This window comes from Ramlibacter sp. JJN2-2R, assembly GCF_057747835.1.
The window spans coordinates 2,042,303-2,154,635 of the sequence record NZ_CM173226.1; the positions used below are offsets into that span (position 1 = coordinate 2,042,303).

General features: G+C 68.6%; 96 protein-coding genes, 4 tRNA genes and 3 rRNA genes (2 of these 103 cut by a window edge). 72 read left to right on the plus strand and 31 right to left on the minus strand.

The window, feature by feature from the left end; genetic code table 11:
- Positions 1-411: the 3' portion of a bactofilin family protein gene (locus AC3ANR_RS10075; RefSeq protein WP_488291735.1), read on the plus strand. It extends 111 nt beyond the left edge of the window; 411 of the gene's 522 nt are visible here — the last part of the coding sequence; its start codon lies beyond the left edge, outside the window; it ends in the stop codon at positions 409-411.
- Between the two features lie 64 nt (positions 412-475).
- Positions 476-2,188 (plus strand): thiamine pyrophosphate-binding protein, encoded by a 1,713-nt coding sequence (locus AC3ANR_RS10080; protein ID WP_488291736.1) that lies wholly within the window; start codon positions 476-478, stop codon positions 2,186-2,188.
- 90 nt (positions 2,189-2,278) lie between these two features.
- Here the strand turns inward: AC3ANR_RS10080 and AC3ANR_RS10085 are convergent, their stop codons facing one another.
- Both AC3ANR_RS10085 and yedA read right to left on the minus strand, forming a co-directional pair.
- Positions 2,279-2,719, minus strand: a complete 441-nt coding sequence (locus AC3ANR_RS10085) for an SWIB/MDM2 domain-containing protein (protein WP_488291783.1) — start codon at positions 2,717-2,719, stop codon at positions 2,279-2,281.
- Between the two features lie 184 nt (positions 2,720-2,903).
- The gene (yedA, locus tag AC3ANR_RS10090; protein ID WP_488287985.1) at positions 2,904-3,812 is read right to left on the minus strand and encodes a drug/metabolite exporter YedA; all 909 of its coding nucleotides are present in this window, start codon (positions 3,810-3,812) and stop codon (positions 2,904-2,906) included.
- Between the two features lie 89 nt (positions 3,813-3,901).
- Between yedA and AC3ANR_RS10095 the strand changes: the two genes are divergently transcribed.
- Both AC3ANR_RS10095 and rraA read left to right on the plus strand, forming a co-directional pair.
- Entirely contained in the window at positions 3,902-4,396 is a 495-nt protein-coding gene (locus tag AC3ANR_RS10095; protein ID WP_488287986.1) for an Lrp/AsnC family transcriptional regulator, read from the plus strand.
- Positions 4,393-4,893, plus strand: a complete 501-nt coding sequence (gene rraA, locus AC3ANR_RS10100; protein ID WP_488287987.1) for a ribonuclease E activity regulator RraA — start codon at positions 4,393-4,395, stop codon at positions 4,891-4,893. Before AC3ANR_RS10095 ends, rraA begins: the two co-directional genes overlap by 4 nt.
- Here rraA and AC3ANR_RS10105 read toward each other — a convergent pair.
- Entirely contained in the window at positions 4,871-5,725 is an 855-nt protein-coding gene (locus AC3ANR_RS10105; protein ID WP_488287988.1) for a DMT family transporter, read from the minus strand. The genes rraA and AC3ANR_RS10105 overlap by 23 nt on opposite strands.
- Before the next feature lie 368 nt (positions 5,726-6,093).
- Between AC3ANR_RS10105 and aceA the strand changes: the two genes are divergently transcribed.
- The 10 genes from aceA (at position 6,094) to AC3ANR_RS10155 (ending at position 15,810) form a co-directional block, all read left to right on the plus strand.
- Positions 6,094-7,419, plus strand: coding sequence for an isocitrate lyase (gene aceA, locus AC3ANR_RS10110; RefSeq protein ID WP_488287989.1), 1,326 nt, complete (start codon positions 6,094-6,096; stop codon positions 7,417-7,419).
- 346 nt (positions 7,420-7,765) lie between these two features.
- Positions 7,766-9,673: a threonine--tRNA ligase gene (thrS, locus tag AC3ANR_RS10115; protein ID WP_488287990.1), complete on the plus strand. Its 1,908-nt coding sequence runs from the start codon at positions 7,766-7,768 to the stop codon at positions 9,671-9,673.
- Positions 9,674-9,753: 80 nt separating this feature from the next.
- Complete coding sequence (gene infC / locus AC3ANR_RS10120; RefSeq protein WP_488291784.1) at positions 9,754-10,365, plus strand: translation initiation factor IF-3; 612 nt, start codon at positions 9,754-9,756, stop codon at positions 10,363-10,365.
- Positions 10,366-10,556: 191 nt separating this feature from the next.
- A complete protein-coding gene (rpmI, locus tag AC3ANR_RS10125; RefSeq protein ID WP_192672302.1) occupies positions 10,557-10,760 on the plus strand; it encodes a 50S ribosomal protein L35 in 204 nt (67 codons plus the stop codon).
- Between the two features lie 25 nt (positions 10,761-10,785).
- Positions 10,786-11,145, plus strand: a complete 360-nt coding sequence (gene rplT / locus AC3ANR_RS10130; protein WP_488287991.1) for a 50S ribosomal protein L20 — start codon at positions 10,786-10,788, stop codon at positions 11,143-11,145.
- Between the two features lie 96 nt (positions 11,146-11,241).
- Entirely contained in the window at positions 11,242-12,303 is a 1,062-nt protein-coding gene (gene pheS / locus AC3ANR_RS10135; protein ID WP_488287992.1) for a phenylalanine--tRNA ligase subunit alpha, read from the plus strand.
- 20 nt (positions 12,304-12,323) lie between these two features.
- Positions 12,324-14,744: a phenylalanine--tRNA ligase subunit beta gene (gene pheT / locus AC3ANR_RS10140; RefSeq protein ID WP_488287993.1), complete on the plus strand. Its 2,421-nt coding sequence runs from the start codon at positions 12,324-12,326 to the stop codon at positions 14,742-14,744.
- A 39-nt stretch (positions 14,745-14,783) separates the two neighbouring features.
- On the plus strand, positions 14,784-15,161 hold the full coding sequence (locus AC3ANR_RS10145) for an integration host factor subunit alpha (protein WP_488291785.1): 378 nt from the start codon (positions 14,784-14,786) through the stop codon (positions 15,159-15,161).
- A 97-nt stretch (positions 15,162-15,258) separates the two neighbouring features.
- Complete coding sequence (locus AC3ANR_RS10150; protein ID WP_488287994.1) at positions 15,259-15,708, plus strand: MerR family transcriptional regulator; 450 nt, start codon at positions 15,259-15,261, stop codon at positions 15,706-15,708.
- Between the two features lie 25 nt (positions 15,709-15,733).
- Positions 15,734-15,810: transfer RNA gene (locus AC3ANR_RS10155), tRNA-Pro, on the plus strand.
- Positions 15,811-15,870: 60 nt separating this feature from the next.
- Here the strand turns inward: AC3ANR_RS10155 and AC3ANR_RS10160 are convergent.
- Positions 15,871-16,692 carry a formate/nitrite transporter family protein gene (locus AC3ANR_RS10160; protein WP_488287995.1) on the minus strand — a complete coding sequence of 274 codons (822 nt, stop codon included), beginning with the start codon at positions 16,690-16,692 and terminating at the stop codon, positions 15,871-15,873.
- A 377-nt stretch (positions 16,693-17,069) separates the two neighbouring features.
- Between AC3ANR_RS10160 and AC3ANR_RS10165 the strand changes: the two genes are divergently transcribed.
- From AC3ANR_RS10165 to AC3ANR_RS10175, 3 genes are read left to right on the plus strand one after another with little or no spacing between them, the layout of a single operon-like run.
- Positions 17,070-18,338 carry a putative Na+/H+ antiporter gene (locus tag AC3ANR_RS10165; RefSeq protein ID WP_488291786.1) on the plus strand — a complete coding sequence of 423 codons (1,269 nt, stop codon included), beginning with the start codon at positions 17,070-17,072 and terminating at the stop codon, positions 18,336-18,338.
- A gap of 52 nt (positions 18,339-18,390) precedes the next feature.
- Positions 18,391-19,281: an adenylate/guanylate cyclase domain-containing protein gene (locus tag AC3ANR_RS10170; protein WP_488287996.1), complete on the plus strand. Its 891-nt coding sequence runs from the start codon at positions 18,391-18,393 to the stop codon at positions 19,279-19,281.
- A 13-nt stretch (positions 19,282-19,294) separates the two neighbouring features.
- Positions 19,295-21,307 (plus strand): serine/threonine-protein kinase, encoded by a 2,013-nt coding sequence (locus AC3ANR_RS10175; protein ID WP_488287997.1) that lies wholly within the window; start codon positions 19,295-19,297, stop codon positions 21,305-21,307.
- A gap of 13 nt (positions 21,308-21,320) precedes the next feature.
- Here AC3ANR_RS10175 and AC3ANR_RS10180 read toward each other — a convergent pair whose 3' ends face one another.
- The 8 genes from AC3ANR_RS10180 to AC3ANR_RS10215 all read right to left on the minus strand — a co-directional run bounded on the left by AC3ANR_RS10180 (position 21,321) and on the right by AC3ANR_RS10215 (position 29,317).
- Positions 21,321-21,869, minus strand: coding sequence for an NUDIX hydrolase (locus tag AC3ANR_RS10180; RefSeq protein WP_488287998.1), 549 nt, complete (start codon positions 21,867-21,869; stop codon positions 21,321-21,323).
- Between the two features lie 86 nt (positions 21,870-21,955).
- Positions 21,956-23,008 carry a TRAP transporter substrate-binding protein gene (locus tag AC3ANR_RS10185; protein ID WP_488287999.1) on the minus strand — a complete coding sequence of 351 codons (1,053 nt, stop codon included), beginning with the start codon at positions 23,006-23,008 and terminating at the stop codon, positions 21,956-21,958.
- A gap of 107 nt (positions 23,009-23,115) precedes the next feature.
- Positions 23,116-24,435 carry a TRAP transporter large permease gene (locus AC3ANR_RS10190; RefSeq protein WP_488288000.1) on the minus strand — a complete coding sequence of 440 codons (1,320 nt, stop codon included), beginning with the start codon at positions 24,433-24,435 and terminating at the stop codon, positions 23,116-23,118.
- Positions 24,432-24,914, minus strand: a complete 483-nt coding sequence (locus AC3ANR_RS10195) for a TRAP transporter small permease (RefSeq protein WP_488288001.1) — start codon at positions 24,912-24,914, stop codon at positions 24,432-24,434. The genes AC3ANR_RS10190 and AC3ANR_RS10195 overlap by 4 nt, the downstream gene beginning before the upstream one ends.
- Positions 24,915-25,000: 86 nt before the next feature.
- Positions 25,001-25,696, minus strand: a complete 696-nt coding sequence (locus AC3ANR_RS10200; protein ID WP_488288002.1) for a fumarylacetoacetate hydrolase family protein — start codon at positions 25,694-25,696, stop codon at positions 25,001-25,003.
- Positions 25,693-26,748: a gentisate 1,2-dioxygenase gene (gene gtdA, locus AC3ANR_RS10205; RefSeq protein ID WP_488288003.1), complete on the minus strand. Its 1,056-nt coding sequence runs from the start codon at positions 26,746-26,748 to the stop codon at positions 25,693-25,695. Before gtdA ends, AC3ANR_RS10200 begins: the two co-directional genes overlap by 4 nt.
- A gap of 22 nt (positions 26,749-26,770) precedes the next feature.
- Entirely contained in the window at positions 26,771-28,117 is a 1,347-nt protein-coding gene (locus AC3ANR_RS10210) for an FAD-dependent oxidoreductase (RefSeq protein ID WP_488288004.1), read from the minus strand.
- Between the two features lie 6 nt (positions 28,118-28,123).
- Entirely contained in the window at positions 28,124-29,317 is a 1,194-nt protein-coding gene (locus AC3ANR_RS10215; RefSeq protein ID WP_488288005.1) for a 3-hydroxybenzoate 6-monooxygenase, read from the minus strand.
- Between the two features lie 89 nt (positions 29,318-29,406).
- On the opposite strand from AC3ANR_RS10215, the gene AC3ANR_RS10220 reads away from it, so the two are divergent.
- Positions 29,407-29,847 (plus strand): MarR family winged helix-turn-helix transcriptional regulator, encoded by a 441-nt coding sequence (locus tag AC3ANR_RS10220; protein WP_488288006.1) that lies wholly within the window; start codon positions 29,407-29,409, stop codon positions 29,845-29,847.
- A 96-nt stretch (positions 29,848-29,943) separates the two neighbouring features.
- Positions 29,944-30,678, plus strand: coding sequence for a YiaD family glycine zipper/OmpA-like lipoprotein (locus AC3ANR_RS10225; protein ID WP_488288007.1), 735 nt, complete (start codon positions 29,944-29,946; stop codon positions 30,676-30,678).
- A 33-nt stretch (positions 30,679-30,711) separates the two neighbouring features.
- Here the strand turns inward: AC3ANR_RS10225 and AC3ANR_RS10230 are convergent, their stop codons facing one another.
- Both AC3ANR_RS10230 and AC3ANR_RS10235 read right to left on the minus strand, forming a co-directional pair.
- Positions 30,712-32,190, minus strand: a complete 1,479-nt coding sequence (locus AC3ANR_RS10230) for a glutamine synthetase family protein (RefSeq protein ID WP_488288008.1) — start codon at positions 32,188-32,190, stop codon at positions 30,712-30,714.
- On the minus strand, positions 32,187-33,575 hold the full coding sequence (locus AC3ANR_RS10235; protein ID WP_488288009.1) for a Rieske 2Fe-2S domain-containing protein: 1,389 nt from the start codon (positions 33,573-33,575) through the stop codon (positions 32,187-32,189). Before AC3ANR_RS10235 ends, AC3ANR_RS10230 begins: the two co-directional genes overlap by 4 nt.
- A 76-nt stretch (positions 33,576-33,651) precedes the next feature.
- Between AC3ANR_RS10235 and maiA the strand changes: the two genes are divergently transcribed.
- Positions 33,652-34,293, plus strand: a complete 642-nt coding sequence (maiA, locus tag AC3ANR_RS10240; protein WP_488288010.1) for a maleylacetoacetate isomerase — start codon at positions 33,652-33,654, stop codon at positions 34,291-34,293.
- Positions 34,290-35,066 (plus strand): peptidoglycan editing factor PgeF, encoded by a 777-nt coding sequence (gene pgeF, locus AC3ANR_RS10245; RefSeq protein WP_488291787.1) that lies wholly within the window; start codon positions 34,290-34,292, stop codon positions 35,064-35,066. The genes maiA and pgeF overlap by 4 nt, the downstream gene beginning before the upstream one ends.
- Here the strand turns inward: pgeF and AC3ANR_RS10250 are convergent.
- Positions 34,998-35,285: a hypothetical protein gene (locus AC3ANR_RS10250; RefSeq protein WP_488288011.1), complete on the minus strand. Its 288-nt coding sequence runs from the start codon at positions 35,283-35,285 to the stop codon at positions 34,998-35,000. The two genes, pgeF and AC3ANR_RS10250, sit on opposite strands and share 69 nt — an antisense overlap.
- 95 nt (positions 35,286-35,380) lie before the next feature.
- Here AC3ANR_RS10250 and AC3ANR_RS10255 point away from each other — a divergent pair, with 95 nt between their 5' ends.
- From AC3ANR_RS10255 to AC3ANR_RS10275, 5 genes are all read left to right on the plus strand, one after another.
- A complete protein-coding gene (locus tag AC3ANR_RS10255; RefSeq protein WP_488288012.1) occupies positions 35,381-37,075 on the plus strand; it encodes a PHA/PHB synthase family protein in 1,695 nt (564 codons plus the stop codon).
- Positions 37,076-37,131: 56 nt separating this feature from the next.
- On the plus strand, positions 37,132-38,313 hold the full coding sequence (locus AC3ANR_RS10260) for an acetyl-CoA C-acetyltransferase (RefSeq protein WP_488288013.1): 1,182 nt from the start codon (positions 37,132-37,134) through the stop codon (positions 38,311-38,313).
- 75 nt (positions 38,314-38,388) lie between these two features.
- Entirely contained in the window at positions 38,389-39,126 is a 738-nt protein-coding gene (phbB, locus tag AC3ANR_RS10265; RefSeq protein ID WP_488288014.1) for an acetoacetyl-CoA reductase, read from the plus strand.
- Positions 39,127-39,287: 161 nt separating this feature from the next.
- Entirely contained in the window at positions 39,288-39,983 is a 696-nt protein-coding gene (locus AC3ANR_RS10270) for a response regulator (RefSeq protein ID WP_488288015.1), read from the plus strand.
- Between the two features lie 307 nt (positions 39,984-40,290).
- Positions 40,291-41,352: a cytochrome-c peroxidase gene (locus AC3ANR_RS10275; protein WP_488288016.1), complete on the plus strand. Its 1,062-nt coding sequence runs from the start codon at positions 40,291-40,293 to the stop codon at positions 41,350-41,352.
- A 6-nt stretch (positions 41,353-41,358) separates the two neighbouring features.
- Here AC3ANR_RS10275 and AC3ANR_RS10280 read toward each other — a convergent pair whose 3' ends face one another.
- Positions 41,359-41,763, minus strand: coding sequence for a hypothetical protein (locus AC3ANR_RS10280; protein WP_488288017.1), 405 nt, complete (start codon positions 41,761-41,763; stop codon positions 41,359-41,361).
- A 171-nt stretch (positions 41,764-41,934) separates the two neighbouring features.
- Here AC3ANR_RS10280 and dusA point away from each other — a divergent pair, with 171 nt between their 5' ends.
- From dusA to AC3ANR_RS10310, 6 genes are all read left to right on the plus strand, one after another.
- A complete protein-coding gene (gene dusA, locus AC3ANR_RS10285; RefSeq protein WP_488291788.1) occupies positions 41,935-42,882 on the plus strand; it encodes a tRNA dihydrouridine(20/20a) synthase DusA in 948 nt (315 codons plus the stop codon).
- Positions 42,883-42,958: 76 nt separating this feature from the next.
- Positions 42,959-45,316, plus strand: coding sequence for a bifunctional salicylyl-CoA 5-hydroxylase/oxidoreductase (locus AC3ANR_RS10290; RefSeq protein WP_488288018.1), 2,358 nt, complete (start codon positions 42,959-42,961; stop codon positions 45,314-45,316).
- Between the two features lie 22 nt (positions 45,317-45,338).
- Complete coding sequence (locus tag AC3ANR_RS10295; protein ID WP_488288019.1) at positions 45,339-46,199, plus strand: enoyl-CoA hydratase family protein; 861 nt, start codon at positions 45,339-45,341, stop codon at positions 46,197-46,199.
- A 65-nt stretch (positions 46,200-46,264) separates the two neighbouring features.
- Entirely contained in the window at positions 46,265-47,434 is a 1,170-nt protein-coding gene (locus tag AC3ANR_RS10300) for an acyl-CoA dehydrogenase family protein (RefSeq protein WP_488288020.1), read from the plus strand.
- Entirely contained in the window at positions 47,431-47,829 is a 399-nt protein-coding gene (locus AC3ANR_RS10305; protein ID WP_488288021.1) for a RidA family protein, read from the plus strand. Before AC3ANR_RS10300 ends, AC3ANR_RS10305 begins: the two co-directional genes overlap by 4 nt.
- A gap of 14 nt (positions 47,830-47,843) precedes the next feature.
- A complete protein-coding gene (locus AC3ANR_RS10310; RefSeq protein WP_488288022.1) occupies positions 47,844-49,022 on the plus strand; it encodes an acyl-CoA dehydrogenase in 1,179 nt (392 codons plus the stop codon).
- Between the two features lie 2 nt (positions 49,023-49,024).
- Here the strand turns inward: AC3ANR_RS10310 and AC3ANR_RS10315 are convergent, their stop codons facing one another.
- A complete protein-coding gene (locus AC3ANR_RS10315) occupies positions 49,025-49,915 on the minus strand; it encodes a LysR family transcriptional regulator (protein WP_488288023.1) in 891 nt (296 codons plus the stop codon).
- Positions 49,916-50,021: 106 nt separating this feature from the next.
- Here AC3ANR_RS10315 and AC3ANR_RS10320 point away from each other — a divergent pair, with 106 nt between their 5' ends.
- From AC3ANR_RS10320 to AC3ANR_RS10365, 10 genes are all read left to right on the plus strand, one after another.
- Positions 50,022-52,139 (plus strand): 3-hydroxyacyl-CoA dehydrogenase NAD-binding domain-containing protein, encoded by a 2,118-nt coding sequence (locus tag AC3ANR_RS10320; protein WP_488288024.1) that lies wholly within the window; start codon positions 50,022-50,024, stop codon positions 52,137-52,139.
- 88 nt (positions 52,140-52,227) lie between these two features.
- The gene (locus AC3ANR_RS10325) at positions 52,228-53,424 is read left to right on the plus strand and encodes an acyl-CoA dehydrogenase family protein (protein ID WP_488288025.1); all 1,197 of its coding nucleotides are present in this window, start codon (positions 52,228-52,230) and stop codon (positions 53,422-53,424) included.
- 11 nt (positions 53,425-53,435) lie between these two features.
- Positions 53,436-54,590 (plus strand): acyl-CoA dehydrogenase family protein, encoded by a 1,155-nt coding sequence (locus AC3ANR_RS10330; protein ID WP_488288026.1) that lies wholly within the window; start codon positions 53,436-53,438, stop codon positions 54,588-54,590.
- Entirely contained in the window at positions 54,587-55,786 is a 1,200-nt protein-coding gene (locus tag AC3ANR_RS10335; protein ID WP_488288027.1) for a CaiB/BaiF CoA transferase family protein, read from the plus strand. Before AC3ANR_RS10330 ends, AC3ANR_RS10335 begins: the two co-directional genes overlap by 4 nt.
- Before the next feature lie 20 nt (positions 55,787-55,806).
- A complete protein-coding gene (locus AC3ANR_RS10340; RefSeq protein ID WP_488288028.1) occupies positions 55,807-56,805 on the plus strand; it encodes a Bug family tripartite tricarboxylate transporter substrate binding protein in 999 nt (332 codons plus the stop codon).
- 8 nt (positions 56,806-56,813) lie between these two features.
- Positions 56,814-57,563, plus strand: a complete 750-nt coding sequence (locus AC3ANR_RS10345) for an electron transfer flavoprotein subunit beta/FixA family protein (RefSeq protein WP_488288029.1) — start codon at positions 56,814-56,816, stop codon at positions 57,561-57,563.
- 102 nt (positions 57,564-57,665) lie between these two features.
- Positions 57,666-58,598 (plus strand): electron transfer flavoprotein subunit alpha/FixB family protein, encoded by a 933-nt coding sequence (locus tag AC3ANR_RS10350; protein ID WP_488288030.1) that lies wholly within the window; start codon positions 57,666-57,668, stop codon positions 58,596-58,598.
- A 70-nt stretch (positions 58,599-58,668) separates the two neighbouring features.
- Complete coding sequence (locus AC3ANR_RS10355) at positions 58,669-59,625, plus strand: tripartite tricarboxylate transporter substrate binding protein (protein ID WP_488288031.1); 957 nt, start codon at positions 58,669-58,671, stop codon at positions 59,623-59,625.
- Between the two features lie 26 nt (positions 59,626-59,651).
- Positions 59,652-60,836, plus strand: coding sequence for an acyl-CoA dehydrogenase (locus AC3ANR_RS10360; RefSeq protein ID WP_488288032.1), 1,185 nt, complete (start codon positions 59,652-59,654; stop codon positions 60,834-60,836).
- 537 nt (positions 60,837-61,373) lie between these two features.
- Complete coding sequence (locus AC3ANR_RS10365) at positions 61,374-62,360, plus strand: tripartite tricarboxylate transporter substrate binding protein (protein WP_488288033.1); 987 nt, start codon at positions 61,374-61,376, stop codon at positions 62,358-62,360.
- 9 nt (positions 62,361-62,369) lie between these two features.
- Here AC3ANR_RS10365 and AC3ANR_RS10370 read toward each other — a convergent pair whose 3' ends face one another.
- Positions 62,370-62,759 (minus strand): hypothetical protein, encoded by a 390-nt coding sequence (locus AC3ANR_RS10370; RefSeq protein ID WP_488288034.1) that lies wholly within the window; start codon positions 62,757-62,759, stop codon positions 62,370-62,372.
- A gap of 114 nt (positions 62,760-62,873) precedes the next feature.
- Positions 62,874-64,322 (minus strand): short-chain fatty acyl-CoA regulator family protein, encoded by a 1,449-nt coding sequence (locus AC3ANR_RS10375; protein WP_488288035.1) that lies wholly within the window; start codon positions 64,320-64,322, stop codon positions 62,874-62,876.
- A 95-nt stretch (positions 64,323-64,417) separates the two neighbouring features.
- On the opposite strand from AC3ANR_RS10375, the gene scpA reads away from it, so the two are divergent.
- The 6 genes from scpA to cuyA all read left to right on the plus strand — a co-directional run bounded on the left by scpA (position 64,418) and on the right by cuyA (position 72,918).
- Positions 64,418-66,580: a methylmalonyl-CoA mutase gene (scpA, locus tag AC3ANR_RS10380; RefSeq protein ID WP_488288036.1), complete on the plus strand. Its 2,163-nt coding sequence runs from the start codon at positions 64,418-64,420 to the stop codon at positions 66,578-66,580.
- A gap of 91 nt (positions 66,581-66,671) precedes the next feature.
- On the plus strand, positions 66,672-67,658 hold the full coding sequence (gene meaB / locus AC3ANR_RS10385) for a methylmalonyl Co-A mutase-associated GTPase MeaB (protein WP_488288037.1): 987 nt from the start codon (positions 66,672-66,674) through the stop codon (positions 67,656-67,658).
- Between the two features lie 29 nt (positions 67,659-67,687).
- Positions 67,688-69,220 carry an acyl-CoA carboxylase subunit beta gene (locus AC3ANR_RS10390; protein ID WP_488288038.1) on the plus strand — a complete coding sequence of 511 codons (1,533 nt, stop codon included), beginning with the start codon at positions 67,688-67,690 and terminating at the stop codon, positions 69,218-69,220.
- Between the two features lie 90 nt (positions 69,221-69,310).
- Positions 69,311-71,389, plus strand: coding sequence for an acetyl-CoA carboxylase biotin carboxylase subunit (locus AC3ANR_RS10395; protein WP_488288039.1), 2,079 nt, complete (start codon positions 69,311-69,313; stop codon positions 71,387-71,389).
- A gap of 10 nt (positions 71,390-71,399) precedes the next feature.
- Positions 71,400-71,894, plus strand: a complete 495-nt coding sequence (locus tag AC3ANR_RS10400; RefSeq protein ID WP_488288040.1) for a VOC family protein — start codon at positions 71,400-71,402, stop codon at positions 71,892-71,894.
- Positions 71,881-72,918, plus strand: coding sequence for a D-cysteate sulfo-lyase (gene cuyA, locus AC3ANR_RS10405; protein WP_488288041.1), 1,038 nt, complete (start codon positions 71,881-71,883; stop codon positions 72,916-72,918). The genes AC3ANR_RS10400 and cuyA overlap by 14 nt, the downstream gene beginning before the upstream one ends.
- A gap of 4 nt (positions 72,919-72,922) precedes the next feature.
- Here cuyA and rsxB read toward each other — a convergent pair whose 3' ends face one another.
- The 3 genes from rsxB to AC3ANR_RS10420 all read right to left on the minus strand — a co-directional run bounded on the left by rsxB (position 72,923) and on the right by AC3ANR_RS10420 (position 76,354).
- Positions 72,923-73,579: an electron transport complex subunit RsxB gene (gene rsxB / locus AC3ANR_RS10410; RefSeq protein WP_488288042.1), complete on the minus strand. Its 657-nt coding sequence runs from the start codon at positions 73,577-73,579 to the stop codon at positions 72,923-72,925.
- Positions 73,576-74,904 (minus strand): polyhydroxyalkanoate depolymerase, encoded by a 1,329-nt coding sequence (locus AC3ANR_RS10415; protein ID WP_488288043.1) that lies wholly within the window; start codon positions 74,902-74,904, stop codon positions 73,576-73,578. Before AC3ANR_RS10415 ends, rsxB begins: the two co-directional genes overlap by 4 nt.
- A 250-nt stretch (positions 74,905-75,154) precedes the next feature.
- Positions 75,155-76,354: an amino acid aminotransferase gene (locus tag AC3ANR_RS10420; protein WP_488288044.1), complete on the minus strand. Its 1,200-nt coding sequence runs from the start codon at positions 76,352-76,354 to the stop codon at positions 75,155-75,157.
- Between the two features lie 115 nt (positions 76,355-76,469).
- Here AC3ANR_RS10420 and uvrB point away from each other — a divergent pair, with 115 nt between their 5' ends.
- From uvrB to fdx, 8 genes are all read left to right on the plus strand, one after another.
- Positions 76,470-78,569 carry an excinuclease ABC subunit UvrB gene (gene uvrB / locus AC3ANR_RS10425; protein ID WP_488288045.1) on the plus strand — a complete coding sequence of 700 codons (2,100 nt, stop codon included), beginning with the start codon at positions 76,470-76,472 and terminating at the stop codon, positions 78,567-78,569.
- Between the two features lie 247 nt (positions 78,570-78,816).
- Positions 78,817-79,356 (plus strand): Fe-S cluster assembly transcriptional regulator IscR, encoded by a 540-nt coding sequence (gene iscR, locus AC3ANR_RS10430; protein WP_488288046.1) that lies wholly within the window; start codon positions 78,817-78,819, stop codon positions 79,354-79,356.
- 49 nt (positions 79,357-79,405) lie between these two features.
- The gene (locus AC3ANR_RS10435; RefSeq protein ID WP_488288047.1) at positions 79,406-80,632 is read left to right on the plus strand and encodes an IscS subfamily cysteine desulfurase; all 1,227 of its coding nucleotides are present in this window, start codon (positions 79,406-79,408) and stop codon (positions 80,630-80,632) included.
- A gap of 18 nt (positions 80,633-80,650) precedes the next feature.
- Positions 80,651-81,037, plus strand: a complete 387-nt coding sequence (gene iscU / locus AC3ANR_RS10440; protein WP_192674368.1) for a Fe-S cluster assembly scaffold IscU — start codon at positions 80,651-80,653, stop codon at positions 81,035-81,037.
- A 5-nt stretch (positions 81,038-81,042) separates the two neighbouring features.
- A complete protein-coding gene (gene iscA / locus AC3ANR_RS10445) occupies positions 81,043-81,366 on the plus strand; it encodes an iron-sulfur cluster assembly protein IscA (protein ID WP_488288048.1) in 324 nt (107 codons plus the stop codon).
- Between the two features lie 102 nt (positions 81,367-81,468).
- The gene (gene hscB / locus AC3ANR_RS10450; protein WP_488288049.1) at positions 81,469-81,987 is read left to right on the plus strand and encodes a Fe-S protein assembly co-chaperone HscB; all 519 of its coding nucleotides are present in this window, start codon (positions 81,469-81,471) and stop codon (positions 81,985-81,987) included.
- Between the two features lie 4 nt (positions 81,988-81,991).
- A complete protein-coding gene (hscA, locus tag AC3ANR_RS10455) occupies positions 81,992-83,848 on the plus strand; it encodes a Fe-S protein assembly chaperone HscA (protein WP_488288050.1) in 1,857 nt (618 codons plus the stop codon).
- A gap of 3 nt (positions 83,849-83,851) precedes the next feature.
- Complete coding sequence (fdx, locus tag AC3ANR_RS10460; protein WP_488288051.1) at positions 83,852-84,190, plus strand: ISC system 2Fe-2S type ferredoxin; 339 nt, start codon at positions 83,852-83,854, stop codon at positions 84,188-84,190.
- Positions 84,191-84,252: 62 nt separating this feature from the next.
- On the opposite strand, the gene AC3ANR_RS10465 is transcribed toward fdx, so the two are convergent.
- Positions 84,253-85,005 carry an SDR family NAD(P)-dependent oxidoreductase gene (locus AC3ANR_RS10465; RefSeq protein WP_488288052.1) on the minus strand — a complete coding sequence of 251 codons (753 nt, stop codon included), beginning with the start codon at positions 85,003-85,005 and terminating at the stop codon, positions 84,253-84,255.
- A gap of 42 nt (positions 85,006-85,047) precedes the next feature.
- On the opposite strand from AC3ANR_RS10465, the gene dnaQ reads away from it, so the two are divergent.
- The 8 genes from dnaQ (at position 85,048) to AC3ANR_RS10505 (ending at position 93,159) form a co-directional block, all read left to right on the plus strand.
- Complete coding sequence (gene dnaQ, locus AC3ANR_RS10470; protein ID WP_488288053.1) at positions 85,048-85,782, plus strand: DNA polymerase III subunit epsilon; 735 nt, start codon at positions 85,048-85,050, stop codon at positions 85,780-85,782.
- A gap of 42 nt (positions 85,783-85,824) precedes the next feature.
- Positions 85,825-85,899: transfer RNA gene (locus tag AC3ANR_RS10475), tRNA-Val, on the plus strand.
- 628 nt (positions 85,900-86,527) lie between these two features.
- Positions 86,528-88,058, plus strand: a 16S ribosomal RNA gene (locus tag AC3ANR_RS10480).
- A 103-nt stretch (positions 88,059-88,161) separates the two neighbouring features.
- Positions 88,162-88,238 (plus strand) — tRNA-Ile (locus tag AC3ANR_RS10485).
- A 17-nt stretch (positions 88,239-88,255) separates the two neighbouring features.
- Positions 88,256-88,331, plus strand: a tRNA-Ala gene (locus AC3ANR_RS10490).
- A 287-nt stretch (positions 88,332-88,618) separates the two neighbouring features.
- A 23S ribosomal RNA gene (locus AC3ANR_RS10495) occupies positions 88,619-91,496 on the plus strand.
- A 111-nt stretch (positions 91,497-91,607) separates the two neighbouring features.
- Positions 91,608-91,720: ribosomal RNA gene (rrf, locus tag AC3ANR_RS10500) — 5S ribosomal RNA — on the plus strand.
- The 16S, 23S and 5S rRNA genes sit together here with 2 tRNA genes alongside, the layout of an rRNA operon.
- Before the next feature lie 320 nt (positions 91,721-92,040).
- Positions 92,041-93,159 carry an NAD(P)/FAD-dependent oxidoreductase gene (locus AC3ANR_RS10505; RefSeq protein ID WP_488288054.1) on the plus strand — a complete coding sequence of 373 codons (1,119 nt, stop codon included), beginning with the start codon at positions 92,041-92,043 and terminating at the stop codon, positions 93,157-93,159.
- 30 nt (positions 93,160-93,189) lie between these two features.
- Here the strand turns inward: AC3ANR_RS10505 and AC3ANR_RS10510 are convergent, their stop codons facing one another.
- A complete protein-coding gene (locus tag AC3ANR_RS10510; RefSeq protein WP_488288055.1) occupies positions 93,190-94,233 on the minus strand; it encodes a quinone-dependent dihydroorotate dehydrogenase in 1,044 nt (347 codons plus the stop codon).
- Between the two features lie 41 nt (positions 94,234-94,274).
- Here AC3ANR_RS10510 and rpiA point away from each other — a divergent pair, with 41 nt between their 5' ends.
- On the plus strand, positions 94,275-94,946 hold the full coding sequence (gene rpiA / locus AC3ANR_RS10515; RefSeq protein WP_488288056.1) for a ribose-5-phosphate isomerase RpiA: 672 nt from the start codon (positions 94,275-94,277) through the stop codon (positions 94,944-94,946).
- Here rpiA and AC3ANR_RS10520 read toward each other — a convergent pair.
- From AC3ANR_RS10520 to AC3ANR_RS10540, 5 genes are all read right to left on the minus strand, one after another.
- Entirely contained in the window at positions 94,943-95,593 is a 651-nt protein-coding gene (locus AC3ANR_RS10520; protein ID WP_488288057.1) for a glutaredoxin family protein, read from the minus strand. The genes rpiA and AC3ANR_RS10520 overlap by 4 nt on opposite strands.
- A gap of 31 nt (positions 95,594-95,624) precedes the next feature.
- A complete protein-coding gene (locus tag AC3ANR_RS10525; protein WP_488288058.1) occupies positions 95,625-97,685 on the minus strand; it encodes a M3 family metallopeptidase in 2,061 nt (686 codons plus the stop codon).
- A gap of 69 nt (positions 97,686-97,754) precedes the next feature.
- Entirely contained in the window at positions 97,755-98,606 is an 852-nt protein-coding gene (locus AC3ANR_RS10530) for a bifunctional methylenetetrahydrofolate dehydrogenase/methenyltetrahydrofolate cyclohydrolase (protein WP_488288059.1), read from the minus strand.
- On the minus strand, positions 98,603-99,232 hold the full coding sequence (locus tag AC3ANR_RS10535) for a response regulator transcription factor (protein ID WP_488288060.1): 630 nt from the start codon (positions 99,230-99,232) through the stop codon (positions 98,603-98,605). Before AC3ANR_RS10535 ends, AC3ANR_RS10530 begins: the two co-directional genes overlap by 4 nt.
- Positions 99,229-101,769, minus strand: a complete 2,541-nt coding sequence (locus tag AC3ANR_RS10540) for a PAS domain-containing sensor histidine kinase (protein WP_488288061.1) — start codon at positions 101,767-101,769, stop codon at positions 99,229-99,231. Before AC3ANR_RS10540 ends, AC3ANR_RS10535 begins: the two co-directional genes overlap by 4 nt.
- Positions 101,770-101,920: 151 nt before the next feature.
- Between AC3ANR_RS10540 and aceE the strand changes: the two genes are divergently transcribed.
- From aceE to lpdA, 4 genes are read left to right on the plus strand one after another with little or no spacing between them, the layout of a single operon-like run.
- Positions 101,921-104,629 carry a pyruvate dehydrogenase (acetyl-transferring), homodimeric type gene (gene aceE, locus AC3ANR_RS10545; RefSeq protein WP_488288062.1) on the plus strand — a complete coding sequence of 903 codons (2,709 nt, stop codon included), beginning with the start codon at positions 101,921-101,923 and terminating at the stop codon, positions 104,627-104,629.
- A 45-nt stretch (positions 104,630-104,674) separates the two neighbouring features.
- Complete coding sequence (gene aceF / locus AC3ANR_RS10550) at positions 104,675-106,384, plus strand: dihydrolipoyllysine-residue acetyltransferase (protein ID WP_488288063.1); 1,710 nt, start codon at positions 104,675-104,677, stop codon at positions 106,382-106,384.
- A gap of 24 nt (positions 106,385-106,408) precedes the next feature.
- Positions 106,409-106,999, plus strand: a complete 591-nt coding sequence (locus tag AC3ANR_RS10555) for an MFS transporter (RefSeq protein WP_488288064.1) — start codon at positions 106,409-106,411, stop codon at positions 106,997-106,999.
- On the plus strand, positions 106,996-108,795 hold the full coding sequence (gene lpdA, locus AC3ANR_RS10560) for a dihydrolipoyl dehydrogenase (protein WP_488288065.1): 1,800 nt from the start codon (positions 106,996-106,998) through the stop codon (positions 108,793-108,795). The genes AC3ANR_RS10555 and lpdA overlap by 4 nt, the downstream gene beginning before the upstream one ends.
- Before the next feature lie 21 nt (positions 108,796-108,816).
- Here the strand turns inward: lpdA and AC3ANR_RS10565 are convergent, their stop codons facing one another.
- Positions 108,817-109,401 carry a C40 family peptidase gene (locus AC3ANR_RS10565; protein ID WP_488288066.1) on the minus strand — a complete coding sequence of 195 codons (585 nt, stop codon included), beginning with the start codon at positions 109,399-109,401 and terminating at the stop codon, positions 108,817-108,819.
- Between the two features lie 139 nt (positions 109,402-109,540).
- Between AC3ANR_RS10565 and AC3ANR_RS10570 the strand changes: the two genes are divergently transcribed.
- The gene (locus AC3ANR_RS10570) at positions 109,541-110,662 is read left to right on the plus strand and encodes a PQQ-dependent sugar dehydrogenase (RefSeq protein ID WP_488288067.1); all 1,122 of its coding nucleotides are present in this window, start codon (positions 109,541-109,543) and stop codon (positions 110,660-110,662) included.
- 6 nt (positions 110,663-110,668) lie between these two features.
- Here AC3ANR_RS10570 and AC3ANR_RS10575 read toward each other — a convergent pair whose 3' ends face one another.
- Positions 110,669-111,310, minus strand: coding sequence for a response regulator (locus AC3ANR_RS10575; protein ID WP_488288068.1), 642 nt, complete (start codon positions 111,308-111,310; stop codon positions 110,669-110,671).
- Between the two features lie 197 nt (positions 111,311-111,507).
- Here AC3ANR_RS10575 and AC3ANR_RS10580 point away from each other — a divergent pair, with 197 nt between their 5' ends.
- Together AC3ANR_RS10580 and AC3ANR_RS10585 are read left to right on the plus strand one after the other, a co-directional pair.
- Positions 111,508-112,194: a GGDEF domain-containing protein gene (locus AC3ANR_RS10580; protein WP_488288069.1), complete on the plus strand. Its 687-nt coding sequence runs from the start codon at positions 111,508-111,510 to the stop codon at positions 112,192-112,194.
- Between the two features lie 51 nt (positions 112,195-112,245).
- Positions 112,246-112,333: the 5' portion of an isochorismatase family protein gene (locus tag AC3ANR_RS10585; protein ID WP_488288070.1), read on the plus strand. 515 nt of this gene lie beyond the right edge of the window; 88 of the gene's 603 nt are visible here — the first part of the coding sequence; its start codon is at positions 112,246-112,248; its stop codon lies beyond the right edge, outside the window.

A 112,333-nucleotide genomic window follows, 5' to 3' on the forward strand; every position in this document is an offset into this window, starting at 1 on the left:
CCCGCCGCCAACAGCTCGGCGGCCACCACCGGCCACGAAGGCGAAGCCAAGCTGACCGTCGGCCCGAACATCAAGCTCAAGGGCGTCGAGATCACCGACTGCGACACCCTCGTCGTCGAAGGCTCCGTCGAGGCCACCATGGACTCGCGCATGATCCAGATCTCCGAGCGCGGCTCGTTCAAGGGCTCGGCCGAGATCGACGTGGCCGAGATCCGCGGCCAGTTCGACGGCAACCTGACCGTGCGCCAGAAGCTGGTCATCTACTCGACCGGCAAGGTCACCGGCCGCATCCGCTACGGCAAGGTGGTGATCGAGGAGGGCGGCCAGCTCTCCGGCGAGATCGAGTTCGGCGCCCCGGCCGTGGCCGCCACGACCTCGCGCCCCGCGCCCGCCAAGCTGCAGGTCGCCTGACGACCGCGTGCCGTCCCGGGGGACGGCGCAGGGAACGGGGGCGGCGATCTCTTACAGTCGCTGCATGACGACTTCCCCATCCACCAATGGCCCGCAACTCGCGGGCCATTTGCTTGTCGAGTGCCTCGTCGCCCAAGGCGTGACCCATGCCTTCGGCGTGCCGGGCGAGAGCTACCTGGCCGTGCTGGACGGCCTGCACCGCTGGCGCGACAGCATCCGCTTCATCGTGAACCGCCAGGAGGGCGGCGCCGCCTTCATGGCCGAGGCGGCGGGCAAGCTCACCGGCCGCCCGGGCGTGTGCTTCGTCACGCGCGGGCCGGGGGCGACCAATGCCTCCATCGGCGTGCACACCGCCTTCCAGGATTCCACGCCGATGGTGCTGTTCGTGGGCGACGTCGCGTCGGACCAGCGCGACCGCGAGGCGTTCCAGGAGGTCGAGTACACGAGCTTCTTCGGCCCCAGCACCAAGGGCATGGCCAAGCGCGTGGAGCGCATCGACGAGCCGGATCGCATCCCCGAGTACGTCGCCCGGGCCTTCGCGACCGCCATGAACGGCCGTCCCGGCCCGGTGGTGGTGGTCCTGCCCGAGGACATGCTCACGCGCATGACGTCCGCCAGGCCGCTGCCGCGCGTCGAGCCGGCGCAGGCCTGGAGCGATCCGGGCGCCCTGCGCGAGCTGCGCGAGCTGCTGCTGGCGGCGCAGCGGCCGATCGCCATCGTGGGCGGCGGCGGCTGGACGCCGCAGGCCGCGCAGGCGCTGCAGCGCTTCGCCGAAAACTGGAAGCTGCCCGTGGGCAACGCCTTCCGTTTCCAGGACACTTTCGACAACCACCACCCGTTGTACGCCGGCGACGTGGGCATTGGCATCAACCCGAAGCTGGCGGCGCGCATCCGCGAGAGCGACCTCGTGCTGGCCATCGGCCCCCGCCTGGGCGAGATGACCACCGGCGGCTACACGCTGCCGAAGGCGCCGCGCGCGGCGCAGAAGCTGGTGCACATCCATGCCAGCGCGGAGGAACTGCACCGCGTGTACCACGCCGACCTGGCGATCAATGCCACGATGAACGCCGCGGCCCGCTCGCTGGAGGTGCTGGCGGCCCCGCCCGAAGTGCCCTGGCAGGCCTGGGCGGAAGCGGTGCATGCCGACTACGAGTCCAACCTGGTGCCGCAGCCGCTGCCGGGCGACATCGACATGCCGGCCATCGTGGCCCTGCTGCAAAAGCACCTGCCGGCCGATGCCGTGCTCACCAACGGCGCGGGCAACTTCGCCAGCTGGGTGCACCGGTTCTTCCGCCACCACGGCCTGGCCAAGGGCCACAAGACCCAGCTGGCGCCCACCAACGGCGCGATGGGGTACGGCGTGCCGGCCGGCATCGCCGCCAACCTGGTGAGCGGCCGCACGGCGTTCACCATCGCGGGCGACGGCGACTTCCTGATGACGGGCCAGGAGCTCGCGACCGCGGCGCAGTTCGGCGGCAAGAGCATCGTCGTGGTGCTGAACAACGGCATGTACGGGACGATCCGCATGCACCAGGAGCGCGAGTATCCGCAGCACGTGCACGGCACGCACCTGGCGAACCCGGACTTCGCCGCGCTGGCGCGGGCCTACGGCTACGCGGGCGTGCGCATCACGCGCACGGAGCAGTTCGAGCCCGAGTTCGTCGCCGCCCTGGACCGCCGGCAGGGCACGCTGATCGAGGTGATGCTGGATCCGGAGGTGATCAGCACGCGCGGCACGCTCACCGCGATCCGCGAGGCGGCGCTCAAGGGCCGCTGACCGCCGTTGCGAAGGCCGCGCGGGGCGCGCCTTCGCTGCCAATGAAAAAGGGCCGCGAGAGCGGCCCTTTCGATGGCGGCAAGGCGCTGCTTACTTGACGTGCTTGCCGATCAGGCCGGCCATCTCGAACATCGAGACCTGGGCCTTGCCGAAGATCTCGCGCAGCTTCGCATCGGCGTTGACCATGCGCTTGTTGACGGAGTCCTGCAGCTTGTTCTTCTTGATGTAGGCCCACAGCTTGCTGACGACCTCGGTGCGGGGCAGCGGCTTGTCGCCGACCACGGCAGCCAGTTGCGGGCTGGGGGTCAGGGCCTTCATGAACGCCGCGTTCGGGGTGCGCTTCTTGGCGGGGGCCTTCTTCGCGACAGCCTTCTTGGCCGGGGCCGCCTTCTTCGCCGGAGCAGCCTTCTTCGCGACGGCCTTCTTGGCCGGTGCGGCCTTCTTCGCCGGAGCCTTCTTCGCAACAGCCTTCTTCGCCGGGGCCTTCTTGGCGGGCGCTTTTTTCGCCGCCGCTTTCTTCGCAGTTGCCATGACTTGATTTCCTTCTAGAAGTTGAGTGATCACCAATGGAAAAAGCTCATTGCCACTGGCAGAGCGGATGCTAAGGGAGAAAAACGGCGTTTCCAAGGGGAAAACGGCTTTTTTCACTGGGGCGTGTTGCTTTTTTTCAAGGCGTTCTCCGAGGGAAAACGCCCCCTGGGCGCCCCTGGGAGCGTCACTCGCGGCGAGCCGTGCCCTTGCCGCGGAAGATCAGCACCACGCCAGCGAGCACCACGGCGCAGGCCGCCCACTCGGCACGGCTGACGCTCTCGCCGGCCACGGCAATGCCCAGCCCCAGGGCGATCACCGGGTTCACGAGGGCGTAGCTGGTGGCCACGGCGGGCGTCGCGTGGCGCAGCAGGTACAGGTACGCGCTGAAGGCCACCAGCGAGCCCGCGCCCACGAGGTACAGCCAGGCCGCCGCGGCGAGCGGCTGCGGCGGCCATTGCGGCTGTTCATGCAGCACGAGAGAAACCGCGATCAACGCCGCGCCGCCGCACAACATTTCGCTGGCGAAGCCGGCTGGGCCAGGCGCCAGCGGCAGCCGCGTGGTGGAGAGCACCGAGCCCAGCGACCAGGCCAGCGTCGCGCCGGCCATGCAGGCGACCGCGCCGGGCGCGCCGCCGAAGCCGGCGCCGCGCGCCAGCAGCACGACCCCGCCCAGGCCGACCAGCATGCCGGCCAGCTCGAGCCGCGCCGGGCGCAGGCCGAACAGCAGGCCCCACAGGCACACCAGCATCGGGACCACGGCGATGAAGGCCGCCACCAGCCCCGAGCCCACCTGCCGCTCGGCGCTGGCCGTCAGGCCCATCCCCAGGCCCAGCATCAGCGTGCCGATCAGGGCCGCGTTGCGCCACTGCCGCCCGGTCGGCCACGCGCCGCCGCGCAGGGTCACCCACGCCATCAGGAGCGCACCGGCGGCGAGGAACCGGGTGCCCATCTGGAAGAAGGGCGGGAAGCTGGCGAGCGCATAGCGGATCGCGAGGTAGGTCGATCCCCAGACGACGTAGCAGGCAAGGAGGGCCGGCAGCACGAGGTTGCGCGCGGCTGGGCGGGCGGGGACGTTAAGCACGCTCGAGGTCATGCCTCGATCGTAGGCAAGGCGCCGCCTTGCTTCCATGCAGAATCCAAGGTCCGGCCGCGCCGCGGCCTTGTTTTTCGAGGTGAATTCGCATGGCTGCCGAAATGTCCGGCCTCGATGCCTACGACAGCCGCATCCTCGCGGAGCTGCAGCGCGACGGCCGCATCACGATGGCCGAACTCGGGCGCCGCGTGCACCTGAGCCAGCCGGCGGTGACGGAGCGCGTGCGCAAGCTGGAGCTGCAGGGCGTGATCAGGGGGTACCGCGCGGTGGTGGACTACCAGCGGCTCGGGTACGGCATCCGCGCCATCGTGCGGATCGGGCGCGTCGAGTACGCGCGGGTGGTGAAGCTGATCGAGCAGACGCCGGAGGTGATCAATGCCTTCAACGTGACCGGCGAGGACAGCTGGATCCTGGAGATCGCGGTCATCGACGTCGAGCACCTCGACGCCGTCGTGACCAAGTTCTGTATCCTCACCGAGACGTCGACATCGATCGTGCTGAACATGCCGCGCGAGAACGCCAGCGTGCAGCCAGCCCGGCGCGAGAACATCAAGCCCCCGATCCGAAAGGTCACCGGAAAATGAACTTCCCCGCTTTCAGCACCTGCGACCTCTGCGATGCGCGCGAGGGCGACGCCCAGCCGGTGCTGCAGCCGCTGCCGCCGGTGTTCCGCGACTTCGGCGCCGCCGGCCGCTTCTGCGGGCCGATCGCCACGGTCCGCTGCTTCGAGGACAACGGGCGGATCAGGGAGGCGGTGGCGTCGCCCGGGGAAGGGCGCGTGCTCGTGGTCGACGGTGGCGGCTCGCTGCGCCGTGCGCTGGTCGGCGGCAACCTGGCCGGCGCGGCGGCCCGCAACGGGTGGGCCGGCATCGTGGTGGACGGCGCCGTGCGCGACCTCGCGGAGCTGCGCGATGCCGGCATCGGCGTGAAGGCGCTGGCCCTGATGCCGCTGCGCTCGGCCAAGCGCAACGAAGGCGAGCGGGACGTGCCGGTGACGATCCAGGGCGTGCCGGTGCGTCCCGGCCAGTGGCTCTACGCCGACGAGGACGGCATCCTCGTCAGCGACCGGCCCCTGCCCTGACCGGCAGCGTCGCGAGCAGCACGCCCGCGAGCGCGAAGCCGAAGGCGGCCGCCTGCCGCGGCCCGAACGATTCCCCCAGGACGAGCACGCCGACGGCCGTGGCCGACACCGGCAGCATGGCCGTGAAGACGCCGCCGAGGGCAGCCGGCACGTGGCGCAGCCCGGTCATCCACAGCCAGACGCTCCAGACGCTGGCGGCCAGGCCATAGAACAGCAGCAGCCACCAGGTGCCGGCCGCGACCGACCGGAAGTCGAAGTCCCAGGCCTGCCACAGCCCGAAGGGCGTCATCAGCAGCAGGCCCCAGAGGTTGACGAGCGCGGTGATCCGGCGGGCGCCCAGGGCGCCGGTGAGCTGCTTGCCGATGACCGCGTACGCGGCTTCGCACAGGACGGCACCGAAGACGAGGAGGTTGCCCAGCAGTTCGCCGGTGGCCCGGCCCGCCGGCGCCTTGCCGGTGGCCAGCAGCAGCATGCCGGCCATCGCGCACCCGACGGCGGCCCAGACGCGGGGCGCCACGCGCTCGCGCAGGAACAGCCAGCTCATGACCGCGACCGCCGCGGGAATCGACGCCATGATCACGCCGGCCGAGACGGCGCTGGTCATGCTGACGCCGAACAGCATGAAGATCGAGAACAGGAAGTTCCCGAGCAGCGATTCGAGGAACAGCAGGCGGCGCGTCTGGGCCGTGAGGGGCGCTTCACCCGGCGGGCGCCGCAGCCAGCCCAGGGTGGCGACGCCGCCGATGCCGAACCGCAGCCATGCGAGCAGGAAGACCGGGATAGCCGCCACCAGCGGCTTGGAAAGCGCCACGTAGCTGCCCACCAGGGACATGCTCAGGGCGAGGCAGCAGCAGGCGACGACGCGTGGATTCAACCGGCGGGGCAGGGCGAAAGCGCGCATCTTGCCTGACAGCCCTGCCCGCGAGGCGGGCGGTTCGGCGGCGCCGTTTTCACGCGCGTGCATCGAGGTTCCACATTCTGAAATCAGTTGATGTTGCGGTGCGCCAATTTTTCTCGATATGAGAAACAGAATTTCGCATCCCGGTATGACGGCGGCAAGTCCCTATCGGGAAAAGAAAAAATTTTAGTCTTCTATAAGACAGAAGACGAACACAAGGTCTTCTACAAGACTTAGAGTGCATGGCATCGGTCGAACGAAGTGCGACCCCCGGTTTCCAACATCAACCCACGGAGAAAGCCATGAGCAACTGGACGAACCTGACCCGCGAGCAGCAGATCGCGCAGCTGGAGCGGGACTGGGCGGAGAACCCGCGCTGGAAGGGCATCAAGCGCGGCTACAGCGCCGCCGATGTCGTGCGCCTGCGCGGGTCGCTGCACATCGAGCACACGCTGGCCCGCCGCGGCGCCGACAAGCTGTGGAACCTGATCAACACCGAGCCGTTCGTCAACACGCTGGGCGCGCTGACCGGCAACCAGGCCATGCAGCAGGTCAAGGCCGGCCTGAAGGGCATCTACCTGTCCGGCTGGCAGGTCGCCGGCGACGCCAACAGCAACGGCGAGATGTACCCCGACCAGTCGCTGTACTCGGTGGACTCGGTGCCCAAGGTGGTCAAGAAGATCAACAACACGTTCCAGCGCGCCGACCAGATCCAGTGGAGCGAGGGCAAGGGCCCCGGCGACGACGGCTACGTCGACTACTTCGCGCCGATCGTGGCCGACGCCGAAGCCGGCTTCGGCGGCGTGCTCAATGCCTTCGAGCTGATGAAGGCCATGATCGAGGCAGGCGCCGCCGGCGTGCACTTCGAGGACCAGCTCGCGGCCGTCAAGAAGTGCGGCCACATGGGCGGCAAGGTGCTGGTGCCGACCAAGGAAGCCGTGGCCAAGCTGGTGGCCGCGCGCCTGGCGGCCGACGTGATGGGCGTGCCCACCATCCTGCTGGCCCGCACCGACGCGGAAGCCGCCGACCTGGTGACCAGCGACGTGGACGCCAACGACCAGCCCTTCCTGACCGGCGAGCGCACGGTGGAAGGCTTCTTCCGCACCCGCAACGGCTTCGACCAGGCCGTCAGCCGCGGCCTCGCGTACGCCGAGTACGCCGACCTGATCTGGTGCGAGACCGGCACGCCCGACCTGGCCTTCGCCAAGGCTTTCGCCGACGCGATCCACGCGAAGTTCCCGGGCAAGCTGCTTGCCTACAACTGCTCGCCCTCGTTCAACTGGAAGAAGAACCTGGACGACGCCACCATCGCCAAGTTCCAGAAGGAGCTGGGCGCCATGGGCTACAAGTTCCAGTTCATCACGCTGGCGGGCTTCCACAGCCTCAACTACTCGATGTTCGAGCTGGCCCACGGCTACGCCCGCAACAACATGAGCGCGTTCGTCGAGCTGCAGCAGAAGGAGTTCGCCGCCGCCGACAAGGGCTTCACGGCGGTCAAGCACCAGCGCGAGGTCGGCACCGGCTACTTCGACGCCGTGACCACCACGATCGAGGCGAACGCCTCGACCGCGGCGCTCAAGGGCTCCACCGAGGACGCCCAGTTCTTCGAGCAGAAGAAGGCCGCCTGACGCGCCCCCCGGGGGCTCAGCCAGCGACGCCCGGCCCCGGCCGGGCGTCGTCGTGTCGGGTGCCCGCGTCTGGGCGGTGCAAGGACAAGAAGGCCGGCCGTGGTCACGCCGTGCCCGCGCTGCCGGGGCGCGGCTTTCGTGGCCGCGGGTTAGAATCCACGCTGTCGTCCGTCCCACAAGAGCGAGAAAGGCACCTTCGGTTATGACACCGCGAACTACTCCGGAAGGAACCACGGCCCGCTAGCGGCCGGGTAGTCGCGCGCACGTCCACGAACCCCAGGTTTCCAGCAAGAGCGCGGCTACAGGCCGCGCTTTTTCGTTTCCTGATGCTGGAGTTTTCCATCCCATGATCCAAGTCACGCTTCCCGACGGCTCCCGTCGCGAGTTTCCCGGCCCCGTGAAGGTGGCCGACATCGCCGCCTCCATCGGCCCCGGCCTGGCCAAGGCCGCCCTGGCGGGCAAGGTGGACGGCAAGGTGGTCGACCTGGCTTACACGGTCGACCACGACGCGCCGGTGGCCATCGTCACGGCCAAGGATCCCGACGGCCTGGACGTCATCCGCCATTCGACGGCGCACCTGCTGGCCTATGCCGTCAAGGAGCTGTTTCCCGAGGCGCAGGTGACGATCGGCCCGGTCATCGAGAACGGCTTCTACTACGACTTCGCGTACAAGCGGCCCTTCACGCCCGAGGACCTGGCGGCGATCGAAAAGCGCATGACCGAACTCGCGGCCAAGGACGAACCCGTGGTGCGCCGCGTCCTGCCGCGCGACGCCGCGGTGGAGCACTTCAAGTCCATCGGCGAGCACTACAAGGCCGAGATCATCGGCAGCATCCCCGAGAACGAGGACGTCTCGCTGTACCGCGAGGGCGCCTTCGAGGACCTGTGCCGCGGCCCGCACGTGCCGAGCACCGGCAAGCTCAAGCATTTCAAGCTGATGAAGGTGGCCGGCGCCTACTGGCGCGGCGACCACCGCAACGAGATGCTGCAGCGCGTGTACGGCACCGCGTGGGCGAGCAAGGAGGAACTGCAGCAGTACCTCACGATGCTCGAGGAGGCCGAGAAGCGCGACCACCGCCGGCTGGGCCGCGAGCTGGACCTGTACCACATCGACGACGTCGCCCCGGGCGTGGTGTTCTGGCACCCCAAGGGCTGGGCGATCTGGCAGGTGGTGGAGCAGTACATGCGCAAGGTGTACCGCGACACGGGCTACCAGGAGGTCAAGGGTCCCCAGATCCTGGACCGCAGCCTGTGGGAGAAGACGGGCCACTGGCAGAACTACCGCGAGAACATGTTCACGACGGAGAGCGAGAAGCGCGACTACGCCCTCAAGCCGATGAACTGCCCCGGGCACGTGCTGATCTTCAAGTCGCAGCTGCGCAGCTACCGCGACCTGCCGCTTCGCTACGGCGAGTTCGGCCAGTGCCACCGCAACGAGCCCTCGGGCGCGCTGCACGGCATCATGCGCGTGCGCGGCTTCACCCAGGACGACGGCCACGCCTTCGTGACCGAGGACCAGATTCTCGAAGAGTGCGTCGCCTACACCGCCAAGCTGCAGGAGGTCTACAAGGACTTCGGCTTCACCGACATCCTGTACAAGGTCGCGACGCGGCCGGACAACCGCGTCGGCTCCGACGCCCTGTGGGACAAGGCCGAGCACGCCTGCATGGAGGCGCTGCGCCGCTCCGGCGTGGAGTTCGTGATCTCCCCGGGCGACGGCGCGTTCTACGGCCCGAAGATCGAGTACACGCTCAAGGACGCGCTGGGCCGCCACTGGCAGTGCGGCACCATGCAGGTGGACTTCAACACGGCCGAGCGGCTGGGTGCGGACTACGTCACGGAAACCAGCGGCCGCGCGCACCCGGTGATGCTGCACCGGGCCATCGTCGGCAGCCTGGAACGATTCATCGGCATGCTGGTCGAACACCACGCCGGCGCGCTGCCCGCCTGGCTGGCGCCGGTGCAGGTGGCCGTGCTGAACATCACGGACGGCCAGGCCGACTACGCCAGGGAAGTTGCTAAAAGTCTGCAAAATCAAGGGCTTAGGGTCGAGCTGGATCTGCGCAACGAGAAAATCACGTATAAAATACGGGAGCATTCGATGCAGAAGCTGCCCTACATCCTGGTCGTGGGCGACAAGGAAAAGGCAGCAGGTGCCGTCGCAGTGCGCGCCCGGGGCAACCAAGACCTCGGCGCGATGTCCCTGGAGGCGTTCTCCGCAAGGATCGCCGACGACATCGCCAGCAAGCGCTGATCTCCCCGCCAGGAAGTCCGCTCGCCGCGCGTACCGTGACGGTTGTTGCCGCGGCAAGAGGCCGCATATTTTTTTGAAGGATCGAGACCATCGCTACTGACTTTCGCGACCGCCGCCACCGCGAGGAACGCAAGCACCGCCTGAACCGGGAAATCATGGCCCCGGAAGTCCGCCTCTCCGGCCCGGAAAACGAGCCCCTGGGCATCGTCAGCCTGCAGGAAGCCCTGCGCATGGCCGGCGAACTCGACGTCGACCTGGTCGAAATCGCCGCCACGGCCAATCCGCCGGTGTGCCGGCTGATGGACTACGGCAAGTTCAAGTACCAGGAACAGAAGAAGGCGGCCGAGGCGAAGTCGAAGCAGACGGTCATCGAGATCAAGGAAATCAAGTTCCGCCCCGGCACCGACGACGGTGACTACAACATCAAGATGCGCAACATCAAGCGCTTTCTTGCCGAGGGCGACAAGTGCAAGATCACGCTGCGCTTCCGCGGCCGCGAGATCACGCACCAGGAGATCGGGATGGCGCTGCTGAACCGAATCCGCGACGAGCTGGGCGACACCATCCTGGTGGAGCAGTTCCCCAAGCTCGAGGGCCGGCAGATGATCATGATGATCGCGCCGGGCCGCAAGAAGTCGGGCGCCGCGCAGGCCAAGCCCGCAGCCGAAGCCGCAGGGACGGCAACGGCGTAAGAGGAGTTTCTCGGACCGATTCGGCTGGTCGCCGGCGCGGTCCGGTGAACGGGAAGCGTTGTCGCTTCCCGCGCAGCGATGAGCTGCGAACAAGTGGCGAACATTGAAGTCGCCACACAAGTGGCTCGGGGCCATCAAGACGCGAAGGATTCGCGGCGCCTCACGAGCACGACATGAAAAGGAGCATGCAAATGCCCAAGATGAAGACCAAGAGCGGGGCCAAGAAGCGCTTCCGCGTCCGTCCCGGCGGCACCGTCAAGCGCGGCCAGGCCTTCAAGCGTCACATCCTGACCAAGAAGTCCACCAAGAACAAGCGCCACCTGCGTGGCCCCGTCGCTGTGCATGAGACCAACATGGGTCACATGGCGCAGATGCTGCCGTTCGCCGGCCTGTAATCACTGACGAAGAAGGAGAACACACATGCCTCGCGTCAAACGTGGTGTCACGGCTCGCGCCCGTCACAAGAAGGTCCTCGTCCTAGCCAAGGGCTTCCGCGGCCGCCGCGGCAACGTCTTCCGCATCGCCAAGCAGGCGGTGATGAAGGCCGGGCAGTACGCCTACCGCGACCGCCGTGCCAAGAAGCGCGTCTTCCGCCAGCTGTGGATCGCCCGTATCAACGCGGCGGCCCGCGAGTGCGGCCTGACGTACAGCCAGTTCGCCAACGGCATCCGCAAGGCCGGCATCGAGATCGACCGCAAGGTCCTCGCCGACATCGCGGTGCACGACAAGGCCGCCTTTGCGGGCATCGTGGAGCAAGTCAAGGCCAAGCTGGCTGCTTGAGTTCACGGTGGGCGCGCCGGCAGGCGCGTCCGACAGAGCTGAAACCTCAAGGACAGGGGCTAGGGCGCTTGCACTAGCCCCTGTTTTTTTTCTGTGATGACCCACACCGATCTCGATTCCATCGTCGACGCCGCCCGGCAAGCCTTCGCCGCGGCAGCCAGCCCGGCTGACCTGGAGAACGCCAAGGCGTTGTTCACGGGCAAGTCCGGCCGCATCACCGAGCTGATGAAGGGCATGGCGGCGCTCCCGGTCGAGGAGAAGAAGACCCGCGGGGCCGCCATCAACGTCGCCAAGCAGGCCATCGAAGCCGCGCTGGCCGCACGCCGGCAGCAGCTGGCCGACGCGGAGCTGGAGCGGCAGTTGCAGGCCGAGGCGCTGGACGTCAGCCTGCCCGGCCGCGGCCGCGAGCCCGGCGGCCTGCACCCGGTCAGCCTGACGATGGAGCGCATCGAGCTGATCTTCGCCAGCATGGGCTTCGACGTCGCCGACGGCCCGGAGATCGAGAGCGACTGGCACAGCTTCACGTCGTTGAACAACCCGCCCAACCACCCGGCGCGGTCGATGCAGGACACCTTCTACGTCGACATCCAGGGCGAGGACGGCATCCACTACAACCTGCGCCCGCACACCAGCCCGATGCAGGTGCGTTACGCGCACCAGCACATCAAGAAGTACGCCGAGGCGGTCAAGGCCGGCCAGCCGATGCCCGAGATCCGGGTCATCGCGCCCGGCCGCACCTACCGCGTCGACAGCGACGCCACGCACTCGCCGATGTTCCACCAGTGCGAGGGCCTGTGGCTGGGCGAGAACGTGAGCTTCAAGGACCTGAAGGTCGTCTTCACGGACTTCTGCCGCACCTTCTTCGAGAGCGACGACCTGAAGCTGCGGTTCCGGCCCAGCTTCTTCCCGTTCACCGAGCCCAGCGCCGAGATCGACATCCAGTTCCAGAGCGGGCCGCTGGCCGGCCGCTGGCTGGAAGTGGCCGGCTCCGGCCAGGTGCACCCGACGGTGGTGCGCAACATGGGACTGGACCCCGAGAGGTACATCGGCTTCGCCTTCGGCATGGGGCCGGACCGCCTGACCATGTTGCGCTACGGCGTCAACGACCTGCGCCTGTTCTTCGACGGCGACGTCCGGTTCCTCCGCCAGTTCCGCTAACCGCAAGCCGCGAGAAGACGATGCAATTTCCCGAGTCCTGGCTGCGCGAGTTCTGCAACCCGCCGCTGTCCACGCAACAAATCGCCGACGTGCTCACCATGGGCGGGCTCGAGGTCGAGGACCTGCGCCCGGTCGCGCCGCCTTTCACCAAGGTGGTCGTGGGCGAGATCAAGGAAGCCGTCCAGCATCCCAATGCCGACCGCCTGCGCGTGTGCCAGGTCGACGTGGGGCAGGGCGCGCTGCTGAACATCGTGTGCGGCGCGCCGAACGCGCGCCCGGGCATCCGCGTGCCCTGCGCGCTGGTGGGCGCCGAGCTGCCGCCGGGCGAGGACGGCAAGCCGTTCCAGATCAAGCTGGGCAAGCTGCGCGGCGTCGAGAGCCAGGGCATGCTGTGCTCGGCGCGCGAGCTGCAGCTGTCCGACGACCATGGCGGCCTGCTGGAGCTGGCCGCCGACACGCCCGTGGGGCAGGACGTGCGCGACGCGCTGCGCCTGGACGACCACGTGTTCACGCTCAAGCTCACGCCGAACCTGGCGCACGCGCTGAGCGTGTACGGCGTGGCCCGCGAGCTCTCCGCGCTGACCGGCGCGCCGCTGAAGGCGCCGGCCTTCGAGCCCGTGCAGCCCGTCCACGACGCCAGGCTGCCCGTGAAGGTGAGCGCGCCGGACCTGTGCGGCCGCTTCTCGGGCCGCATCGTGCGCAACGTCGACACCCGCGCGAAGACGCCGCCGTGGATGGTCGACAGGCTCGCGCGCTGCGGGCAGCGCAGCGTCACGGCCCTGGTGGACATCTCGAACTACGTGATGTTCGAGTTCGGGCGTCCCTCGCACATCTTCGACCTCGACAAGCTGCACGGCGGCCTCGACGTCCGCTGGGGGCGGCCCGGCGAGCAGCTCAAGCTGCTGAACGGCAACACGATCGCCGTTGACGAGAAGGTCGGCGTCATCGCCGACGAGGCGCAGGTCGAGTCGCTGGCGGGCATCATGGGCGGCGACGCCACGGCCGTGTCCGACGCCACCCGCAACGTCTACGTCGAGGCCGCGTTCTGGTGGCCCGAGGCGGTGCAGGGCCGCTCGCGCCGCTTCAACTTCTCGACCGACGCGGGGCATCGCTTCGAGCGCGGCGTCGATCCGAGCCTCACGGTGGAGCACATCGAGCACATCACGCGGCTGGTCATCGACATCTGCGGCGGCGAAGCCGGCCCGATGGACGACCAGGTGCTGCGCGTGCCGCAGGCCCGCCCGGTGTCCCTGCGCGTGGCCCGCGCCGCCAAGGTGATCGGCATGCCGGTGACCGCGGCGCAATGCCTGGACGCGTTCGCGCGCCTGGGCCTGCCCGCGAGCGAAGGGGCCGCCGGCGTGATCGACGTGACGCCGCCGGCGTACCGCTTCGACCTCACGCTCGAGGAAGACCTGATCGAGGAAGTGGCGCGCATCGTCGGCTACGAGAAGCTGCCCACGACGCCGCCCCTGGCCCCGATCGCGGCCAAGCTGCCGCCCGAGTCGCGCCGGTCGCGGTTCGCCGTGCGGCGCTCGCTGGCGGGCCTGGGCTACCAGGAGACGATCAACTTCAGCTTCGTCGAAGAGCGCTGGGAGCACGAACTCGCCGGCAACGCCGATCCGATCCGCCTGCTGAACCCCATCGCCAGCCAGATGAGCGTGATGCGCTCGTCGCTGCTCGGCTCGCTGCTGCAGGTGCTCAGGTTCAATCTCGACCGCAAGGCCGAGCGGGTGCGCGTGTTCGAGATCGGGCGCGTCTTCCTGCGCGACGCGGGCGTGTCGACCACCGACACCACCGTGCGCGGCGTGCGCCAGCCGATGCGCGTCGCGGGCCTGGCCTTCGGCGACGCCGACGGCCTGCAATGGGCGCGCAAGGCCACGCCGGTGGACTTCTACGACGTCAAGGGCGACGTGGAGGCGCTGCTGTCGCCGCGCCGCGCCACCTTCGAGGCGGCCGTGCATCCGGCGCTGCATCCGGGGCGCTCGGCCCGCGTGTCGGTCGACGGTGTGCCGGTCGGCTTCGTCGGCGAGCTGCATCCGCGCTGGCGCCAGGCCTGGGAACTGCCGCTGGCGCCGGTGCTGTTCGAGCTCGATCTCGACCAGGTGCTCGCCCGGCCGGTGCCGGCCTTCCAGGCCGTCTCGCGCCACCAGCCCTCGGAGCGCGACATCGCCGTCATCGTGGCCGACCACGTGACGCACGCGCAGTTGATCGACGCCATCCACGCCGCCGACACCGGCGGGCTGCTGCGCGACACGCTGCTGTTCGACGTGTACAAGCCCAAGCAGGCCGGCGGGGGCCTGGCGCCGGGGGAGAAAAGCATGGCGGTGCGCTTGACGCTGGGCAACCCGGACGCGACACTGACCGACGACCAGATCGAGGCAGCCGTGGCCGCCGTGGTGGCGCAGCTCGGCGCGCGCCTCGGCGCCCGGCTCAGGGGCTAGGAGGAGCGGATGCTCACAACAACGGGGGACGGGGGCGCGATGGAGTTCACGGTCGAAAGCCTGGAGACGCCGGCGCTCACCAAGGCGCAGCTGGCCGAACTGCTGTTCGAACAGATCGGGCTGAACAAGCGCGAGTCCAAGGACATGATCGACGCGTTCTTCGACCTGATCGCCAGCAGCCTGGTGGAGGGCAAGGACGTGAAGATCTCCGGCTTCGGCAACTTCCAGATCCGCACCAAGGCGCCGCGGCCCGGCCGCAATCCGCGCACCGGCGAGGCCATTCCGATCCAGGCGCGCCGCGTCGTGACCTTCCATGCCAGCCACAAGCTCAAGGAGCAGATCCAGGGCAACGGCAACGGCAACGGCAACGGCAGCGGCAGCGGCAGCGGCAGCGGCCACGGCGGCGACGCCGACTGAGTCCCATCTTTTTTCGACGCCTCCGCCCGGTGGCGGCTTGGCGCGCTCCGGGTCTTAGAGTAACCTTCGAGCTTTCTCTCCTACAACATTGATTTCAGTGGAGAAAGCCCTCCCTTCGATCCCGGCCAAGCGCTACTTCACCATCGGTGAGGTCAGCGACCTGTGCGGCGTCAAGCCGCACGTGCTGCGGTATTGGGAGCAGGAATTCACGCAGCTGCGCCCGATGAAGCGGCGCGGCAACCGCCGTTACTACCAGCACCATGAGGTGCTGATGATCCGCCGCATCCGCGACCTGTTGTACGACCAGGGGTTCACCATCAGCGGTGCGCGCAACAAGCTGCAGGAGCTCGTGCAGGTCGAGCGCGACAAGCGCCGCGCGGGCGAGGTCATGCTCGAGGGCGTGGAGGTCATCGAGGTCGAGGACTCGACCCTGGAAGACTTCGAGGACAGCACGCCCGGCCCCGAGGACAGCGCCATGTCCGAGCAGCTCCTGCTGGTCCGTCGCGAGCTGTTCGAGATTCGTGACCTCTTGAGCGCGAACCACTGATTTCGCCGGGCTATAATGGCGAGCTCGGCGTGTAGCGCAGCCTGGTAGCGCACTTGCATGGGGTGCAAGGGGTCGCGAGTTCGAATCCCGCCACGCCGACCAACATGTGAAAAGCCCGGTTCCTGAAAAGGTGCCGGGCTTTTTTTCTTGGCGCCGCGCCGATCAGGCCCGCGTGCCGCGGCCATAGATGAAGTGGTACGCCAGCCCGACCAGCACGCTTCCGCCGACCAGGTTGCCCGCGGTGACGAACGCCAGATTGGCGGCCATGCCGGCCAAGCCGACCGCACTGCCTTCAGCGGCGTACCCAGGGCTGGATTGCACCAGCATGGCCAGGGGCAGGAGGTACATGTTGGCGATGCTGTGTTCGAAGCCCGCCGCGACGAAGGCCGTGACGGGGAAGGCGACGGCGACGGACTTGTCCACCACGCTGCGGCCGGCCATGGCCATCCAGACGGCCATGCAGACCAGCACGTTGCACAGCACGCCCCGCAGGAACGCCTCGTGCCCGGGCAGCGCCAGCTTGGCCGCGGCAATCCTCACCACGGTGCGGCCGATGGCACCCCCGCCCATCTCGGTGTGGCCGCTCAGGTGAACGAGCAGCGCCAGGCCCGCGGCGCCCGCGAAGTTGGCGCCGCAGACGATGCACCAGTTGCGCACGACCTGCGCGGCACTGATCCTGCCGTCGGCCCACGCCATCACCAGGAGGTTGTTGCCCGTGAAGAGTTCCGCGCCCGCCACGACCACCATCACCAGGCCGAGGGAAAACACGGCGCCCGCCACGAGCTGCGAGGCGGCGAACCCCAGGCTGTCGTCCGCGCGCACGATCACGAAGAGCATGGAGCCGAGGCCGATGAACGCGCCTGCCAGGATCCCCAGCAGCAACAGCGGGCCCAGCGCGAGCCGCGCCTTGGCGGCGCCCACGGTCTGGATCCGGCGCGCGATTTCGGCTGGTGCGTAGGCGTCGAATCCGTACAGCTCATTCATCCCTGCCTCCTCGATGCGCTCGCGATGCCGGCAACCACGATGGCTGCCAGCACCAGCGGAAGAAAGAACCGGACCCAGGCGGACCAGGCGCGTGCGGCTGCCCCAGGCTGGCTGCCAACCGCCGAGATCGCAGCTCGCCTGCGCCGCCTCCAGCCTATCAGCAGGGTGGGTAGCAGGCCATGCCGTTGAGGGATTCCCGGTCCTCGCATTGACTCGGTGCCGTCGGCTAAGCCCAGCAGTTGGAGCGCATGGGCTTTCGCGCTCGCTGTGGGGCCCGAAGCCGCGCGGGGCTACACTGCCCCCGGGTGTCCGCCGCTGTCCCGCGGCGAGGCAGGTTGATCGCGCTGGTCGGGCCGCCACGCGGCTTGATCGCGACCATGACCGAAACACCCGACCATCTCGTCCAGACCATTGCCGCCGCCTTGTTCGCGGTCGCCCTGGTCCACACCTTCGCCACCAAGCAGTTCGAGCGGCTGTCCCGCCGCTTCCCCCGTCACGCAGGCCTGTTCCACCTGCTCGGCGAGGTCGAAGTCGTCTTCGGCTTCTGGGCCGTGGTCCTGGTGCTGGTCATCGCGCTGGTCAGCGGCGGCGAGCAGGCACTGTCGTATGCGGAGTCGCGCCAGTACACCGAGCCGCTGTTCGTCTTCGTGGTCATGGTCGTCGCCGCCTCGAAGCCGGTCGTGCAAACCGTCTTCACGGCCAGCCGCGCCCTGGCTCGCGCCGCGCCGGTGGCCACGCCGCTGGCCAGCGCGTGGCTCGGCCTGGCGGCCGTTCCGCTGCTGGGTTCCCTGATCACCGAGCCCGCCGCCATGACCATCGCGGCGCTCATGCTGGCACCGCAGATCTTCCGGGAAGGAATGCCGGAACGCCTGAAATACATCGCGCTCGGCGTCCTGTTCGTGAACGTCTCGATCGGCGGGACGATGAGCTCCTTCGCCGCGCCGCCGGTGCTGATGGTGGCTGGGACCTGGGGCTGGACCTCCGCCTTCATGCTCGCCACCTTCGGCTGGAAGGCGGCCATCGCGGTGCTGGTGAACGCCACCCTGGCGGTCGCCTTGCTGCGCCGCCATCTCCAGGGGCCGGAAGCGGGCTCGGCGAAGCCCCTGCAGGAGCGCATCCCGCCGGTCGTGGCCATGGTGCACTTCGCCTTCCTGGCCGCAGTGGTTCTGCTGGCCCACCACCCGGTGGCCTTCCTCGCGGTCTTCCTGATGTTCCTCGGGTTCGCCCAGGCGTATGAGCGGTACCAGAGTCCGCTGATCCTGCGGGAGGCGCTGCTGGTCGCGTTCTTCCTGGCCGGGCTGGTCGTGCTGGGCGGGATGCAGCAGTGGTGGCTCCAGCCGCTGGTGGAGCGCATGTCGCCGGGCGTGCTCTTTTTCGGCACGGCCGCATTGACGGCCATCACCGACAACGCCGCGTTGACCTATCTCGGCTCCCTGATCGAGGGGATCTCGGACGCGGCCAAGTACAGCCTGGTGGCCGGCGCCGTGACCGGCGGCGGCCTGACGGTGATCGCCAACGCGCCGAACCCCGCCGGCGTGGCCCTCCTGCGGCGAGGCTTTGCAGACGAGTCGATCGGCGCCCTGGGCCTGTTCGCCGGAGCGCTGGTTCCGACGCTGGTGGCGATCGCGGCGTTCACGTTGCTTTGACGGGGGCCGGCCGCTTGGTTTCCGGCAGAGCTGGGGCATACAATGGCCCCGCATGGCGACCGTCGTTTTTGCGGACCTGGTCGGAAGCACCGGCATCTTCGAGCGCCTCGGCGACGAGACCGCCGGGCGCTTCGTCACGCAGCTCACCACCGCCCTGTCGCGCAGCTTCGAGCAGCACCGTGGCCGCGTCGTCAAGCTGCTGGGTGACGGCCTGTTCGTCACCTTCCCGCAGGAGTCGGACGCCATCGAGGCGTGCATCGGCATCCAGAAGCGCCTGAAGGACACCCCGGTCTATCCCGGCGGCAGCGGCAACCCGGTGCAGATGCAGATGGGCGTGGAATCGGGCGAGGTCGTCGAGATCGAGGGCGACTGCTACGGCGACGCCGTCAACAGCGCCGCGCGCCTGGCCGACCTGGCCGGCGCCGAGCAGATCCTCACCACGCAGCGCGTGCGCGACGCGCTGGGGCCGCAGCAGCAGGGCCAGCTGCGCAGCATCGGCCCGATGTACCTGCGCGGCAAGTCCGAGGCCACCGAGGTGTTCCGCGTGCAGTGGCAGCCCGAGCGCGACGTCGACGCCACCATGATGGGCGCCTCGATGTTCAAGCCCGCGCCCGCGGCGCACCTGGAGCTGGCGGCGCCCGGCCTGGTGCTTCGGCTGGACCCGCGCGGCGCGCCGCTGACGCTGGGGCGCGCCGCCACCGCATCCCTGTCGCTCAACGACTCGCGCGTCTCGCGCGTGCACGCCACCGTCGAATGGCGCGGCGGCCACTTCATCCTGAACGACCAGTCCAGTTTCGGCACCTGGGTCTACGTGGGCGGGCAGGGCGCGCCCATCGTGCTGCGGCGCACCGAGTGCTACCTGGTCGGCCAGGGCCTCATCACGCTCGGCTGCGACCGCGAGGCGGACAACGCGCCGCAGGTCGAATTCACGGTCACGGGCTGAACGGGCGCCGCAAGTGCATCAACGAAAGCTGGGCCGCTACGAGCTGGTTCGCGTGCTCGGCAAGGGCGCCATGGGCGTCGTCTACGAGGCGCTCGATCCCAACCTCGATCGCCGCGTCGCCATCAAGACCATCATGGTCGACGACCTGTCGCCGGACGCGGCGGCCGAGTACGAGCTGCGCTTTCGCACCGAGGCGCGCTCGGCGGCGCGGCTGCAGCACCCCAACATCGTCACCGTGTACGACTCCGGCCGCGACGGCGACACCGCCTTCCTGGTGATGGAGTTCGTCGAGGGCGACGACCTCAAGCAGCACCTCGATCGCGGCGCGCGCTACGCCACCGGCGAGGCCCTGCGCCTGGTCGTCGACCTCCTGGCGGCGCTGGACTTCGCCCACCGCCAGGGCGTCGTGCACCGCGACGTCAAGCCGGCCAACCTGCTGATCGAACCGGGCGGGCGGCTCAAGCTCACCGATTTCGGCGTGGCGCGCATCGCCGGGGAGGCGACCCGCACCCAGGGCAGCATGATCGGCACGCTGAAGTACATGGCGCCCGAGCAGGTGCAGGGGCTGAAGGTCGACACGCGGGCCGACCTGTTCTCGGCCGCCGTCCTGGCCTACCAGCTGCTCACCGGCGCGCGCCCGTTCGACGGCGACAACGATTTCTCCATCATCCACCAGATCATCGGCCACACCCCGACGGCGCCCACCGCGCTGCAGCCGGCGCTTCCCGTGGCCGTCGATGCGGTGTTCGAGCGCGCCCTCGCCAAGAATCGCGACGACCGCTTCCAGAGCGGGGCCGAGTTCTCGGCGGCGCTGCAGGCCGCGCTGCAGGACGTGGCGCAGATCGTCCCCGATTCGCCCACCCAGCCGGGTGCTGCCTCGCCGGCGCCGCGCCGGGCCGACACGGTCCCCGGCGCGACGTTCGACCAGGAGCTGGAACTGGAGTACTGGCGTGCCGTGCGCGACAGCACCGACGCGCGCGAGCTCGAGGGCTTCCTCACGCGATTCCCGCAGGGCATCTATGCCGACCTGGCGCGCCGCCGCCTGCAGCGGCTCGCCGGGTCCGCGGATCCGGACCAGACCATCCTGAACGGGGTGGCGTCGGCGCACGGCGGGGCAGCGCAGGTCGGCGCCGCGCCCACGCGCACTGAGCCGTGCGTGCCGGCATCCTCCACCCAGACCACCGATCCCGGGTCGGCCCCCGCATCGGTATCGGCGCCGGCCCCCGACTCGGCGTCCAACCTCGCATCGGCGCCGAGCCTCGCGTCGGCATCGGCCCTCGAACCGGCATCGGCGCGCCCGGCGGCGTCACCGCCGCCCGTGGCGGCGACCCTGCCGTCCGGCGCCAGGGCGGATGCCGCGCACGACGAGTCGATCGCGCCCGTTCGCGCCGGGCCCCGGCGCAGCGTGTCGCGCTTCCTGTGGTCCGGCCTGGCGGTCGCGGGTGTTGCGTTGGCGGCCGTCTGGCTGGGGCGCCACACGCCGCTGCCGTGGCCCGCGGACGCGCCGGCGCCGATCGCCGCCGCCGATCCCGCGGCCACGTCGCCGGCCCCTGTGATGCCGCCGTCACCCGCGCCGGCACCGGCGCCGGCGGCCCAGGTCGCTGCGACGGTGGCGCCGGCTTCGGAGGCGAGAACGCCGTCGGCGCCCGCCGCCGAATCCAGGCCGGCCAAGGCATCGCCATCCGCCGCAGCCAAGGTGGCCGGCTCGCCCGCGCCGCGCGTCCGGCCGGCGGCGTCGCCGCCGCGCACCGCGTCCGCCGCTTCCGCGCCGCACGTGACGCCGCCCGCCGTGGCGGCCGCGCCCACGCAGCAAGCCGCCCGCCCGCCCGCGCAGGAGGCACCTGCGGCGCGGGCCACCGGCGAGCGCATCGTGCCGCCGTCGGTCACCTGCAAGGACAAGGTGTTCCTGGCGCGCCAGTTCTGCGTCTACAACGAGTGCCAGAAGCCGGGGTACCAAAGCTTCCCGGCGTGCGTGCAGCTGCGCGAGGACGCCAAGCTGCGCGAGGCCGGCAAGTACGGCAACTGACGCCGCGCCGGCGTCAGCTCACGTGCAGGTTGTGCACGCCGAACTGGCCGCGGCGCCGGTCCTCGAAGTAGCGCAGCAGGGTCTCGCGCACGGTCTTGAACGCGATCTCGTCCCACGGGATCTCGTCCTCGGCGAACAGGCGCGCCTCCAGCGTCTCGTGGCCCGGCTCGAAGTCCTCGCTGAGCAGCCGCGCCAGGTAGAACAGGTGCACCTGCCCGACCCGCGGCACGCTGATCACGCTGAGCAGCCCCTGCATCTCCACCTGCGCGCCGGCTTCCTCGTCGGTCTCGCGCGCGGCGCCTTCCAGCGTGGTCTCGCCCAGTTCCATGAACCCGGCCGGCAGCGTCCACTTGCCCCAGCGCGGCTCGATGTTGCGCTTGCACAGCAGCACCTTGTCGCCCCAGTACGGCACGGTGCCGACCACGTTGAGCGGGTTCTCGTAATGGATGGTGCCGCAGGACGGGCAGATCGCGCGCTCGCGCGTGTCGCCGTCGTCCGGCACCCGGTAGGCCACGGCATGGCCGCATTCGCGGCAATGCTTGATGGGGGTGCGGAAGGGCATGCGCTGAGTGTAAACAAGGCATCGGCCGCCTGAAGGACAAAGGGCCCCGCGTCGCCGCGGAGCCCCCTGGCCGGTGCCCGAATCGCTCAGGCCTTGGTCGACTTGGTGTGCTTGTCGATCAGGCTGCGCGCGGTCTCGAGCAGCTTGCGGCCGTCGAAACCGCGCTTGTTCATGTCCTCGACCCATTCCACCTCGAGCTGGCGCGAACGGCGGCGGAACTCCTGCGCCTCGCCCGAGCTGACCGTGAAGATGGTGTTGCCGCGATCGCTGGCGGCCTTGCGGCCGGCCACGTCGCCGGCCTGCTGCACCTTGCCGAGCCAGCCGGAGGTCTGGACCCCCGAGTTGGCGTCGATCACCTTCTTCAGGTCGGGCGGCAGCGAGTTGTACTTGGCCTTGTTCATGGCCATCACGAAGGTCGTCGTGTACAGCGAGCCGCCGGCGGGGTCGAACTCCGCGTGGTACTTGGTGAGCTCATGGACCTTGACCGAGGGCACGACCTCCCAGGGAATGACGCAGCCCTGGATGGTGCCCTTGGACAGGGCGTCGGGGATCTGCGGCAGCGGCATGCCGACCGGCGTGGCGCCCAGCGCGGCCATCAGCTTGGTCACCTGCCGGGTCGGCGCGCGCATCTTGAGGCCGCGCATGTCGGCCACGGTCTTCACGGCCTTCTCGGCGGTGTGGATGACACCCGGGCCGTGCACCTGCAGGGCGATGACCTGAGTGTCCTTGAACTCGTCCGGCGCCATCGTCTGCACGTACTCCCAGTACGCCTTCGAGGTGGCCTCGGCATTGGTCATGATGAACGGCAGCTCGAACACCTCGACACGCGGGAAACGGCCCGCCGTGTTGCCCGGCAAGGTCCAGACCACGTCGACCACGCCGTCGCGGGCCTGGTCGTACAGCTGCACCGGCGTGCCACCCAGCTGCATCGCGGGGTAGCCCTCGAACTTGATGCGGCCGCCCGAATCCTTCTCGACCTTGTCCATCCACGCCTTGTGCATGTTCAGCCACACGTTGGACGTGGGCGCCATGAAGGTGTGGAACTTGAGGGTCACCGTCTGCTGGGCCAGTGCGCCGAGGGCGGGGGCGCCCAGCACGGTCGCGGCGCCGGACTTCAGGAGCGTTCTGCGTTGGATCATGTCGCGGTCCCGGAGGAAGGAAAGGAAGAGCCGACCTTAGCGGGATTTGCCCGCCACGCAACCCGTGCGATCCCGAAGGAGCGCGGGCGCGCGCCTTCGGGAAACCGCTAACCCATGAACCTGACGAGCCAGAGCGCGATGCCGGGGAAGGCGAGCATCAGCGCGATGCGGATGAAGTCGCTGACCAGGAACGGCAGCACGCCGCGGAAGGTCTCGCCCAGCGGAACGCCGCGCGCCATGCCATTGACCACGTAGACGTTCAGGCCCATCGGCGGCACCAGCATGCCGAAGGACACCACCATCAGGATCAGGATGCCGAACCAGAGCGCCAGCGGCTCCTTGGCCATGCCGAAGTCCAGGCTCATCACGAGCGGGAAGAAGATCGGGATCGTCAGCAGGATGATCGACAGTTCCTCCGTCACGGTGCCCAGCACGATGTGCAGCGCGACGATGCCGACCATGATCCAGATCGGCGAGACGTGCCAGCCCGAGACGAGCTGCACCAGTTGCGTCTGCACCTGGCTCAGGGCGAGCGCCGAGTTCATGACGTCGGCGCCGATGAAGATCAGGAAAATCATCGCCGAGCTCTCCGCCGTGGCATAGAAGCAGTGCAGGAACTTCTGCCACGTCATCTCGCGCTTGAGCAGGGCGGCGAGCAAGGCGGCGGCCGCGCCGACCGCGGCGCCCTCGGTGGGCGAGAAGAAGCCGCCATAGATGCCGCCGAACACCAGCACGAACACCAGCGCCAGCGGCAACAGGCCGACCAGCAGCTGCATGTTCATCGGCTGTGGGTTCTGGTCCACCTCGGGCGCGTGGCCGGGCACCAGCCGCACGTAGACGGCGATGACCAGCATGTAGCCGACCATGGCGATGATGCCGGGGATGGTGGCGGCCAGGAACAGCTTGGCGATGTTCTGCTCGGTGAGGATGGCGTAGATCACCAGCGGCACCGAGGGCGGGATGAGGATGCCCAGCGTGCCCGCCGTGGCGAGCGTGCCGGTGGCCAGGCGTCCCGAGTAGCCGTGCCGCTTCATTTCCGGCAGCGCCACGCCGGTGATCGTCGCGGCCGTGGCCACGGACGACCCGCAGATGGCGCCGAAGGCGGCACTGGCCATCACGGCCGCCATCGCCAGCCCGCCGCGCAGGCGACCGACGATCGCCGCGGTGAACTCGAACAGCGACTTGCTGATGCCGCCCTGTGTGGCGAACTGGCCCATCAGGATGAACAGCGGGATCACCGACAGGTCGTAGCTCGCGAAACGGGCGAACGCCATGCTGTTCATGAAGTTCGCGTAGGGCGCCCAGCCGGTCTGCAGCAGGTAGCCGGCCGAGCCCGAGAGGAACATCGCGATGGCGATGGGCGTGCGCAGCGCCATCAGCACGAACATGAGCAGGATGCTCAGGAGGGCGAGGGAGATGCCGCTCATGCCGCCTCCCCGTGCTGCGAGGGCCGGTCGAAGCCGAACACGGCCTGGCGCACCGCGATGACGGCCGTGAGCGCGAAGCCGGGCACCATCGGCGCGTACGCGTACCACTCGGGCACGCCCAGCAGCATGGTGCTGGAGTTGGCGTTGAAGGACGACAGGCCGCCCAGCGCCGCGCGCCAGGCGAGCAGCGCGCAGCAGACGGCCAGGAGCAGGGCGCCGACGCGATCGAGCGCGGCGTTCAAGCGCGGCGGCGCCTTGGCGGTGAAGAAGTCGACCACGATGTTGGCGCGCCGCAGCTGCGCGAGCGGCATGAACAGGCCGACCGCCGCGCCGGTGGCCAGGCCCACCAGTTCGAAGTCGCCGGTGACGGTGCGGCCGATGGTCTCGCGGCCCAGGATGCTGACGCAGGTCAGGCCGATCATGAAGGCGACCAGCGCCCCGGCCAGCAGCGCGCACAGGCGCGCAAGACGTTCCAGCATCCGAATGTCCCCTCCGGCGACCCGCGCCACGTTGTCGTGGCGCGGATGTTAAGTGATCAGCGCGGCCGGCCCGCGGCCGGCGGCGCTCAGGCGACGCGCACGCGCAACTCGGGCAGGCCCGTGACGCCGCCCGCCAGCGTGTCGCCCTGGACCACCGCCGCCACGCCTTCGGGCGTGCCGGTGAAGATCAGGTCGCCGGGCGCGAGCTCCCAGGCGGCGGAGAGGTGCTCGATGATCTCGCCCAGGTTCCAGATCAGCTTGGAGACGTTGCTGCGCTGGCGGTCCTTGCCATTGACCTGCACCCAGATCTCGGCGTTCTCGATGTCGCCCGCCTGGTCGGCCGGCGTCACCGGGCCGGTCGGCGCGGATTGCTCGAACGACTTGCCGATCTCCCAGGGCCGGCCCTGCTTCTTCATCTCGCCCTGCAGGTCGCGGCGCGTCATGTCCAGGCCCACCGCATAGCCCCAGATGTGCTTGCGCGCGTCGGCGGCCTTGATGTTCTTGCCGCCGGTGCCGATGCACGCGACCAGCTCGATCTCGTGGTGCAGGTCCTTGGTCAGGCTCGGGTAGGCGATCGTGCCCGTCTCGCCGGCCGGCACGGCGACCACGGCGTCGGACGGCTTGAAGAAGAAGAACGGCGGCTCGCGGCCGGTGAAGCCCATCTCCTTGGCGTGCTCGACGTAGTTGCGGCCGACGCAGATGACGCGGCGCACCGGGAACCGCTCGCCGCGGCCCACCACGGGCAGGGACACCTGGGCGGGCGGAGTGATGACGAAGCTCATGACAACCTTTCTTCCTTGTGGATGGAGAGGGCGGCCTGCACCGGCCGGTCCGAAAAACTGAACAGCACGCAGCCGGCGCGCGAGCTGAGGCGCGCAGTGTGCCACGAGGGAATGACGAAATGATCGCGCGGGCCGAAGTCGAAGCGCCAGCGCTGCTCGCCCGCTTCGACCTCGACGCTGCCCGTGCCTTCGACCACGCTGTAGACCGCGCCGTCGGTCTGGCGCCAGCCGCGGCCCGCGAAACCGGCGGGCAGCTTCTGCATGAAGGTCGCCATCGTCGGCATCGGGTAGCCCCCGGTCAGCGGGTTGACGTAGCGCAGCTTGACGCCGTCCCAAGGATCGACCGGCGCGTCGCGCTCGAGGCGCTCGAGCGCCTCGCGGCTGCGCTCGTAGGGGTAGCTGAAGATGGGCGAGGTGGCGCCGAATGGCGACTCGTGCCGCACGGGCACCATGTTGTGGCCGTAGCGGGCCAGGCTCGTGCCCTCGGCGCGCGAGACCTCCTGCGAGCGGGCGGCGCCGTTCTCGGCGAAGCCGGCATCGAAGAACCGGATCATCGGGATGTCCAGGCCGTCCAGCCAAACGACGGGTCCGCCCGCGTCGCTGCCGTGGTCGTGCCAGGTCCAGCTGGGGGTGATGATGAAGTCGCCGGGTCGCATCGTCGTGCGCTCGCCGTCGACCGCGGTGTACGCGCCGCTGCCCTCGACGATGAAGCGCAGCGCGCTCTGGGTGTGGCGATGGCTCGGCGCGACCTCGCCCGGCAGGATCAGCTGCAGCCCGGCATAGAGCGACTGCGTCACGGCCGACTGGCCCCGCAGGCCGGGGTTCTCGAGGATCAGGACGCGCCGCACGGCCTCCTCGGCCGTGATCGCCTCGCCGGCCCGCATCAGGAACGGCCGCACCTCGTCGTACTGCCAGTGCGCCGGCACGCAGGGTGTGGCGGGGCGGGGCGGCACAAGCGCATGTAGCACCTCCCACAGCGGGGTGAGGTGGTGCGGGTCCATGTCGCGGTACAGCTGCTGGCGCGCGAGCAGGGTGGCGTCGGGAGCATTCATCGTCGTCTCCTTGGGAGCAGGTCTAGTCCTCGCGGCCGAGCCAGGCGCCTTGCGCCTCCAGCTGGCGCTGCAGGGCCGGCACGTCGACCGAGGCGGCCGCGGTGCCGGCCTGCAAGGCAAGGTGCGCGGCGGCGCCGGCTGCCTCGCCCATCACGAAGCAGGCGCCGGTGACGCGGGCGGCCGACTGCGCCTCGTGCGACATCGACGCGCAGCGGCCGGCGATCCACAGGTTGTCGATGCCCTGCGGCACCGTCATGCGGTAGGGCAGGTGGTTGAAGCCGCGGCTTTCCGGAATCTTCGGCCAGCGGAACTCCACGTCGCCCTTCAGGTGCAGCTCGAGCGGCCAGCCGTTGACGCCGATCGTGTCGGCAAAGCTGGCGCACTCCAGCACGTCGGATTCGGTGAGCTGGTAGTGGCCGCGCACGCGACGGGTTTCGCGGATGCCCACCTGCGGCGCGATGTCCACGATGTACGAGCGCTCGAAGCCGGGCACCTCGCGCAGGAAGCCGGCCACGTCGGCGATCTGCCGCCGGCCCAGCAGCTCGGCCTGCGTGAGTTCGTCGGCGTCGGTGCCGTCCATCGCGTTGCCGTGCGCGTTGGCCAGCTGCGTGAGGTTCACGCGCCATTCGATGCCGCTCTTTTGCGGCCGCACGATCGGCGTCTTGCGCGGGAAGCGGTAGCGGCCCTCGGCCTCGGCCTGCAGCATCAGCCGGGGGATCACCTCCCAGGCCTTGCCGGCGCGCTCGGGATCGATGCCGTTCAGGCGGAACATGGTCGACGGGTAGAGCATGTTGCCGTGCCCGTCGCCCTTGTCGTACGGCACGCCGGCCCAGGCCGCGAGGTCGCCGTCGCCGGAGGCGTCGATGAAGGTGCGGCCGACGATCGCCCGCCGGCCGGACTTGGTCTCGACCAGCAGGGCCTGGATGGCGGTCGGCGACGCCATCAGCACGCCGGCGCCGAGCGCGTGGAACAGCAGGTGCACGCCCGCAGCGGCCAGCAGCTCGTCGGCCGCGATCTTGTAGGCAGCGGTGTCGTAGGCCTGCGCGACCGTCTTGCCGAACAGGGCATGGGGCGTGTTGAGGCCGCCGAGCCGGTCGATGCGGTCGAGCAGCTCCGTGGCCACGCCATGCACCACGCGCCGGATCTGGCCGTGGACGTTGGCGTGCAGGCCGCAGAAGTTGGTGACGCCGGCGGCCGTGCCCATGCCGCCGAGGAAGCCGTAGCGTTCCACGAGGAGCGTGGAGCGGCCGGCCTTCGCCGCCGCGACCGCGGCCGCCATGCCGGCGGGGCCGCCGCCGAGGACCACGACGTCGTACTCGCCATGGATCTCGGTCTGGCGGGCGGGTTCGGTGAGGGTGCGTTCAATCATTCAGATTCAGAGAAAAAGCCTCGTGGGCTCGATGCCTTCGTACATCCACTTCAGGCCCGCGAAGCCGGCCGACTCCTGGCCGCTCTGGAACAGGCGGTTGCGCAGCTCGCGCGCGACGCCGCTCGCATGGTAGATGTCGCCGTAGAAGCGGGCCGTCAGCTGCACGCGCCCGGTGCGCAGGTAGCGCGCCTGCTGGTACAGGCGGAACGCCTGCGCCCAGTCGCCGGCGGTGTGCCGGATGGCCTCGCCGAGCACCACGGCGTCCTCGATCGCCTGGCCGGCGCCCTGGGCCAGGTACTGCAGCATCGGGTGGGCCGCGTCGCCCAGCAGCGTGACGCGGTCCCGGCTCCAGTTGGCCACCGGCTCGCGATCGCACAGCACCCACATCTTCCAGGTCTCGATCTTGCCGAGCAGTTCGCGCACCTGCGGCACTGCCTGGGCGAAGCGTTCGTTCAGTTCCGCCGTGTCGCCGAAGGTGTTCCAGCCTTCGTCGTACTTGTTGCTGTGGAACACGGCCACCAGGTTGAACAGCTCGCCGCGCCGCAGCGGGTAGTGCACCAGGTGGGTCTTCTCGCCGCCCCACAGCAGCACGTCGTCGCTCCACAGGTGGGGCGGCACGTCCTCGCGCCTGAGCACCGCGCGATAGGCGATGTGGCCCGAAACGCGCGGCTTGCCGTCGCCGACGATGGCCTCGCGCACGCGGCTCCACAGGCCGTCGGCGCCGACCAGCGCCGCTCCTTCGAGCACCTCGCCGCCGGCCAGGCGCACGCGCACGACGCGGGTGTCCTGCTCGAAGCTTTCCACCTTGGCACCGGTGCGCAGCGTCACGCTGGGGAGCTGGCGGCAGGCGTCGAGGAAGACCTGGTGCAGGTCCGCGCGGTAGATCACGCCGTAGGGGTAGCCGTAGGCGGCGCGCGCGGTCTCGCCCAGCGGCACGCGCACCACCTTCTCGCCGGTGCGCACGTCGTTCATGCCCAGCCCGGGCGGGAAGAACGCCACCTGCTCGATCGCGCCGGTCAGGCCGAGGTACTCGAACATGCGGAAGATGTTCGGGCCCAGCTGGATGCCGGCGCCGATCTCGCCGAAGGCCGACGACTGCTCGAGCACCGTGACCGGCAGGCCCTGCCGGCCGAGCACGTAGGCGGCGGCCAGGCCGCCGATGCCGCCGCCGGCGACGAGCACGGGTGATGGAGATGACATGGGAGGGAGGCGGTGTCTGCGGGGAAGATGCTAAGCATACATACCATTTCGTGCATCGGCAATGGCCGCCGCTGGCTACACTCGGCCGCATGGCCAAGAGCTTCGACTTCGAGCATGCGCCGGGCCACCTGATCCGCCGCGCCCACCAGGTCGCGGTGGCGGTGTTCATGGAGGAGACCGGCGAGCACGACGTGACGCCGGTGCAGTTCGCCATCCTGAACGCCCTGATCGACGACCCCGGCGAGGACCAGGTCACGCTCGCCGGCAAGGTGGCGTTCGACGCCGCCACGTTCGGCTCGGTCATCGGCCGGCTGGAGGCCAAGGGCTGGGTGCGGCGCGAGCCGGACGCGGCCGACCGCCGGCGCAAGCTGCTGTGGGTCACGCCCGCGGGGGAGCGCGCGGCCCAGGCGATGAAGCGGGCGGTGGTCCGTGCCCAGCGGCGCATCCTCGGCCCGCTGGCGCCGGGCGAGCAACAGCAGCTCATCGACCTGCTCGGCAAGCTCGTCCGCGGGCACCAGGAAGGTGCCTGAGCGGAACGCGTCCTGCAAGCACGTAGGAATCGGTCGGTCGTCCCGCAACCTCAGCCCGGCGTTCAATGGGAACAGGACCTGACGAAAGGACGACCCATGAACAATTCCATCCGTTTCCCGTTCCGGCGCGCCGCCCTGTGCGCCGGCCTCGCCGCCGCGGCGCTCGCCACCGGCTGCGCCGACATGCAGATGCCGCAGATGAGCCCCACGGCGCGCAACACCGCCATCGGCGCCGGCGTCGGCGCGGTGGCGGGTGCCGCGGTCGGCCGTGACGCCAAGGGCGCCGCCATCGGCGCGGGCCTGGGCGCGCTCGGCGGCTACGTCTGGTCGCAGCACATGGAGCAGAAGAAGCAGGCCATGCAGCAGGCCACCGTCGGAACCGGCGTCCAGGTGAGCCAGACGCCCGACAACCAGCTGAAGCTGAACATCCCGAGCGACATCTCGTTCGACACCAACCGTGCCGACATCAAGGCCAACCTGCGTCCGGTGCTCGACCAGTTCGCCACCGGCCTGTCGAACCAGCCCAACACGGAGGTGCGCATCATCGGCCACACCGACAGCACCGGCTCCGACGCGATCAACGATCCGCTGTCGCTGCGCCGCGCCGAGGCGGCGCGCGACTACCTCGCGGCGCGCGGCGTCGACGCGCGCCAGATCGTGGTGGCCGGGCGCGGCTCGCACGAGCCGGTGGCCGACAACACTTCGGACGCGGGCCGGGCCCGCAACCGCCGCGTCGAGATCTTCCTGGGTGAGCGCGCCAACGTGGCGAGCGCGCCGGCCGCCCCGGCCGCGCCGGCTTCGCCCGGCATCCCGGCCCGGCAGGTGCGCTGACGCGCGGCCATCCGGCGTCGCGGCGCTCGCGCCTCAGATGCGCGAGAAGTACTCGCGGCGCTGGAAGTCCGCCTTGTCCTGCGCCTGCTCGTGGCGCAGCAGCTCGGACTGCTTGATCCGGCAGAAGTAATCGGTGAACGCGGCGCCGAAGCCGTCCACCAGCACGGCGTCCGCGCGCAACGCGTCCAGCGCCTCGCCGAGCGAGGTGGGCAGGCGGCTGTCGGCCGTCCCGTAGGGTGCGTCGGTGGCGCGCGTCGGCTCCAGCCCGCGCGCGATCCCGTCCAGGCCCGCGTGCACCTGCGAGGCCAGGTACAGGTACGGGTTGGCGGCGGGCTCGCCGATGCGGTTCTCGATGCGCGTTCCGGTATCGCCGCAGGCACCCACCACCCGAAGCATCGCGCCGCGGTTGTCGCGGCCCCAGAGCACGGACTGCGGCGCCAGCGCGTTGGGGCGGAAGCGGCCGAAGCCGTTGACCGTGGGCGTGCAGTACGCGGCCATCCCCCGCCCGTGCGCGAGCAACCCGGCCAGGTAGTGGCGGCCCAGGTCGCTCAGCGTGTGGCCGGCTTCCGCCGGCGTGCTGCCCTCGGCAGGCGAGTCGCGCATGAACGCATTGCGGCCGGTGCGGGCGTCCACCAGCGACTGGTGCAGGTGCCAGCCGCTGGACATGATCTCGGGGAAGGGCGGCCGGCACATGAACGTGGCGTGGTAGCCGGCGCGGCGCAGCGCCTGCCGCACGCCGTTGCGGAACAGGACCATGTTGTCGGCCGCCGCGAGCGCGTCGGTGGCGTCGAACACCGCCTCCACCTGGCTCGGTCCCAGTTCGACCTCCAGCGACAGCAGCGGCAGCCCCAGCGCCTGCGCCGTGCGCTGCACGATGCGCAGCGGCTCCTCGGCGAGGTCGTACCAGTTCTCCGCCAGCAGGTTGTAGCCAGGGTGGACGAGGACCACCTGCGGCGGCTGGCCGGGCCACGCCGCCAGTTCGGGGTCGAGCGCCGGCGAGTCGCTGGTGATGCGGTAGATGTGGAACTCGACTTCGAGCCCGCAGCGCATGGCCAGGCCCTGCTGCGACAGCCGTGCCAGCGCCTGCTGCAGCACGCGGCGCGTGTCCAGCGGCACGGGCGCGCCATCCTGGAACCACGGCTGCGCGCGCATCCAGCCGGTGGCGGGCGTCCACGGCAGCTGCCGGAAGCTGTCCGGATCGGGCAGCAGCACGAGGTTGCTGGCGAACTCGAAGCCGGGCAGGGTGGCGGTGCCGCCCGGCTCGAACACCTTGAACGCGGTGCGGTCCGAGGTGTCCTTGAGCATCAGCGTGCTGACCATGCCGACGCCCTCGTCCAGCGCCCGCCGCGCCGCTGCGGCGACGAGCGTCTTGCCGCGCGTGACGCCGTGCAGGTCGCACCAGGCGACGCGCACCAGCTCCAGGCCGGCCGCGTCGACCAGGCGGACGGCCTGCTGGGAGGCGAGTTCCCGATCGGCGTCGTGGATGCCGCAGCGTTGCGCGAAGCTGCTCATGCGGTCGCGTCGGCCACGTGGGGGCTGGCCGTCCACGGAGCGCCGTCGCGCTTGGCCTTCGCGCGCTCCTGCCACCAGGCCGGCCAGGTGCCCGCGGGGGCGATGCCGTCGACGGTATCGGGCCCGCGCATCCCGGCGGCCGCGGCGGGATCGGCGGCGCCGGGCGGCGTGCCACCGGCACCGACCGTCTCGATGGCCTGCAGCAGCAGCCGGCGGTTGGCCATGATCACCTTGTCGGTGGTGCCCAGGTGCTCGCGGGTGCGGTCCTGGATCGCGCCCATGCTCTCCACCGCCCACTGGTCGTGCACGTTGATGTCCTCCTCGCCCATGCCCAGGTAGGTCTGCGTGCGCTGTTCGTGCGGATCGAACCCCCAGCCGTTGTGGCGGCCGGACTTGGGGACGTAGTCGGGCAGCGAGATGAACTGCAGGCGCTGGTTGCGCATCGCGGGCCGGTCGACCGGGCCGGCGAAGCTGGTGAAGACCGAATACCAGTAGGTGTGCGTGTCGTCGACCGGCACGTGCATCTGCGTGATGGTGAGGGTCTCGGACAGCGGGATGACGAAGGTGTGCGGAAAGATCGCCTGCGTGATGCGCACGTGTGTCAGTTCCTCCGTCATCGGCCGCAGCGCTGTGAGCTGCAGGCCCCAGGGCCGGGGCTCGAAGCTGATCTCGGGCCGGTGGAACTCGCGCATGATGCGCGTCATCGGCCAGCGCTCGCCGCCGGACGCCTCGCCCGCGCTGGCGCTGCGGAACTGCTTGCCCGCCGGGTTGTCGCCGATGGCGTCCAGCGGCGCGTCGTTCAGGAAGCGGTGCAGGAACGACGGGTGCACCGGATCGATCCCGACCTCGAACGCCTGCAGCCAGTTGCAGTTCCACAGGCCCTTGAACGCGAACGTGTGCGTGGCCGGGGCGACGAAGCAGTCGAACTCGGGGAAGGGCGGCGGCTCGGTGCCGGGCTCGCCGAACCAGCCGAACAGGATGCCGCTGCGCTCGAGCACCGGATAGCTGCGCTGCTGCACCCGCTCGCACAGGCGGCTGCCCACGGGCTCGCCGGGCGTCTCGAGGCAGGCGCCGGCCGTGTCGAATTTCCAGCCGTGGAAAGGGCACCGCAGTCCGTCGCCCTCGTGGCGGCCGAACGCCAGGTCGGCGCCGCGGTGCGGGCAATCGCGATCGAGCAATCCCCAGCGGCCCGCCTCGTCGCGGAACAGGACCAGGTCCTGGCCGAGCACCCGCACCGCCTTGACCGGGCGGCGCGCCATGCGCGGGTCGAGCGCGGGATCGAACTCGTCGACGAGGGCCACCGGCTGCCAGTAGCGGCGCATGACCGCGCCGCAGGGCGTGCCCGGCCCGATGCGGGTGACCAGCTCGTTCTGCTCGGCTTTCATGGGGGCTCCTTGCGCGGCCGTGCGGCCCGTGCGGGGCAGTGTAGCGGCGCGTCGCGCGCGGTTTATCCTTGCCGGCATGAAGCTGCACAACTACTTCCGCTCCTCGGCGTCGTTCCGCGTGCGCATCGCGCTGGAGCTCAAGGGCCTGCCGTACGAGTACCTGCCGGTGCACCTGGTCAAGGGCGAGCACCGCCAGCAAGCCTACGCCGCGGTGTCGCCCTCGGGGCTGGTGCCGACGCTGGTCACCGACGCGGGCGAGCGGCTCGGCCAGTCGATGGCGATCATCGAATACCTGGACGAGACGCACCCGCAGCCGCCGCTGCTGCCGGCCGATCCCGTCGGCCGGGCCCAGGTGCGCGCGCTCGCCCAGCTGATCGCCTGCGAGATCCATCCGCTGAACAACCTGCGCGTGCTCAAGTACCTCACGCGCGAGCTGAAGGTGGACGAGGAGGCCAAGAACACCTGGTACCGCCACTGGGTGCGCGATGGCCTGCTGGCGTTCGAGCGCGAACTCGCGCAGCTGCCGCGCGGCAAGTACTGCTGGGGCGACACGCCGACGCTGGCCGATTGCTGCCTGGTGCCGCAGATCTTCAACGGCAAGCGGTTCAACACCGACTTCTCGGGGCTGGATCGCACGATGGCGGCGTTCGAAGCGTGCATGCAGCTGCCCGCCTTCCAGAAGGCACAGCCGTCCAGCTGCCCGGACAACGAAGGCTGAACGTGGGGGTGCCTGCCGACTGGCTGGTGCCGGACTGGCCCGCGGGCCGCGTCCATGCCGCGTGCTCGACGCGCGAGGGCGGCGTCTCGGCGGGGCCCTATGCGAGCCTGAATCTGGGCGACCACGTGGGCGACGCCGCGCCCGCGGTCGCCACCAACCGCGGCCGCTACCGCGCCGCGGTCGCGGCGCATCCCGTGTTCCTGCGCCAGGTGCACGGCACGGGCGTCGTGCGCCTGTCCGCGTCGACGGCGGACGGCACCGAAGCCGACGCCTGCTGGACCGCCGAGGCCGGCGTGGCGTGCACGATCCTGGTGGCCGACTGCATGCCGGTGCTGCTGGCCGACACCGAGGGCAGGGCCGTCGGCGCCGCGCACTGCGGCTGGCGCGGCCTGGCGCACGGCGCGCTGGAGGCGCTCTGGTCGGCGATGGCGCCCGCGATCGCGGCGGATGCAGGGGCCGCCGCGAATCGCACCGTGGCCTGGCTGGGCCCGTGCATCGGGCCGCGGAACTTCGAGGTCGGGGCGGACGTGCTGGCGGCCTTCACGGCGGGGGATCCCGGCGCGGCGCCGTTCTTCCGGCCGCACGGGGCGGGCAAGTTCCTGGCCGACCTGCCGGCGCTGGCGCGGCGCCGCCTCGCGCGCCTGGGGATCACGCGCGTCTCGGGCAACGACGGCACCGATGGGTGGTGCACCGTCGCGAACCCATCAAGGTTCTTTTCGCACCGGCGCGACCGCATCAGCGGCCGCTTCGCCGCCAGCGTCTGGCTGGCCTGAGCCCGCCGCTTCCCGGTCGCGGCGCTGCGCCTCCTCGCGTGCGCGCAAAGCCTTCTTGCGCGCGGGGGTGGCCATGATGTACATCAGAAGCGCGACGGGCCCGAGCCCGTATAAGAGGAACGTGACGATGGCTCCCAGGACGGTGCCGTTGCTGTTCGTCGCTTCGGCGACGGACATCATCAGCACCACGTAAAGCCAGGCGATCGCGACGAGGTACATGCGGGGGAAGGGGCTGGGAAATGTTGCGGTGCAACATGACGACTGGCATACTTCGGCGAACCCGAAGAACGACAGAACATCAGGAGACAACGACGATGCATTCTGAACCAGACTGGGCTGCGGCCGCCCAGCAGTTCCAGCAGGCCCTCGGCGAGCAATGGACCCGCGCCATGCAGGCCGTTCCCGGGGTCGGCGCCGCCGCCAGGCAGCCGGCCGGCATCCCCGCCATCGCGTTCGACCCCAAGAAGCTCGCCGCCGTGCAGCAGGCGTACCTGCAGGAGGCCGCGACCCTGTGGAACCACGGCCTGTCCGGCGTCGCGGCCGGCGACAAGCGCTTCTCGGGGCAGGAGTGGGGCCAGAACCCGGTGGCGGCGTTCTCCGCCGCGGCGTACCTCCTGAACGGCCGCACGCTGCTGGGCCTGGTGGACGCCGCCGACACCGACCCCAAGACCAAGGCCCGGCTGCGCTTCGCGGTCGAGCAATGGATGGCGGCCACCGCGCCGAGCAACTTCCTCGCGCTCAACGCCGAAGCGCAGAAGAAGGCGATCGAGACGCGCGGCGAAAGCATCGCGAAGGGCGTGCAGAACCTGCTGCACGACCTGCAGCAGGGCCATGTCTCGATGACCGACGAGAGCCAGTTCGAGGTCGGCCGCAACGTCGCCACCACCGAGGGCGCCGTGGTGTTCGAGAACGAGCTCATGCAGCTGATCGAATACAAGCCCACGACGGCCAAGGTGCACGAGCGCCCGTTCCTGGTGGTGCCGCCCTGCATCAACAAGTTCTACATCCTCGACCTGCAACCCGACAACTCGCTGGTGAAGTTCCTGGTGGACCAGGGCCACCGCACTTTCGTCGTCAGCTGGCGCAACCCGGACGACTCCCTGTCGCACAAGACGTGGGACGACTACGTGGCCGAAGGCCCGATCGAGGCGATCCGCGTCGTGCGCGAGATCGGCGGCGTGCCGCAGATCAACGCCCTGGGCTTCTGCGTCGGCGGCACGCTGCTGGGAACGGCCCTGGCGGTGCTGGCCGCGCGCGGCGAGAAGCCGGTGCACTCGGCCACGCTGCTGACCACGCTGCTGGACTTCAGCGACACCGGCGTGCTGGACCTGTTCATCGACGAGCAGATGGTCAAGTACCGCGAGCTGCAGATGGGGCAGTCCGGCCTGCTCAAGGGCCAGGAGCTGGCCTCCACGTTCAGCTTCCTGCGCCCCAACGACCTGGTCTGGAACTACGTCGTCGGCAACTACCTCAAGGGCGAGAAGCCGCCCGCCTTCGACCTGCTGTACTGGAACAGCGACTCGACCAACCTGCCGGGGCCCATGTACGCCTGGTACCTGCGCCACACCTACCTGGAGAACAACCTCGTCCAGCCCGGCAAGTGCACGGTCTGCGGCGAGAAGCTGGACCTGCGCAAGGTCGACATCCCGGTCTACGTGTACGGCTCGCGCGAGGACCACATCGTGCCCATCGGCGCGGCGTACGCCACCGTCCACCACCTGCCCGGCAAGAAGCGCTTCGTCATGGGCGCGTCGGGGCACATCGCCGGCGTGATCAACCCGCCGGCGAAGAACAAGCGCTCGTACTGGACCAACGACAAGCTCCCCGGGACCCACGCGGAGTGGCAGGAAGGTGCCACCGAGCACGCGGGCAGCTGGTGGCCGGACTGGGCCGCCTGGCTCGCGCCGCACGGCGGCAAGCAGGTCGCGGCGCCCAAGCGCTACGGCAAGGGCTCGGCCTACCAGGCCATCGAGCCGGCGCCGGGCCGCTACGTGAAGGTCAAGGCCTGAGCGGTCCGCGCCACGGCCCGCCCCGGATTTCGCTCCCGATCCACCAGGAGAATCCCATGGAAGACATCGTCATCGTCTCGGCCGCGCGCACCGCCGTCGGCAAGTTCGGCGGCTCGCTCGCCAAGATCCCCGCGCCCGAGCTCGGCGCCATCGCCATCCGGGAGGCGCTCGCCCGCGCCAAGGTCGACCCGGCGCAGGTGAGCGAGGTCATCATGGGCCAGGTGCTCTGTGCCGGCTCGGGCCAGAACCCGGCGCGGCAGGCGCTGCTCAAGGCCGGGCTGCCCAACGAGGTGCCGGGGCTGACGATCAACGCGGTGTGCGGCTCGGGCCTGAAGGCGGTGATGCTCGCCGCGCAGGCGGTGGCCTGGGGCGACGCCGAGATCGTGGTCGCGGGCGGGCAGGAGAACATGAGCGCCGCGCCGCACGTGCTCATGAACTCGCGCGAGGGCCAGCGCATGGGCGACTGGAAGATGATCGATTCGATGATCGTCGACGGCCTGTGGGACGTCTACAACCAGTACCACATGGGCATCACGGCCGAGAACGTCGCCAGGCAGTTCGGCATCCAGAGGGACGCCCAGGACGCGTTGGCCCTGGCCAGCCAGCAGAAGGCCGCGGCGGCCCAGGCGGCCGGCAAGTTCAAGGACGAGATCGTGCCGGTGTCGATCCCGCAGAAGAAGGGCGAGCCGGTCGTCTTCGCGGACGACGAGTTCATCAACAAGAAGACCAGCGCCGAAGCACTGGCCGGGCTGCGCCCCGCCTTCGACAAGGCCGGCAGCGTGACGGCGGGCAACGCCTCGGGCATCAACGACGGCGCCGCCGCGGTGGTGGTCATGAGCGCGAAGAAGGCCGCTGCGCTGGGCCTGCAGCCGCTGGCGCGCATCGCCGCTTTCGGCACCTCGGGCCTGGATCCCGCCACCATGGGCATGGGTCCCGTGCCCGCCTCGCGCAAGGCGCTGCAGCGCGCCGGCTGGAACGTGCAGGACGTGCAGCTGTTCGAGCTGAACGAAGCGTTCGCCGCGCAGGCGTGCGCCGTGAACAAGGAACTGGGCATCGATCCTGCAAAGGTCAACGTCAACGGCGGGGCGATCGCGATCGGGCACCCCATCGGTGCATCGGGCTGCCGCATCCTGGTGACCCTGCTGCACGAAATGCAGCGCCGCGAGGCACGCAAGGGCCTGGCCGCGCTGTGCATCGGCGGCGGCATGGGGGTTTCCCTCGCCGTCGAACGGGGTTGATTGGCTAGAGTGGTTCGAGGCGCCGCTTGCGGCGCGCCCGCCCGGCGAGTTGTCGCAAATTGCAAGGAGAGAACAATGGCTCAGAAGGTTGCTTACGTCACCGGCGGCATGGGGGGCATCGGCACCGCCATCTGCCAGCGCCTGCACAAGGAAGGCTTCAAGGTCATCGCCGGCTGCGGCCCCACCCGGGACTTCGGCAAGTGGCTGGATGAGCAGAAGGCCAAGGGCTTCACGTTCCACGCCTCGGTCGGGAACGTCGGCGACTGGAACTCCACGCTCGAGGCGTTTGGGAAGGCCAAGGCCGAACATGGCGCCATCGACGTGCTGGTGAACAACGCCGGCATCACGCGCGACCGCATGTTCCTGAAGATGACGCGCGAGGACTGGGACGCCGTCATCGAGACCAACCTCAATTCCATGTTCAACGTCACCAAGCAGGTGGTGGGCGACATGGTCGAACGCGGCTGGGGGCGGATCATCAACATCTCGTCCGTCAACGGCGAGAAGGGCCAGGCCGGCCAGACCAACTACTCGGCCGCCAAGGCCGGCATGCACGGCTTCACGATGGCGCTGGCGCAGGAACTGGCGAGCAAGGGCGTCACGGTCAACACCGTCAGCCCGGGCTACATCGGCACCGACATGGTCAGGTCGATCCGGCAGGACGTCCTGGACAAGATCGTCGCCACCATCCCCGTCAAGCGGCTGGGGCTGCCGGAGGAAATCGCCTCCATCATCGCGTGGATCGCCTCGGACGAGAGCGGCTACTCCACCGGGGCCGATTTCTCGGTCAACGGCGGCCTGCACATGGGCTAGCTGCTGCCCGGCCGGGACGAAGAGTTCCGGTTCAGGATGTCACGTCCGTCACAACTTGGAAGCCCGCCGCGCGCGGGCTTCCTGCATTGTGGAGTGCTTGTCCACAATTCGCCGGTCGCAGCGCGCCCCAGAGCAGGCGCCGGGTCCGGTCCAACAACAAAGTGACGCGAAGAAGAATCCTGATCGTCGACGACGACGCGCGCGGATCCGCGCTGCTGTCGGATTACCTCCAGTCCCAGGGCTATGCCACCACCGTGGTGATGAACGGCCTGCACGTCGAGCCCGAAGTGCGCCGCGCCGAGCCCGCGGTCGTCCTGCTGGACGTGACGCTGCCGGGCCTGGACGGCATCGAGGTGTGCCACCAGATCCGCCGCTTTTCGGCGGTGCCGATCATCATGGTGAGCGGCCGGGTGGAAGAGATCGACCGCACCCTCGGCCTGGAGGTCGGCGCTGACGACTACGTGTGCAAACCCTACAGCCCGCGCGAGGTCGTGGCGCGCATCAAGGCGCAGCTGCGGCGCTCGGAAGGCCGGCTGGGAGCGGGCGTGTCGCAGCACGGCTTCCGCATCGACGAGGCCAGCCGCCGCATCGCGTGCGGCGACGACTGGCTGGCGCTCACGCCGCAGGAATACCGGCTGCTGCGCAAGCTCCTGTCCCGCCCCGGGCACGTGTTCTCGCGCGAGGACCTGCTCGATGCGCCGGACGATTTCCTGCGGCCCGCGAGCGATCGCGCGGTCGACAGCCACGTGAAGAACCTGCGCCGCAAGATCGAGGCGGTGCGCCCCGACGCCGGTGCCATCGTGGCGGTGTACGGCGCCGGCTACCGCTTCGATCCGGGCCTGTCCGCGGCCGGCTAGCGCGACGGCAGGGTGAGCCGGGCCTGCGGGGTTCCTCCGCAATCCATCCACAGTCGCTTCCAAGAATGGCCGACTTTCGCCCATTCGATTGGAAGGACAGATGCACCTGAGCTACACGCAGACACTGCGCCACGTTCTCGCGGCTTCCGCCACCGCTGCCCTCATCGCGGGCTGCGGGGGTGGCGGCGGCAGTGGAGCCGGCCCCGCGACGGCCGCCTCCGCCGGCAGCAGTGAACCGGCGGCCGCAGCCGCACCACCCTCCACGTCGCCCGGCAGCTCGCTGGTGCTGTCAGCACCCTCGGCGAGCGTGCTGAAACTCGATCCCAGACAGTTGCCCGACTACACGCCGCAACTGCCGCCGCATTTCCAGTCCGCGGTCGCCTCGGACAACACGCCGGCCGGCATCAAGGAGACGCCGGTGATGGCGACGCTGGGCCGGGTGCTGTTCTACGACCGCCAACTCAGTCGGAACGGCGCGGTCTCGTGCGCGTCGTGCCACAAGCAGGCCGAGGACTTCGGCGACGGGACGCGCTTCTCGACCGGCTTCGACGGCGGCCTGACCACCGCGCACGCGATGCGCCTGGCCAACCTGCGCTACTACCAGCCCGGCACCATGTTCTGGGACAAGCGCGCCGCGTCGCTGGAGGCGCAGAGCACGATGCCCGTGCAGCATCCGGTGGAAATGGGCTTCGACCCCGCGCACGGCGGCATGTCCGCGGCGGTTCAGCGGCTGCAGGCTCTGCCTTACTACGTGGACCTGTTCACCGCCGCCTTCGGCGATCCCGCGGTGAACGAGCAGCGCGTGCAGGCGGCGCTCGCCCAGTTCATCCGCGGCATGGTGTCGACGCACAGCCGCTGGGACGATGCGTTCGCGCAGGTGTTCGATCCGGCGCTCGCCGACAAGGGGGTGAACAAACCGCTGCCGGGATTCACGGAGCAGGAAAACCGGGGCCGCCAGCTGTTCATGGCCAGCCGCGCCGACGGCGGCCAGAACTGTGCCGCCTGCCACCAGCCGCCGACCTTCGCGCTCGGCAATTCCGGCAACAACGGCCTGGATGCCGGCGAGGCTCGCCGCTTCAAGTCGCCCTCGCTCAAGAACGTTGCCATGTCGCGCGCCTTCATGCACGACGGCCGCTTTGCCTCGCTCGAGGAGGTGGTGGAGCACTACAGCTCCGGCGTGCAGGACGGTCCGGGGCTCGATGGCCGCCTGAAGGGCCCCGACGGCACGGCCCTGAAGCCCAACCTGTCGGCCGAGGACAAGGCGGCGCTGGTCGCCTTCCTGAAGACGCTCAGCGACCCGGTGCTGGCGGTGGACCCGCGTTTCAGCGATCCGTTCCGGCCCGAGATCGAGTCCGCGCGGCTGCAGTGACACGGTTCAGGCCAGGTCCTCGATGACCAGCATGCGGTACTTCTGGGCATGGGACACGGGATGGCCCCGCAGGGCGCCCATCACCCGCTCGCTGTCCTCGTTGTCGGGCGCCCGCACCAGCAGCGCGTGGTGGCCCTGGGAGGCGTACTGTGCGTAGCGCCGCACGGTGTCCGCTTCGGTGCCCGGCGAGGGCAGCGTCGCGCCTGAGCTGCCGACGGTGCGCACGACCTCGGCGAGCATGAGGTCCGGCGGGATCAGGCTGATGTCGTCGTCCGCCAGCCCGGCGTCGACCAGCGCGCGGGCGGCGGCCTCGGCCGCCGGCGCATCCGGCAGCATCACGAGGATGTGGCCCGTCGGGTAGAACTGCCCGCGCAGGTTGAGCATGTCGCGGCTGAGCTCGAAAGGTTTCATGGAGGTTCTTTTCCCGGATTCCTTGCCTGCCATTCCAGCGCCGCCATGCCGTCCGGCGTGTCGTCCGGCGAGGCTTGCCCCTGTAGGAAGGCTGCCCAAGCGCGGGCCTTTACGATCACGCCCGTGAGTTCCTTTCCCGACCCCGTCCGCTGGCGCTTGTCGGTCGCGCCCATGATGGACTGGACCGACCGCCACTGCCGTCATTTCCACCGCCTGCTCAGCCGGCATGCGCTGCTCTACACCGAGATGGTCACCACCGGTGCGCTGCTGCATGGGGACGTGCCGAGGCACCTGGATTTCGGCGAGGCGGAGCATCCGGTGGCCCTGCAACTGGGCGGCAGCGAGCCGGATGACCTGGCGCACTGCGCCCGCCTGGGCGAGCGCTGGGGCTACGACGAGATCAACCTGAACTGCGGCTGCCCCAGCGAGCGCGTGCAGCGCGGCGCCTTCGGCGCCTGCCTGATGGCCGAGCCGCAACTCGTCGCCGACTGCGTCAAGGCGATGGTGGACGCCGTCGGCATCCCGGTCACGGTCAAGCACCGGATCGGCATCGACAAGGTGGAGAGCTACGAGTTCGTGCGCGACTTCGTCGGCACGGTCGCGCGCGCCGGCTGCCGCGTGTTCATCGTCCACGCCCGCAACGCCTGGCTCAAGGGCCTGTCGCCGAAGGAGAACCGCGAGGTGCCGCCGCTGCGCTACGACACCGTGCACCGCCTCAAGCGCGATTTCCCGGACCTGCTGTTCGTGGTCAACGGCGGCATCACCACCAGCGGACAGGTCGAAGGCGAGCTGCAGCGGCTGGACGGCGTGATGGTGGGGCGCGAGGCGTACCACAACCCCTGGTGGCTCGCGTCCTGGGACGAGGCGTTCTTCGGCGACGCCGGCGCGGGCGTCACGCGCGAGGCCGTGGAGCAGGCGATGGTGGACTACATGGTGGAAGAGGCGCGGTACCACGGCACGGCCTGGTCGTCGATCGCCCGCCACATGCTCGGGCTGCGGCACGGCCTGCCCGGGGCCCGGCGCTGGCGCCAGGTCTGGAGCGACCATCGCCTCAAGGGCGTCGACCCGCGCGAGGTGATGGCGCTGGCCCACCAGCCCGCCGCCGCCCAGGCGGCCTGAGCCGCCGCGGCGCCAGCCCGCATGGCCCGGCGCGGCCAAATACTTTAAACTTCAAATATCCAGGCTTGGAGCAATCATGAAGATCGTCTGCATCGGTGGCGGCCCGGCCGGCCTGTACTTCGCGCTCCTGATGAAGAAGCAGGACCCGCGGCACGAGGTCACGGTGGTGGAGCGCAACAAGCCCTACGACACCTTCGGCTGGGGCGTGGTGTTCTCCGACCAGACGCTGGGCAACCTGCAGGCGGCCGACCCGGCGACGGCGGGGGAGATCCTGGGCGCCTTCAACCACTGGGACGACATCGAGGTCAACATCCGCGGCGAGCGCATCCGCTCGGGCGGGCACGGCTTCTGCGGCATCGGGCGCAAGCGGCTGCTCAACATCCTGCAGAAGCGCTGCGAGGACCTGGGCGTGCGGCTGGTGTTCGAGACCGACGTGCAGGGCGACGAGCAGTATCCCGACGCCGACCTGGTGATCGCCAGCGACGGCCTCAACAGCCGCATCCGCGCCAAGTACGCCGCCACCTACCAGCCCGACATCGACCTGCGGCAGTGCCGCTTCGTCTGGCTGGGGACGCACAAGCGGTTCGAGGCGTTCACCTTCGCCTTCGAGGAAACCGAGCACGGCTGGTTCCAGGCGCATGCCTACCAGTTCGACGGCGACACCTCGACCTTCATCGTCGAGGCGCCGGAGGAGGTCTGGCGCAAGGCCGGCCTGGACCGGATGGAGAAGGAGGAGTCGATCGCCTTCTGCGAGCGCCTGTTCGCGAAGTACCTCGACGGCCATCCGCTGATGTCCAACGCCGCCCACCTGCGCGGCTCGGCCCAGTGGATCCGGTTTCCGCGCGTGGTCTGCAGGACCTGGGTGCACCACAACGGCCGCCAGCCGGTGGTGCTGATGGGCGACGCCGCGCACACGGCGCACTTCTCGATCGGCTCGGGCACCAAGCTGGCGCTGGAGGACGCGATCGAGCTGGCGCGCTGCATCGGGCGCTCGGACGGCGACCTGAACCGCGCGCTGGCCGACTACGAGGCGGTGCGCAGCGTCGAGGTGCTCAAGATCCAGAACGCGGCCCGCAATTCGACCGAGTGGTTCGAGAACGTCGCGCGCTACGTCAACCTGCCGGCGCCGCAGTTCGCCTATTCGCTGCTCACCCGCAGCCAGCGCATCAGCCACGAAAACCTGCGGCTGCGCGACAAGGGCTACGTGGAGCGCTACGAAGACTGGATCGCGCAGGCCGCCGGGGTGCATCGCACGCCGATGCAGCAGCCGGTGCCGCCCATGTTCACGCCGTTCACGCTGCGCGGCACCACGCTGAAGAACCGGGTCGTGGTCTCCCCGATGGCGCAGTACTCGTGCGTCGACGGCGTGCCGGCGGACTACCACCTCGTGCACCTGGGCGCGCGCGCGATGGGCGGGGCCGGGATGGTCGTGGCCGAGATGACCTGCCCCTCGCCCGATGCCCGCATCACCCGCGGCTGCCCCGGCCTGTGGAACGAGCAGCAGCAGGCCGGCTGGAAGCGCATCGTCGACTTCGTGCACGGCAGCACCGACGCGAAGATCGCCATGCAGCTCGGCCACGCCGGCGCCAAGGGCTCCACGCGGGTGCCGTGGGAGGGCGAGGACCAGCCGCTGGCCGAGGGCAACTGGCCGCTGCTGTCCGCGTCGCCCCAGCAGTACATCGACGGCGTGAGCGACTGGTCGCGCGCGATGACCTGCGACGACATGGACCGCGTGCGGGACGACTTCGTGCGCAGCACGCAGCGGGCCGCTTCGGCCGGCTTCGATTGGCTCGAGCTGCACTGCGCGCACGGCTACCTGCTCTCGAGCTTCATCTCGCCGCTGACCAACCTGCGGACCGACGAGTACGGGGGCTCGCTGGAGAACCGGCTGCGCTACCCGCTGGAAGTGTTCCGCGCGATGCGCGCAGCCTGGCCGGAGCAGCTGCCGATGTCCGTGCGCATCTCCGCCCACGACTGGGTGGAAGGCGGCATCACGCCGGACGACGCGGTGGAGATCGCGCGCGCGTTCAAGGCGGCCGGCTGCGACCTGGTCGACTGCTCGTCGGGGCAGGTGAGCAAGAAGCAGAAGCCCGTGTACGGCCGCATGTACCAGACCCCGTTCGCCGACCGCGTGCGCAACGAGGCCGGCATCGCCACCATGGCGGTGGGCGCGATCTCCGAGGCCGACCACGTCAACAGCATCATCGCCGCCGGCCGCGCCGACCTGTGCGCCATCGCGCGTCCGCACCTGGCCAACCCCGCCTGGACGCTGCTGGAGGCGGCGAAGATCGGCTACACCGGCGTGCAGTGGCCGGTGCAGTACCACTCGGGCAAGACCCAGCTCGAGCGCAACCTCGAGCGCGAGCGGGCGATGGCGGCGCAGGCCGCCGGCCTGTCGCCGCTCGAGCAGGCCAACCAGGCGCAAGGCGTCTGAGACCCGATCCCAAGGAGACTCCATGAACGACGAGAGCACCCGCGTCGACCCGGCGCTGGCCGCCGGCAACCGCCGCGCCCTGGCCGGCTACGCGGCCCGCCATTTCGGCTGGTCCGTGGCGGGCCAGGTCGCCACCGTGACGCTGAACCGGCCCGAGCGCAAGAACCCGCTGACCTTCGACTCGTACGCCGAGCTGCGCGACCTGTTCGGGCAGCTGCGCTACGCGACCGACGTGCAGGCGGTCGTGGTCACCGGCGCCGGCGGCAACTTCTGCTCCGGCGGCGACGTGCACGAGATCATCGGGCCGCTGGTGCGGCTGAAGGCGCCGGAGCTGCTGATGTTCACCCGCATGACCGGCGACCTGGTCAAGGCAATGCGGGCCTGCCCGCAGCCGATCGTGGCGGCCGTGGACGGCGTGTGCGCCGGCGCCGGGGCGATCGTCGCCATGGCCTCGGACCTGCGCCTGGGCACGGCCCGCAGCAAGACGGCGTTCCTGTTCAACCGCGTGGGCCTGGCCGGCTGCGACATGGGGGCGTGCGCCATCCTGCCGCGCCTGATCGGCCAGGGCCGCGCGAGCGAGCTGCTCTACACGGGCCGCTCGATGTCGGGCGAGGAGGGCGAGCGCTGGGGCTTCTTCAACCGCCTGTGCGATCCCGAGGCGGTGCTGGCCGAGGCCCTGAAGCTGGCGACGGACATCGCCGCCGGCCCGACCTTCGCCAACGGCATCACCAAGACCATGCTCCACCAGGAGTGGGCCATGACGATCGAGCAGGCGATCGAAGCCGAAGCCCAGGCGCAGGCGATCTGCATGATGACCGAGGACTTCACGCGGGCCTACAACGCCTTCGTCGCGAAGAGCAAGCCCGTGTTCGAGGGGAACTGACATGCAAGCGTTGGCGAAGCATGTCATCCCGGCGAAGGCCCGGCATGAGAACCTCCGGGGCCGCCATGAGTGACCGTAACTACCTCGACTGGCCGTTCCTCGAACCACGCCACCGCGAGCTGGCGCTGGCGCTGGACGCCTGGGCGGCGCAGCACGTGCCGCACGCGCACGGCAAGGACGTCGACGCCGAATGCCGCCAGCTGGTGAAGGCGCTGGGTGCCGGCGGCTGGCTGCGGCACGCGGTGGGCGGCGGCCACGGCGCTGCGGCGGCCATCGACACGCGCGCCATCTGCCTGATCCGCGAGACGCTGGCGCGCCACAGCGGGCTGGCCGATTTCGCCTTCGCCATGCAGGGCCTGGGCTCGGGCGCCATCAGCCTGCAGGGCACGGCCGAGCAAAAGGAGCGCTACCTGCCGCGCGTGGCCAGCGGCGACGCCATCGCGGCGTTCGCGCTGTCCGAGCCGCAGGCCGGCTCGGACGTGGCCGCCATGCAGTGCAGCGCCCACGTCGAGGGCGACCATGCGGTGCTCGAGGGCGAGAAGACCTGGATCTCCAACGGCGGCATCGCGGACTTCTACGTGGTGTTCGCCCGCACGGGCGAGGCCCCGGGCGCGCGCGGCATCAGCGCCTTCATCGTCGATGCGGGCACGCCGGGGTTCGAGATCGCCGAGCGCATCGAGGTGATCGCGCCGCATCCGCTCGCGCGGCTGCGATTCGACGGCTGCCGGGTGCCGCTGTCGCAGCGCATCGGCGCGCCGGGCGAGGGCTTCAAGGTGGCGATGCGCACGCTGGACGTGTTCCGCACGTCGGTGGCCGCCGCCGCCCTCGGCTTCGCCCGCCGCGCGATGGACGAGGCGCTGCAACGCGCGACGACGCGGCGCATGTTCAACCAGCTGCTGTCGGACTTCCAGCTCACGCAGGCCAAGCTGGCCCAGATGGCGACCACCATCGACAGCGCGGCGCTGCTGGTCTACCGCGCCGCGTGGCAGCGCGACCAGGGCCGCACCGTCACGCGCGAGGCCGCGATGGCCAAGCTGACCGCCACCGAAGGGGCGCAGCAGGTCATCGATGCCGCCGTGCAGGTGTTCGGCGGGCTGGGCGTGGTGAGCGGCCAGCCGGTCGAGACGCTCTACCGCGACATCCGCGCGCTGCGCATCTATGAAGGGGCGAGCGAGGTGCAGCAGCTCATCATCGCCCGCGAACTGCTCAAGGACCTCCAGGGAGACAAACCATGACCCACCAGGCCGTCTTGCCCGAGGGCTGGCCGCGGCCCCGCGGCTATGCCAATGCGGTGATCGCCCGCGGCCGCCTGCTGTCCATCGCCGGCATGATCGGCTGGGACGCGCAGGCCCGCTTCCACAGCGACGATTTCGCCGACCAGGCGCGGCAGGCGTTGCGCAATGTCGCCGACGTGCTCCAAGCGGCCGGCGGAAAGCCGCAGAATATCGTCCGGATGACCTGGTACGTCACCGACAAGCGCGAGTACCTGGCGGCAGGCAAGCGCATCGGCGAGGCGTTCCGCGAACTGATCGGCCACTACGACATCGCCATGACGGCGGTGGAAGTCAAGGCACTGATCGAGGACCGGGCCAAGGTCGAAATCGAAGTGACTGCCGTCCTGCCGGACTGATTCAGGAGTTCCCCATGGCTACCAAGGCCGCCTTCCACTGGGCCGACCCGCTGCTGCTCGACCAGCAGCTCTCGGGCGACGAGCGCGCCGTGCGCGACGCCGCCCAGACCTATTGCCAGGAGAAACTGGCGCCCCGCGTGCTGGAAGCTTTCCGCACCGAGACCACCGACACCGCCATCTTCCGCGAGATGGGCGAGCTGGGCCTGCTGGGCCCGACCATCCCCGAGCAGTACGGCGGCGCCGGGCTCAACTATGTGAGCTACGGCCTGATCGCGCGCGAGGTGGAGCGCGTCGACTCCGGCTACCGCTCGATGATGAGCGTGCAGTCGTCGCTGGTCATGGTGCCGATCTTCGAATTCGGCAACGAGGCGACCAAGCAGAAGTACCTGCCCAAGCTGGCCACCGGCGAATTCATCGGCTGCTTCGGCCTGACCGAGCCGAACCACGGCTCCGACCCGGCCAGCATGGTCACGCGCGCCCGCAAGGTCGACGGCGGCTTCAAGCTCACCGGCAGCAAGATGTGGATCTCCAACTCGCCCTTTGCCGACGTGTTCGTCGTCTGGGCCAAGGACGACGAGGGCGCGATCCGCGGCTTCGTGCTGGAGAAGGGCTGGAAGGGCCTGTCGGCGCCCAAGATCAAGGGCAAGGTGGGGCTGCGCGCGTCCGTCACCGGCGAGATCGTGATGGACGAGGTGTTCTGTCCCGAGGAGAACGCCTTCCCCGAGGTGCGCGGCCTGAAGGGCCCGTTCACCTGCCTGAACTCGGCCCGCTACGGCATCGCCTGGGGCGCGCTCGGCGCGGCCGAGGACTGCTGGTTCCGCGCCCGCCAGTACGTGCTGGACCGCAAGCAGTTCGGCAAGCCGCTGGCGGCCAACCAGCTGGTGCAGAAGAAGCTGGCCGACATGCAGACCGAGATCACGCTGGGCCTGCAGGGCTGCCTGCGCCTGGGCCGCATGAAGGACGAGGGCACGGCCTCGGTCGAGATCACCTCGATCATGAAGCGCAACTCCTGCGGCAAGGCGCTGGACATCGCCCGCACCGCGCGCGACATGATGGGCGGCAACGGCATCAGCGATGAGTTCGGGGTGGCAAGGCACCTGGTGAACCTGGAAGTCGTGAACACCTACGAAGGCACGCACGACATCCATGCGCTGATCCTCGGGCGGGCGCAGACCGGCATCGCAGCGTTCTGATCTCAGCCCAGGGCCCGCGCCTTCTCCAGCAGGAAATCGATGCACGTGCGCACGGCCCGGATCTGGTGCCGGTCCGGCATGTACAGCAGGTACATGCTGGTGCCGAAGATCGAGAGGCGGTAGTCGTCCAGCGTGGTCACCACGTCCCCCGTGGCGATCGCGTCCTGGATCACGTAATCCGGCACGAGGCCCACGCCCAGCCCCGCGAGGATGCCCTTGCGCAGGAAGGGGAAGTGCTCGGAGATCAGCGTCGGCTCCAGGATCACGTCCTCGCGCTCCCCGCCCCGGTAGGCGCGCAGCCGCAACTGCCGCCCCACCACGCCTGACGTGATCACCGGGGCGGTGGCGAGCTGCTGCAGCGCCGCCGGCAGGCCGTTGCGCTCGGCGTACTCGCGCGAGGCGCAGGCGAGATAGCGCACGTTGCCCAGGTCGCGCGCCACCAGCGAGGGCGGCGGCTCCGCCATCACGCGCACGGCGATGTCCACCTCGTCGCGCAGCACGTCGGCGCGGTTCTCGAACAGCACGTCCAGCACGATGCCCGGGAACTGGCGCTTGAAGTCGATCAGCCAGGCCGACATCACCAGCTCACCGAAGCCGCTGGGCACGCTGAGGCCCACGCGCCCCTGCAGTCCCTGGCCGAAGGTGGCGATCGTCTCGCGTGCGGCGAGCATCTCGTTGCGCACGCGGCGGCCGTGCTCGTACAGGCGCCGCCCGACTTCGGTGGGCTCCACGCGCCGTGTGGTGCGCCGTACCAGCTGCACGCCCGCTTCCTTCTCGAGCTGGCTGAGGTGGTAGCTCACGTTTGCGCGTGTCATCCGGAGCTTCTTCGCCGTCAGGCTGAGGTTGCCCGCGTCGATGATCTCCACGAGGAGGGTGAGGGAGCCGAGATCCATGTCAAAAATTCCTTGACGCACTGTCAACCATCCTCCGGATTGTCAAGCAGGATTGATCGATCCAGAATCTGGATGCGATTTACTTCATCTTCCCCCGCATTCCGGCATGAGCTCCATCACCGCGGACAACGCCGTCCGCACCGCCCGCCAAGGCGCCGTCCTCGTGGCCACCATCGACAACCCTCCGGTCAACGCCCTCGGCGTCGCGGTGCGCCGCGGCCTGCGCGCGGCCGTGCAGCAGGCCGAAGCGGATCCCGAAGTCCGGGCCCTGCTGCTGGTGGGGGCCGGTCGCGGCTTCATCGCCGGCGCCGACATCCGCGAATTCGGCCAGTCGCCGATGGCGCCCCTGCTGCCGGAGGTGTGCAACGCCATCGAAGCGTGCACCAAGCTGGTGGTCGCCGCGATCCATGGGCCCGCGCTCGGCGGCGGGCTGGAAGTGGCCATCGCCGCCCACTACCGCATCGCGCTGCAGGATGCGAAGCTGGGCTTGCCGGAAGTCAACCTCGGCCTGATCCCTGGCTCCGGCGGCACGCAGCGTGCCCCGCGCCTGATGGGCCTCAAGCCCGCGCTGGATCTGATGCTGAGTGGCCGCCACCTGGGCGCCCGGGAGGCCCTCGAGGCGGGCCTGGTCGATCGCACCGACGAGGGCGAGGACGCGCAGGCCGCGGGCCTGGCCTACGCCCAGCAGCTGCTCGCGTCGCGCGCCGCCGTGCGCCGCACGCGCGACAGTGCGCTGGCGCCCGACATCGAGGCCGCGCGCGCCACGCTGAAGGACGTGCGCGCCGAGACGGCGAAGAAGACCCGCGGCCTGTTCTCGCCGCTGAAGATTGTCGAAGCCGTCGAAGCGGGGCTGGACCTGCCGTTCGACGAGGCGTTGCGCAACGAGCGGCAGCTGTTCATGCAGTGCATCGACAGCCCGCAGCGCGCCGGCCTCATCCATGCCTTCTTCGCCGAACGCGAGGTGGCCAAGGCGCCAGAGACCCGCGACGCGAAGCCGCGCACGATCGCTTCGGTGGGCGTGGTGGGCGGCGGCACCATGGGCGCCGGCATCGCCGTGGCGGTGCTCGACGCGGGCCTGCCGGTCACGATGGTGGAGCGTGACGAGGCCTCCATCGCGCGCGGACGCGCCAACGTGGAGAAGGTGTACGACGGGCTCGTGGCCAAGGGCCGCATGAGCGCCGAAGCCAAGGCCACGGTGCTGTCCCGATTCAGCGGCAGCACCGCGTATGCCGACCTGCGGGACGCGGACCTCGTGATCGAGGCCGTGTTCGAGGACATCGAGGTGAAGAAGGCGGTCTTCGCCGAGCTGGACCGCGCCTGCAAGCGTGGCGCGGTGCTGGCGACCAACACCTCCTACCTGGACATCGATGCCATCGCGGCGAGCATCTCGCGGCCGCAGGACGTGATCGGCCTGCACTTCTTCTCGCCGGCCAACATCATGAAGCTGCTGGAGATCGTGGTGCCCGCGAGAGTCTCGGCCGACGTCGTGGCCACCGCCTTCGAGCTCGCGAAGAAGCTGAAGAAGGTGCCGGTGCGCGCCGGCGTCTGCGACGGCTTCATCGGCAACCGGATCCTGGCGAAGTACCGGCAGGCGGCCGACTACCTGGTGGAGGACGGAGCGAGCCCCTACGAGGTGGACGAGGCGGTGCGCGCCTTCGGCTACCCGATGGGGCCGTTCCAGGTGTCCGACCTCGCGGGCGGCGACATCGGCTGGGCCACGCGCAAGCGCAAGGCCGCCACGCGCGACCCGCGCGCCCGCTACGTGCAGATCGCCGACCGCATCTGCGAGCGCGGCTGGTTCGGCCAGAAGACCGGCCGCGGCTGGTACCTCTACCCGCAGGGCGCGCGCGCCGGCACGCCGGACCCCGAGGTGCTCGCCATCGTCGACGCCGAGCGCCAGCGCGCGGGCGTCACGCCGCGGAAGTTCAGCGGCGACGAGATCATGCGCCGTTACCTGGCCGCGATGGTGAACGAGGGCGCCAACGTGGTGCGCGAGGGCATCGCGCTGCGCCCGCTGGACGTGGACGTCACCTTCCTGCACGGCTACGGCTTCCCGCGCTACCGCGGCGGCCCGATGAAGTACGCGGACACGGTGGGCCTGGACAAGGTGCTGGCCGATCTGCGCGAGTTCGCGAAGGAAGACCCCCTGTTCTGGCACCCCTCGCCGCTGCTGGTGGAGCTGGTCGCGCAAGGAAAGAACTTCGACAGCCTGAACAAGGCCTGAGCGGCGCCGTGCCGGCCCCCATCCCGGGCTGCGGGTGGGCATCCCCGCCCCGGGATGCCCCCGCGCCGCTCCAATCCTGAACACACCCATGGACCTGAGCTTCACCCCCGAAGAACTCGCCTTCCGCGACGAAGTCCGCGCCTTCCTGCGCGCTGACGTCCCGGCGCGTCTCACCGACAAGGTGCGCAACGGCAAGCGCCTGACCAAGGCCGACCTGGAGCAGTGGCACGCGCTGCTCCACGCGCGCGGCTGGCTCGCCAACCACTGGCCGAAGGAATATGGCGGCCCCGGCTGGAACGCCGTCGAGAAGTTCATCTTCGAGCACGAGTGCGCGCTGGCCTATGCGCCGCGCACGGTACCTTTCGGCGTCAACATGCTCGGCCCCGTGCTGATCAAGTACGGCAACGAGGCGCAGAAGCGCCACTGGCTGCCGCGCATCCTGGACGGCCGCGACTGGTGGTGCCAGGGCTACTCGGAGCCGGGCGCCGGCTCCGACCTCGCGTCGGTGAAGACGACTGCCGTGCGCCAGGGCGACCACTACGTGGTCAACGGCCAGAAGACCTGGACCACGCTGGGCCACCACGCCAACATGATCTTCTGCCTGGTGCGCACCGACCGCGAGGCCAAGCCGCAGGAGGGCATCAGCTTCCTGCTGGTGGACATGGACTCCCCCGGCGTGGAGGTGCGCCCGATCATCACGCTGGATGGCGAGCACGAAGTCAACGAGGTGTTCTTCACCGACGTGAGGGTCCCCGTTGAGAACCTCGTCGGCGAGGAGAACAGGGGCTGGACCTGCGCCAAGTACCTGCTGACCTACGAGCGCACCAACATCGCGGGCGTCGGCTTCTCGGTCGCGGCGCTGGAGCGCCTGGAGGGCATCTCAGCGCGCGTGAAGAAGAACGGCCGGCCGCTCGCCGAAGACCCGCTGTTCGCCGCGCGCATGGCGAAGGTCGAGATCGACCTCGAGAACATGAAGACGACCAACCTGCGCGTCATCGCGGCGGTGGCCGGCGGGGGCGTGCCCGGCGCGGAAAGCTCCATGCTCAAGATCAAGGGCACCGAGATCCGCCAGGAGCTGAACGCCCTGATCCGCCGCGCGATGGGCCCGTATGCGCTGCCCTTCGTGGAACAAGCGCTCGAAGAGGGCCATGCCGGCGAGCCGATCGGCCCGCGCGAGGCGAGCTTCGCCGCCGTGCATTACTTCAACAACCGCAAGCTGTCGATCTTCGGCGGCTCCAACGAGATCCAGAAGAACATCATCTCCAAGATGATCCTGGGGCTCTGAAAGGCAGGACCATGGACTTCCGACCGACAGAAGACCGCCGCATGCTGGCGGACCTGCTCGCGCGCTTCGTCACAGAGCAGTACCCGATCGCCACGCGCCACGCCATCGCCGCCTCGGCCGAAGGCTGCAGCCGCGACAAGTGGGCGCAGTTCGCCGAGCTGGGCGTGATCGGCGCGCTGTTCACCGAGGAGCAGGGTGGCTTCGGAGGCGCCGGCTTCGACATCGCCACCGTCTTCGAGGCGCTGGGTCGCGGGCTCGTGCTGGAGCCTTTCCTGCCCACCGTGCTGGCGGGCAGCGCCATCGCGCACGCGGGCGGCGCCGCCTGGCACGACACGCTCGGGTCCCTCATCGACGGCAGCCGCATCGCCACCCTGGCGCACGGGGAGCCGCAGTCGGGCTACGAGCTGCAGTGCGTGGAGACGCGCGCGCGCCGGGAGGGCGACGGCTGGGTGATCGCGGGGAGCAAGGCCGTGGTGCCGCTTGCCGGCGCCGCCGACCTGGTCGTCGTGTCCGCGCGCACCGCGGGCGAAGCGACGGATGCGAAGGGCATCTCGCTGTTCGTCGTGCCCTGCGACAGCGCGGGCCTGCAGGTGCGCGCCTATCCCAACATCGACGGCACCCACGCGGCCGAGCTCGCGTTCGCGGACGTGCGCGTGCCCGCCGGCGCGCTGCTCGGCACGGAGGGCGACGCTCTCGCGACCCTGGAGCACGCGACCGGCCGCGGCATCCTCGCGCTGTGCGCCGAGGCGCTGGGTGCGATGGACACCTGCAAGGCGATGACCATCGAGTACCTGCAGACGCGCCGCCAGTTCGGCAAGCCGATCGGCAGCTTCCAGGCCCTGCAGCACCGCATGGCCACCGTGCTGCTGGAAATCGAGCAGGCGCGTTCGGCCGTGATCAACGCCGCGGCCGCGCTCGACGCCGACCGGCTCACGCGCGAGCGGGCCCTGTCCGCGGCGAAGGTTTCGATCGGCCGCATCGGCACGCTGGTGGCCGAGGAGAGCATCCAGCTGCATGGCGGCATCGGCATGACCTGGGAACTGCCGCTGCCGCACTTCGCCAAGCGCCTGGTGATGGTCGACCACCAGCTCGGCGACGAGGACCACCACCTCGCGCGATTCATCGCGCTGGGCGCCGCGCAGCGGCATGAGGCGGTGCCGGCATGACGACGGCGCTGCCGCTCGCCGGGGTCCGCGTGCTGGACCTGTCGCGCGTGCTCGCCGGCCCGCTGTGCGGCCAGGTGCTTGGCGACTTCGGCGCCGAGGTGATCAAGGTCGAACACCCGAAGCGCGGCGACGACACGCGCGACTGGGGCCTGCGCGTGGGCAAGACCGAGACAGCGTATTTCAACAGCATGAACCGCAACAAGCGGTCCGTCACGGTGGACCTGCAGGCGCCCGAGGGCCAGCAGGTCGTGTGCGAGCTGGCCCGCCAGTGCGACGTCGTCATCCAGAACTTCAAGTACGGCGGCGCCGAGAAGATGGGCCTGGGCTACGAGCAGCTGAAAGCGGTGAAGCCCGACATCGTCTATTGCTCCGTGTCCGGCTATGACCGGCACGGCCCCGAGGCGACCCGCCCCGGCTACGACCTGGTGATCCAGGGCGAGGCGGGGCTGATGGCGATCAACGGCGAAGCGACCCAGCAGCCGCTGAAGTTCGGCGTGGCCGCCGTGGACATGTTCACAGGGATGTATGCGGCGCAGGCGGTGCTCGCGGCGCTGTTCGACCGCCAGCGCACCGGGCGCGGCCGCCACGTCGAGATGGCGCTGTTCGACTGCGGCCTGATGGTGAGCGCCTATTACGGGCTGGAAGCGCTGCTGATGCAGAAGGACCCGCCGCGCTACGGCAACGCGCATCCTTCCATCGTGCCCTACGGCGTCTTCGACGCGCAGGATGGCCCGGTGATCATCGCGGTGGGCAACAACACGCAGTTCGAGCGCTTCTGCACCGAGGTGATCGAGCGGCCGGACCTGGCCGCGGACGAACGCTACAAGACCAACGTGCTGCGCGGCCAGAACCGCGCCACCCTGCTGCCCGAGCTGCACCGGGAGCTGCAGGCGCGCCCGCGCAAGCTGCTGCTGGAGCGCCTCTCGCGCGTGGGCATTCCCTGCGGCGAAGTGCTCGGTCTGCTGGAGGCGCTGACCTCGCCGCGCGCAGCGAGCGCGGGCCTGGTCACGCAGCAACCCCATCCGGTCGCCGGGCAGACCTCCGTCATGGCGCCGCCGTACCGCCTGGACGGCGAGCGCCTTCCGGTGCGCCATGCCCCGCCCGTGCTGGGCGAAGGCACGGCCGACATCCTGGGCCGGCTCGCGGGCGTCGATGCCCCGCGGCTGGCGCGCCTGAAAGAACAAGGCGTCATCTGAAACATCCGAGGAAACAATCCATGCGCATCTCCTCTTCCCTCTCGCGGCTCACCCGCCGCGCCCTCGTCCTGGGCGTGCTGCCGCTGCTGGCGGTGCAGGCCCACGCGGATACGTGGCCCAGCAAGGCGATCAAGGTGGTCGTGCCGTTCCCAGCGGGCGGCCCCACCGACACGGCCTCGCGCATCGTCGGCGAGCAGCTCTCGCAGCGGCTGAAGCAGCCGGTCGTCGTGGAGAACAAGGCGGGCGCCTCCGGTGCCATCGCGGCGGCCCAGGTCGCCAAGACCGCGGGCGACGGCTACACCTTCATGATGCTGGCCACGCCGACGCTGCTGGCCCCGCACATGTACAAGGCGGTGGACTACGACACGGTCAAGGACTTCGTGCCCGTCGCGTCCGTCTACGACCTGCCGATCGTCATGGTGGTCAACCCGCAGCTCATGCCCACGGTGACCGACGTGCAGAAGCTGATCACGCATGCCAAGGCGCGCCCGGGTCAGCTGAGCTACACGAGCTCCGGCGTCGGCAGCTTCGGCCACCTCAGCATGGAACTGCTCAAGCAGCTGGGCCAGTTCGACATGCAGCACGTGGCCTACAAGGGCGGCGTGCCGGCGATCACCGACACCATCGGCGGGCAGGTGCCGTTGATGTACGCCGACCTCGTGGCCGCGCTGCCGCACATCCAGTCCGGCAAGCTGCGCGCCATCGCGGTCGGATCGCCGCAGCGCGTGAGCGTGCTGCCGGACGTGAAGACGGTCGCGGAGCAGGGCTTCAAGGGCTTCGACGCCGTGTCCTGGGGCGGCCTGCTGGCACCCAAGGGCACGCCGCCGGAGGTGGTGGAGCGCATGAACAAGGAGCTCGCCGTGGTCCTGGCCGACAAGGGCGTGCAGGAGCGCATGCTCAAGGCCGGCGCCATCGCCAACTACCAGCCGGCGGCGAAGATGGCCGAACGCACCCGGTCCGACTACGAGAAGTGGGGCAAGGTGATCCGCGACAAGGGCCTGGCCAACCAGCAGCAGTGAGCGTGACCATGAAGATCATCGTTCCCGTCAAGCGCGTCGTCGACTACAACGTGAAGGTCCGCGTCAAGTCGGACAACACGGGTGTGGACATCGCCAATGTGAAGATGAGCATGAACCCGTTCGACGAGATCGCGGTGGAAGAGGCCGTGCGCCTGAAGGAGAAGGGGGTTGCCACCGAGGTGATCGCCGTCTCGTGCGGCGTGCAGCAGTGCCAGGAGACCCTGCGCACGGCGATGGCCATCGGCGCAGACCGCGCGATCCTGGTGCAGGCCGACGAGGAGCTGCAGCCGCTGGCCGTGGCCAAGCTGCTGAAGGCGCTGTTGGACAAGGAGCAGCCCGGCCTGGTGATCCTGGGCAAGCAGGCGATCGACGACGACTGCAACCAGACCGGCCAGATGCTCGCCGCGCTGGCGGACCTGCCGCAAGCCACCTTCGCTTCCAAGGTCGAACTGGCCGACGGCAAGGCCAAGGTCACGCGTGAGGTGGACGGGGGCCTGGAGACGCTGGAGCTCACGCTGCCGGCGGTGGTCACTACCGACCTGCGCCTGAACGAGCCGCGCTACGTGACGCTGCCCAACATCATGAAGGCGAAGAAGAAGCAGCTGGACACCGTGACGCCCGCGGACCTGGGCGTGGACGTGGCACCGCGCCTGAAGACGCTGAAGGTGGCCGAGCCCGCCAGGCGTGGCGCCGGCGTGAAGGTGCCCGACGTGGCGACCCTGGTGCAGAAGCTCAAGACCGAAGCGAAGGTCATCTGAACCGCCATACCGACTGCCGGACGCATGAGTCGCGAAGGGAACAGCCAAATCTCGCGAAAGCTCTCGCGTCCGGAAGTCCGGTCCCTCGAATCTGGAGACCCCATGACCTCCCTCGTCATCGCTGAACACGACAACAAGTCCATCCGCCCCGCCACGCTGAACACGGTCACGGCCGCTGCCGCCTGTGGCGGCGAAGTGCACGTGCTGGTGGCCGGCACCCATGCCGGCGAGGCCGCCCGGGCGGCCGCTCAGATCGCCGGCGTGGCCAAGGTGATCCATGCCGACGGCGCGCAGTTCGAGCACGGCCTGGCGGAGAACGTCGCCGCGCAGGTGCTGGCGATCGCCGGCAACTACAGCCACATCCTGTTCCCGGCCACCGCCGGCGGCAAGAACGTGGCGCCGCGCGTGGCCGCGAAGCTGGACGTGGCCCAGGTCTCCGACATCACCAAGGTCGACGGCCCGGATACCTTCGAGCGACCGATCTACGCCGGCAACGCCATCGCCACCGTGCAGAGCACGGACAAGGTGAAGGTGATCACGGTGCGCACGACCGCGTTCGATTCCGCGGCCGCCACCGGTGGCAGCGCCTCCGTCGAGAACGCTTCGGCCGCCGCGGACAGCGGCAAGTCGAAGTTCCTGGGCCAGGAGATCGCCAAGAGCGATCGTCCCGAGCTCACCGCCGCCAAGATCATCGTCTCGGGCGGCCGCGCGCTGGGCTCCTCCGAGAAGTTCCAGGAAGTGCTGACGCCGCTGGCGGACAAGCTGGGCGCGGCCATCGGCGCGAGCCGCGCCGCGGTCGACGCGGGCTACGCGCCCAACGACCTGCAGGTCGGCCAGACCGGCAAGATCGTGGCGCCGCAGCTGTACATCGCCGCGGGCATCTCCGGCGCGATCCAGCACCTGGCCGGCATGAAGGACTCCAAGGTGATCGTCGCGATCAACAAGGACCCGGAAGCGCCGATCTTCAGCGTGGCCGACTACGGGCTGGAGGCGGACCTGTTCACGGCGACGCCGGAGCTGGTGAAGGCGCTGTAAGAGGCACGCAAAGAAGACTCCCTCCCCGTCCCGGGCAGGGAGCAATGCAATACCCAAGGAGACTAGAACCATGCAACGCCGTCATTTCACCGCCGCCCTCGCTTCGGCCGTCGCCGCCCCGTTCGCGCGCGCCCAGAGCTGGCCCGTGCGGCCGATCCGCGTGCTGGTGGGCTATCCGCCCGGCGGCTTCACGGACGTCACCGCGCGCCTGGTCTGCGACCGGCTGGGCCAGCGCCTCGGCCAGCCGGTGATCGTGGAAAACAAGGCCGGCGCCAACGGCATCGTGGCCGTCGATGCGCTGGCGAAGGCACCCGCCGACGGCACGACCTTCGCCGTGGTGATCGCCGCGCATGCGGCCAACACCTCGCTGTACAAGAAGCTGCCCTACGACCCGAGGAAGGACGTCGTCGGTGTATCGCTGATCGGCATGTCGCCGCTCGTGTACGCGGCCAGCAACGACGCGCCATTCAAGAACGCGAAGGAGCTGGTCGCCTACGCCAAGGCCAACCCGGGCAAGATCAGCTACGGCTCCAGCGGCAGCGGTTCCGCCGTCCATCTCTCGACCGAGCTGCTCAAGTCCCTGACCGGCACACGCATGGTCCACATCCCCTACCGCGGCTCCGCGGCGGCCTTCACCGACCTGGTCGGCGGCCAGATCCAGCTGTTCGGCGATGCCGCGCAGGGCCTGATCGGCAAGGAGGGCAAGGTGCGCTTGCTGGGTGTGGCCAGCGACAAGCGCCTGCCGGCGCTGCCCAACGTGCCCACGTTCGTGGAGCAGGGCATCCCGGGCTTCCTCGCGAGCACCTGGGCCGGCATGCTGGCGCCGGCCGGCACGCCCGCGGCCATCCTGAAGCGCATGTCCGACGAAATCGCGGCGGTCGTGAAGATGGACGAGGTGCGCTCGCGCCTCGAGGCGATGGGCACCATCCCGGTGGGCGGCAGCCCGGCGGAATTCGACAAGTTCATCGCGGAGGAAACCGCCAAGTGGGGCAAGGTGGTCCGCGAAGCCAAGGTGTCGCTGGACTGAAGCCACGACAACGACAAGGAGCAATCATGGCGACCAAGACCAAAGCCACCTTCCACTGGGCCGACCCGCTGCTGCTCGACCAGCAGCTCTCGGGCGACGAGCGCGCCGTGCGCGATGCCGCCCAGACCTATTGCCAGGAGAAGCTGGCGCCCCGCGTGCTGGAAGCTTTCCGCACCGAGACCACCGACACCGCCATCTTCCGCGAGATGGGCGAGCTGGGCCTGCTGGGCCCGACCATCCCCGAGCAGTACGGCGGCGCCGGGCTCAACTATGTGAGCTACGGCCTGATCGCGCGCGAGGTGGAGCGCGTCGACTCCGGCTACCGCTCGATGATGAGCGTGCAGTCGTCGCTGGTCATGGTGCCGATCTTCGAATTCGGCAACGAGGCGACCAAGCAGAAGTACCTGCCCAAGCTGGCCACCGGCGAATTCATCGGCTGCTTCGGCCTGACCGAGCCGAACCACGGCTCCGACCCGGCCAGCATGGTCACGCGCGCCCGCAAGGTCGACGGCGGCTACAAGCTCACCGGCAGCAAGATGTGGATCTCCAACTCGCCCTTTGCCGACGTGTTCGTCGTCTGGGCCAAGGACGACGAGGGCGCAATCCGCGGCTTCGTGCTGGAGAAGGGCTGGAAGGGCCTGTCGGCGCCCAAGATCAAGGGCAAGGTGGGGCTGCGCGCGTCCGTCACCGGCGAGATCGTGATGGACGAGGTGTTCTGCCCCGAGGAGAACGCCTTTCCCGAGGTGCGCGGCCTGAAGGGCCCGTTCACCTGCCTGAACTCGGCCCGCTACGGCATCGCCTGGGGCGCGCTCGGCGCGGCCGAGGACTGCTGGTTCCGCGCCCGCCAGTACGTGCTGGACCGCAAGCAGTTCGGCAAGCCGCTGGCGGCCAACCAGCTGGTGCAGAAGAAGCTGGCCGACATGCAGACCGAGATCACGCTGGGCCTGCAGGGCTGCCTGCGCCTGGGCCGCATGAAGGACGAGGGCACGGCCTCGGTCGAGATCACCTCGATCATGAAGCGCAACTCCTGCGGCAAGGCGCTGGACATTGCCCGCACCGCACGCGACATGATGGGCGGCAACGGCATCAGCGATGAGTTCGGGGTGGCAAGGCACCTGGTGAACCTGGAAGTCGTGAACACCTACGAAGGCACGCACGACATCCACGCGCTGATCCTGGGGCGGGCGCAGACGGGGATCGCGGCGTTCTGACGCGCTGGTTCTGAGCGCGGCGCTCTCTCCCTTTGGTGGGGGGCGCCCCCGAGGGGCCGACGCCTGCCGACGGACCGAACGTCCGCCGAAGGGTCGAACGCCGCCGAAGGTCGATGGCCTCCGAAGGGCCGCGCGCCTTCGTGCCGGGCTGCGGCCGAGGGGCCCTCCGTGGGGCGAATGTCCCCCGCCGCGGCTGGCGCCGCTCGCTCCTCCTTGATTTCGCCCCACGAAGGTCCCCTCAGCCACAGCCCTGCGCCGCGCCCGCGGTTGGCCCTTTGGCACGGTCGGTCCGGTCGGCCGTCGGCCCGGAGGGGGCGCGGGGCAGGGCAGGGGCGGGGGTGGGCTTCCGCGCGAAATCAAGGAGGAGCGCGCCGGCGCGCTGGCAAGCGGGGGACATTCGCGCGGAAGCCCACCCCCGCCCTGGCCCGGCAAGACGGGCCGTGGCCACGGCAGGAAAGCCTCTGAAGGGAATCCCCGGGTCTCCATGCGCGATGTACTGGGCAAGAATGGTCCGCACAACGCACCAGGAGACACCGCATGCTCACCCGCCGCCTCGTCGCGGTGGCCGCCCTCGGGCTGGCCGCCGGCACCGTCTTCGCCCAGCAGGCCACTTCGACCAGCCCAGGGCAGGCCAGCTGGCCCACCAAGCCGGTCCGCATCGTCGTGACCTTCACGCCCGGCGGCGCGCCGGACACGCTGGCGCGCATCCTGGCGGACAAGTGGGGGTCGCTCGGGCAGACGGTCACGGTGGACAACAAGCCGGGCGCCGGCGGCAACATCGGGGCCGACTTCGTGGCCAAGAGCGCGCCCGATGGGCACACCCTCGTGGTCGGCACCGTGGGCACGCACGCGATCAACCCGGCGCTGTATCCCAACATGCCTTACCACCCGCAGAAGGACTTCACGCCGGTCATCTTCCTGGCGTGCACGCCCAACCTGCTGGTGGTCAACAACAGCGTGCCGGCCAGGACGGTGCCCGAGCTGGTCGCCCTGGCCAGGAAGCAGCCGCTGACCTTCGGCTCCAGCGGCAGCGGCACCTCGATCCACCTGTCCGGCGAGCTGTTCAACACCCTGGCGGGGGTGAAGATGCAGCACATCCCCTACAAGGGCCGGGCCGCGGCCATCCCCGACCTGCTGGGCGGGCGCCTCACGATGATCTTCGACAACATGCCGTCGGCGCTGCCGCTGGTGAAGTCGGGCGAGCTGCGCGCGATCGCGGTCACGAGCGCGCAGCGCTCGCCGGCGGCGCCGCAGATCCCGACGCTGGCCGAGTCGGGCCTGCCCGGGTTCGAGGCGACCTCGTGGTTCGCGCTGTTCGCGCCGGCCGGCCTGCCGCGTGACGTGCAGATGAAGATCAATGCCGAGACCGCCCGCGTGCTGGCCATGCCCGACGTCAAGGAGAAGCTCGCCACGCTCGGGCTGGAGCCGAACCCGGGCACGCCCGAACAGCTGGGCACGCTCGTGCAGGGCGAGATGGTGAAGTGGGCGAAGGTGGTCAAGGAGTCCGGCGCCAAGCCGGACTGACCGCCCCCGTCACTTCTGCGTTTCGGTGCCTTGTGGCACCCCCGGCGCGGGCAGGGCCGCGCCGGCCCCGAGCGACTGGGTGCCCGCGCGCTGGGCAGCCGCCGTGGTGGCGGACACCAGCGAGGCCTGCCCGCCTTGCACCAGCAGTTCGGCGGCGGGGGCAGGCACGGGGCCGGTGCCCACCAGCATGCCGGTCGGGCCGGCGGTGACGACCACCAGCGGGCGCCGGCCATCCACGCCCGAGACCGGCAGGAAGGTGTGCTGGTCGCGCATCGAGACGCGGTTCCAGTCGGGCGGGTGCGGGGTGTTCGCGCAGCCTCCCACCGCCAGCAGGGCGGCGAGGGCGATCGGGCCGGCGGCGAGGCGCCGCGCATGGGACAGCGGGAAGAGGATCGGCATGGGGGCTCCCTGGCGGTGCCGGCAGGGCCGCGTGGGGAGCCTCTGCCGTTTGCCCAATCTAGGAGCCGCCGGCGGCCGCGTGTGTATGCGCTTGTTTGAGCTGTGTGCGGCTGTTCACATGCCGGACGCATAGGGCGCGAAGCCGCGCTGGTTCTCGTCGATCTGCAGCGTGCGCCCCAGCGGCGGGAACGCGCGCTGCGCGCAGTCGGCGCGGTCGCAGACCTTGCAGCCGGCGCCGATCAGCGTGGCCGCGTCGGGGTCGACCAGGTTGACGCCCTTGGCGTACACGAGGCGGTCCGCATAGCGTGCGTCGCACCCGAGGGCCACCGCGAACATGCGCTTGGGCGCGCCGTAGCCGCCGCGCCGGTGTTCCACCGTGCGCGCGATCCACAGGTAGGTGCGGCCGTCGGGCATGCGCGAGAGCTGCGTGAGGATGTTGCCGGGGTGCGAGAAGGCCTCGTAGACGTTCCACAGCGGACAGGTGCCGCCATGGCGCGAGAAGTGGAAGTCGGCGGTGGACTGGCGCTTGGACACGTTGCCCGCCCGGTCCACCCGCACGAAGAAGAACGGGATGCCGCGCCCCGGCGCATGGTGCATCGTGGACAGCCGGTGGCCGATGGTCTCGAAGCCGACGCCGAAGCGGTCGCTCAGCAGCTCGAGGTCGTAGCGCAGCGCCTCGGCCGCGTCCTGGAAGCGCCGGTTCGGCAGCACGAGCGCGCCGGCGAAATGGTTGGCGAAGCCCAGCCGCGCGAGGCTGCGCGCCTGCGACGTCGCGAACGCATCGGCGGTGGTGAACGAGTCGATCAGCGGCCCGGTCTCGAGGAAGGCGAGCTGCACGCCCAGCTGGAAGGCCTGCTGCCCGGGGTCCATGTCGGTCGCCAGCGAAATGGTGCGCGTGCCGGCGTCGTAGCTGCGCAGCGCCTGGTCCGAGGTCCGGCTGGCCGCGGTCTCGCGCACCTCGATGCCGTGGTGCTGGCGCAGGCGCTCGCGCAGGCACGCCAGCAGTTCGGCGGCGCCGATCTCGCCCTCGCGCGAGCCCGCGGTCACGGTCTCGTACAGCTGTTCGGCGCGCTCGTCCAGCACCGCCATGTGGTGGTGGCGCGCATAGAAGAATTCGCGCACTTCCTCGTAGGGCTGCAAGGGCGTCGCGGAGGCCGAGGCCGTGCGGTCGCCGTCCGCCCCGGCCACGATGGACGACAGCCGCTCTTCCGCCGCGCGGGTCCGCTCGTGCAGGTGCAGCAGCACCCTGGTCACCGAGGGCAGCTGCGACGCGACCACCTTGGCCTCGGCCAGCGGCACCGGGTGGGCCTGCGGGTGGTGCGAGAACACCGTCTGCAGCTCGCTCAGGCGGCGCGCGCCCGCGTCGTCCGAGAACAGCTGCAGGTCGATGCCATGCGCCGCCTGCAGGCGCAGCAGCACCGGCACCGTCAGGGGACGCTGGTCGTTCTCGATCTGGTTGAGGTAGCTGGGCGAGATCTTCAGCGAGGCCGCCAGCGCGGCCTGCGTCAGTCCCTGCTGCTCCCGCAGCGTCTTGAGGCGCACGCCCATGAAGGCTTTGGTCATCTTTGCAAGCTTCGCAAATTCACAAGGCCGATTTGCACTTGCGCTCCAGTTTATCCGTTGTCCTCGGGCGCTGTTTTTGCGAAGATTGCAATGTTATGACCGACCCGAATCGAGACACGCGCACCGCGACGGACCTGGACCCCTGGATGAAGGCCGCCGCCAAGTCCGCGCCCGGCGGGGACGTCGCCGCCCTGAACTGGACCACGCCCGACGGCATCGTCGTCAAGCCGCTGTACACGGCGGCCGACCTGCAGGGGCTGCCGCACGCCGACACGCTGCCGGGCTTCGCGCCGTACGTGCGGGGCCCGCAGGCGACCATGTATGCCGTGCGGCCGTGGACGATCCGCCAGTACGCGGGCTTTTCCACGGCGGAGGAGTCCAACGCCTTCTACCGCAAGGCCCTGGCGGCCGGCGGGCAGGGCGTCTCGGTGGCCTTCGACCTGGCGACCCACCGCGGCTACGACAGCGACCATCCGCGCGTGTTCGGCGATGTCGGCAAGGCCGGCGTGGCCATCGATTCCGTCGAGGACATGAAGATCCTGTTCGACGGCATCCCGCTCGACAAGGTCTCCGTCTCGATGACCATGAACGGCGCCGTGCTGCCGGTGCTGGCCGGCTACGTGGTCGCGGCGGAGGAGCAGGGGGTGAAGCAGGACCAGCTGTCCGGGACCATCCAGAACGACATCCTCAAGGAGTTCATGGTCCGCAACACGTACATCTACCCGCCCGAGCCCTCGATGCGAATCGTGGGCGACATCATCGAGTACACGGCACGCAACATGCCGAAGTTCAACTCGATCTCGATCTCCGGCTACCACATGCAGGAGGCGGGCGCGAACCAGGCGCTGGAGCTGGCCTTCACGCTGGCCGACGGCAAGGAGTACGTGAAGACGGCGCTCGCCAAGGGCCTGAATGTCGACGAGTTCGCCGGCCGCCTGTCGTTCTTCTGGGCGATCGGGATGAACTTCTATCTCGAGATCGCCAAGATGCGCGCGGCGCGCGTGCTGTGGCACCGCATCATGCAGGGCTTCGGGGCGAAGAACCCCAAGAGCCTGATGCTGCGCACGCACTGCCAGACCTCGGGCTGGTCGCTCACCGAGCAGGACCCCTACAACAACGTGGTGCGCACGACCATCGAGGCGATGGCCGCGGTGTTCGGCGGCACGCAGTCGCTGCACACCAACAGCTTCGACGAGGCGATCGCGCTGCCTTCGGAGACCTCGTCGCGCATTGCGCGCAACACGCAGCTGATCATCCAGGAAGAGACGCACATCACCAACGTCATCGATCCCTGGGCCGGCAGCTACATGATGGAGAAGCTGACCCAGGACATGGCCGACGCGGCGTGGGCGATCATCGAGGAAGTCGACGCCATGGGCGGCATGACGCGCGCCGTCGATTCCGGCTGGGCCAAGCTGAAGATCGAGGCGGCGGCGGCGGAAAAGCAGGCGCGCATCGACTCGGGCAAGGATGTGATCGTCGGGGTCAACAAGTACCGCCTGGCCAAGGAGGATCCGGTGGAGATCCTCGAGGTGGACAACCACATGGTGCGCGAGCAGCAGGTCGCGCGGCTGCAGAAGATCCGCGCGTCCCGTGATGGCGCCAAGGTGCAGGCCGCGCTGGAAGCACTGACCGCGGCCGCGAAGTCGGGGCAGGGCAACCTGCTCGCCCTGAGCATCGACGCAATCCGTCTGCGCGCGACGGTCGGCGAGGTGTCCGACGCGCTGGAGAAGGTTTTCGGGCGCCATCGCGCCGACACGCAAAAGGTGACCGGTGTGTACGCAGCTGCCTACGACTCGGCCGAGGGCTGGGAGAAACTCAAGGGCGAGATCGCCCGTTTCGCCGAGGAACACGGCCGCCGGCCGCGCGTGATGGTCGCCAAGCTGGGCCAGGACGGGCACGACCGCGGCGCCAAGGTGGTGGCCACCGCCTATGCCGACCTGGGCTTCGACGTCGACATGGGGCCGCTGTTCCAGACGCCCGAGGAGTGCGCGCGCCAGGCCATCGAGAACGACGTGCACGCCGTCGGCGTGTCCACGCTGGCCGCCGGCCACAAGACGCTGGTGCCGGCCATCATCGAGGAACTGAAGAAGCAGGGCGGCGGCGACATCATCGTCTTCGTCGGCGGCGTGATCCCGCAGCAGGACTACGCCTTCCTGTACGACGCCGGCGTCAAGGGCATCTACGGCCCCGGCACGCCGATCCCGGCCAGCGCGAAGGACGTGCTGGAGAACATCAAGAAGGCCGCGGCTGCATGACGACGGTCTTTCTCCCTCCCCCTCCTGGGGAGGGTTGGGGTGGGGACGCCCCCCTCCCGACCTCCCCCCGGCGGGGGGAGGAGATGCGTTCATGAGCCTCGCGCCCCTGATCGTGGAGGCTTCCGGCGCGCCGCAGCGCCGTGCCATCGCCAAGGCCATCACGCTGCTGGAGTCCACGCGCGCCGACCACCGCGCGCAGGGCGACCAACTGCTCACCGAGCTGCTGCCGCACACCGGCCGCTCGTTCCGCCTGGGCATCTCGGGCGTGCCCGGGGTCGGCAAGAGCACCTTCATCGAGGCGCTCGGCCTCTTCCTGATCGGGCAGGGCCACCGCGTCGCGGTGCTCACCATCGATCCGTCCAGCAGCGTCTCGGGCGGCTCGATCCTGGGCGACAAGACCCGCATGGAGCAGCTGTCGGTGCACCCGCAGGCCTACATCCGGCCCAGTCCCTCGGGCGGCACGCTCGGCGGCGTGGCGGAGAAGACGCGCGAGGCCATGCTGGTGTGCGAGGCCGCCGGCTACGACATCGTGATCGTCGAGACCGTGGGCGTCGGCCAGAGCGAGACGGCCGTGGCGGGCATGACGGACATGTTCGTGCTGATGCAGCTGCCCAACGCCGGCGACGACCTGCAGGCGATCAAGAAGGGCGTGATGGAGCTGGCCGACCTGGTCGTCATCAACAAGGCCGACCTCGACGCCGATGCCGCCACCCGCGCGCAGGCACAAATCACCAGCGCGCTGCGCCTGTTCACGCAGCACGGGCGCGATCGCGGCGCCTGGCAGCCGCAGGTGGTGCAGCTGAGCGCGCTGAAGAACACGGGCGTGGCGGCGTTCTGGCAGGCCGTCACCCGCTTCCGCGAGACGCGCACGGCCGAGGGGCGGCTGCAGGCCAAACGTCAGCACCAGGCCCTGGCCTGGATGTGGGAACGCATCGACGGCGGCCTGAAGCAGTCGTTCCGCTCGCACCCGCAGGTGCAGGCCCTGCTGCCCGAGCTGACCACCGAGGTGGAGCAGGGCCGCGTGGCCGCGTCCACCGCCGCCCGGCAGCTGCTCGCCGCCTGGCGCCCCGCGCCCTGACATCCAGAAGACTTCCCGGAGAAGAACACATGCAAGACATCCTCGAGCAACTCGAACGCAAGCGGGCCGCGGCGCGGCTGGGCGGCGGCCACAAGCGCATCGACGCCCAGCACAGGAAGGGCAAGCTCACCGCACGCGAGCGCCTGGAGCTGCTGCTGGACGAAGGCACGTTCGAGGAATGGGACATGTTCGTGGAGCACCGCTCGCACGACTTCGGCATGGCCGACAACAAGATTCCCGGCGACGGCGTCGTCACCGGCTACGGGATGATCAACGGCCGGCTGGTGTTCGTCTTCAGCCAGGACTTCACCGTCTTCGGCGGCGCGCTGTCGGAGGCGCATGCCGAGAAGATCTGCAAGGTGATGGACCAGGCCATGAAGGTCGGCGCGCCGGTGATCGGCCTGAACGACTCGGGCGGCGCGCGCATCCAGGAGGGCGTGGCCTCGCTGGGCGGCTATGCCGACGTGTTCCAGCGCAACGTGATGGCCTCGGGCGTGATCCCGCAGATCAGCATGATCATGGGGCCGTGCGCCGGCGGCGCCGTGTACTCGCCGGCCATGACGGACTTCATCTTCATGGTCAAGGACAGCTCGTACATGTTCGTGACCGGCCCGGACGTGGTGAAGACCGTCACGCACGAGGAGGTGACGGCCGAGGAGCTGGGCGGCGCGTCCACGCACACCAGCCGCAGCGGCGTGGCCGACCTCGCGTTCGAGAACGACGTCGAGGCGCTGCTCATGCTGCGGCGCCTGTACAACTACCTGCCGCTGAACAACCGCGAGAAGCCGCCGATCCGCCCGAGCAACGACCCGGTGGATCGCATGGACCACTCGCTGGACACGCTCGTTCCGGACAACCCGAACAAGCCGTACGACATGAAGGAGCTGATCGTCAAGACCGTGGACGACGGCGACTTCTTCGAGCTGCAGCCCGAGTATGCGAAGAACATCATCATCGGCTTCGCGCGGATGGAAGGGCAGACCGTGGGCATCGTGGCCAACCAGCCGCTGGTGCTGGCGGGCTGCCTGGACATCAAGAGCTCGATCAAGGCGGCGCGCTTCGTGCGCTTCTGCGACGCCTTCAACATCCCGGTGGTCACCTTCGTCGACGTGCCCGGCTTCATGCCCGGCACCAGCCAGGAGTACGGCGGGATCATCAAGCACGGGGCCAAGCTGCTGTACGCGTACGCGGAGTGCACCGTGCCCAAGATCACGGTGATCACCCGCAAGGCCTATGGCGGCGCCTACGACGTGATGAGCTCCAAGCACCTGCGCGGCGACGTCAACTTCGCCTGGCCCAACGCCGAGATCGCGGTGATGGGCGCCAAGGGCGCGGTGGAGATCATCTTCCGCGAGGACAAGAACGACCCGGCCAAGCTGGCCGCCCGCGAGGCCGAGTACAAGGCCCGCTTCGCCAACCCGTTCGTCGCCGGCGCCCGCGGCTTCATCGACGACGTGATCCTGCCGCACGAGACGCGCAAGCGCATCTGCCGCTCGCTGGTGATGCTGCGCGACAAGAAGCTCGAGAACCCGTGGCGCAAGCACGGGAACATCCCGCTGTGAATGCGTCGGAAGGTGTCATTGCGGGCTTGACCCGCAATCCATGGATCCCGGGGCAAGCCCGGGACGACAACGGTGTGGAGCGTCCAGAACATGTTTGACAAGATCCTGATTGCCAACCGCGGCGAGATCGCCTGCCGCGTCATCAAGACGGCCCGCAAGATGGGCATCAAGACGGTGGCGGTGTATTCCGACGCCGACCGCGACGCTCGCCACGTGCAGCTGGCCGACGAGGCCGTGCACATCGGCCCGGCCCCCAGCCGCGAGAGCTACCTGCGCATGGACCGCATCATCGCGGCGTGCAAGCAGACCGGCGCGCAGGCCGTGCACCCGGGCTACGGCTTCCTGTCCGAGAACGAGGAGTTCGCCAGGACGGTGGAGGAGCAGGGCATCACCTTCATCGGGCCCAAGCACCATTCGATCGCGGCCATGGGCGACAAGATCGCCTCCAAGAAGCTGGCCAACGAGGCCAGGGTCAACACGATCCCCGGCTGGAACGACGCCATCGAGAGCGCCGAGCGTGCCATCGAGATTGCCCGGGACATCGGCTACCCGGTGATGATCAAGGCCTCGGCCGGCGGCGGCGGCAAGGGCCTGCGCGTGGCGTTCAACGACAAGGAGGCCTTCGAGGGCTTCACCTCCTGCCGCAACGAGGCGCGCAACAGCTTCGGCGACGACCGCGTCTTCATCGAGAAGTTCGTCGAGGAGCCGCGGCACATCGAGATCCAGGTGCTGGGCGACGCCCACGGCAACGTGATCTACCTGAACGAGCGCGAGTGCTCGATCCAGCGGCGCCACCAGAAGGTGATCGAGGAGGCGCCGTCGCCCTTCATCAGCGACGCGACGCGCAAGGCGATGGGCGAGCAGGCGGTGGCGCTGGCCAGGGCGGTGAAGTACCAGTCGGCGGGCACGGTGGAGTTCGTGGTCGGCAAGGACCAGAGCTTCTACTTCCTGGAGATGAACACGCGGCTGCAGGTGGAGCATCCGGTCACCGAGTGCATCACCGGCCTCGACCTCGTCGAGCTGATGATCCGCGTGGCTGCCGGCGAGAAGCTGCCGCTGGCGCAGGCCGACGTGAAGCGCGACGGCTGGGCCATCGAGTGCCGCATCAACGCCGAGGACCCTTTCCGCAACTTCCTGCCGTCCACGGGCCGGCTGGTGCGCTTCCAGCCGCCCAGGGAAACCATGTGGGCCGGGGAGCCCCCACCCCAACCCTCCCCCAAGGGGGGTGGGAGCGGATACGGGGGCGTGCGCGTCGACACCGGCGTCACGGAGGGCGGCGAGATCCCGATGTACTACGACTCGATGATCGCCAAGCTCATCGTGCACGGGAGCGACCGCAACGACGCCATCGCCAAGATGCGCGAGGCGCTCGACGGCTTCGTGATCCGCGGCATCTCCAGCAACGTGCCGTTCCAGGCAGCGCTGCTGGCGCACCCGCAGTTCGTCGCCGGCCAGTTCAACACCGGCTTCATCGCCGAGCACTACGGCCAGGGCTTCCGCGCCGAGGACGTGGCGCACGACGACCCGGACTTCCTGGTGGCGCTGGCGGCGTACGCCAACCGGCGGGCGCTGCAGCGCTCGGCCGGCATCAGCGGCCAGATGCGCGGGCACGAGTTCCGCGTCGGCGAGGAGTTCGTCGTCGTCAGGCTGGGGCAGGGCGGCGAGCACCGGCGGCAGGCCGCGCGCGTGTCCGATTTCCAGGCCGTGTCCGGCTCGAGCGTGGTGGAGACCAACGGCAAGCGCTACGAGATCTGCAGCGCGTGGCACCTGGGCGCCTCGCGCATCCGCGGCACCGTCGGCGGCAAGCCGTTCACCGCGCAGGTCGAGCGCGGACTGCCGAAGAACCCGCTGGCCATCGCGATCAGCCACAACGGCACGCGCCTGGTGGCGATGGTGCTGACGCCGCGCACGGCGGAACTGCACGCGCTGATGCCCTACAAGGCGCCGCCGGACATGAGCCGCTACGTGCTGTCGCCGATGCCCGGGCTGCTGGTCGACGTGGCCGTGCAGCCGGGGCAGAAGGTGCAGGCGGGCGAGCGCGTGGCCGTCATCGAGGCGATGAAGATGGAGAACGTGCTCTTCGCCGCCGCCGACGGGGTGGTGGGCAAGGTGCTCGCGGCCAAGGGCGAGTCGCTGGCGGTGGACCAGCCGATCGTCGAGTTCGAATGAGGAGTCCGGCATGAATCGTCCCTTCCGTGTCCTGGGCGTGCAGCAGATCGCCATCGGCGGCGCCGACAAGCAGCGCCTGAAGACGCTCTGGGTCGACCTGTTCGGCCTGGAGGTCACGGGCACCTACAAGAGCGATCGCGAGAACGTCGACGAGGACATCTGCGCCACCGGCGCCGGCGCCTTCAAGGTCGAAGTCGACCTGATGCAGCCGCTGGACCCGGACAAGAAGCCGGCGGTGCATGCGACTCCGCTGAACCACGTCGGCCTGTGGATCGACGACCTGCCGAGCGCCGTGGCGTGGCTGCAGGCGCAGGGCGTGCGGTTCGCGCCCGGCGGCATCCGCCGCGGCGCCGCCGGGTTCGACATCACCTTCATCCATCCCAAGGGCAGCGACGAGTTCCCGGTGGGGGGCGAGGGCGTGCTGATCGAGCTGGTGCAGGCCCCGCCCGAAGTGGTGCGGGCGTTCGACGCGCTTGCGGGACAATCCGGGCATGGACCTGTCTAGATTTCCCCGCCGCCGCTACACCCCGTTCGCCACCCCGATCGAGTTCCTGCCGCATTTCAGCGCGGCGCTCGGCGCCACCTGCCCCGGCGGGCAGGGCCCGCGCGTGTGGATCAAGCGGGACGACATGCTGGGGCTGTTCCCGGGCGGCAACAAGACGCGCAAGCTGGAGTTCCTCGTGGCCGACGCGCTGGCGCAGGGCGCCGACACGCTGGTCACCTGCGGCGCGCCGCAGTCCAACCACTGCCGCATCACGCTGGCGGCCGCGGTGAAGGAGGGGCTCAAGTGCCGCTTCGTCATCGAGGAGCGCGTGCCCCGCAGCTACGACGAGCACGCCAGCGGCAACAACTTCATGTTCCGCCTGATGGGGGTCGAGGCGATCACCGTCGTGCCCGGCGGCAGCAACATGGCCGCCGAGATGCAGAAGGTGGCCGACGCGCTGGCGGCCGAGGGCCGCAAGGGCTACATCATCCCGGGCGGCGGCTCCAATGCACTGGGCGGGCTGGGCTACGTGGCCTGCGCGCAGGAACTGCAGCAGCAGCTGTTCGATTCCGGCCTGCGCATCGACAAGGTCGTGGTCGGCTCGGGTAGCTCCGGCACCCACGGCGGCCTGCTGGCCGGCTTCCTGGGCAACAACATCCGCATCCCCATCATCGGCATCGGCGTGAGCCGCGATCCCGCCGACCAGGAGCCGCTGGTGCACAAGGAGGCGCAGGCCGTGCACGACCTGCTGGGCACCGGCCTGCAGGTCCCGCGCGAATCGGTGCGCAGCGTCGGCGGCTACTGGCAGCCCAAGTACTCGGTGCCGAACAAGGCGATGGTCGAGGCCGTGCAACTGCTCGCGCGCACCGAGGGCATCCCGCTCGACCCGGTTTACACCGGCAAGATCATGGCCGGCCTGATCGGCCTGGCCCGGGCCGGCGAGCTCAGGGCCGGCGAGAACGTGCTGTTCCTGCACACCGGCGGCCTGCCCTCGCTGCACGCGTACGAGCGCGAGGTGCTGGGCGAAGCGCCGGTCGCGGACTGACCGGCTAGCGCTGCTCGCGCCGGGCACGCGCCCGCGCGAGCGCCGCTTCGATGATCGCCCGCTTGCGCTCGGCCTCGGCGCCTTCGGCGCCGTGCGTCTGGGCGGGCAGGTCGGCCAGCTTGGCCTCGGCCTTGCGCTCCAGGCGTTGCGCGTGCTCGGCCTGTTCGCGCTGCAGCCGCCGCTGCCGCGACTCGTAGCGGTCCAGCGCCTGCGCGGCGTCGGCCTCGCTCCACGCCTGCCAGCCGGTGCGCTCGCCGCTGGCGTTTTCCAGCGCGATGCAGTCGACCGGGCAGACCGGCACGCACAGCTCGCAGCCGGTGCAGTAGGGCTCGATCACCGTGTGCATGCGCTTGTTCAGCCCCACGATGGCGTCGGTGGGGCAGGCCTTGAGGCACAGCGTGCAGCCGATGCACCAGGCCTCGTCGATCACCGCCAGCGTGCGGGGGCCCTCGACGCCGTTGGCCGGGTTGAGCGGCAGCGCAGGCTGCCCCAGGATCGCGGCCAGCCGCCGCGCGCCCTCGGCGCCCCCGGGCGGGCACTGGTTGGGGGCCGCCTCGCCGGCGGCCATCGCGTCGGCGTACGAGCGGCAGTCGGGGTAGCCGCAGCGCGTGCACTGTGTCTGCGGCAGCGCGGCGTGCAGCCGCGCGGCGAGCTCGCTCACGCCTCGGGGGCGGCGGCCTTCCTGCGCCGGCCGGCAGGCGCGGTGCCGGTGACCGACGGGCCGTCGTTGAAGCGGGCGATGAAGTCGCGCACCTGCGGATAGACCACGTCGCGCCAGCGGCGGCCGCTGAAGATGCCGTAGTGCCCGGCGCCCTTGACCTCGATGTGCTTCTGGCGCGCCTTCGGCACGCCGGTGCACAGGCTGTGGGCCGCCTCGGTCTGGCCGGCGCCGGAGATGTCGTCCAGCTCGCCCTCGATGGTGAGGTGGGCGGTGGTCGTGATGTCCTGCGGGCGCACGCGCTCGAGCTCGCCGTCCTCGCTGATCACGTCCCAGGTGCCGTGCACGAGCGAGAAGTCCTGGAACACCGTGCGGATCGTCTCGAGGTAGTAGTCCGCGTCCATGTCGAGGACGGCGTTGTACTCGTCGTAGAAGTTGCGGTGTGCCTCGGCGCTGGCGTCGTCGCCGGCGATCAGGTGCTTGAAGTAGTCGTAGTGGCTCGACAGGTGGCGGTCCGGGTTCATCGCCACGAAGCCGGTGTACTGCAGGAAGCCGGGGTAGACGCGCCGCCCCGCGCCCGGGAAGCTGGTGGGCACGCGGTAGATGACGTTGTTCTCGAACCAGTCGTGGCTCTTGTTGGTCGCCAGGTTGTTCACCGCCGTCGGCGACTTGCTGGCGTCGATGGGGCCGCCCATCATGGTCATGGTCAGCGGCGTCACTTCGCCGCGCGAGGCCATGAGGGACACGGCGGCCAGCACCGGCACGGTGGGCTGGCAGACGCTGATCACGTGGCAGTTGCCGTAGACGCCCTGCAGGTGGCGGATGAAGTCCTCCACGTAGTGCACGTAGTCGTCGAGATGGAACTCGCCCTCTTCGAGCGGCACCATGCGCGCGTTCTTCCAGTCGGTGATGTACACCTTGTGGTCGGCCAGCAGGCTGCGCACCGTGTCGCGCAGCAGCGTGGCGTAGTGGCCCGACAGCGGGGCGACCACCAGCACGGCCGGCTGCGTCTTGAGCTGGGCGAGCGTCGCCGGGTCGTCGGAAAAGCGCTTGAAGCGGCGCAGCTCGCAGAAGGGCTTGTCGAGCACCACGCGCTCGTGGACCACGACGCCGGTACCGCCGACGTCGACGGTCTGGATGCCGAATTCGGGCTTCTCGTAGTCCTTCCAGAGCCGGTAGGCCAGCTCGTAGCTGGCGGACATCCGCTGCGCGAACGGGTTCTGGCCGAACGGCGTGAGCGGGTTGCTATAGAGTTTCGCGGCGGCCTGGGCGAAATCGGCGAACGGCTCCATGAGCGATCGTTGCGCCTCGTAGATCTGGTAAAGCATGCTCGGGCCCCTGGGGTTGTGCAGTGCAATATAGCAGTCCTGCGGGCACGCCACTCATCCGCGTGTCACCCGCGCGGCGCTGCGGCGCACAGGCGCCAGCATGGGCTCGCCGCGTCGCCGCAAGTGACGGATTTCCGACCATCCTGGTGTGAGACAACCCACCATGGGACCCACCGTCGCGCTGCCGTTTCCGGTCCCATGGCATGAAAAAAGCCGCCCGGCGGGCGGCTTGCATGGACAGCGCCGGCCGTCACCCCAGCACGGTGGCGATGGAGCGGCAGACGTGGTCGATGTTCCTGCTGTTCAGCGCGGCCACGCACATGCGGCCGGTGTCGGTGCCGTAGACGCCGAACTCGTTGCGCAGCCGGACCATCTGGTCCTTGGTCAGCCCCGAGTAGCTGAACATGCCGACCTGCTGCTCGATGAACCCCATGTCCTGCTTGACGCCGGCGGACTTGAGCTTCTGCACCAGGGCCGTGCGCATCTGCTTGATGCGCACGCGCATGTCGCCCAGTTCCTTCTCCCACAGCGCGCGCAGCTCGGGCGTGTTGAGCACCGTCGCCACCACCGTGCCGCCGTGCGTGGGCGGGTTGCTGTAGTTGGTGCGGATGACGATCTTGAGCTGGCTGAGCACGCGGGCCGCCTCGTCCTTGTCCGCGCACAGCACGGACAGCGCCCCCACCCGCTCGCCGTACAGGCTGAAGCTCTTGGAGAACGAGGTCGCCACGAAGAAGTCCTGGCCCGAGGCGACGAACTTGCCGATCACCGCGCCGTCCTCGGCGATGCCCTGGCCGAAGCCCTGGTAGGCCATGTCCAGGAAGGGCACGAGCCCGCGCGCCTTGGTGGCGGCGACCACCTGGTCCCACTGGGCCGGGGTGATGTCGTAGCCGGTCGGGTTGTGGCAGCAGGCGTGCAGCACCACGACCGTGCCGGGCGCGGCGCCGTTCAGCGCCGTGAGCATGCCGTCGAAGTCGATGCCGCGGCGCGCCGCGTTGTAGTACGGATAGGCCTCGACCGTGAAGCCGGCCTGGGTGAACAGGGCGCGGTGGTTCTCCCAGCTGGGGTCGCTGATCAGGACCTTGGCGGCCGGGTTGAGCCGGTGCAGGAAGTCGGCGCCGATCTTCAGGCCGCCGGTGCCGCCCAGGGCCTGCACGGTGGCGACGCGGCCGCTCTTGACCGGCTCGCTATCGGCCCCAAATACGAGGTTCTTGACGGCCGCGTCGTACGCGGCGATGCCGTCGATGGGCAGGTAGCCGCGCGCCTTGGGCGCTTCCATCATCTGTTTCTCGGCCCGCTGCACGCATTGCAGCAGCGGGAGCTTGCCGTCGTCGTCGTAGTAGACGCCGACGCCCAGGTTGACCTTGTTCGGATTGCTGTCGGCGTTGAATTGCTCGTTGAGACCCAGGATGGGGTCGCGCGGTGCCATCTCCACGGCTTGGAACAAAGACATTCGGGATCCTTCGGAAGTGTGGGCGCGCGCAGCTGCGCGTCGGAGCCGGCGTTGCGGTACGCTGTCCGGCTGCCCCCGATTTTAGTTCGCCGCCTCCACCCGTCCGACTGCCTCCATGCCCGAAATCACCGAAGCCCAGCCGCAGCAGAAAAACGGCGAGTTCATCAGCTTTCCTGATTCGCCCTTCGAGCTGTTCCAGCCGTACCCCCCGGCCGGCGACCAGCCGCAGGCGATCGACAAGCTGGTGGAGGGCGTGCGCGACGGCGAGGTGTTCCAGACCTTGCTGGGCGTCACCGGCTCGGGCAAGACGTTCACGATGGCCAACGTGATCGCCCGGCTGGGGCGGCCGGCCATCGTGTTCGCGCCGAACAAGACCCTGGCCGCGCAGCTGTACAGCGAATTCCGCGAGTTCTTCCCGAAGAACGCGGTGGAGTACTTCGTCAGCTACTACGACTACTACCAGCCCGAGGCGTACGTCCCCCAGCGCGACCTGTTCATCGAGAAGGACAGCTCGATCAACGAGCACATCGAGCAGATGCGGCTGTCGGCCACCAAGAGCGTGCTGGAGCGGCGCGACACGGTGATCGTCGCCACCGTGAGCGCCATCTACGGCATCGGCGCCCCGGAGGACTACACGCAGATGCGCTTCATCCTGCGGGTGGGCGACAAGATCGGCCAGCGGGACGTGATCGGCCAGTTGATCCGCATGCAGTACAACCGCAACGAGCAGGACTTCGCGCGCGGCACCTTCCGCGTGCGCGGCGACACGATCGACGTGTTCCCGGCCGAGCACAGCGAGCTGGCGGTGCGCATCGAGCTGTTCGACGACGAGATCGAGTCGCTGCAGCTGTTCGACCCGCTCACCGGCCGCATCCGCCAGAAGGTGCCGCGCTTCACCATCTACCCGTCCAGCCACTACGTCACGCCGCGCGAGAAGGTGGTCTCGGCCGTGGAGTCGATCAAGATCGAGCTGGAGCAGCGGCTCAAGGAGCTGGTGGGCGCCGGCAAGCTGGTGGAGGCGCAGCGCCTGGAGCAGCGCACCCGGTTCGACCTGGAGATGCTCGCCGAGGTGGGGCACTGCAAGGGGATCGAGAACTACACCCGGCACCTGTCGGGCTCGCCGCCGGGGGCGCCGCCGTCGACGCTGACCGACTACCTGCCCAAGGACGCGCTGATGTTCCTGGACGAGAGCCACCAGATGATCGGCCAGCTGAACGCCATGTACGCGGGTGATCGCCAGCGCAAGACCACGCTGGTGGAGTACGGGTTCCGGCTGCCGTCGGCGCTGGACAACCGGCCGCTGAAGTTCGAGGAGTTCGAGACCCGGATGCGGCAAGTGGTCTTCGTCTCGGCCACGCCCGCCGATTACGAGAAGCAGCACGCCGGCCAGGTGGTCGAGCAGCTGGTGCGCCCGACCGGCCTGATCGATCCCGAGGTCGAGGTGCGCCCGGCCACCCACCAGGTCGACGACGTGCTGCAGGAGATCCGCATCCGCGCGGAGAAGAACGAGCGCGTGCTGATCACCACCCTGACCAAGCGCATGGCCGAGCAGCTGACCGACTACCTCGCCGACAACGGGGTGAAGGTGCGCTACATGCACAGCGACATCGACACCGTCGAGCGGGTGGAGATCCTGCGCGACCTGCGGCTGGGCGCGTTCGACGTGCTGGTGGGCATCAACCTGCTGCGCGAGGGCCTGGACATTCCGGAGGTGTCGCTGGTCGCCATCCTCGACGCCGACAAGGAAGGGTTCCTGCGCGCCGAGCGCTCGCTGATCCAGACGATCGGCCGGGCGGCGCGCAACCTGCACGGCAAGGCCATCCTGTATGCCGACCGCATGACCGAGTCGATGCGCAAGGCCATCGGCGAGACCGAGCGGCGGCGCGCCAGGCAGATCGCCCACAACGAGGCCCATGGCATCACGCCGCGCAGCATCCGCAAGGAGGTGCGTGACCTGATCGACGGCGTCTACAGCGAGAAGGCCAGCCGCGAGCAGGAGAAGCAGGAGCTGCAGCGTGCGATGGCGGAGGACATGTCCGAGAAGGACGTGGCCCGGGAGATCAAGCGGCTGGAAAAGCAGATGCTCGAGCACGCCCGCAACCTGGAGTTCGAGAAGGCCGCCCGGGTGCGCGACCAGCTGGCGCTGCTCAAGGAGCAGGCCTTCGGCGCCGCGGTGCACGACAACGTCGTGCCCATCCAGGCCGGGCGCCGCTGACAGCCCGCCGTCGCGCCCGGCCGCAAGCGCAGCGGCCCGGGAACCAATCGGTGACTGGCCAGTCTACTTACCCGAGCGAAACAGCGGGTTTTCGGGTATACTTGACGGAATCGCTCAGGAACAAAGAGCAGGGCCGGTCGCTGGAGCGCCGGCGGAGGCCGGCAGGCTGCCGGGATGGGTGGAGACGGGCCGCGGCGGCTGGGCTGCTGCGGCGCAATGAAAGTTCAGAAGCAACAAGGAGGTTGCGATGCGTCTCACGACCAAGGGCCGCTTTGCGGTCACCGCGATGATCGACCTGGCCCTGCGGCAGAACAACGGGCCGGTCACGCTGGCGGCGATCAGCCAGCGGCAGCAGATTTCCCTGTCGTACCTGGAGCAGCTGTTCGGCAAGCTGCGCCGGCACGAGCTGGTCGAGTCCACCCGCGGGCCGGGTGGCGGGTACACGCTCGGCCGCAAGGCGTCGGAGATCACCGTGGCCGACATCATCGTGTCGGTGGACGAGCCGATCGACGCGACCCAGTGCGGCGGCAAGGAGAACTGCAACGGCGACGGCGGCCGCTGCATGACGCACGAGCTCTGGTCGCAGCTGAACCAGCGCATGGTGGAGTTCCTCGATTCCGTCACGCTGCAGAAGCTGGTGGACGAGCAGCTCGCCAAGGGCGTGCAGATCGAGGACAAGCCGGCCGTCAAGCGCGCGATCTCCAGCGCGCCGGTGGTCAAGCCGATCCGCGTGAATGCACCGAATTCGGTCTTCGCGCTGGGCAGCATGGTCCCGGCCAAGTCCTGACCCGCCTTCCCCGACAACCGAGCAGTACGCGATTCCCACGGCTTTCGAGATGGACATGACCCCCCACTTCCCGATCTACATGGACTACGGCGCGACCACGCCGGTCGACCCGCGCGTGGTCGACGCCATGATTCCTTGGCTGCGCGAGCACTTCGGCAACCCGGCCTCGCGCAGCCATGCGTGGGGATGGGAGGCGGAAGCCGCCGTGGAGAAGGCGCGCGAGCAGGTGGCCGACCTCATCGGCGCCGATCCGCGCGAGATCGTCTGGACGTCGGGCGCCACCGAGTCGGACAACCTGGCGCTCAAGGGCGCGGCGCACTTCTACAAGACCAAGGGCAGGCACCTCGTCACGGTGAAGACCGAGCACAAGGCCGTACTCGACACCATGCGTGAGCTGGAGCGGCAGGGCTTCGAGGTGACGTACCTCGACGTGCAGGACGACGGCCTGCTCGACCTCGAGAAGTTCAAGGCCGCGCTGCGCCCCGACACCATCCTGGCCAGCGTGATGTTCGTGAACAACGAGATCGGCGTGATCCAGGACATCCCGGCCATCGGCGCCATCTGCCGCGAGCGCGGGATCATCTTCCACGTCGACGCCGCCCAGGCCACGGGCAAGGTGGACATCGACGTCAAGGCGCTGCCCGTGGACCTCATGAGCCTGGCGTCGCACAAGACCTACGGGCCCAAGGGCATCGGGGCGCTGTACGTGCGCCGCAAGCCGCGCGTGCGGCTGGAAGCCCAGATGCATGGCGGCGGCCACGAACGCGGCATGCGCTCGGGCACGCTGCCCACCCACCAGATCGTCGGCATGGGGGAGGCCTTCCGCATCGCCAGGGAAGAGATGGCGCAGGACAACGCCAAGGCGCGTGCGCTGCAGCAGCGGCTGCTGGACGGGCTCAAGGACGTCGACCAGGTGTTCATCAACGGCAGCATGGCGCCCGGCCGCCGCGTGGCGCAGAACCTGAACATGAGCTTCAACTTCGTCGAGGGCGAGTCGCTGATCATGGGCATCAAGGGGCTGGCGGTGTCGTCCGGCTCAGCCTGCACGTCGGCGTCCCTCGAGCCCAGCTACGTGCTGCGCGCGCTCGGCCGCAGCGACGAGCTGGCGCACAGCAGCCTGCGCATGACGATCGGCCGCTTCACGACCGAGGAAGAAATCGACTACGCGGTCGACACGATCAGGAAGAACGTCGCCAAGCTGCGCGAGCTCAGCCCGCTCTGGGAGATGTACCAGGACGGCATCGACATCAGCACGATCCAGTGGACCGCGCACTGAAATCCAAGAGGTAATCACATGGCCTACTCCGAAAAAGTCGTCGACCACTACGAGAACCCGCGCAACGTGGGCTCCTTCGACAAGGGTGATGAGAGCGTCGGCACCGGCATGGTCGGCGCGCCGGCCTGCGGCGACGTGATGAAGCTGCAGATCAAGGTCAACCCGCAGACCGGGGTGATCGAGGACGCCCGCTTCAAGACCTACGGCTGCGGCTCCGCCATCGCGTCCAGCTCGCTCGTGACCGAGTGGGTCAAGGGCAAGACGCTCGACGAGGCGGCTTCGCTGAAGAACAGCCAGATCGCCGAGGAGCTGGCGCTGCCGCCGGTGAAGATCCACTGCTCGATCCTGGCCGAGGACGCGATCAAGGCCGCCGTCGAGGACTACAAGAAGAAGCACGCGCATTGAACGACATGGCAGTCACGTTGACGGAAGCGGCGGCCCGCCACGTCCAGCGCTACCTCGCCAAGCGGGGCCGGGGCGTGGGCGTGCGGCTGGGGGTCAAGACCACGGGGTGCTCGGGCCTGGCCTACAAGCTCGAGTACGTGGACGAGGCCGCGCCCGAGGACCTGGTGTTCGAGAACCACGGGGTCAAGGTCCTGGTGGATCCCAAGAGCCTGGCCTACATCGAGGGCACCGAGCTGGACTTCGTGCGCGAGGGGCTCAACGAGGGCTTCAGGTTCAACAACCCCAACGAGCGCGACCGCTGCGGTTGCGGCGAGTCGTTCAGAATTTGACCGCCCTCCGAAGCGCCTTGCGGCGCCTCCCCCTCTAGGGGCCGCCACCAGTGGCCCGGCGAAGCCGGTTCCACGGTGGCCCTGGAAGTGCGTCCCGGAGCCATGCATCTCAATCAGAACGACTTTGTGCTGTTCGGCCTGCCCGAGCGGTTCGCGCAGGACCGCGCGACGATCGACGCTCGCTGGAAGGAACTGCAGCGCGAGGCGCATCCCGACCGGTTCGCAGCGCAAGGGGCAGCCGCGCAGCGCGTGGCCATGCAGTGGTCGGTGCGCATCAACGAGGCCTACCAGCGCCTGAAGGATCCGCTGCGCCGCGCCGCCTACCTGTGCGAGCTGCGGGGCGCCCCGATCGACGCGGAACGCAACACGGCCATGCCGGCGCAGTTCCTGATGGAGCAGATGGAATGGCGCGAGGCCCTGGATGAGGCGCGCACCGAAGCAGAGATCGAGGCCGTGGCCGGGCGCCTGCACGAGGCGAGGGCGCAAGCGCTGGCCGACGTGGCGCGGGCGCTGGACGAGCAGGGCGACGCCGCGGCGGCAGCCCGGCTGGTGCGCGCATTGATGTTCATCGAGCGCTTTGCCCACGACGTCGAGGCGCGTTTCGAGCAGCTGGGACAATAGAAAGATGGCGCTGCTACAGATTTCCGAACCGGGACAGGCTCCCGATCCCCACCAGCGCCGCATTGCGGTGGGCATCGACCTGGGCACGACGCATTCGCTGGTGGCCGCCGTGCGCAACGGCGTCGCCGAGTGCCTGCCCGATGACCAGGCGCGCGTGCTGCTGCCCTCCGTCGTGCGCTACCTCGAGAACGCCGGCCGCCAGATCGGCTTCGAGGCGCAGGCGGCCCAGGCCGAGGATCCCGAGAACACCATCGCCTCGGTCAAGCGGTTCATGGGCCGCGGCCTGGACGACATCGCGGGCCGCGGCAAGCTGCCGTACCGCTTCGCCGACAAGCCCGGCATGGTGACGCTGCAGACCCGCGCGGGCGAGAAGTCGCCGGTCGAAGTCAGCGCCGAGATCCTGGCGACGCTGCGCTACCGCGCCGAGGACACGTTCAACGACGACCTGTACGGCGCCGTCATCACGGTCCCGGCCTATTTCGACGACGCGCAGCGGCAGGCGACCAAGGATGCCGCGCAACTGGCCGGCCTGAAGGTCCTGCGCCTGATCAACGAACCGACCGCCGCGGCCATCGCCTATGGCCTGGACAACGCCAGCGAGGGTGTCTATGCGGTTTACGACCTGGGTGGCGGCACCTTCGACATTTCGATCCTGCGGCTGGCGCGCGGCGTGTTCGAGGTCATCGCCACAGGGGGCGACTCGGCGCTCGGTGGTGACGATTACGACCGGGCGCTGGCCGACCTGCTGCTGCAGCGCGCCGGCCTGGAGGCTGCGTCGCCGGCCGACAAGGCGGCGGTGAAGATGGTGGCGCGGACCCTGAAGGAGCGGCTCACCGATGCCGACCGGGCCGGCGTCGAATTGGCGATCGGCGGCCGCACGGTGGCCGTGGAGGCCACGCGCGCCGAGTTCGAGCAGGCGACGGCGGCGCTCACCCAGCGCACCCTGTCGGCCGTGCGCAAGGCGTTGCGCGATGCGCGGCTGGCGCGCGAGGACATCCAGGGCGTGGTGCTGGTGGGCGGTTCGACCCGCATGCCGCAGGTGCGGCGCGCGGTGGCGGACCACTTCGGGCGGGAGCCGCTCACGAACCTGAATCCGGACGAGGTGGTGGCGCTGGGCGCGGCCATCCAGGCCAACCAGCTCGCGGGCAACAGCGCGTCCGGCGACCTGCTGCTATTGGACGTGATCCCGCTGTCGCTGGGCATCGAGACCATGGGCGGGCTCGTCGAACGCATCGTGCCGCGCAACGAGACGATCCCCACGGCCAAGGCCCAGGACTTCACCACCTACAAGGACGGCCAGACCGCGATGGCGCTGCACGTGGTGCAGGGCGAACGCGACCTGGTGCAGGACTGCCGCAGCCTGGCGCGGTTCGAGCTGCGCGGCATCCCGCCGATGGCGGCCGGCGCGGCGCGCATCCGCGTGACCTTCACCGTCGATGCCGACGGCCTGCTCAGCGTCTCCGCGCGGGAACAGGGCAGTGGCGTCGAAGCCCGCATCGATGTGAAACCGTCGTACGGTCTGTCGGACGAGCAGGTCGCGCGCATGCTGCAGGAGAGTTTCACCACCGCGCAGCAGGACATGCAGGCGAGGGCGCTCGCCGAGGCCAAGCTCGAAGCCGACCGCATGCTGCTGGCCACGCACAGCGCGCTCGCCGCCGATGGCGCGTTGCTCGAGGCCGACGAGCGGGCAACGATCGATGGCCTGATGGCCGAGCTGCGGCAGCGGGCCGCGGGCGACGACGCGGCGGGGATCGAGGCGGCGACCGAAGCGCTGGCCAAGGGCACCGAGGCCTTCGCGGCCCGTCGCATGAACGAGAGCATCCGGCACGCGTTGGCCGGGCGCAGCGTGGAGACGCTCTAGACCATGACCGTGATTCGCATCCTGCCCCATCCCGAGTACTGCCCGCAGGGCGCGGAGGTGCAGGCGCCCGCCGGCACCTCGATCTGCGAGGCGCTGCTGGACAACGGCATCAAGATCGAGCATGCCTGCGACATGAGCTGCGCATGCACCACCTGCCACGTCGTCGTCCGCCAGGGCTTCGAGTCGCTCAACGAGATGGACGAGAACGAGGAGGACATGCTGGACCGGGCCTGGGGCCTGGAGCCGCAGTCGCGCCTGTCGTGCCAGGCCATCGTCGGACAGAAGGAGCTGGTGGTCGAGATCCCGAAGTATTCGATCAACCACGCCAAGGAAGATCACTAGGCGCTTGCGCGCCGGGCCGGGGGCCGTCGCGGGCCCCACGACTCCGCCCGGTCCTGGCCGGGTCAGCTGATCGAGTAGCCGCCGTCCACCGGGATCGCGGCGCCGGTGATGAAGTCCGAAGCCGGACTGGCCAGGAACACCGCGATGCCCGCCAGGTCGGCGGGATCGCCCCAGCGTCCTGCCGGCGTGCGGGCCAGCACACGCTCGTTCAAGCCGGGCAGTTGTTCGCGCGCCGACCGCGTGAGCTCGGTGTCGATCCAGCCGGGCAACACCGCATTGGCCTGGATGTTGTCGGCGGCCCACGCCGTGGCGATCGACCGGGTGAACTGCACGATGCCGCCCTTGCTCGCTCCGTACGACGGCGCGTAGGGCGCGCCGAAGATCGACAGCATCGAGCCGATGTTGATCACCTTGCCGCCCTGGCGCCGCAGCCAGCCGTGCGCGGTGCGGCAGCAGAGGAACGCGCTGGTGAGGTTGACGTCCATGACGTGCCGCCATTCGTCCAGCGACATCTCGTGCGCGGGCTTGCGCACCGTGGTGCCGGCGTTGTTCACCAGGATGTGCAGGCCGCCGTGCCGGCGCCCGACTTCCTCGAACAGGTGCTCGACTTCGCCCTCGTCGGTCACGTCGGCCTCGATCGCGTCGGCGTGGTGCCGGTCGGCGCGCAGGGCATGCGCCGCCTCGCGGGACTTGTCGGCGTTTCGCCCGGTGATCACCACCATCGCGCCGGCCTGGGCCAGGCCGCGCGCCATGCCCAGCCCGATGCCGCCATTGCCGCCCGTGACCAACGCCACTTTTCCCGCCAGATTGAACATGGGCACCTCCGGTTCAAGGATGCTGCCGAGCATAATTCCGGCATGCGCCAGATCGTCCTCGACACCGAAACCACGGGCCTGTCGGCCGAAGCCGGCGACCGGATCATCGAAATCGGCTGCGTCGAGCTGGTGGGCCGAAAGCTCACCGGCAACAACAAGCACTGGTACCTGAACCCCGAGCGCGACAGCCACGAGGACGCGCTCAAGGTGCACGGCATCAGCAACGAATTCCTGCGCGACAAGCCCAAGTTCGCGGCCGTTGCCGACGAACTGCTCGACTACCTGCAGGGCGCCGAAGTCATCATCCACAACGCGGCGTTCGATGTCGGCTTCCTGAACAAGGAGCTGGAACTTGCCGGCCGGCCCGCGTTCCGCACCATCGTCGGCGCCGTCACCGACACCCTGGCGATGGCCAAGGAGATGTACCCCGGCAAGCGCAACAGCCTCGACGCGCTGTGCGACCGGCTGGGGGTCGACAACTCCGGCCGCACGCTGCACGGCGCCCTGCTGGACGCGGAGCTGCTGGCCGACGTCTACATCAACCTCACGCGCGGCCAGGAAGCGCTGCTGATCGATGTGCTGCCCACGGATGCGGAAGCTGGCATCCAGACGCGCGTCGACCTGCGCCAGTTCACCTTGCCGGTGCTGCTGGCCAGCGACCAGGAAGCGGCCGCCCACGAGGAGGTGCTTGCCCAGCTGGACAAGGCCAGCGGCGGCAAGACGTTGTGGCGCATCCAGACGCGAGCCGCGGAAGGCGGTTCTTCGCCTGTGGCATAATCGCGGGCTTCCGACGCAACGCTCAACAGCGAAGCGCCAGAAGGGTGATTAGCTCAGCGGTAGAGCACTGCCTTCACACGGCAGGGGTCGCAGGTTCAAACCCTGCATCACCCACCAAATACCTCGAGGGTTCGGCAGCGATGCGGAATCCTCTTCGATCGAGGCGTTCAGGTTTCCTTTCGGCAGTGATCGCACTGCGGCAACCTGAACAAATCGGCCGGATGAAAATTCCGGTATATAATCGAAGGCTCCGCTGAGCGGCGCGAATCGCAGAAATCGATTCGGCAAAGATGCGGAATCCTCTTCGATCGAGGTGTTCAGGTTTCAACTCGGCAGTGATCGCACTGCGGTAATCTGAACAAATCGGCTGGATGAAAATTCCGGTATATAATCGAAGGCTCCGCTAAACGAAATGGCGCGAATCGCAAAAATCGATTCAAACGTTTCGAAAAGCGAAGAAAAGAAAAACGAGTTTGACAGGACTTCAGAAAACCTGTTATGATGGCAGGCTTCGCTGATCGCAGCGACAGCAGCAAGACAAAGCGGAAACGCGGTGGATTGCAAGCGGGTTCGTTAACAACATACAGCCGATAAGCGTGGGCGTTTGATGGCGACTGCCAAGTTCTTCGGAACTGGGTCCGCAAGGACCTACAAACGCTCATAGATAGACAAGACGCTTCGCGAAAGTGAAGCACCTTGTCGATTCCAAATGAGTGGCCTCGAAAGAGGCAAACAAATCAAGATCGAACTGTAGAGTTTGATCCTGGCTCAGATTGAACGCTGGCGGAATGCTTTACACATGCAAGTCGAACGGCAGCACGGGGGCAACCCTGGTGGCGAGTGGCGAACGGGTGAGTAATACATCGGAACGTGCCCAGTCGTGGGGGATAACTACGCGAAAGCGTAGCTAATACCGCATACGAACTGAGGTTGAAAGCGGGGGACCGTAAGGCCTCGCGCGATTGGAGCGGCCGATGGCAGATTAGGTAGTTGGTGGGGTAAAGGCTCACCAAGCCGACGATCTGTAGCTGGTCTGAGAGGACGACCAGCCACACTGGGACTGAGACACGGCCCAGACTCCTACGGGAGGCAGCAGTGGGGAATTTTGGACAATGGGCGCAAGCCTGATCCAGCCATTCCGCGTGCAGGATGAAGGCCCTCGGGTTGTAAACTGCTTTTGTACGGAACGAAAAGGCTCTTTCTAATACAGAGGGCTCATGACGGTACCGTAAGAATAAGCACCGGCTAACTACGTGCCAGCAGCCGCGGTAATACGTAGGGTGCAAGCGTTAATCGGAATTACTGGGCGTAAAGCGTGCGCAGGCGGTGATGTAAGACAGATGTGAAATCCCCGGGCTCAACCTGGGAACTGCATTTGTGACTGCATCGCTGGAGTGCGGCAGAGGGGGATGGAATTCCGCGTGTAGCAGTGAAATGCGTAGATATGCGGAGGAACACCGATGGCGAAGGCAATCCCCTGGGCCTGCACTGACGCTCATGCACGAAAGCGTGGGGAGCAAACAGGATTAGATACCCTGGTAGTCCACGCCCTAAACGATGTCAACTGGTTGTTGGGTCTTCACTGACTCAGTAACGAAGCTAACGCGTGAAGTTGACCGCCTGGGGAGTACGGCCGCAAGGTTGAAACTCAAAGGAATTGACGGGGACCCGCACAAGCGGTGGATGATGTGGTTTAATTCGATGCAACGCGAAAAACCTTACCCACCTTTGACATGTACGGAATTCCGCAGAGATGTGGAAGTGCTCGAAAGAGAGCCGTAACACAGGTGCTGCATGGCTGTCGTCAGCTCGTGTCGTGAGATGTTGGGTTAAGTCCCGCAACGAGCGCAACCCTTGTCATTAGTTGCTACGAAAGGGCACTCTAATGAGACTGCCGGTGACAAACCGGAGGAAGGTGGGGATGACGTCAAGTCCTCATGGCCCTTATAGGTGGGGCTACACACGTCATACAATGGCCGGTACAAAGGGCAGCCAACCCGCGAGGGGGAGCCAATCCCATAAAACCGGTCGTAGTCCGGATCGCAGTCTGCAACTCGACTGCGTGAAGTCGGAATCGCTAGTAATCGTGGATCAGAATGTCACGGTGAATACGTTCCCGGGTCTTGTACACACCGCCCGTCACACCATGGGAGCGGGTTCTGCCAGAAGTAGTTAGCCTAACCGCAAGGAGGGCGATTACCACGGCAGGGTTCGTGACTGGGGTGAAGTCGTAACAAGGTAGCCGTATCGGAAGGTGCGGCTGGATCACCTCCTTTCTGGAAAACAGCGGTCAAAATTGAACGCCCACACTTATCGGTTGTTGGAAGGTTGTCGCCAACGGCCAGGCTGGAAACAGCTTGAGTTGCTAGCGACCGGCTTGGGTCTGTAGCTCAGTTGGTTAGAGCACCGTCTTGATAAGGCGGGGGTCGTTGGTTCGAGACCAACCAGACCCACCATCCCTCCTGCACACCTTGGGGGATTAGCTCAGCTGGGAGAGCACCTGCTTTGCAAGCAGGGGGTCGTCGGTTCGATCCCGTCATCCTCCACCAAACAACAAGATGCGCAACACCAAAGCGGCTTCGCAAGAGGCTGTTTTGTTGTTGTCTCCAGGATTGCCTGGAAGCAATCGGCTGTTCTTTAACAATTCATAGAGTCGAATCAGCGTTGCTCGCGGAAACCGCTTCATGGCGGACCGTGCCGCGAGCGACAATTTTGATTGCGTCAAATGAACTTCACTTCGAAGCAATTCGAATGAAGACGGCATAACGCGCCAGGTGAAAGACCTGGCAATTCCTTGATGGACTGCGAAGCCTCGTGAGAGGGGTCAAAGTTATAGGGTCAAGTGAATAAGAGCATGTGGTGGATGCCTTGGCGATTACAGGCGACGAAGGACGTGATAGCCTGCGATAAGCTTCGGGGAGCTGGCAAATAAGCTTTGATCCGGAGATTTCCGAATGGGGAAACCCACCCTTAGGGGTATCGCATGATGAATACATAGTCATGCGAGGCGAACCGGGTGAACTGAAACATCTCAGTAGCTCGAGGAAAAGACATCAACCGAGATTCCGAAAGTAGTGGCGAGCGAAATCGGAAGAGCCTGCTAGTGATAGCACGACTGTTAACGGAACGGCATGGAAAGGCCGGCCATAGCGGGTGATAGCCCCGTACGTGAAAACAGACGTGTGGTACTGAGCTAGCGACAAGTAGGGCGGGACACGAGAAATCCTGTCTGAAGATGGGGGGACCATCCTCCAAGGCTAAATACTCGTAATCGACCGATAGTGAACTAGTACCGTGAGGGAAAGGCGAAAAGAACCCCGGGAGGGGAGTGAAATAGATCCTGAAACCGCATGCTTACAAAAAGTCGGAGCCCGCAAGGGTGACGGCGTACCTTTTGTATAATGGGTCAGCGACTTACATTCAGTGGCAAGCTTAACCGAATAGGGAAGGCGCAGGGAAACCGAGTCCGAACAGGGCGTTCAGTCGCTGGGTGTAGACCCGAAACCAAGTGATCTATCCATGGCCAGGATGAAGGTGCCGTAACAGGTACTGGAGGTCCGAACCGACTAGTGTTGCAAAACTAGCGGATGAGCTGTGGATAGGGGTGAAAGGCTAAACAAACTTGGAAATAGCTGGTTCTCTCCGAAAACTATTTAGGTAGTGCCTCAAGTATTACCTTCGGGGGTAGAGCACTGTTTAGGCTAGGGGGTCATGGCGACTTACCAAACCTATGCAAACTCCGAATACCGAAGAGTACAGCTTGGGAGACAGAGCACCGGGTGCTAACGTCCGGACTCAAGAGGGAAACAACCCAGACCGCCAGCTAAGGTCCCTAAAATTGGCTAAGTGGGAAACGAAGTGGGAAGGCTAAAACAGTCAGGATGTTGGCTTAGAAGCAGCCATCATTTAAAGAAAGCGTAATAGCTCACTGATCGAGTCGTCCTGCGCGGAAGATGTAACGGGGCTAAGCCAGTTACCGAAGCTGCGGATTTGCACGCAAGTGCAAGTGGTAGGAGAGCGTTCTGTAAGCCTGTGAAGGTGTCTCGAGAGGGATGCTGGAGGTATCAGAAGTGCGAATGCTGACATGAGTAGCGTTAAAGCGGGTGAAAAGCCCGCTCGCCGTAAGCGCAAGGTTTTCTACGCAACGTTCATCGGCGTAGAGTGAGTCGGCCCCTAAGGCGAGGCAGAGATGCGTAGCTGATGGGAAACAGGTCAATATTCCTGTACCGATGTGTAGTGCGATGTGGGGACGGAGAAGGTTAACTCATCCGGGTGTTGGATGTCCCGGTTCAAGCCTGTAGTCGTGCCTGGTAGGTAAATCCGCCGGGCTTAGATGAGAGGTGACAACGAGGCGGCTTGCCGCCGAAGTGAGTGATACCCTGCTTCCAGGAAAAGCCACTAAGCTTCAGCTACACACGACCGTACCGCAAACCGACACTGGTGCGCGAGATGAGTATTCTAAGGCGCTTGAGAGAACTCGGGAGAAGGAACTCGGCAAATTGACACCGTAACTTCGGAAGAAGGTGTGCCTTTAGTAGGTGAAGTCCCTCGCGGATGGAGCCCAATGAGGTTGCAAAAAATCGGTGGCTGCGACTGTTTAATAAAAACACAGCACTCTGCAAACACGAAAGTGGACGTATAGGGTGTGACGCCTGCCCGGTGCTGGAAGATTAAGTGATGGGGTGCAAGCTCTTGATCGAAGTCCCAGTAAACGGCGGCCGTAACTATAACGGTCCTAAGGTAGCGAAATTCCTTGTCGGGTAAGTTCCGACCTGCACGAATGGCGTAACGATGGCCACACTGTCTCCTCCCGAGACTCAGCGAAGTTGAAATGTTTGTGATGATGCAATCTCCCCGCGGAAAGACGGAAAGACCCCATGAACCTTTACTGTAGCTTTGTATTGGACTTTGAACAGATCTGTGTAGGATAGGTGGGAGGCTTTGAAGTGCGGTCGCTAGATCGCATGGAGCCAACGTTGAAATACCACCCTGGTGTGTTTGAGGTTCTAACCTAGGCCCGTGATCCGGGTCGGGGACAGTGCATGGTAGGCAGTTTGACTGGGGCGGTCTCCTCCCAAAGCGTAACGGAGGAGTTCGAAGGTACGCTAGTTACGGTCGGACATCGTGACGATAGTGCAATGGCATAAGCGTGCTTAACTGCGAGACTGACAAGTCGAGCAGATGCGAAAGCAGGACATAGTGATCCGGTGGTTCTGTATGGAAGGGCCATCGCTCAACGGATAAAAGGTACTCTGGGGATAACAGGCTGATACCGCCCAAGAGTTCATATCGACGGCGGTGTTTGGCACCTCGATGTCGGCTCATCTCATCCTGGGGCTGTAGCCGGTCCCAAGGGTATGGCTGTTCGCCATTTAAAGAGGTACGTGAGCTGGGTTTAAAACGTCGTGAGACAGTTTGGTCCCTATCTTCCGTGGGCGCTGCAGATTTGAAGAAGCCTGCTCCTAGTACGAGAGGACCGGAGTGGACGCACCTCTGGTGTATCGGTTGTCACGCCAGTGGCATTGCCGAGTAGCTATGTGCGGAAGAGATAACCGCTGAAAGCATCTAAGCGGGAAACTCGTTCTAAGATGAGATCTGCCGGGGCCTCGAGCCCCCTGAAGAGTCGTTCAAGACCAGGACGTTGATAGGTCGGGTGTGGAAGCGCAGCAATGCGTTAAGCTAACCGATACTAATTGCTCGTGCGGCTTGACCCTATAACCTTGATCGTTCGATCACGGTTGTTATGCCAAGTGACGCAATCCAAATAAGCTGATTTGCTCTATGAATTGGTTGTCTTGACCCAGTCAAGATGACGACAAGTTATGCCTGATGACCATAGCGAGGTGGTCCCACTCCTTCCCATCCCGAACAGGACAGTGAAACGCCTCTGCGCCGATGATAGTGCGGATTCCCGTGTGAAAGTAGGACATCGTCAGGCTCTTACGCCGAGCAAAGCCCCGCCACAGTAACCCTGTGACGGGGCTTTCGCCATTGGGGAAGGCGGAAAACTCAATTCCGTCGAATTGCAATTCGACGCGGCGCCGGCTCCTGCCAGCGCCCCTCGATATTGAGTTGAATCGGGCGCCCGTCAACTCGGCGCAATCCAGTGCGAAGTCCATGCGGATACGATCGGGCACGCGCGCAGCCGCTCGCTCGAGATGGTCGTTCATGTCACGGGCTTGTCCCATGCGTTGAACGCCAGACGAGCCGGACGGCAAGCTCGCGCGCTTGGGTTGGACGGTGGAACGAGGGGAACGGATGGACCAGGTCGATGCGGTCGTGATCGGCGCGGGGGTGGTGGGCCTGGCGGTGGGCCGCGCGCTCGCGCAGGCGGGCCAGGAGACACTCGTGCTCGAGGCCGAAGGCGCCATCGGGCAGGGCGTCAGCTCGCGCAACAGCGAGGTGATCCATGCCGGCCTCTACTACGCACCCGGGTCGCTCAAGGCGCGCCTGTGCGTGCGGGGCAAGGAACTGCTGTACGCCCTGTGCGCGAGCCACGGCGTGGACCATCGCAGTTGCGGCAAGCTGACCGTGGCGAACAGCGACGCGGAGATCGCAGCCTTGCGCGGCTTGCAGGAGCGCGCCCACGCCAACGGCGTGCCCGTCGAATGGCTGGACGCGCACGCGGCACTGGCGCTCGAACCCGCGCTGCGCTGCATGGTTGCACTGCACTCGCCATCCACCGGCATCGTCGACAGCCACGGCCTGATGCTGGCGTTGCAGGGTGACCTGGAACGGGCGGGCGGGATGGTGGCGCTGGCGTCGCCGGTGGAAGGCGCCTTGCTCTCTGCGACCGCGGGCGAACCGCATGTGGTACAGCTGGCCGACGGCAGCGAACTCGCCACACGGATCCTGGTCAACGCGGCGTCGCTGCACGCATGCGCGCTCGCGCGCCGGTTCACCGGCCTCGACGGCCGCTTCGTGCCGCGCGAATGGTTCGCCAAGGGCAACTACTACGCGTTGCAGGGCCGGGCACCGTTCTCCCACCTGATCTATCCGGCCCCCGCCGATGCTCACCTGGGGACGCACCTGACGCTGGACCTGGGCGGGCAGGCCAAGTTCGGCCCGGACATCGAATGGCTGGACGTGACCACGCCCGAGCAGATCGATTACCGCGTCGATCCAGCGCGGGCCGACGGCTTCTACGCGGAGGTGCGCCGCTACTGGCCAGGCCTGCCGGACGATGCGCTGCAACCGAGCTACAGCGGCGTGCGTCCCAAGATCCACGGCCCGCACGAAAAGGCGCCTGATTTCCGCCTCGACGGGCCGGCGCTGCACGGCGTGCGCGGCTTGGTGAACCTGTTCGGCATCGAGTCGCCCGGCCTCACCAGCTCGCTGGCGATCGCCGAGGAAGTCTCGCAACTGCTCGCCGCCTAGCGTCGCAGTCGCCTTCGGCGCCCAGGCCGCCTAGCGGCGCAGCGCCTTCAGCGCCCGGGCCGCCTCGCCGACCAGCGCGGGGCCCTTATAGATCAGCCCCGTGTAGATCTGGACGACGTCGGCGCCCGCGCGGACCTTGCTGACGGCGTCTTCGGCGCTGAGGATGCCGCCGACGCCGATGATCGGGAAGGCGCTGCCCAGGCTCGCGCGCAGCTGCGTGATCACCCGGTTGCTCGCCGCGAGGACCGGGCTGCCGCTCAGGCCGCCGGTCTCCTCGGCGTGCGGCAGTCCCTTGACGGCCTCGCGCGCGACGGTGGTGTTGGTGGCGACGACGCCGTCCATGCCGTGGCGCCGCAAGGTGGCGGCGATCACGTCGACCTGCGCCTCGTCCAGGTCGGGTGCGATCTTGACGAACACCGGGACGCGGCGGCCATGCTCGAGCGCGAGCTGCTCGCGCCGGGCGGCGATCGCGCCCAGCAGCGCATCGAGCGCCTCGTCGCTTTGCAGCGCGCGCAGGTTCTTGGTGTTCGGGCTGGAGATGTTGACGGTCACGTAGTCGGCGTGCGGGTACACGCCCGCCAGGCACGCGAGGTAGTCGTCCGTCGCGCGCTCGATGGGCGTCGCGGCGTTCTTGCCGATGTTCAGGCCGAGCAGGCGACCCTGGCGGCGGAACGACGACCGCTGCACGTTGGTGATGAACGCATCCAGCCCGTCGTTGTTGAAGCCCAGGCGGTTGATCAGCGCGTTGGCCTGGGGCAGGCGGAACATGCGTGGCTTCGGGTTGCCCGGCTGGGCGCGGGGCGTGACCGTGCCCACCTCGACGAAGCCGAAGCCCATCGCGCCCAGGGCGTCGATGCAGCGCGCGTTCTTGTCCAGGCCGGCCGCCAGGCCGACGCGGTTCGGGAATTTCAGCCCGGCCAGCTCGATCGGATCGTCGACCAGGGCCGAGCACCAGGCCCAGGCGAGCGGCGTTCCCTGCAGCCGGGCCAGCGATTGCAGCGTCAGGTCATGCGCCGCCTCCGGATCGAGGCCGAACAGGAAGGGGCGGGCGAGGGCGTAGGGCAGCAGCGGCATGGATAATTCTTGGCATCAGCAACGGACCCGGGGATTGTCGCGTGACGCAGGATGAACTGAAGAGCCTGGTCGGCCAGGCCGCACTGAAGTACGTGGTGCCCGGCGAGATCGTGGGCGTGGGCACCGGGTCCACGGTCAACAAGTTCATCGACGCCCTGGCCTCGATGAAGGACCAGGTCCAGGGCGCCGTCTCCAGCTCGGTGGCCTCGACCGAGCGGCTGCGCGCGATCGGCATTGCGGTGTTCGATGCCAACGAGGTCGGCGAACTGGCCGTCTACATCGACGGGGCCGACGAGATCGACCCACACGGCCACATGATCAAGGGGGGCGGCGCGGCGCTCACGCGCGAGAAGATCGTCGCCGCGCAGTCGCGCCGATTCGTCTGCATCGCCGACGAATCGAAGCAGGTGAAGGTGCTCGGCGATTTCCCCGTCCCCGTGGAAGTGATCCCGATGGCGGTGGGTCGCATCGCCCGCCAGTTCGCGGCCATGGGCGGGCAGGCCCGGCTTCGCGTGAAGGATGGCGCGCCGCTGGTGACCGACAACGGCCAGCACATCCTGGACGTGGCCGGACTGCGCATCGCCGATCCGCTCGGTTTCGAATCTGAGGTGAACCAGTGGCCCGGCGTGGTGACGGTGGGCGTGTTCGCCCACCAGAAGGCCTCGGTGTGCCTGCTTGGCACCGCCCAGGGCGTGCGGACGCTGACCTTCTAGAACTGGATCCCGGCCGGGTTGCTGCCCGCGGGCGGCGGGGCGGCAGGCGCGCTCGGGGCCGCAGGCGCGGGGGCAGGGGCCTGCGCCGCGACGGGCTTGGGCGTTGCGGCCACCACCAGCGGCGTGGCTGCGGCCTGGCGATACCCCGGCGGCAATTGCGAAGCGCGCGGGTAGCCTGCGGCGTTCAGGAACTGCGTCCACTCGGATTCCGAGTAGCCCGTGAGCTGCTGGCCGCCGATGGTCAGGAACGGCAACGTGACGCCGCCGCTCAGGCGCTGCAGCGCCGACAGGTCGTCGGGCGTGCTCACGGTCTTCTCGGCGAACGGGATGCCGCGCGAAGCCAGGAACGCACGGCCCGAGCCGCAGGGGGCGCAATCGGGGCCCGTGTACAGGGTCACCGGGTAGCGGCCGGCCACCTGCCGCAGTTCGAAGGGAAGGGCGCTGGCACCGGGGCCGCCTTGCAGCGGCGCCGCGTGGGTGGGCTGGGCCTTGGCGGCCGGGTCCGCCGGCGGCTTGTCGGCGAAGGTGACCTTGCCGTCCGGCCCCACGATCCTGTAGACCTGCTGGGCGCCCGCGGCGCAGGCCAGCCCGGCGATGGCAACGGCGGCCGCGAGGCGGCGCGCCGGGAAGCGGCGATCGACAGTCATGCAAGTCCCCTCGTTTTCGAAACGCGTGAGCTCAGGCCATGCCCTGGTGCCGAAGCAAGGCTTCCAGCGACGGCTCGCGACCGCGGAATGCCTTGAACGACTCCATCGCCGGCCGGCTGCCGCCGGCCTCGAGGATGGCCTGCCGGTATTTTCGCCCGGTTTCCACGCTGGGTGAACCGTCCGGCCCCATGCTTTCCTCGAACGCCGCGTAGGCGTCGGCGGACAGCACTTCGGCCCACTTGTAGCTGTAGTACCCCGCCGCGTAGCCGCCGGCGAAGATGTGGCTGAAGGTGTGCGCGGTGCGGCTGAAGCTGGGGGCGGGCAGCACCGCGACCTCGGCGCGCACGTCCGCCAGCAGCGGCATGAAGTCGTCCTTCGGGTCGTGGTCGGTGTGCAGCAGCATGTCGAACAGCGCGAATTCCACCTGCCGCAGCGTGGCCAGGCCGCTCTGGAAGTTCTTCGCCGCCAGCATCTTGTCGAACAGCTCGCGCGGCAGCGGCTCGCCCGTGTCCACGTGCGAGGTCATGTGGCGCAGCACGTTCCACTCCCAGCAGAAGTTCTCCATGAACTGGCTGGGCAGCTCCACGGCATCCCACTCGACGCCGCTGATGCCCGAGACGTCGCGCTCGTTCACGCGCGTGAGCATGTGGTGCAGGCCGTGGCCGGACTCGTGGAAGAGGGTGATCACGTCGTCGTGCGTGAGCAGCGCGGGCTTGCCCTCCACGCCGTCGGCGAAGTTGCACACCAGGTGCGCCACCGGCGTCTGCAGTTGCCCGGTGTCGGGCCGCAGCCAGCGGGCGCGCACGTCGTCCATCCAGGCGCCGCCGCGCTTGCCGGTGCGCGCCGCGGGGTCCAGGTAGAACTGGCCGACCAGTTCCGTGGTCACGTGGCTCTGCGCGTCCTTGCGCTCGCGCTCGATGCGGTAGAACTCCACGCCGGGATTCCACACCGGGGCGTGGTCGCGCCGGATCGTGACCTCGAACAGCGTCTCGATGATCTTGAACAGGCCCGCCAGCACCTTGGGCGCGGTGAAGTACTGCTTGACCTCGGCCTCGCTGAACGCGTAGCGGTCTTCCTTGAGCTTCTCGGCGATGTAGCTCCAGTCCCAGGCCTGTGGGTCCTGGATGCCGAGCTTCTGCGCCGCGAAGCCGCGCATGTCCGCCACGTCCTTCTCGGCGAACGGGCGCGCCTTGGCGGCCAGCTCGCGCAGGAACCCGATCACCTGTTCCGGCGAGTCGGCCATCTTGGGCACGACCGACACCTCGCCGAAGTTGCGGTAGCCGAGCAGGACCGCTTCCTCGTGGCGCAGCGCCAGGATCTCCCGCATGATTTCGGTGTTGTCGAACTTGCGGAATTCCTCCGGCGCCTGGTCGCTCGCCCGCGTCACGTAGGCGCGGTGCAGGCGCTGGCGCAGGGCACGGTCGTTGGCGAACTGCATCACCGGCAGGTAGCTGGGCATCTTCAGCGTGAGCTTGTAGCCGTCCTTGCCCTCGGCCTGCGCCGCGGCGCGCGCCGCCTGCACCACGTCCTGCGGCACGCCATCCAGTTCCTCCAGCGACGCGTAGTAGGCAAAGGCGTCGGTGGCGTCCAGCGCGTTCTCGCTGAATTTCTGGCCCAGCTCGGCCTGGCGTTCCTGGATCGCCGCGAACCGCTCCTTGTCGGCCCCCTGCAGTTCGGCGCCGCCGAGCACGAAGTTGCGGATCGCGTTCTTGAGCGCCTGGCGCTGTTCGGCATCCAGCGTGGACGCATCGATGGCCTTGTACTTGGCGTACAGGCGCTCGTCGGCGCCCAGCCGGGTCCAGAACTCCGTCACCTTGGGCAGCGCCTCGTTGTAGGCGGCGCGCAGCTCGGGCGTGTCGGCCACGCCGTTCAGGTGGCTCACGGTGCCCCAGGCGCGGCTGAGGCGTTCGGTGGTGCAGTCCAGCGTCTGCGACAGCGCCTTCCAGTCGGCGGGAAAGCCGGGCGCGACGACGGTTTCGAGCGCCGCCTCGCTGTCGGCCAGCAACTGGTCCATCGCGGGGCCGACATGCTCCGGGCGGATCTGGTCGAACAGGGGCAGGTCGTGGGAATCGAGCAGGGGATTGGTGGCCATGGTCCGCATTTTGCGGCAGCCGCGCCCCCCTTCAATGGGCGCAGGGATTGCCAATCCCAATAGCGGCGATCAGCCGGCGGCGCGTTCGGCGGCTTCGAGCGTGTTCACCAGCAGCATCGCGCGGGTCATCGGCCCGACGCCGCCCGGCACGGGGGTGATCCAGCCGGCAACCTGGCGCACGCCGTCGAAGTCGACATCGCCGCAGAGCTTGCCCTGGTCGTTGCGGTTCATGCCGACGTCGATGACCACGGCGCCCGGCTTGACCATGTCGGCGGTCAGCACGTTGCGCTTGCCCACCGCGGCGACCACCACGTCGGCCTGCAGCGTGTGCGACTTCAGGTCGCGGGTGGCGCTGTGGCAGATGGTGACGGTGGCGTTCTTCTGCAGCAGCATCAGCGCCATCGGCTTGCCGACGATGTTGCTGCGGCCGATCACGACCGCATGCTTGCCGCGCAGGTCGTAGCCGATGCTCTCAAGCATCTTCAGGCAGCCGTACGGCGTGCAGGGCCAGAAGCCGGGCTGGCCGGTGACCAGCGCGCCGGCGCTGGCGACGTGGAAGCCGTCGACGTCCTTGGCCGGCGAGATGGTCTCGATGACCTTGCTGGCGTCCATGTGCCTGGGCAGCGGCAGCTGCACCAGGATGCCGTGCACCGACGCATCGGCGTTGAGCTCGCGGATGCGCGCGAGCAGGCGCGCCTCGGGCAGGTCGGCCGGGTAGGTTTCCAGCGTGGCCTTCAGGCCGGTCTGCGTGCTGTCGCCGACCTTGTGCCTGGTGTAGACCTGGCTCGCGGGATCGTCGCCCACCAGCAGGATGGCCAGCGAGGGCTGGACGCCGCGCGCCTTCAGGGCCTGGGTGCGGCCGGCCACCTCGGCGCGGATCGTCGCGGCGAGCGCGTTGCCGTCGATCAGCTGCGCCGTCATGCCTTGGCGGGGTGGTGCTGGCCCAGGGCGATCTTGAGCAGGTCGGCCACCGTGTTGGCGTTCAGCTTTTCCATGATGTTGGCGCGGTGCGCCTCCACGGTCTTGATGCTGATGCCCAGGTCGTCGGCGATCTGCTTGTTCAGGCGCCCGGCGACGATGCGCTCGAGGACCTGCGCCTCGCGGCTGGTCAGCTTGGAGAGCAGGGCGTCGCGGCTGGCGGCGCTCTGGTAGTCGGCGAATGCGCCCTTGGCGTGTTCGAGCATGCGCTCGACCAGGTCGACCAGTTCCTCTTCCTTGAAGGGCTTCTGGATGAAGTCCATCGCGCCCTTCTTCATCGTGTTCACGGCCATGGGCACGTCGCCGTGGCCGGTGATGAAGACGATGGGCAGCGGCGACTTGCGCTCGAGCAGGCGGTCCTGCAGCTCCAGCCCGGTCATGCCCGCCATGCGGATGTCGACGATCAGGCAGGCGACTTCGCGCGCGTCGTAGCGGGCCAGGAACGATTCGGCCGATTCGAAGCAGCGGACCCGGTAGTCCTTGCCTTCGAGCAGCCACTGCAGCGAATCGCGGACGGCTTCGTCGTCGTCCACCACGTAGACGGTGCCCTTTTTCGGGATCAGGCTCATGCTGGTACTCCGGCGTCCTTGTTTGCTGCGGAATTCATAGCGCCGGAGACAGGAATCCAGAAGGAGAACCGGCACCCGGCAACATCGCTGCCATCGCCGCCATTGTAGATGTTCTCCGCCTGCATCCTGCCCTGGTGCGATTCGACGATGGAGCGGCACAGGTTCAGGCCGATGCCCATGCCTTCGACCTTGGTGGAGAAGAACGCCTCGTACAGGCGCTCCATCACCTCGGGCGCGAGCCCCTTGCCGGAATCCAGCACCGAGAACTCCACGACGGGCTGGCCGTCGATGTGGCGCGGCACCGCGCGCAGTTCGACGCTGCGCTGGCCGGTCGGGCGGCGCGCCAGGTCGATCGATTCGGCGGCGTTCTTCAGCAGGTTCACCAGCACCTGCTCGATCAGGATCGGGTCGACCATCAGCTTGGGCAGGCGGGCGGCCACGTAGTGCGACAGCCGCACGTTGCGCCGGCGCAGCTCGATCTCCGCCAGTTCGACCGCCTCGCCCACCATGGTGGCCACGTCCGACAGCGACCGGTTCGGCTCGCTGCGGCGCACGAAGCTGCGAATGCGCTGGATGATCTGGCCGGCGCGCTGCGCCTGCCGCGCGGTCTTGTCCAGGGCGAGCAGCAGGTCGTCCTGTGCCATCTGGCCCGCCTTGATGCGCGAGACCATGCCGTTGCAGTAGTTGTTGATGGCGGTGAGCGGCTGGTTCAACTCGTGCGCCACGCTGGACGCCATCTCGCCCATGGTGATCAGGCGGCTGGCCGACTGCGCGCGCTCGGCCTGCGCTGCCGCCTGCTCCTCGGCGTGGCGGCGCGGCGTGATGTCGGTGGCGATCACCAGCTGCGCGAGGCGGCCGTCCACCCAGTTCAGGTAGCGCGAGCGCACTTCGAGCCACTTGCCCAGTTCGGGCACGAGGATCTCGGCGTTCTCGGACTGCGCCGTCGTGAGCTGCCCGGTCGGCAGGCCCACGAACGAGTCCACGTCGTCCAGCGACTGCTCGGTGGCGCGCGGCTGGTCGGGCACGCCGGCCTGCGCCACCATCTGCAGATGGCCGCCGGTGTTCTGCCCGAACCACTGCCGGTACAGCTTGTTGGCGAACAGCAGCTCCTCGCTGCCCAGCGGCGCGACCGACACCGATGCGTCCAGCGCTTCGAGCACGGTCGTGAACCGCTCGTAGGAGGCGGACAGCTGCTCGCGGATGCGATTGGGCTCGGTGATGTCGGTCATCGACGCCATCCAGCCGCTCTGGTGCCCCTTGGGGTCGACCAGCGGCGAGACATACAGGCGGGCGTCGAACAGGCTGCCTTCCTTGCGCTTGACGCGCACCTGGAAGCCGCCCGGGCTGGTGCGGCCATTGAGTTCGTCGTCCAGGCGCGCGGTGAGCTGCTCCAGGTCCTCCTCGGGCCAATAGGGAAAGGGCGCCGTGCGTCCCACCAGCTCGGATTCGCTCCAGCCCGTCATCTGGCAGAACGCGGGGTTGACGTAGGTGATGCGGCCCTGCAGGTCGAGCGCCCGCATGCCGGTCAGCATGGAGTTCTCCATCGCGCGGCGGAAGTTCGTCTCCGCCACCAGCGCCTGCTGCGCCTTGATGCGCCGGCGCGTGTGGCGCCAGTTGCCGATCAGCATCCACGCCGTCATGGCGCTGAGCGTGCCCACCAGCCAGAACAGGCCGCTGCCGACCACGCCGAGCGAGGTGCGGTACGCCTGGGCACGCAGCACCAGCCCGTTGCCGACCGGCGAGACGGGCACTTCGTACTCGTTGGACTGCGGGGTCGCCCAGGCAAGCAGGGGGGAGGCGCTGCCGCGCGGCGGCAGCGTCTGGCCGGCCAGCAGCCGGCCCTTGGCATCCAGCAGCGACACCGCATAGCGGGCCGACACCTCGGCCGGCACGCCATAGCGCAGCAGGCTGTCGATCGAATACTCGCCCAGGACCACGCCCGCGAAGCGCGCCTGTTCGGCCAGGGGGATGTGCAGTTGCAGCAGCGGCACCGTGTCGCCGCCGCCGCCCGGCTGCGAATACACCGGCTGCTGCACGTCGCGCACGAGCGAGAAGGTCGCCTCGGTCTCGCCCGAGCGCAGCACGTCGCCGGCCAGGCGCTGCTGCTGCGCCGGCAGGCTGGGCCCGGCGTAGCTGGCCTTGATGCGCCGCCGCTCGTCGATCCAGGCCAGCGCCTGCAGTTCCGGGTACTGGGTGATCAGGGCTTCGGCGCGACCGACGAATTCCTCCGGGTCGACGTCCTTGTTGGAGACGTCGCGCGCAATGCGCATCAGCTGTTCCTGGCGCTCCAGCAGGCGCAGGCGCAGGCGCTGCTGGGCGTACTCGACATCGCGGCGCACGGCTTCCTGCTCGCGGTCCATCTCCTCCAGCCGCAGATACCAGAACGCCGAGACGATGGCGGCGAGGAACAGCAGCACCGCGGCCAGCGGCGCGAGCATGGCGTAGCGGTCCTGCCGCCCGGGGGTCTGGCGGCGCCACCAGCGCCGCAACCACGGCACCGGCACGACGGGATCGTGGTTGAACGCGCTGTCTTGCATGGGAAACTCGAAGTGTAGGTGAGGGGTTGAGGCGATCCAAAATCACAATATGAAATGGCTGAGCACCATTTGAAAATGTGACGCTTCTGTGCGACACTGCCGCCGCCGCGCACGTCGCGTAGAAAATCCTCTCGACCCCAGGAGACAAGCCATGTCAGCTCAGCCCGACCACCTGTTCGGCGCGGCGGCCAATGACGCCGACGCCCAGGAGACCCGCGAATGGATCGACGCCCTGTCCGCGGTCATCGCGGCCGAGGGCCGGGACCGCGGGCACTTCCTGATCGAGCAACTGCTCGAGCAGGCGCGGCAGGAAGGCATCGACCTGCCCTTCTCGGCCACGACGGGCTACGTCAACACCATCGAGCCGCAGGACGAGGAGCGCTGTCCCGGCAACCTGGAGATGGAAGAGCGGCTGCGCGCCTACATGCGCTGGAACGCGATGGCGATGGTGGTCAAGGCCAACCGCCTGCATCCGGAAGACGGCGGCGACCTGGGGGGCCACATCAGTTCGTTCGCCTCGGTGGCCACCATGTTCGGCGCCGGCTTCAACCATTTCTGGCACGCCGAGAGCGAGGACCACGGCGGCGACTGCCTGTACATCCAGGGCCACAGCTCTCCGGGCGTCTACGCGCGGGCCTTCCTGGAAGGCCGCATCTCCGAGGAGCAGCTGCTGAACTTCCGCCAGGAGGTGGACGGCAAGGGGCTTTCCAGCTATCCGCACCCCAAGCTGATGCCCGAGTTCTGGCAGTTCCCGACCGTCTCGATGGGCCTGGGCCCGCTGATGGCGATCTACCAGGCGCGATTCCTCAAGTACCTGCACGCGCGCGGGATCGCCAACACCGAGAACCGCAAGGTGTGGGTGTTCTGCGGCGACGGCGAGATGGACGAGGTCGAGTCGCTCGGCGCGATCGGCGTGGCCGCGCGCGAGAAGCTGGACAACCTGATCTTCGTGGTGAACTGCAACCTGCAGCGCCTGGACGGCCCGGTGCGCGGCAACGGCAAGATCATCCAGGAGCTCGAGGGCGAGTTCCGCGGCGCCGGCTGGAACGTGATCAAGCTGATCTGGGGCAGCTACTGGGACCCGCTGCTGGCGCGCGACAAGGAAGGCATCCTGCGCCAGATCATGATGCAGACGCTGGACGGCGACTACCAGGCCATGAAGGCCAACGACGGCGCGTTCGTGCGCAAGCACTTCTTCGGCCAGCATCCGAAGGCGCTGGAGATGGTCGCCAAGATGAGCGACGAGGACATCTGGCGCCTCAATCGCGGCGGCCATGACCCGCAGAAGGTCTATGCCGCGTACCACAAGGCGGTCAACCACAAGGGCCAGCCGACGGTGCTCCTGATCAAGACGGTCAAGGGCTTCGGCATGGGCAAGGCCGGTGAGGGCCGCAACATCGCCCACCAGGCCAAGAAGCTCACGGACGACGACATCCGCGTGTTCCGCGATCGCTTCAACATCCCGATCCCGGACGAGAAGCTGGCCGACCTGCCGTTCTACAAGCCCGAGGAGCACACGCCCGAGATGCAGTACCTGCACGAGCGGCGCAAGGCCCTGGGCGGCTACCTGCCCAAGCGCCGGGTGAAGGCGGACGAGCAGCTGAAGGTGCCGGCGCTGGAGACGTTCAAGGCGGTGCTGGACCCGACGGCCGAGGGCCGCGAGATCAGCACCACGCAGGCGTACGTGCGCTTCCTCACCACGCTGCTGCGCGACAAGGAACTCGGCCCGCGCGCGGTGCCCATCCTGGTGGACGAGGCGCGCACGTTCGGCATGGAGGGCCTGTTCCGCCAGATCGGCATCTACAACCCGGACGGCCAAAAGTACACCCCGCAGGACCGCGACCAGGTCTCCTACTACAAGGAAGACCAGCACGGCCAGATCCTGCAGGAGGGCATCAACGAGGCGGGCGGCATGGCCAGCTGGATCGCCGCGGCGACGTCGTATTCGACGAACAACCGCATCATGGTGCCGTTCTACATCTACTACTCGATGTTCGGCCTGCAGCGCGTGGGCGACCTCGCGTGGGCGGCGGGCGACATGCAGGCCCGCGGCTTCCTGCTCGGCGGCACGTCCGGGCGCACCACGCTCAACGGCGAGGGCCTGCAGCACGAGGACGGCCACAGCCACGTGCTGGCGCACACCATCCCCAACTGCGTCAGCTACGACCCCACGTTCGCGCACGAGGTGGCGGTGATCATGCACCACGGCCTGCAGCGCATGGTCGAGAAGCAGGACAACGTCTTCTACTACATCACCCTGCTGAACGAGAACTACCCGATGCCTGGCCTGGTGCCCGGCACCGAGGAGCAGATCATCAAGGGCATGTACCTGTTCAAGCAGGGCTCCAAGGGCGCCAAGGCGGCCGTGAACCTGCTCGGCTCGGGCACCATCCTGCGCGAATCCCTCGCCGCGCAGCAGCTGCTGGAGAAGGACTGGGGCGTGTCCACCAACGTCTGGAGCTGCCCGAGCTTCAACGAGCTGGCGCGCGACGGCCAGGACTGCGACCGCTGGAACCTGCTGCACCCGACCGAGAAGGCGCGCGTGCCGTACGTGACGCAGCAGCTGGAGCCGCACCCGGGCCCGGTGGTCGCGTCGACCGACTACATCAAGGCCTACGCCGACCAGATCCGCGCGTTCGTCCCGAAGGGCCGCAGCTACCGCGTGCTGGGCACCGACGGCTTCGGCCGCAGCGACTTCCGCAGCAAGCTGCGCGAGCACTTCGAGGTCAACCGGCACTACATCGTGGTCGCCGCGCTCAAGGCGCTGGCCGACGAAGGTTCCGTGCCCGCGGCCAAGGTGGCCGAGGCGATCCGCAAGTACGGGATACAGGCCGACAAGATCAATCCGCTGCACGCCTGAGCGCCGGCCGTCGCCGCCCACAAGAACAACCAGGAGAACAAGCCCATGGCTTCGGTCGAAGTGAAGGTCCCCGACATCGGGGACTTCAAGGACGTTGCGGTCATCGAATTGCTGGTCAAGCCCGGGGACACCATCAAGCCCGAGCAGTCGCTGGTCACCGTCGAATCCGACAAGGCGTCGATGGAGATCCCGTCCACCGCCGGCGGCGTGGTCAAGGAGCTGAAGGTCAAGCTGGGGGACAAGGTCTCCGAAGGCTCCGTCCTGCTGCTCATCGAGGGCGATGCCGCCGCGGTGCCGGCGCCTGCCGCCGCACCGGCTGCGGCGTCCGCGCCTGCTGCGCCGTCCGCCCCTGCGGCCCCGGCCGCTGCCGCGCCCACGCCGGCCCCGAGCGCGCCGGCCCCGAGCGCGCCGGCACCGGCGGCCGGCGGGAGCGTCGAAGTGCGCGTGCCCGACATCGGTGACTTCAAGGACGTGGCCGTCATCGAGCTGCTGGTCAAGCCCGGCGACGTGGTCAAGCAGGAGCAGTCGCTGGTCACCGTCGAGAGCGACAAGGCCTCGATGGAGATTCCGTCGTCGGCGGCCGGCACCATCAAGGAGCTGAAGGTCAAGCTGGGCGACAAGGTCAACGTCGGCGACCTGCTGGCGGTGCTGGAAGGCGCGAGCGCCGCGGCACCGGCCCCGCAGGCCGGCGCACCCGCGCCGGCGCCGACCTCGGCGGCCGCGGCGGCACCGGCGACCGCGACCGCTGCCGTGCCCGCACCCGCGCCGGAACGCGCGCTGCCGACAGCGGCGCTGCCTCCCCACGAACCCACTGCGCCTTCGGGTGCGCTGCCCCACGCATCGCCCTCGGTGCGCAAGTTCGCGCGCGAACTGGGCGTGCCGCTGGAGGAGGTCAAGGGCACCGGACCGAAGGGCCGCATCGTGCAGGAGGACGTGCAGGCCTTCACCAAGGCCGTGATGCAGGGCGAGGCGGCCACCAAGGCCGCCGCGGGCAAGGCGCCTGCGGGCGGTGGGGGCGAGGCCCTGGGCCTGCTGCCGTGGCCGAAGGTGGACTTCGCCAAGTTCGGCCCGATCGAGCGCAAGGACCTCTCGCGCATCAAGAAGATCAGCGCCGCCAACCTGCACCGCAACTGGGTGATGATCCCGCACGTCACCAACCACGACGACGCGGACATCACCGAACTGGAAGCCTTCCGGGTCGGGCTCAACAAGGAAAACGAGAAGAGCGGCGTGAAGGTCACCATGCTCGCGTTCCTGATCAAGGCCTGCGTCGCGGCGCTGAAGAAGTTCCCGGACTTCAACAGCTCGCTCGATGGCGAGCAGCTCGTGCTGAAGAACTACTGGCACATCGGTTTCGCCGCCGACACGCCCAACGGCCTGGTGGTCCCGGTGATCAAGGACGCCGACAAGAAGGGCATCCTGCAGATCAGCCAGGAAATGGCCGACCTGGCCAAGAAGGCGCGCGACGGCAAGCTCGGCCCGGCGGACATGACCGGGGCGACGTTCACCATCTCGTCGCTGGGCGGGATCGGCGGCCGTTACTTCACTCCGATCATCAACGCCCCGGAAGTCGCTATCCTCGGCGTTTGCAGGAGCCAGACCGAGCCGGTCTGGGACGGCAAGCAGTTCCAGCCGCGGCTGATGCTGCCGCTGTCGCTGTCGTGGGACCATCGCGTGATCGACGGTGCCTCGGCGGCCCGTTTCAACGCCTACCTGGGCTCCATCCTGGCGGATTTCCGCCGCGTGCTTCTTTAAGCCGGAACAACAACAAACGCAGTTATGACCACAGTCGTCGTCGTGAAGAAGGCAGGGCAGATCGCCATCGCCGCGGACACCCTGGTGACTTTTGGCGACACGATGCTGTCCAAGCGCTACGAGGACAACAGCAAGATCTTCCGTGTCGACACCGACGGCGGCCCCAGCTACGTCGGCATGGCCGGCACCGTGGCCCACTTCCCGGTGCTGCGCAAGGCCATGAGCTCCATGCCGCGCGAGATCCTGCAGCTGGGCAGCAAGGACGAGGTCTTCGACACGTTCACCAAGCTGCACCCGTACCTGAAGGACAACTTCTTCCTCCAGACCAAGGAGGAGGACAGCGATCCGTACGAGTCCAGCCAGTTCAGCGTCGTGATCGCCAACGCCACCGGCATCTACGGGCTGTACAGCTACCGCGAGGTGTTCGAGTTCAAGGAGTTCTGGGGCATCGGCTCGGGCCGCAGCTTCGCGCTGGGCGCGATGCACGCGATCTACGGCAAGGCCAAGACCGCCCGCGAGGTCGCCGAGGCGGGCATCACCGCGGGCTGCGAATTCGATCGCAATTCGTCGCTGCCGTTCGACGTGTTCACCGTGCGGGCCAAGGAGGCCAAATGAGCCAGGTCCTCGAGGTCCGCGTTCCCGACATCGGCGACTTCAAGGAAGTCGCCATCATCGAACTGCTGGTCAAGCCCGGCGACACGGTCAAGCAGGAGCAGTCGCTGGTCACGGTCGAGAGCGACAAGGCCTCCATGGAGATCCCGTCCACCCATGCCGGCGTGGTCAGGGAACTGAAGGTCAAGCTGGGCGACAAGGTCTCCGAAGGGTCGGTCCTGCTGCTGCTCGAGGCCGAGGGCGCGGCGCAGGCCGCGGCGCCCGCCAAGGCACCGGCCACGGCCGCCGCTCCCGCACAGGCCGCGGCGCCCGCGCCCGCATCCGCCGCGACGCCCGCGCCCGTGGCTTCCAGCTACGCCGGGGGCGCCGACCTGGAATGCGACGTGCTGGTGCTGGGCGGCGGACCCGGCGGCTACTCGGCGGCCTTCCGCGCCGCCGACCTGGGCATGAAGGTGGTGCTGGTCGAGCGCTACGCCACGCTGGGCGGCGTCTGCCTGAACGTCGGCTGCATCCCGTCCAAGGCGCTGCTGCACGTGGCGGCCGTGATGGACGAGGTCAGCCACTTCGAGGCGCTGGGCGTGAGCTACGGCAAGCCCACGGTCGACCTCGCCAAGCTGCGCGCGCACAAGGGCAAGGTGGTGGGCAAGCTCACCGGTGGCCTGGCGGCCATGGCCAGGATGCGCAAGGTGACGGTGGTGCGCGGCTACGGCAGCTTCGCCGATCCCCACCACCTGCGCGTCGAGGAGACGGCGGGCGACGGCCAGGACAAGACGGGCAAGGCCCAGACCATCCGGTTCCGGCACGCGATCATCGCGGCCGGATCGCAGGCGGTGCGCCTGCCGTTCATGCCGCAGGATCCGCGCGTGGTGGACTCCACCGGCGCGCTGGAGCTGGCGGGCGTCCCCAAGCGCATGCTGATCCTGGGCGGCGGCATCATCGGCCTGGAGATGGGCACCGTGTATTCCACGCTGGGCGCGCGCCTGGACGTCGTGGAAATGCTGGACGGCCTGATGCAGGGCGCCGACCGCGACCTGGTGCGCGTGTGGCAGAAGATGAATGCGCCGCGCTTCGACAACGTCATGCTCAAGACCAGGACGGTCGGGGCCGAGGCCACCAAGGACGGCATCCTGGTGCGTTTCGAAGGCGAGCAGGCCCCCAAGGAGCCGCAGCTGTACGACCTGGTGCTGCAGGCGGTCGGCCGCAGCCCGAACGGCCGCAAGATCGGCGCCGACAAGGCGGGCGTCGCGGTCGACGACCGTGGCTTCATCCCGGTGGACATCCAGATGCGCACCAACGTGCCGCACATCTTCGCCATCGGCGACATCGTCGGCCAGCCGATGCTGGCCCACAAGGCCGTGCACGAGGCGCACGTGGCGGCCGAAGCCGCCGCCGGCGAGAAGTCGGCCTTCAACGCCCGCGTGATTCCCAGCGTGGCCTACACCGACCCCGAGGTCGCCTGGGTGGGCCTCACCGAGGACCAGGCCAAGGCGCAGGGCCTGGCGGTCAAGAAGGGCCTGTTCCCGTGGACCGCCTCGGGCCGCGCCATCGCCAACGCGCGCGACGAGGGCTTCACCAAGCTGCTGTTCGACGTGCAGACGCACCGCATCGTGGGCGGCGGCATCGTGGGCACGCACGCGGGCGACATGATCGGGGAGATCGCGCTGGCCATCGAGATGGGCGCCGACGAGGTGGACATCGGCAAGACGATCCATCCGCACCCGACGCTGGGCGAGAGCATCGGCATGGCGGCCGAGATCGCCCACGGCACCTGCACCGACGTGCCGCCGCAGCGGCGCTAGCCGAAGCGAGGGGGCAAGCCCTCAGGGGCCCGCTTGGCGGCCGTCCGCGCCGGCCAGCGCGGCCTGCGGCTGGCCGACCAGCACCCGGCGCGCGCCGTCGAAGCGGCGCTGCCAGTAGTTCGCGCCCATGTCCTCGACGCGCACCTCGGCGCCGGGCTTGGGCGAGTGGATGAACTTGCCGCCGCCCACGTAGATGCCGACGTGACTGAAGGCGCGGCGCATGGTGTTGAAGAACACGAGGTCGCCGGGCTGCAGGTCCTGCCGGTCGACCGCCTGCGTGGCGGCCGCCTGCTGTTCCGCGCGGCGCGGCAGCACGAGTCCGACGGTCTGCTCGTAGATCGCCTTGACGAACCCGCTGCAGTCGAAGCCGCCGGTTTCCACGCTGTTGCCGCCGCGGCGGTAGGGCACGCCCAGGAAACCCATCGCCGTGACCACCAATTCGGAGGTGGTGGACGTGATCCGGTCGCGCACCTGGCCCAGCCGGTCGGCGAGCACGCCGCGTTCGGCGATGAAGCGCTGCAGGTCGTCCTCCTGCGAGCCGGGCGCAGCCCAAGCGCCGGAGGTTCCGGCGAGCAGCACGACAATGGGCAGCAACCTCAGCAGCATGGGCGGGCAGGGTAAGCAGCTGATGCGTCGAAGTCAAGCGAAGTATGAAATGTAACGTCTTGATGCAGCTCGTTTTTTGCCATGATCCGATCGGGCCAGATGGCGCCTGCGACGGCGGCCGGTGAAGGAAAGGACCAGGATGAGCTTCGACCATGTCCCTGCGTGGAGATCCTTGGGGCTGCGGCGCTGGCTGGCTGCTGGACTGCTGGCGGCGGCCTGTGCCGCGAATGCCGCGCCTCGGGCGGAACCGGTCGCCGAAGGGCTGGCCCATCCCTGGGCGGTCGCCTTCGTCGACGGCCGGTTCCTGGTCACCGAACGGGCGGGGCGCATGCGCATCGTCGAGGCCGACGGGCGGGTCGGTCCGGCCCTGGCGGGCCTGCCGGCGATTGCCGCGGGCGGGCAGGGCGGCCTGCTGGACGTCGTCGCGGACTCGGGCTTCGCCACCAACCGCACCGTCTACTTCTGCTTCTCGGAGCCCGGCACCGGCGGCAATTCCACGGCCCTGGCCCGCGCGCGCCTGAGCAACGACCGCGCGCGGCTCGAGCAGGTCCGCGTGATCTTCAGCCAGCGGCCCAAGGTCGCGAGCCAGATGCACTTCGGCTGCCGCATCGTCGAGGCGCGCGACGGCAACCTGTTCCTCACGCTGGGCGAGCGCTTCTACCGCAAGGACGACGCCCAGAAGCTGGACAACCACCTGGGCAAGGTCGTGCGGATCACCAAGGACGGCGCGGCGGCTCCCGGCAACCCCTTCGCCGGCCGGGCGGGGGCGTTGCCCGAGATCTGGAGCTACGGGCACCGCAACTCGCAGGGCGCGACGCTGGCGCCGGACGGCCGGTTCTGGATGCACGAGCACGGCCCCCAGGGCGGCGACGAGATCAACGTGCCGGAAGCCGGCCACAACGACGGCTGGCCGGTGATCACCTACGGGGAGAACTACGGCGGTGGCAAGATCGGCGAGGGCCTCACGGCCAAGGCCGGCATGGAGCAGCCGCTGCACTACTGGGTGCCGTCGATCGCGCCTTCGGGCATGGCGTTCCTCACCAGCGACCGCTACGGGCCGCAGTGGCGCGGCAACCTGTTCGTTGGCTCGCTCAAGTTCGGCTACCTGGACCGGATCGAGCTGTCCGCCGGCAAGGTCATCCGCGAGCACCGGCTCTTCGAGGGCGTGGGACGCGTGCGCGACGTGCGCCAGGGCCCCGACGGGCTCCTCTACCTGCTCACCGACGAGGACGACGGCCGGCTGCTGCGCGTCGTGCCCTGAGCTGCCTCAGGGCTTGATCAGCCCCTTGCGCACCGCATAGCGCGTGAGGCTGGCGATGTCGTTCAGGCGCAGGCGCTCCATGATGCGGGCGCGGTGCACGTCCACCGTCTTGGGCGACAGCCCCAGTTCGAAGGCGATCTCCTTGGACGCCTTGCCCTGCGCGATCAGCTTGAGGATCTCCAGCTGGCGCTCGGTGAGCTCGTCGTTCGCAGACGGCTCGGACGGCTGCAGCAGGCGCTGGGCGATCATCGGGCTGAAGTAGGTGCCCGTGGCCACCACGCTGCGGATGGACTGCTCCAGCTCGAAAGGTGGCGCATCCTTCATCAGGTAGCCGCAGGCGCCGTTGGCAACGGCGCGCTTGACGAAGTCGACCGTGTCGTACATCGACAGCACGAGCAGCCGCACGTCGGGGTGGCGCTTGTGGATCTCGGCGATGGCCGCGATGCCGTCCATGCCGGGCATGGAGATGTCCGTCATCACGACTTCCGGCACCAGCGAGTCCACCAGCGTCACCAGTTCGCTGCCGTCACGGGCCTCGGCCACGACCTGCACCCCGTCGATCATGCCCAGCAGGGCCTTGATGCCCGAGCGCACGAGGTCATGGTCGTCGGCGAGCACGACGCGGATGGGGTAGGCGTGATTCTTCATGGGACTGCCGGGCGCCGCGATGCGGTCCCGGCGAGTTTAGGGGGCCTTCGCGCGCGGCCGTCCTCCGTGGCCGACCGGCTGGCGGAATAAGAAAAATTCTTACGGGCACCGTCCCAAACAACTCAAGGATTGATGCTCAACCGTGGTGTCATCGATGCGCTGCGACGCCCAAGCATGACCGGGTCCGCAGCGCACCCTTGAAGCCTGATTTCGCACCCACCACCGTGCAGCCCGCCTTCGGCGAGGAGGGGCAGGCGCCTTGCCTGCCCGGCGGCTTCCTGAGCCGCTGGCTGCAGCGTGCCCGCCTCGAGCGGCAGGCGGACCTGCGCGACCCGCAGACCGGGCTGCTCAGCCGCCGGGGCCTGCTGGTCCGCTCGAACGAGCGGCTCCTGCGGCGGCAAGCGCGCGTGCCGCGCGCCGCGCTGGTCCTGTTCGACTTCGCCGATCTGCTGGAAATCCCGGCGATCTACGGCGAGCGCGCCGGCCGCGCAGCGCTGGTGCGCGTCGTGGCCCGGATGCAGCGCCTGGCCGGCCGCACGGGATGCGCGGCACGCACCGGCCCGGCCCAGTTCGCCGTGCTGCTACCGGGTCACTGCGTGCAGCAGGCCACCGACGCGGCGGTGCGCGTGCTCGGCAAGCCGTGCCGGATCGAAGTGGAATTCGCCCGTGAGGAACTCGTCCTCGTGCCGGACCTCGCCGCCGAGGTCTGGGAGGGCGAGCCCGAGGGGCTGGGTCCGATCTATGCCGACCTGAGCGAGACCCTCGCGCGGCATCGCGACCGCCAGGCACGGCGGCACAACCACCTGCGACGCGAACGCGAGCGGCATTCGCGGCCGTTCGGTGCGTCCCAAGGCGACTCGCAACCGGCCTCGATCAGCGGCTGATCGCAGGCGGCATCCGATAATCGCCGTTCCCCCAACAAGGAACGCGCCCCGATGCTGCTGGACCCCGACGAGAGCCACCTCGTGCTGCTGGACTACCAGCAGCGGATGCTGCCTGCCATCGCCGACGGCCCCGCCGTGC

What these genes read in the sequence shown, in the direction of transcription:
- iscA (WP_488288048.1), top strand. Translation starts at nt 81,043, where the DNA reads ATGGCAGTCACGTTGACGGAAGCGGCGGCCCGCCACGTCCAGCGCTAC.
- AC3ANR_RS10190 (WP_488288000.1), bottom strand. Translation starts at nt 24,435, where the DNA reads ATGAGCGGCATCTCCCTCGCCCTCCTGAGCATCCTGCTCATGTTCGTG.
- AC3ANR_RS10570 (WP_488288067.1), top strand. Translation starts at nt 109,541, where the DNA reads ATGAGCTTCGACCATGTCCCTGCGTGGAGATCCTTGGGGCTGCGGCGC.
- AC3ANR_RS10225 (WP_488288007.1), top strand. Translation starts at nt 29,944, where the DNA reads ATGAACAATTCCATCCGTTTCCCGTTCCGGCGCGCCGCCCTGTGCGCC.
- AC3ANR_RS10465 (WP_488288052.1), bottom strand. Translation starts at nt 85,005, where the DNA reads ATGTTCAATCTGGCGGGAAAAGTGGCGTTGGTCACGGGCGGCAATGGC.
- maiA (WP_488288010.1), top strand. Translation starts at nt 33,652, where the DNA reads ATGAAGCTGCACAACTACTTCCGCTCCTCGGCGTCGTTCCGCGTGCGC.
- AC3ANR_RS10195 (WP_488288001.1), bottom strand. Translation starts at nt 24,914, where the DNA reads ATGCTGGAACGTCTTGCGCGCCTGTGCGCGCTGCTGGCCGGGGCGCTG.
- AC3ANR_RS10340 (WP_488288028.1), top strand. Translation starts at nt 55,807, where the DNA reads ATGCGCATCTCCTCTTCCCTCTCGCGGCTCACCCGCCGCGCCCTCGTC.
- pheS (WP_488287992.1), top strand. Translation starts at nt 11,242, where the DNA reads ATGACCCACACCGATCTCGATTCCATCGTCGACGCCGCCCGGCAAGCC.
- AC3ANR_RS10180 (WP_488287998.1), bottom strand. Translation starts at nt 21,869, where the DNA reads ATGCCCTTCCGCACCCCCATCAAGCATTGCCGCGAATGCGGCCATGCC.
- pheT (WP_488287993.1), top strand. Translation starts at nt 12,324, where the DNA reads ATGCAATTTCCCGAGTCCTGGCTGCGCGAGTTCTGCAACCCGCCGCTG.
- AC3ANR_RS10085 (WP_488291783.1), bottom strand. Translation starts at nt 2,719, where the DNA reads ATGGCAACTGCGAAGAAAGCGGCGGCGAAAAAAGCGCCCGCCAAGAAG.
- AC3ANR_RS10360 (WP_488288032.1), top strand. Translation starts at nt 59,652, where the DNA reads ATGGCGACCAAGACCAAAGCCACCTTCCACTGGGCCGACCCGCTGCTG.
- AC3ANR_RS10165 (WP_488291786.1), top strand. Translation starts at nt 17,070, where the DNA reads ATGACCGAAACACCCGACCATCTCGTCCAGACCATTGCCGCCGCCTTG.
- AC3ANR_RS10095 (WP_488287986.1), top strand. Translation starts at nt 3,902, where the DNA reads ATGGCTGCCGAAATGTCCGGCCTCGATGCCTACGACAGCCGCATCCTC.
- AC3ANR_RS10415 (WP_488288043.1), bottom strand. Translation starts at nt 74,904, where the DNA reads ATGCTTTACCAGATCTACGAGGCGCAACGATCGCTCATGGAGCCGTTC.
- gtdA (WP_488288003.1), bottom strand. Translation starts at nt 26,748, where the DNA reads ATGAATGCTCCCGACGCCACCCTGCTCGCGCGCCAGCAGCTGTACCGC.
- AC3ANR_RS10400 (WP_488288040.1), top strand. Translation starts at nt 71,400, where the DNA reads ATGAATCGTCCCTTCCGTGTCCTGGGCGTGCAGCAGATCGCCATCGGC.
- AC3ANR_RS10395 (WP_488288039.1), top strand. Translation starts at nt 69,311, where the DNA reads ATGTTTGACAAGATCCTGATTGCCAACCGCGGCGAGATCGCCTGCCGC.
- AC3ANR_RS10555 (WP_488288064.1), top strand. Translation starts at nt 106,409, where the DNA reads ATGACCACAGTCGTCGTCGTGAAGAAGGCAGGGCAGATCGCCATCGCC.
- AC3ANR_RS10315 (WP_488288023.1), bottom strand. Translation starts at nt 49,915, where the DNA reads ATGGATCTCGGCTCCCTCACCCTCCTCGTGGAGATCATCGACGCGGGC.
- AC3ANR_RS10370 (WP_488288034.1), bottom strand. Translation starts at nt 62,759, where the DNA reads ATGCCGATCCTCTTCCCGCTGTCCCATGCGCGGCGCCTCGCCGCCGGC.
- AC3ANR_RS10215 (WP_488288005.1), bottom strand. Translation starts at nt 29,317, where the DNA reads ATGTCATCTCCATCACCCGTGCTCGTCGCCGGCGGCGGCATCGGCGGC.
- AC3ANR_RS10525 (WP_488288058.1), bottom strand. Translation starts at nt 97,685, where the DNA reads ATGGCCACCAATCCCCTGCTCGATTCCCACGACCTGCCCCTGTTCGAC.
- cuyA (WP_488288041.1), top strand. Translation starts at nt 71,881, where the DNA reads ATGGACCTGTCTAGATTTCCCCGCCGCCGCTACACCCCGTTCGCCACC.
- AC3ANR_RS10170 (WP_488287996.1), top strand. Translation starts at nt 18,391, where the DNA reads ATGGCGACCGTCGTTTTTGCGGACCTGGTCGGAAGCACCGGCATCTTC.
- yedA (WP_488287985.1), bottom strand. Translation starts at nt 3,812, where the DNA reads ATGACCTCGAGCGTGCTTAACGTCCCCGCCCGCCCAGCCGCGCGCAAC.
- AC3ANR_RS10520 (WP_488288057.1), bottom strand. Translation starts at nt 95,593, where the DNA reads ATGACTGTCGATCGCCGCTTCCCGGCGCGCCGCCTCGCGGCCGCCGTT.
- phbB (WP_488288014.1), top strand. Translation starts at nt 38,389, where the DNA reads ATGGCTCAGAAGGTTGCTTACGTCACCGGCGGCATGGGGGGCATCGGC.
- AC3ANR_RS10295 (WP_488288019.1), top strand. Translation starts at nt 45,339, where the DNA reads ATGAACGACGAGAGCACCCGCGTCGACCCGGCGCTGGCCGCCGGCAAC.
- hscB (WP_488288049.1), top strand. Translation starts at nt 81,469, where the DNA reads ATGCATCTCAATCAGAACGACTTTGTGCTGTTCGGCCTGCCCGAGCGG.
- AC3ANR_RS10220 (WP_488288006.1), top strand. Translation starts at nt 29,407, where the DNA reads ATGGCCAAGAGCTTCGACTTCGAGCATGCGCCGGGCCACCTGATCCGC.
- dnaQ (WP_488288053.1), top strand. Translation starts at nt 85,048, where the DNA reads ATGCGCCAGATCGTCCTCGACACCGAAACCACGGGCCTGTCGGCCGAA.
- AC3ANR_RS10200 (WP_488288002.1), bottom strand. Translation starts at nt 25,696, where the DNA reads ATGAGCTTCGTCATCACTCCGCCCGCCCAGGTGTCCCTGCCCGTGGTG.
- aceF (WP_488288063.1), top strand. Translation starts at nt 104,675, where the DNA reads ATGGCTTCGGTCGAAGTGAAGGTCCCCGACATCGGGGACTTCAAGGAC.
- AC3ANR_RS10210 (WP_488288004.1), bottom strand. Translation starts at nt 28,117, where the DNA reads ATGATTGAACGCACCCTCACCGAACCCGCCCGCCAGACCGAGATCCAT.
- AC3ANR_RS10350 (WP_488288030.1), top strand. Translation starts at nt 57,666, where the DNA reads ATGACCTCCCTCGTCATCGCTGAACACGACAACAAGTCCATCCGCCCC.
- AC3ANR_RS10535 (WP_488288060.1), bottom strand. Translation starts at nt 99,232, where the DNA reads ATGAGCCTGATCCCGAAAAAGGGCACCGTCTACGTGGTGGACGACGAC.
- AC3ANR_RS10235 (WP_488288009.1), bottom strand. Translation starts at nt 33,575, where the DNA reads ATGAAAGCCGAGCAGAACGAGCTGGTCACCCGCATCGGGCCGGGCACG.
- fdx (WP_488288051.1), top strand. Translation starts at nt 83,852, where the DNA reads ATGACCGTGATTCGCATCCTGCCCCATCCCGAGTACTGCCCGCAGGGC.
- AC3ANR_RS10575 (WP_488288068.1), bottom strand. Translation starts at nt 111,310, where the DNA reads ATGAAGAATCACGCCTACCCCATCCGCGTCGTGCTCGCCGACGACCAT.
- AC3ANR_RS10310 (WP_488288022.1), top strand. Translation starts at nt 47,844, where the DNA reads ATGGCTACCAAGGCCGCCTTCCACTGGGCCGACCCGCTGCTGCTCGAC.
- AC3ANR_RS10505 (WP_488288054.1), top strand. Translation starts at nt 92,041, where the DNA reads ATGGACCAGGTCGATGCGGTCGTGATCGGCGCGGGGGTGGTGGGCCTG.
- hscA (WP_488288050.1), top strand. Translation starts at nt 81,992, where the DNA reads ATGGCGCTGCTACAGATTTCCGAACCGGGACAGGCTCCCGATCCCCAC.
- AC3ANR_RS10565 (WP_488288066.1), bottom strand. Translation starts at nt 109,401, where the DNA reads ATGCTGCTGAGGTTGCTGCCCATTGTCGTGCTGCTCGCCGGAACCTCC.
- AC3ANR_RS10335 (WP_488288027.1), top strand. Translation starts at nt 54,587, where the DNA reads ATGACGACGGCGCTGCCGCTCGCCGGGGTCCGCGTGCTGGACCTGTCG.
- rraA (WP_488287987.1), top strand. Translation starts at nt 4,393, where the DNA reads ATGAACTTCCCCGCTTTCAGCACCTGCGACCTCTGCGATGCGCGCGAG.
- AC3ANR_RS10255 (WP_488288012.1), top strand. Translation starts at nt 35,381, where the DNA reads ATGCATTCTGAACCAGACTGGGCTGCGGCCGCCCAGCAGTTCCAGCAG.
- meaB (WP_488288037.1), top strand. Translation starts at nt 66,672, where the DNA reads ATGAGCCTCGCGCCCCTGATCGTGGAGGCTTCCGGCGCGCCGCAGCGC.
- AC3ANR_RS10320 (WP_488288024.1), top strand. Translation starts at nt 50,022, where the DNA reads ATGAGCTCCATCACCGCGGACAACGCCGTCCGCACCGCCCGCCAAGGC.
- dusA (WP_488291788.1), top strand. Translation starts at nt 41,935, where the DNA reads ATGATGGACTGGACCGACCGCCACTGCCGTCATTTCCACCGCCTGCTC.
- rplT (WP_488287991.1), top strand. Translation starts at nt 10,786, where the DNA reads ATGCCTCGCGTCAAACGTGGTGTCACGGCTCGCGCCCGTCACAAGAAG.
- AC3ANR_RS10250 (WP_488288011.1), bottom strand. Translation starts at nt 35,285, where the DNA reads ATGTACCTCGTCGCGATCGCCTGGCTTTACGTGGTGCTGATGATGTCC.
- uvrB (WP_488288045.1), top strand. Translation starts at nt 76,470, where the DNA reads ATGCCCGAAATCACCGAAGCCCAGCCGCAGCAGAAAAACGGCGAGTTC.
- AC3ANR_RS10105 (WP_488287988.1), bottom strand. Translation starts at nt 5,725, where the DNA reads ATGTCCCTGGTGGGCAGCTACGTGGCGCTTTCCAAGCCGCTGGTGGCG.
- AC3ANR_RS10540 (WP_488288061.1), bottom strand. Translation starts at nt 101,769, where the DNA reads ATGCAAGACAGCGCGTTCAACCACGATCCCGTCGTGCCGGTGCCGTGG.
- AC3ANR_RS10305 (WP_488288021.1), top strand. Translation starts at nt 47,431, where the DNA reads ATGACCCACCAGGCCGTCTTGCCCGAGGGCTGGCCGCGGCCCCGCGGC.
- thrS (WP_488287990.1), top strand. Translation starts at nt 7,766, where the DNA reads ATGATCCAAGTCACGCTTCCCGACGGCTCCCGTCGCGAGTTTCCCGGC.
- AC3ANR_RS10435 (WP_488288047.1), top strand. Translation starts at nt 79,406, where the DNA reads ATGGACATGACCCCCCACTTCCCGATCTACATGGACTACGGCGCGACC.
- AC3ANR_RS10355 (WP_488288031.1), top strand. Translation starts at nt 58,669, where the DNA reads ATGCAACGCCGTCATTTCACCGCCGCCCTCGCTTCGGCCGTCGCCGCC.
- AC3ANR_RS10420 (WP_488288044.1), bottom strand. Translation starts at nt 76,354, where the DNA reads ATGTCTTTGTTCCAAGCCGTGGAGATGGCACCGCGCGACCCCATCCTG.
- aceE (WP_488288062.1), top strand. Translation starts at nt 101,921, where the DNA reads ATGTCAGCTCAGCCCGACCACCTGTTCGGCGCGGCGGCCAATGACGCC.
- AC3ANR_RS10280 (WP_488288017.1), bottom strand. Translation starts at nt 41,763, where the DNA reads ATGAAACCTTTCGAGCTCAGCCGCGACATGCTCAACCTGCGCGGGCAG.
- scpA (WP_488288036.1), top strand. Translation starts at nt 64,418, where the DNA reads ATGACCGACCCGAATCGAGACACGCGCACCGCGACGGACCTGGACCCC.
- AC3ANR_RS10300 (WP_488288020.1), top strand. Translation starts at nt 46,265, where the DNA reads ATGAGTGACCGTAACTACCTCGACTGGCCGTTCCTCGAACCACGCCAC.
- AC3ANR_RS10375 (WP_488288035.1), bottom strand. Translation starts at nt 64,322, where the DNA reads ATGACCAAAGCCTTCATGGGCGTGCGCCTCAAGACGCTGCGGGAGCAG.
- rpmI (WP_192672302.1), top strand. Translation starts at nt 10,557, where the DNA reads ATGCCCAAGATGAAGACCAAGAGCGGGGCCAAGAAGCGCTTCCGCGTC.
- AC3ANR_RS10345 (WP_488288029.1), top strand. Translation starts at nt 56,814, where the DNA reads ATGAAGATCATCGTTCCCGTCAAGCGCGTCGTCGACTACAACGTGAAG.
- AC3ANR_RS10160 (WP_488287995.1), bottom strand. Translation starts at nt 16,692, where the DNA reads ATGAATGAGCTGTACGGATTCGACGCCTACGCACCAGCCGAAATCGCG.
- AC3ANR_RS10145 (WP_488291785.1), top strand. Translation starts at nt 14,784, where the DNA reads ATGGAGTTCACGGTCGAAAGCCTGGAGACGCCGGCGCTCACCAAGGCG.
- AC3ANR_RS10290 (WP_488288018.1), top strand. Translation starts at nt 42,959, where the DNA reads ATGAAGATCGTCTGCATCGGTGGCGGCCCGGCCGGCCTGTACTTCGCG.
- iscR (WP_488288046.1), top strand. Translation starts at nt 78,817, where the DNA reads ATGCGTCTCACGACCAAGGGCCGCTTTGCGGTCACCGCGATGATCGAC.
- AC3ANR_RS10185 (WP_488287999.1), bottom strand. Translation starts at nt 23,008, where the DNA reads ATGATCCAACGCAGAACGCTCCTGAAGTCCGGCGCCGCGACCGTGCTG.
- AC3ANR_RS10365 (WP_488288033.1), top strand. Translation starts at nt 61,374, where the DNA reads ATGCTCACCCGCCGCCTCGTCGCGGTGGCCGCCCTCGGGCTGGCCGCC.
- AC3ANR_RS10330 (WP_488288026.1), top strand. Translation starts at nt 53,436, where the DNA reads ATGGACTTCCGACCGACAGAAGACCGCCGCATGCTGGCGGACCTGCTC.
- AC3ANR_RS10530 (WP_488288059.1), bottom strand. Translation starts at nt 98,606, where the DNA reads ATGACGGCGCAGCTGATCGACGGCAACGCGCTCGCCGCGACGATCCGC.
- AC3ANR_RS10260 (WP_488288013.1), top strand. Translation starts at nt 37,132, where the DNA reads ATGGAAGACATCGTCATCGTCTCGGCCGCGCGCACCGCCGTCGGCAAG.
- AC3ANR_RS10080 (WP_488291736.1), top strand. Translation starts at nt 476, where the DNA reads ATGACGACTTCCCCATCCACCAATGGCCCGCAACTCGCGGGCCATTTG.
- AC3ANR_RS10230 (WP_488288008.1), bottom strand. Translation starts at nt 32,190, where the DNA reads ATGAGCAGCTTCGCGCAACGCTGCGGCATCCACGACGCCGATCGGGAA.
- AC3ANR_RS10390 (WP_488288038.1), top strand. Translation starts at nt 67,688, where the DNA reads ATGCAAGACATCCTCGAGCAACTCGAACGCAAGCGGGCCGCGGCGCGG.
- iscU (WP_192674368.1), top strand. Translation starts at nt 80,651, where the DNA reads ATGGCCTACTCCGAAAAAGTCGTCGACCACTACGAGAACCCGCGCAAC.
- AC3ANR_RS10510 (WP_488288055.1), bottom strand. Translation starts at nt 94,233, where the DNA reads ATGCCGCTGCTGCCCTACGCCCTCGCCCGCCCCTTCCTGTTCGGCCTC.
- aceA (WP_488287989.1), top strand. Translation starts at nt 6,094, where the DNA reads ATGAGCAACTGGACGAACCTGACCCGCGAGCAGCAGATCGCGCAGCTG.
- lpdA (WP_488288065.1), top strand. Translation starts at nt 106,996, where the DNA reads ATGAGCCAGGTCCTCGAGGTCCGCGTTCCCGACATCGGCGACTTCAAG.
- AC3ANR_RS10325 (WP_488288025.1), top strand. Translation starts at nt 52,228, where the DNA reads ATGGACCTGAGCTTCACCCCCGAAGAACTCGCCTTCCGCGACGAAGTC.